The following is a 94,805-nucleotide window of genomic DNA, read 5'->3' as shown; positions in this document are numbered from 1 at the left end:
GTTCCATCGCGCTGCGCGCGATGCAGTGAAGAGCCGTGCTCCGCACGGCTCGAACTCCGTTGCTCCGCAACGGAGTTGCGCCCGCTTCGCGGGCACGGGCCCCCAAGGGGGCCCGTCAAGTCCTGCGCTCCGCTCCGGACTTGCGGTGCGGCTCCGCCACACCATCGAAAAGACAGACGGCCGCTGCGCGGCCTGACAGCGGGCCAGCTCCGCAGCCCCGCCCGGCCCTTCCGGCTCCGCCTCCAGGACCAGAAAGCCCGCTACGCGGGCAAGCTGGCTACGGACAGGAGGCGGCCGGTGCATCAGATCCGAAACTGCATGTACCTTTGGGGATTTTCGACCACCACCCCAACCAAAATCCACGCGACCCAATGAACCCGAGACAAGAGCCACACGAAAAGCCGAGACCAAGAAGCCCGCCAGCAATCGGCACGCCCGCAAAACAGAATACCCGCCCGCCCCCAACACCACGCCACGCGAGGAATCCTGACGAAACCTCAGAACAACCCCACGAACCGAAGAACACAGAGGCCCGCCAGAGACCCGAGCCGCGAGCCGACCCCAGAACTCCCCGCCCAACCGGGCCAAGGGCCCACAGACGGCCACACAGGCCGCCATGCCACCCCAGCCGCGCGAGGCCCCCGCCGAGCGCACCACCAACCAACCCCCACCCATCCCCGCCGCACCCGCAGACCAAGCCCCCACCCTCCTTTTTTGATCATTGGGCGCAGGGAGTCGGGTAGAAGGGGATGCCTGACCCCCCACCATGCTCCGCAATGGCTCTGAGCTGGTTGTTTCTCCCGTCTGTCGGGAGCGGGGTGTACCAGATGTTGAACCAGATACCCGTACCAGATGGTGTACCAGATCGTGTACCAGATACGGGAGTTCGGTGTGGTGCTTCCCTTCCACCCACTCTTCCACTATTATTGAAGAAGCGGAAGGGTTGGCACCCCGGACGCTGCCGAATCATCAACGGAAGGGCATCGCTGTGGAAATCATGATCTCTGAGGGAATCGTGCGCCGCGTCGAGGGCGGGAAGAACGCTCCGAACACCCCGCAGGTCGTCCAGGCCCGCACTATCGCGAACTTCCTTCCGCTTTCGTGCCAGCGCGCGGGAGCGAAGATCGTTCACAATGTGGACGCCCGGTACACCGGGATCCGTATGGAGACGAGCACGGGCCCGGTCGTTATCGAAATGCCGACTGAGGTGGGGGGTGTGTACCGGGTCGTACAGGAATTCATCGAGCCGGTGAAGGGGAAGAGTGAGCGGGAGTTGGTCCGCTTCCCTCAGATCTACAAGCCTCAGGGCATCGCCTACATGGCGTCCGAGTTCCTGCGTAGTCGCGGGTTCCTGGGCTAGCTGAGCGTCTGACTCCAGGGGGTGTGCGGGGAGGGGGGTTCCCCTCCCCGCATCTTCCACTATTATTGAAGTCATCGAGGGACGGCACCCCTCGACAACGCCAAACATCAACTCCGCTGAGGGGAAGCACACATGACCCAGCAGGCCACGGAAACCGCAATCTCCCGCACAGCCCGCACCGACACTCGCAACGCCGACCTCGCCGACTTGGCCCGCATCCTGACGGAGCAGCAGGGCCGGAAGGTCGACATCGTCACCCCCGCGTCAGCGCTCGGCGTCCAGGACGGGAATCTCACGGTGCGCGGCGTAGAGCCGATCATCGACGAGGACGGGGTGACCGACCCGAACGGCCTCTACCGTCCGACTGACGTGGCGGAGGAAGGCATCTCGGCGAAGCTCCGGATCCCCGTCGGGTACTTGCGGCGGATGCGGGTGGAGAACCTGCCGCTGTACGACCTGAACGTGGCCGGGTGGCTGGAGAAGGAGCCGGAGCGCCGTTTCCTGCTCCGCACGTTCAAGGGCGACGACGGGGCGCTCGGGGTGGCGCGCGCTTTCCTGTCCGACAGCTACAAGTTGATCGATAACTTCGATCTGCTTCTCGCCGCCCTGGACGGGGTCAGGCGTTCCGGCCACCCGGTGAAGGTGACCGGGTGCGATCTGACGGACCGCCGGATGTACGTCCGGGTGGAGTCAGAGTCGGTGGCCGTGCAGGCCCGGGAACTCCTCAGGGGATACCGCTCCCCGTACACCGGGCAGAGCGGTGACGAACTCCCCCTCGTCTCCGCCGGATTCCTGATCACCAACAGCGAAGTCGGAGACGGAGCGTTCACCATCACGCCCCGCGCTGTCGTTCAGGTCTGCCAGAACGGCCTGACGATGACCAAGGACACCATGCGTGCCGTGCACCTGGGCGGGAAGCAGGACGAGGGCATCGTGCAGTGGTCCGGCACCACTCAGCGCAAGATGCTGGAGTTGATCGCCGCGAAGACCACGGACGCCGTGGCGCAGTTCCTCTCTCCCGCGTTTGTCGAAGCCAAGCTTCGTGATCTGGAAGGCGCGGCCGGACGACCGGTCACCGACCCGGTCAAGACCATCGAGGTCGTGTCCAAGCAGCTCAACATCACAGACACCGTGCGCGACAGCATCCTCGGCCACTTCATCCAGGGCGGACAGCTCACCGCCGGAGGGGTCATGCAGGCCATCACCTCTGTGGCCCAGACCCTGCCGGACGCAGACGCCGCCCACGAGCTGGAGGCCCGCGCGCTGCCCGCGCTCAGCGCCGCAGCCGCCCTCTAACCTCCCTCCCCTGCCCGGGGGAGGCGCCCCCTCCCCCGGGCCCCTTCAAGCAGGTGAAAGGGGTCTCATGTCCGACCACTGTCCCACCCAGCCCCCCGCCCCCGGCACGGTCCGGCAACTGAACACCGCTCAGTTGGGCAGCAAGTTCTTCAAGATGCACGGCCGTTGGGTCGGGGACTGCCCCAACTGCGGACGACGCGGGATCGCCGTCACCGCTCAGAACAACCTCAGGCCCCACAAGCCCAAGGCCGCCTGAGCCTGACAAATCCCTGGTGGCCGGGCGCACGAACCGCCCGGCCACCAGGTAGCGCACAGCGCCCAACCGTCGCCGCTACGTCGCATCCCCGGAGCCCTCATGCACCACAACGACAACTCCCCTACCTCTCCGCGCATCCCTGCGCCCCGATGCCCAGGCGACGATCCGGCCCCCCGTGTCCCTCGACAGGACCGCCCGCACGAGGAATAGGCCCACCTTTCCGGCCGGCCGCCAGCTGTCCACGCTCACCGCCCTGAGGAGGCACCGCCGTGAGCCATCCCGAAATGGAACCGCACCATCCCACCGCCCCCGTGGACACCGAGGCATTGAGCCTGGCGCGCGCTGTCACCGCCCTGTCGCGTCTGCTCGCCGTGATCGGGCCCGGAGATCACCACATCGTGGGCTCCCGGGGCTTCACCGACATCGCTACCGCGCACATCGACGTCATCCCGCTCAGCACGGGAATGCTCATCTCCCACAGCCCCGCCGAAACGGCGGGTCTCGCTGCTCTGGTCAGCCGGGTGTTCAGCGACCCGACCGGAACCGACGGCGGCCTGGTCGTGCGCACCCGGCATCCCGGAGGTACAGGGGAGCGGGTCCGTGGGTGGCGTATTCGGGGTGGCTGGCTGCTCCCGCTCGCCGCCGCAGAGGTGTTCTCGGCGTACTGCACGGACGCATTGACCGGTGAGCCCCTCTCCCCTGAACCCGATGTCGAGTACAGCGCGGGACTGTCCATTCCCACCCCGGAAGAGATCCCTTAGCCCGCTCCACTACCGGCCGTCCGGCGCCATCAGCTCACCGACCTGGTGACGCCGGACCGGCCGCCAAGCGCAGCGCCACCACCCCCAGTCCGACGCGCAGCGCCGGACCAACCTCCCCCACGCGCAGCGTGGGGTTGCGTGAGCCGTCCAGCGGTGAGCGCAGCGAACCGCCATCCCTTGGCGCAGCGCGCAGCGCTGAACCCACCCGCTCCGCGGGGGGACCAGTGCAGTTGCCCAGGCGACGTCCGGCCGCCCGCCGTGTGACGAGCCCTGCCAACTGCCGCCGCACGTCTGTCTGCTGCGCCCAGTCTGGCGTTCCGTTGCCCCGTCTTCGCACTACTTGAGGAGCATCCCCATGGGCACCCTTTCGCCGCTCCTGGATCTGACCGTCCTGCGGCGCAGCTACACCGCGAGCAACATCTCTGCGGCGCTGAAGGCCGTTCGGCACATCCTCAACCAGGGCTGGACTCCGCTGGCCCCCTACCCCGGCTCGGACACGTTGTGGCGAGTGCGGTGCGAGCTGTGCGGGACCGAGGTTCTTCGGTTCTACTCGCACCTGCGCCGGGGCCGTCCGCTGAAACGGCACGTGGGGTGCCTGCCCGTCGCCGAGCAGGCCGCCGCCCTGGCCGCACTGCCCACCGCGCTCCGGTTGACGTTCAGTTCCGGGCAGATCCTCTGCGAGGCGCTCACCGCCGCCGGGCATACCGCCTGGATGCGGCCGACAGGCGGAGGCTGCGACGTGGTCGCCGTCCGGCTGGCCACCGGACCGGCGGAGATCTGGATCAGCGACGCCGACGCCAAAGTCACGTACGAGCCGCAGCAGCACAGCGGATGGACCGCCGAGTTCCGGCCCCAGGGCGACGACAGCTGCGGCGACGAAGCCCAGCCGCTCTACAAGTCCCACAACCAACAGTTCGGCAGCGACACCGAGCAGCTCCTCAAGGTCATCGGCACACTCGCCGCCGCTTACACGGCCGAGCAAGCCCAGGCCGCCGTCTAGAGCGAGCAGCCGCGGAGGTCTGGGCGGGCGACGCCCGGACCTCCGCTCCCCCGCCATCGTTCGAACTCAGGGAGTTGCCTTGTTCAGCATCGCGACCGCATCCGGGACCGTGCACATCGTGCCGGCCGAACCGGACAGCACCGGCGCCGTTCGCTACACCCTCACCGGCGCGGTGAAGGGCACCGTTCATGTGATTGCCTCTCACAACCCGCACCAGTGGGACGACTTCCGCGCCCTGCGCGTCAGTCTTGGATCCGAGAACATCATGCGGGTCATGCCCGCCGAGCCATTGCCCCGGATCCGTGGCCGCGCCTACACCGGTGGTCTGACCCGGATTTTGTCCGAGCCCGGGGACTGGCCGGAGGCATGGACGCTGAGCGGGATCGGGTTGCGGGACACCTCCGAGCGCGACGCACCGCCCCAGGCCGAGGCGACCTTGCGCACCGTGATGCAAGCCTGCGGCGAGCACTATGCGGCCCGCCTCGACCTGCCGGAGCTGCAACGCCTGGCCCGGTGGCTGGAGACGCCCAGGCTGCGCGGGTGGCTTGATCCGATGATTTCGGACGCGCGGGCGCGGGTCGCCCGGTACGAGCGGGACGAGCAGCTGCACCGCCAGGCCGCCCGGCAATGTGTCGCGGCGTGGTGGTTCCTGGCCCGCCAGTTCGCCGAGCAGCCTTCCCCGCTGCTCGCCTACCTGCTCGGCAACCACCGGGACTCGCTCGCCCACCGCGCTGGCTACCTGCCGCACTGGGCCGAGATCAGCGCCACCGCAGCCGCCGGCGAGCAGCGCTGCCTCGCCCACTTCCTGGCGGAGCGTGAGGGATTGCGCCACCGCGGCCGCCCGCCGCTCCGCGCGGTCCCTCCTCTGTCGCACGCGTCCTGATCCGTTCTGTGGGGCGGCTGACCCGGCCGCCCCACCCGATCACTGTGGAGATCCCCGTGTCCTTGCTCACCGCCTCCGAACTCATCACGTTCGCCCGGCAAGTTGCGCCCCAGTTGGGAAGCCAGTGCCGCGCCCTGCCCGACGACCGCCAGGATGGCGCCGTCCGTATCGTCGACGACGAGGGCCGCGCCCTGATCCTGTACCAGGAGGAGGCGAAGCCGGAACGGCTGTTCCTCACCGCCCGGCTGCCCGAGGCCGCCGAAGCGGCAGGATTTGCCGTGCGCCCTCTCACGGTCGCAGCCTCAAGCGCAGCAGTTCATGTGGCCGCCCACATCCGCCGACGGCTCCTGCCCTCTCTCGCCCAGGTCCTGGCCGAGTACAAGACCCGCCCCGCCCCGCCGGCGGGCCGCCAGCCAGCTCCGGCCGACGACATCACCGAACCTCTGACCCCCCTCACCCGGGACGCCGCCGAGGTCTTGAACGCTCTCGCGTTGCCCTACACCCCGGACACGTGTGACGGGTGGGTGATCGGTGAGGTTGTCAGCCGGCACCGCTCCCTGCCCGCTGCATGGTGGCAGACCGTCGCGCGCGAAGGCGACACCGACCGTGCAGGTAGCCGGGGCATGGTCCCCTTCCTCGCGGACGCGCTGCGCCGCGCGGGACTTCAGACCGCCGAGCCCCTGCACGGCCGATGGGTGTACTTCGCTCCGCCGCAGCCTGGCCCGGCCCTGCCCCGCTCCCGGTACGCAGTAGAGATCTCTTCGGAGCGCAGCGGATCGTGGGACCTGGTAGACAGGTACACCGGTGCTGCCATCCGCAGTTCGGGCGACCAGGAGCGCATCGGGTTCTTCGCCGAGCAGCTGGAGAACGAGCACGACGCCCTGCGGGAACTGCGGGTTGCTTCGCTGGACCTGCCCGGCATCCAGGTCGGCGCCGCGGAGTCGCCTGTGCTGCGGATGGTCGCGGTGATCCTGGCGCGTGAGGGGTTCGTGCCCTACGGACTGGACGGCGTGGAACACGCGGACGTCCCCGGCTTCCTGACCGTTGCCTGCCCGTCCAGGCCCGGCCATGTGAAGGTCTACCGGGTGCTGGAGCCCTGGGGAAGCGGGCGTCCATCACCGGGGCAAGGCGCCGTCGGAGGCGGGCAGCGTTTCGACCGCGACCTTGCGGCGTACGCCCGGTGCCTGACCCGGCCCGGCATCCGGGCTGCGGTCGACGGCGATCACGTACAGGTGGAATTCATCGCCGCGCCCACGCTGCTCGGCGCCCCGGGTGGCGCCTCTGGCGGGGACAAGTCTGCGCTGCGGATGCCCATGTGGCTCAGGCCTATCGGGTGGGACCAATGACGAGGGCCTGAGCGGATCCGTGCAGATCACAGGGGGGTTCACACATCCCATCCTTTCGCTATTATTGAAGTTGTGGCGAGGGGGCAACAACTCCCCTCTGAGCCCCCTCGCCACTTCCCCCGCGCGAATCCATCCGACGCACCGTGCCCCCTCTGGAGTCGTCATGCTGCGCTTCCTTCTGCATGCTTTGCGCCGCCCCATCCTCATCAGCCCCTTCGACGGATGGCTCTCGCTGCCGCCCGTCGCCCGGACCTTCCTTCCCGACGCCACGGCCGACGAAGCGGTCACGTACAACCGGGCCCGCAAAGCCATGGCGATCACGCTTCTCCTGTTCCGCACGGGCCGTACGGCCAACTGCCTCACCAGGGACATCGAAGCCGCCGCCACCGCCCTCGGCTGGGCCTCCGTCTCCCGCCAGACCCGCGCGGCCGTCCGCGCCAACCTCGGCGTTCTCTGCACCGATTCGAGGGTCTACCGGTAGCCCCAGGCAGGAGTCACCGTGTCCGCGCTCCAGGACGACCACCGCCCCTTCCTCCCCGCCGATTTCGAAGAACCCTGCGAGGACTGCCCAGCCCCCGCAGGGTCCTACTGCCGCCCAGGATGCAGCTCCGGCTACACAGCCGACGACGCCCGCGCAGACGCACAGCGCCAGGCCTCGAACTCTGCGTGAACCGGCCGCCGTCCAGCGGCCCGCCCACACACCCCATCCCCCGGAAGGCCCCCAATGCGACTTGCCGACCTCCCCGCAGGCGCCATGACCATGACCGCCCCCCTCATCACGGTCGAGGCCCGAGAACTGATCGAGGGCGACCTCATCAACGTCGGCGGGAGCACGGTCACCGTGACCGGCACCGAGCCGTGCGACCTGCCGGGGATGATCCGCCTTCCCGTCAGCTACCGCCCGTACGACAACGAGACCATCCGCACCGAGCGGTGGACCATGCCCGCGACCACTCGCCTTACCCCGCGTCTGCTGCTGCGCACCGCGCACATCACCTGCGCGCGGTGCGAGCCCGGTAGCAGCGGCCACGACGTCCAGGTCGACCGCGTGAGCGAAGGCCGCCTCAGGTCCTGGATCTGCGCCAGGCACCTCACCCCGCCCGGCAGCTGAAAGGACGACAGAAATGGCCCACAGGCCCCGCAAGTTCCCTATTGGCACCGCCGTCGCCTTCTATCCCGGGGGCGGCCACCGCCCTGACGCTCACTGGCTGGGCATCGTCGAAGAGCACTTGTACGCCCCGGACGGCAAACCCTGGGGGTTGACCAACGTCCGCTGCACCGACCCCCGAGGGTTCCTGAACAACCGTGTCGGCCAGGTGACCACCGTCCAGACACGCAAGCTGCGCCGCCTCGATTCCGAGTAGCCCCGCCCCCGCAGGTCGGGCACCGGCAGTTCCAGCAGGCGCAGGCGCGCCCGCCCCGTGTCGTCCATGCCGCTGGCGAACTCCGCCGCGAAGACGCTCACCCCCCTTTCCGCCGGGCGCGCGAGCCCGTGCCCGGCGGTACAGGCCGCGTTCCCAGCCCACGTTCCGCCGCTCCGGCCGGGGCACGCTTTCCACAGAAAGGGCAGTTCAGTGACCATCGAGATCACGCACAGCCGTCGCGAGGGCACCCTCATCGACGGCACGACCAAGGGCAGCAAGGCGGTCGAGATCCTCAAGTCCCGCCACTACCCGTCGGGTTACACCCAGCCCGCACGCTGGTCCCGCACGCTGGGCAGCTGGTACCTGCCGCACAGCCGCGACAAGAAGGCTCCCACAGGGATGCTGGAGGCGCTCGCCGAGCGGCTGCGCTCCGCAGGCTTCACCGTCACGCTCACCATCGACAACAACGACCGCCGCAGCTTCGCCGAGGCCGAAGCCGAACGCGTCGAGAAGGCCGAAGGACGCGCGGACCGGTTCGCCCAGTACGCGGACAACGCCGCCACCCGGTCCGAGAACGCCTGGAAGCGCGGCCACCAGATCGCCGACGGCATCCCGCTGGGCCAGCCCGTGCTGGTCGGCCACCATTCCGAGCGCCGCGCCCGCCGCGACCAGGAGCGCATCGACACCGCCATGCGCACCAGCATCGGGGAGCGCGACCGGGCCGCGCACTGGGTCGGCCGCGAGCAGGCCGCCGCCCGATACGAGGACTTCCGCAAGAACCCGGCGCGCACCCTGCGGCGCATCGCGAAGCTCAAGGCCGATCTGCGCGCGGTCGAGAAGTGGCAGCGCGGAGAGTCCGCCAAGGGCTACAGCCGCAACCCCCAGAACCCTCAGACCCGCCAGGAACTGGGGATCGAGCACGCGGAGTTGAGCGAGGAGATCGAGTACTGGGAGAACGTCGTCGCCGAGGCAGAGGCGAAGGGCTTCAAGGCCTGGTCGAAGGCCGACTTCCAGCGCGGGGACTACGTCAGCTGCCGCGGCACCTGGTACGCCGTGCTGCGCGCCAATGCCAAGACCCTCACCGTCCCGCACATCTTCAACGGCACCGGCCAGACCGTCGTTCACGCCGACCGGAACCACTACTCCGGAACGTCGAGCCTGCCCTACGACAAGGTCACCGGCCGGATGAGCGCCGAGGAGATGCAGCAGAAACAGGACACCCCCAAGTGAAGCTGCATCCGTAAGTCGCCAGCCGCCAGCACCCGCCGGCCCACGGCCAACGACACCAGGCATGCCACCACTCAGGGCAACACCGCCGGTCCGGCGCAACCCGCCGGACCGGCCCCGACCCACTTGCACGCCGCGTGCAAGGCACCGCCCTTCCTGGCTGTCCCAAGGCCCCCCGAATCCGCCGGGCCCCAACGGGCGCCTCAGACGCAGGCGGCCTCTATGCGAAGCCCGAACTTGCCAATCCCCCCTGCTCTCCACCCCCTACCGCCTGAAAGGAAGTGCCATGAAACGGCACAGCAAGCGCCACCTGTCCCTGCCCGCGCCCCGAGATGCCCGCACCGTGACGCCCGACCCGCGCTGCGTGGACTGCGGAGCGCCCGGGGCTGAAGAAGTCGCCCTGCTGCCGCGGACGGACGGCGACGTACGCCGCGTCCTGGCCTGCCCCATCCATGCCGCCGCCCGCCGCATGTGACTGCCCCACCCGTGCAGTTCGGGCTCACACCAAGCAGTACTGCACGAGTGCCCCCCCACCTCCCCACCACCGTGAGGAAGCGACCATGCCGTCAGTCAGCCCCTACGTGACGATCGAGGAATGGGAGGCATCCGCCGCCGCCCAGCGTGCCGCGGCCCGAGGCGTGGCGCGCCTCATCGCCGACACCCTGCGCCATCAGTTCCCCGGCGCCGCCTACCTCGTACTCACCAGCGACCCCGAACACGAGCCCGCCGCCCAGCTGTTTCCCCACAGCATCCGCGACGAGACCGGCGCCGCCCTCTACGACTTCGAGGACCACCTCATGCCGCCCGTCGAGCACGGCACCCCGCTCAGCGCCGCGTGGTGGGACCTCTCCCCCCGCGACCCGTTCGACCTACGGCTCATCCTGCGCTGCCTCCACACGGCCGGAGCTGTCTTCGACACCTACCCCCCAGACCTTCACACCGACGGCGACCCGGTGGATGAGAGCCTGCCCTGCCTCCTGCTCAGTTCCACCGCCCGTCCCGCGCCCTTCCACCAGGAGAACGACGCCACCGCCAGCGAACGGCTGCTCCGGCCCTACAGCCCGCCCGCAGGCAGCACCGCTCGCCACGGAAAGGCGGCGCGTGATTCCTAATCTCGCCGCCTGCCCTGCCGTCAGAGCGCCAGGTGACACAGCCAAACCCCGTTCGAGGAAGGGAAAGTTGATGAGCAAGCCGGAGGACGTCTTCGCGGCGCTGGAGCAGTCCGGTCACTACGCCGGCCTGATGGTGGCGCTGATCGGGACCGAGTCGCGGAGGAGGGCCGCGGAGGATTCGGTGGCGCTGGAGTTCCTCGGTGACCAAAGCACCGACTTCATGCGGGGCGATGTCTCCGTGTCCTACGTGAGCTGCGGCCTTCAGGTGAGCGCTGCGCACGCCCCGGTGAGCCGCTGGTTCCTGGCGCTCGGCGCGCTGGGAAGCGTGGAGGCCGTCGGGGGCGACGTCGGCCCCGTGACGCCCGGTGCTTCCCAGTGGTCGTGGCGTCCCGGCGGGCAGGGCCTGGTTGCCGGACTGTGGGGCGGTTCGCTGGACGTCGGGTGTGGGCTGGAGTGCTCGGCGCGGATCCAGCCGGACCGTCGGCGGATGAACCCGGACACGGAGGTGACGGCGGTCCTCTCGGTGGTCCCTGACCGGCAGGAACAGCGCGAGGCAGCGTGGGGGCTCGGGGTCCGGTTCCTCGGGGCACTCTGCTCGGGTGATCCGGCCTGGACCGCGAAAGCCGCCACCCGGCGCATGGTGGAGCGCGCCGTGGCCCGGTGCGCGGCGTACGACGCCGCCTGCCTCAGTACCGAGCGCGCGGTACTTGCGCCGCCGAGTACCGGCTCATCCGGCAACCCCGCGACGGAACGCCTGGGTTGAGGCGATGCGGGGGTGGGTTCACACCCCCGCATCTTCCACTATTATTGAGTTATGCCGGAGGGGGCACCGTCCCCCTCCCCGCATCCCACCGCCAGTACGAGGAGGAACCTCCATGGCCACCGCCGCCAAGCCCCGCGCCACCGCCCAGAGCCCGGAACAGGCCCCCGAGCTGTACGAGATGCTGGTGGTCCACCTCGATGCGGACCGCGTAGTGCGCGACGCGTGCAACGCCCGCGAAACGGACACCGCGCCGGACGACACCCTCATCGACTCGGTGAAGACCGTAGGCATCCAGGACCCCATCAGTGTCCGGCCGCTCCCGGACGGCACGTACGGAGCCTTCAAGGGATGGCGCCGGGCCCAGGCCCAGCAGGCCGCCAACGCCACCGCCGTCGACGAGCAGCGCGAGGTACGCAAGGTCCCCGCCTACGTCCGCGCGGATCTTGTGGGACGTGACGGGTGGACCCGGTTTCTGAGCCTGGTCGAGAACGCCCACCGTGAGGGCATGGCCGAGCGGGACAAGGTCCGCTCCGTCGAACTCGCGCTGGTCGGGATGAGCGAGGTGGAGCAGACCCAGGCCGTGAAGGCGCTCGGTGTGCGGCGCGGAGCCGTCAAGCACGCCCGCACCGCACAGAAGCTGAACGACGCGGCGCTACGGCGTGCGTCGGCGGAGGGCATGGACCTGGAGCAGACCGCGCAGCTCGCCGAGGTCGCCGAGGCCCCGGGTGCCGAGCGGCGGCTTCAGAGCGCGCTGCGCCGGGACCAGGAGACGGGTGAGGGCGGGCGCGGGCACTGGGACCAGGAAATGGCCCTGCTCAAGGCTGAACTGGCCGACATCCAGGCTCATGCGGCGGCGATCGCGGCCCTGAAGGAGGCGGAGATCCGGCTTCTGCCGCGCCGCAACCACGTGCCCTTCGGTGAGAAGGACACTTCACGGCCGCTGTCGGAGCTGACCACCCCGCTGGGCAATCCGCTCACCGAGGCCAACCACGCCGGATGCCCCGACCACAGCGCCCGCCTGGACGAAGCCCACCTGCCGGTATGGCACTGCGCCGACCCCGCGGCCCACGGACACAAGATCCGCCCCGAGGCCCGCAAGCCGAAGAACCCGCTCTCCCCCGAGGAAGCGGCTAAGCGCAGCAACTCCATTGCCAGCACCCGGGCATGGAAGGCGGCCCGCGAGCCCCGGCACGCCTTCCTCACCAAGCTCTGCCGCGCCAAGACCCTGCCCGAAGCCGCCCGCACCTTTGCCCTCCAGCATTTCGTGAGCCGCTGCGCCGACAAGCGCGACCCCGAGGTCCTCGGCTCGATCCTCGGCGCCAAGCCCGACAGCAGCCCAGCGCCGCTGAACGTGCCCAAGTCCCGCGACACTGCGCTCCTATTCGCCAACGTCGCCGCCGCGTTCGAATACGACCTGCGCGAGGACAAGGCCTGGACCGCCCCGGGACCCAACGCCGCCGCATGGCTTCTGCTCCTCGAATCGCTCGGCCAGGACACCAACGACTACGCCCTGTCCGAGGTCGAGGACCAGGCCGTCACCCGCTACCGGCCCACGACCGACGCCCCCGGCCAGACCGCCTGACCCGCACCCGCCCCGGGGCGGCGCGCACCGCCGTGCCGCCCCGGCCAGCCCAGAAGGGACGGCCAGCGTGAAGATCACGCCCGAGCACACCGGAACCTGCGTCTCCTGGAGCATCCCGTGCACCGGGACCGTGACCGTACGGCTCGCCCACGCCGATCAACACGGCGTCTCCTACACCTGCACCGACGGGTACCGCGAGTACCAGCCCACCTCGTTCGCGCTGAGCCTCAACGACATCACCGCCCACTGGCGCCGGGCCACCCCCGAAGAGACCGCCGAGTTCGAACGTCTTTACCGGCCCGCCCCCGAGAACTGGGACTGACCCCCAGCTCCAAAGCTCTTGCAGGCCACGGAGATTGAGCCCGCCCCGCACGCGCCTTCGCCAGCCCCGGCCCTGCCGACATCCCCGGCACCGTCCGGCACACCCCGCCCCTGGACCGTTCACCCCGCCCGCTGGCCGTCACCGGACCCTGACGGTTCCGCCCACAGGCCCGCGACGCCCTCAGCCCCGTCCCGGCCCGCCCCTTCGCCCCTTCACTCACCTGGGAGATCACCATGCCTGACACCACGCTCGCCAACGTCTGCGCCTACATCCGCAAGCTGCCCGGCCGTGCCGACATCGCGGCCGTCCAGGAAGCCTGTGCCCAGCAGCTCCTCACCCTGGACCGCGAAGCCCGGCCCGTCATCTCCTCCGGCCGCCGCGCCAGGATCACTGACATCCGGCCCGCCTTCCTCGCCGGACTGACCGGCACCGTCCAGGAACCCAACCGGGGCGCCACCCGCTGGCACTTCCTCCTCGACGAAGACTCCACCAACGCCATGCGCCGCGACCCCCGCACCACCTTCACCGTCCCCGACGACACCGCACGCTTCCGCATCCCCGGCAAGGGAATCCCCGCCGGATGCATCGAACTGCTCGACGCCTAAGCCAAGTTCGCGTGGGGGCGGCAGCACTCTGCCGCCCCCACACCCGACCGCTCCCATGCGTCACCCCTAGGAAGGACCAGGCCCATGGACACCGCAATCTCTGTCGTCGCATTCGCCCTGTCTCTGTGCGCCCTCACCGGCGCACTGTCCGGGCGGATCACCGCACGCCCCTTCTACGCCCTGCTCACCGTGGCCTTTCTTCTCCTGGTCATTCGAGACATTCACCGGGACGCCCAGTTCCCCGCGATCACCGATGCGGCCTTCACCGGGTTCTTCGCCTGGCGCTGGTGGCAGAACGGCGGCGGAAACGACACCAAGCGCCGACTGCGCGGCCTCTCCCGCCGCTTCAAGCCGGTCCGCCGCACCGCCCCTACCACATCATGAGCGCAATCGGTTGCCCGTTCTGCCTCCGCCCGGTCGCCCTCACCTCAACCGGACGGGTGTGGACTCACGGGCCGACAACTGCCCGCTGCCCGGGCTCTCGTCGCCCTGCTGTCCGGCGCGTGCCGCCCTCCTGGAAGTCCTTCTTCCGGGGCCGGCCTGTCGTCAGGTGCCCGGCACCGACACCTGGGACCCATACAGCCGCGTGTGAGCGTGAGCGTCTGCCGCCGCCGTGGGGCTCCACGCACCGACGGCACGGGCACGCGCCCCGTATCTCCCGGCGGCATGGGGGTTGACCCTCCTCTATCTTCAACTATTATTGAAAATAGAGGAGGTTTTTCATGCCATCTGATCTCGTCACCCCCGTCACCGGCACCGTGACCGGCGACGTCGAATGCCGCATCACCGAGACGGGCACTGTCATCGCCCGTTTCCGGCTCACCGTCCGCCCCCGCGAATGGGATGCCCGTGCCAGGGCCTGGCGCGACGGGAAGCCCGTCGCCTACATCTGCACCGTGTGGCGGGACCTGGCTCGCAACGCCGCGGAATCGCTGACCGACGGAGTCACCGTCCTCGTCCACGGCCGCATCACCGAAGTCCGCGACAACACCGTGTGGTTCAGCGTCGACGAGCTCGGCATCAGCCTGCGCCAGCGCATCGCCTACACCGAGCAGAGCCTGCCCAGCCCCCAGGCCGCCGCCCCCATCAGCGCACCGCAACCGGCCGCCGTCCCGGCCGCGCGCCCCGCACCGCAGCCCGCCGCCGCACCTGCCCGCCGTGCGCGAACGGACTCCCGGCCGCGCTGGTGGGAGGCCGAACGCTCCCAGGGCTGGCCCGGATTCACCTCCCCCGGCGCCGACTCCCCGCCCCCCACGGCCGCCAGGACCCGCTGACCCTCAGCGCCCAGCCGCACGCCGGCTGCCGCGCGGGGCCCTTCCCCTTCGACTCGTCCCCCGGAGGCGTTCGCCATGCCCCGCACCTCTGCCTGCCCGCAGCTGCCGCTATTCGGCGCCGCGCCCTGCGACGCCGACATCGACACCGTCATCAGCTGGGGACTTGGCTGCGACTCCACCGCCTACGTCGCACGGATGCTCACCAACCCCGCCGCGCACGGCATCAACCTCGAGCGCACCGTCGTCCTCTACATGGCCACCGGCAGCGAGTGGCCCGAAACCCGCCTCCTGGTCGAGAAGTTCATGCTGCCCCTGCTGCGCAAGCACAGGGTGCGGTTCGTCCAGCTCGCCCGCAACGGCCACCTGCGCGCGGACGGTTTCACCGTCCTGGACGACTCCCGCCACCCCGATCAGCTGTTCGCGCGCGGGCCCTGGACTCTGTGGGACGACCTGGAATCCGTGGGCACCGTTCCCCAGCAGGCCGGCACCCGCAAGTGCAGCCTGTGGGCCAAGGGCGACGTCGGCGACTGGTGGCTGGGGCAGCTCTTCAACGGCCGCCCCTTCCGCCAGATCATGGGCTTCAACGCAGACGAGGAAGGCCGCCGCTTCGGCGACCAGGTCGCCTCCAAGATGCCCGGGCGAACCGGGGAGTTCCCGCTCATCGACTGGGGCTGGGACCGGCAGCAGTGCGAGGCCTACCTGATGGAGCGGTTCGGGGTCCTCTGGCCCAAGTCGTACTGCACGTTCTGCTGTTTCCCGGCCTCGATGGGCGCCCTGCCCGCGCACCTGGAGCGCATGCGCACCCACCCGGACCTCGCGGGCGAGGTGCTGCGCCTGGAGTACACGGCGATGAGCCTCAACCCCAACGCCAAGCTCTACGGCCGCAAATCCCTGCTGGGACTCCTCGACCCGGCCCAGCCCCGCGACCGGGCCTGCCTCGACGCCTTCGAGCGCGAACTCGACATGCCCTGGGCCCTCTACCGGGTGCGCCGCCTGTTCCTGCTGTCCGACGAGGGCAGACGCCGCCCGGTGATGCGCTCCACCGAGCGCATCGACCTCGGCCGCCCGCACCAACTGGCCCGACGTCTGGTCTCGATCTCCCAGCGCCATGGTGTCGAGGTCGAGCACGACCCCGCGTACGGGCGCGCCCGCGCCTGGACCCGCCCCCGCGGCACCGCCTGGCCCATGGCCGAGGACCTCTTCACCACCGCCCCCGCCCGCGTCATCGACAAACAGGACACCGGCTTCGAGCGGGAGTGGAACGCCCTGCTCTCCGGTAGCGCCGCCCAGCTCTCCCTCACCTGAACCCACGCCCACCGCCCACCGCCCCTGGAAGGAGCGTCCCCATGCGCCCCGTTTCCCCAGCCGTTGCTCACGCCGCGGGCCCGTGCCGTGCTGTACCTCGCGACTCCCTCCGGGCCTGAGGTCCGGGCAGCGATGCGGGCCGGCCTGCTCGCCTGCATGACGACCCCGGCCCAGGGCAACGTGATCCCCGACCGCGCGCTGTATGCCTGCGACAACGGGAAGTTCGGCAAAGGCTGGCCCGGACCGGCGGCGTGGTTCTCCTGGCTGCAGTCGACGGCTGACCGGTACGGCCGTACCCGCTGCCTGTGGGCCGTGGCCCCCGACGTACCGATGAACGCCGAGGCCACCCTGGCTGAGTCGCTGCCCTGGCTGGAACCGATCCGCTCACTGGGACTCCCCGCCGCCTTCGCCGCCCAGGACGGAAGCGAACACGGGCTCATCCCATGGGGCCAGTTCGACGTGCTGTTCCTCGCCGGGTCCACCCCGTGGAAGACCGGGCCCGCCGCCCAGCGCCTGGCCGTCGAGGCCGGGGAGCACGGGCTCGCCGTCCACATGGGGCGCGTCAACTCACGCCGCCGGCTGCGCATTGCGCAGGCCTTCGGCTGCACCAGCTGCGACGGCACCTACCTCGCCTTCGGACCCACCACCAACCTCCCCCGACTCCTGGCCTGGATGAACGAACTCCACACCACCCCAACCCTGTTCGGAGACCACACATGGCCACCCGGCTGCGCCACATCGGCGCATCGATCATGGGGATCCTCGACCCCGTCCCCTCCCTCACCGCCCCGCCGATGAGCAGCGAGGAGGGCGCCTGGGTCCGGGCCCATGCCTGGACCAAAGGACTTCGCCGCATCGAGGATGCCTACCCGCACGGATTCCACCGATGGTGCTCGTGCGAACGCGGCACGTGCACCTCCTGCGCCGCAGGCCGCCACGACCGGTGCATCAGCGCCACCGGCCCCCGCACCGACACGGACGCCGGCACCATCACCGACAGCGCAGGGTTCGTCGTCGCGGTCATCTGCTACGCCCCCGGCCAACGCCCCTGCCGCTGGCTCTGCCGCTGTACCCACCCCACGCCCACCGCCGAAAAGCCCGGCGGACGGGTACCGACAGGCAGCCGAGCAACACCGCCCGCCGGGGCAGGCCCTGGCCGGGCCGGGGTCCCGACCGGCGACCGCAACACCGGCGAACAGCCCGGGCAGACCGCCCTGTTCTGATCGCCAGGCCCCGCACTGTCACCGCCCCCAGCGGGCGCCCGCCACCGCCCCTGCCCCTGCCCCTGCCCCTTGGAGGAAGAAGCAATGCTCCACGAGCCGTGTGATCTCACCGCCTACGACCTGATCGCTCCCCAGCTGTCCGGCGGCAACGACAGCGCCCTGACCATGTCGCTGCTCATGGACGCCGCGCAGCCCGCGGGCGTCGTCGATCGCGTCCGCAGCTTTCATGCCTGCCTCGGCCCGCTCGACTGGCCCCCTGTGACCTACCAGGGCACGGTGTGGCCGGGCGTCGCCGAGCTCGCGGCACTGCAGAGCGCCGCCTTCGGCCTGCCCGCCGGCCGGCACACCCAGGTGACCCGGACGCTGCCCGGCCCCGACGGAACGCGGATGCCGCACTCGCTGCTCACCGAGATCGCCGCCTACGGCCGCTTCCCCCGCATGGGCAGCAAATTCTGCACGAAGGCCGCCAAGGAGTCCGTCGTCAGCATGGCCTGGACCCCCTACGTCACCGCGACGTCGCGCGAACTCGGCCGGCCGGTACGGATCCTGAAGGTCCAGGGCCACCGCCGTGACGAAAGCCGCCGACGAGCCGCCATGACGGCGTTCCGCACCGTGCAGGCCAACAGCGCCCGGATCGTCGACGAATGGCTGCCCGCCCTCGACTGGCCGCGCCCCGCCGTCCGCGAGTGGAGCCAGGACCATCCCGATCTGAGGCACTGGACGTACGACTCGGTGCCCGGCGCCGGCGACTTCGCGGGCACCTCAAGGTGCTCGTGCAGTCTGTGCTCGTTCGCGGGGCTGCGCGATCTGCTGCTCGCCGTCGCCCGCCGGCCCCGGCTCGCCGCCCTGTACGCAGAAGTCGAAACCGCCCGCGGCGACCGCCTCCGCTCCGACTGGAGCATCACCGACCTGATCCGCCACGCGACCACCTGCGGCACGCCCGAACCCGGCATCATCTGCCCCGACGACGGAGATGACTTCACCGCCCTCGAAACCCAAGTCCGAACCCAGCTTGCGCAACCACCCCGCAAGCCCGTCGACCTCGCCGCACACCCAACCGGACGAACGCTCTGCGACGGTTGCCAAGCCCGCGCCTGACCGCCCGGCCAACCCCCTTCACCGCACGGGAGAATCGGAACCGATGACCTACCCCATCGAACACCTCATGGACCTCGTCGCTCTCGCGCATACGACGACCGATCGCGACGAACTGCTCCGGCTGCTCCGCGACGGGCACTCCCTCTACCACCAGGGCCTCGCCGAGACCCGCGCCGCCGTCACCGCCGAGTACCAGACCCTGCCCGACCGCGCACTCCTCGAACAGTGCCGCACATTGCAGCTCCTTCTGCCCGATGACGCCACCCGCCAGGACGCGCTCTGCGCACTTGCTTTCGTACGCTGGGAGAACACCCCCACCGCCCTCGCCTACGACGCGATAGCGCGGCACGCCGCTCAGCACGGCGTGAGCCTATTGCCCGAGGAGGAAGCCCGGTAGCGTTGCGCCGGCCGGCTGGAGCTGTCGTCAGCGCCCCTCGGGCGAGGGCAGTGTCAGAGGCCTCCCGTAGGTTCATCCCATGAGTTCCTCCCTGAGCGTCTACCTCCTCGATGTAGCCGCCACACGTGCCCTGGTCGGCTCGCGCGATGAGCAGCTGCTGGAGGTGATCCGCAACAGCTTCGGAGACGACCTAGCCCGCGACGACGAGTACTTCAGCGACGCGATTGAGTCTGGAGCCCCGACGGCGTACGAGGCATTGCAGGCCGTTGTCTATGGCGGGCCTTTCAGCGAGGACCGGGAGGTCGCGTTCCAGTACGGCTACGCGTACGAGCGGCTGTGCGAGCTGACCGGATCGTTTCTGGACAACAACTCCTTCACCCCGCACCGGGGTGACTGGCTGTCCGTGGTCGACCAGGGCCTCAAGGCACTGGGTGTCACGGCCGTGTCGGTCGCAAGCTTCAGCTACAGCGACTTGCCCAAACCTCTGCCGTACGCCTTCACACCGGGCTGCGGCGAATGGCCACCCGACCAAATCACCAGCGCTCTCGCACAGTTCGAAGGCGCCAAGCAGGCGATCGACGCTTCGGGCCAGGCACCGCCCCTGGACCCGGAAGTCGTCGAAGCCGTCACGCAATGCCTCGGCTGGATGCGCCACGCAGCGGCAAAGCCAGGCTTCGGCGTGATCGGCTTCCGCTCCTGAGACGAGTGCACCAGACCATCAACATGTGAGTTGTGGACGTCACGAACGACGTCCACAGCCGCGCGTCCGGACAGGTCCCCCAAGATCCTTGTGGCCGAAGTCCGAGGGACCGGGTGAGTTCCTCGAGGCCTGGGGGCGCACCGCACCGAGGGAAAACTGCCGGCGCCCGCTGGACCCACCCCGCCATCTTCTGCCATTATGGAAAGAAGAAGGCGCGGGAACCGCCCCCGCCGACGTCTGTGGGACGGACTCCGCCATGCCCTCCTCTCCCGATCGCGCCCGCCTCGTGGGCACCGCGGAGATCGGCGAAGAGTTCGGCGTGAGCACCGGAACCGTCACCCTCTGGTACAACAACCGGAGCACCACAGGCTTCCCGGAAGCCGTCGGCAGCAAGGGCCGGGCACGCCAGTGGGAGCACGGCGCGGTCAGCGACTGGTTCGCGGCAAAGGAAAAGCCCCGCCTGCAGGAGGCCGGCGCAGCGATCGCCGGCGACCCGGACGAACTCCTGAACGCGACCCAGGTCGCCAAGGTTCTCGGCTATAAGAACGCCAACCAGATCACCAACTATCTGCGCAACAACCCGGGCTACTTTCCCGAGCCCGACGTCGTCGAAGAGCTCGGCACGCCCGAACGCCCCTGGACCCGCAAGAAATGGCGGCGCTCGACCGTCACCGGGTGGACGGCCACCCGCCGCGGTAAAGGGAACCGGCATGACCTCGCCCGCGAGGAAGTGTTGCCTGAGGTCTCCCCCGACGGTGACCCCGACGAGCTCCTGGCGGCGCCCGCCGCGGCCGCGCTGCTCGGCTACAAGAACACCAACAGCTTCAGCAGTTCCTTGTCGCAAGGCCTTCTGCCCCGCCTCAGGGAAACGGACGGCACTCTGCCCGCCGCACGCGGGAGCCGCCCCGCCTGGACCCGGCGTCGTATCCTCGACCAAGCCGCAGAGCGATCGAACAGAACCAGAAGGACTTCGTCCCCCGAAGGGTGACGTGCAGACACGGTGTCTGGTCAGGGTTGTTGATGCCCAGGCGGGCCAGAACACCGTCCGGTGGCCGGCATGGAGGAGTCGCCAACTCCTCCCCCGCGGCGGCACACGCCGCCGCGGACCGGCCGCTGCGAGCCCAACTCCGCCTACCTGTCCGCCCGCCAAACCCTGGCCGATAGCCTGACCCGCCGCGTCGGGACTCCTGCCTACCAGCAGCTCAGGAGTCGTAGCGTTCAGGCTTGGGTGCCCGGGCCAGCAGCCGGTCGGCTGCCTGCGTGACGTTGATACGCCCCTTGATGACATCGACGACGACCTCGGTGATGGGCATCTCCACCCCGTAGCGGTGCGCGAGGGCCAGCAGCGCCGCGGACGACTTCACGCCCTCCGCCGTCTGCTTCGTGGCCACGGTCGCCTCATCCACGGTCATACCCTGACCGAGGTGTTCACCGAAGGTGCGATTACGAGAGAGCCGCGAGGAGCAGGTGGTGATGAGGTCGCCGACGCCGGCGAGGCCGGAGAAGGTGAGGGGGTCGGCGCCGAGGATGGTGCCGAGGCGTGCGGTTTCGGCGAGGCCGCGGGTCATGAGGAGGGCGGTGGCGTTGTCGCCCAGTCCCATGCCGCCGGCGAGGCCGACGGCGAGCGCGATGACGTTCTTGATGGCGCCGCCGAGTTCGCAGCCGATGACGTCCGTGTTGGTGTAGGGGCGGAAGTACGGCGTCATACATGCCTGTTGCAGGGTCTTCGCCACCGTTTCGTCGGTGCTGGCGATGACGGAGGCGGCGGGCTGCTTCTCGGCGATCTCGCGGGCCAGGTTCGGGCCGGACACGACAGCCACCCGCTCCGCCGGCACCCGGGTCACCTCGGTGATGACCTCGGACATGCGCAGGCCGCTGTGGGTCTCGATGCCCTTCATCAGGCTCACCACCACGGTTTGGGGCTCGATCAGCGGCGCCCACTGGGTGAGGTTGGCGCGCAGCGACTGGGCCGGGATCGACACCACCATGAAGTCGGCCCCGGCAAGAGCCTTGGCGGGATCGGTGGTGGCGCGCAGCGTCGAGGGCAGCGCGATCCCGGGCAGGTAAGCGGGATTCTCGTGGCCGTTGTTGATGGCGTCGGCGATCTCGTCGCGGCGGGCGTGCAGCATCACGTCGTTGCCGGCGGCGTCGGCCAGGACCGCCGCGAAGGCCGTCCCCCACGACCCGGCCGACAGAATGGCGATCTTCATCGAGGTTCCTCTTCTACTTCTACGTCGGAACTGAGTGTTGGAGCCTATTGGGGCGCGGTCGGGTCGGGTGGGCGGCGCAGGGTCACGACGAGTGAGCGACGCCCGGCGAGGAGGGGGAGCATGCGGTTCGCTTCGGTGAGCATGTTCTGCGCCTGGTTACTGCCCAGTTCGCGACGCAGTTCGGCTTCGTGAGCGATCCACAGGCGGTACAAGCGTGCCCACATGGCGGGTTCCCCGGGCCGCTCGCCAACCTGCTCGACGCTGAAGCCCGCAGCCTCTTCCTGATCGAGCACCAAGGGGTGGAGGGTGCGGCGTACGGCGCGGGTGATGACGGCGCGGCCGCCGGGGCGCAGGATGCGGTGGAGTTCGCGCAGGGCCGCGGTGCGGTCTGGGGCGTTGCCGAGGGCGTCTATGCAGACGAGTCCGTGGGCTTGGGCGTCGGGCAGACCGGTCACAGTCAGCGTGGCGACGCGGAAGGTGGCTCGCTCCGGGGCTACGAACGCCGCGCGGCGGGCGGTGGCGAGGTCGACAGCGACCGGTGAGATGTCAATCCCGAGCAGGCTGGCGGACAGGGAGCGGGCGAGCCAGAGGCCCACGCCTCCGGTGCCGCACCCGGCGTCGACCAGCAGTTCGCCAGGGTTGAGGCGCAGTTGTCCGGCCAGGGTGCCCAGGAGGGGCCAGTCGCAGGAGCTGTGCGGGGCGACTTCGACGGGGTAAGCGTCGCCCATGGCTTCGGCGTACAGGCGTGCCACGCAGGTGCTGCGGGCGCGGGCGCGGTGGAAGGCGTCGTAGCCGTCGCGGAGCTGCTGTTCATGCTGCGCGGTGGTCATCGGGGTACCGACCTGGTGATCCGTGACCTAGCGGCAGGGCAGATGACCTTCAGCGCGTAGAGGGGCTCGGCCGGGTCGGACAGGTCCAGGCAGATCGGTTCGTAGCCGGTCACCTTCTGGATGCGTCCGGCGATGGCCATGGCCTGCTCGGCGAGGGTCGCGTGCCAGCCTGTCCGTCCGTTGGCCACGATGCTCCACGGCACGTACGGGCCCGGGGAGATATGCGGCCGGGCGGAGAGTGCGGCGTCGAATGCCGCCTCGTGGGAGGGGAGATCGTCGCGGGTGCCAGCGATGCACGTCAGTCGGGACTGGGCGGCTTCGGTGATGGCGCGGGAGAGCGCGATGTGGGGTTCGCTGTGGCAGCCGGTTCCGGCGAAGGTGACCGGGTAGTCCTCGGACCAGAGGTAGGCCAGGCAGACCGGGATGTCGTAGCCGTTGTCCACGGATACCAGCTCCATCGCGACCCCGGCGCCCATTAGTTGCAGCAGCAGGCGTCGGCAGTACGGGTCGGTGACGGTCGCGGGATCGATCAGGGTCCGGCCCGCGCCCGAGGCCAGCTGGTCGGTGAACAGGGCATCGCGTTCGATGACTTCGTACATGGCGTGCAGCAGCGCCTCGTCCCGGTCGTTGCCGCAGGCCAGTCCGGTACTGCTGGTGTGGAACAGGTCCGGTTCCCACATGGGGCGCGCCGCCGCGCGCTGGACCAGGCCGAGCGGCACCAAGACATGGCGCCTGCTCAGGACTCCGGTGCCGGCGACCCAGTCCAGCTGCAGCTCCTCCGCTCCGGGTGCCATCGCTTTGAACGGCAGGGCGGCTAGGGGATAGGGCAGGTCGAGATCGGCGGCCGGGGCCCGCCGCACGGTGCGCAGCGGCTGTTCGGCGTGCCACAGCTCGATGCCTTCCATGACGGCGGAGATCTTGGCCAGGTCGTCGCTGGCGCCCTTGCCCTGGGTTGCCGTCAGGGTCTGCGACGTGGGGCGGATCGCCGTCCACACCGGCATGCCCACATAGTCGAGGCCGGTCAGCCGGGCCACCCGGGTGATGCCGTAGCGGGGCAGCAGCGGGACGAGAGCGGCCCACGTTTCGTGGGGCACCCGGGCGCGGACCGTCCCGTCGAGATAGATGGGTTCACTGGGCATCGGTCAACTCCTGGTTGGACAGGTGCTGCTCCTGGTCGTGGAGGAGTCCCGTCATGAAGTGCTTGAGTTCACCGGCCGCGTGGGTGCTGGAGTGAAAGCCGCGGGCCGTGGCCTCGTCTTCCAGGTCCTGGGGGCCAGGGCAGTGCCACAGGCGCTGGAGGGCGCGGGCGGTCGCCCGGTCGTCGAGCGCTTCGGGGCAGAAGCCGGGCTGTGTCCGGCGGGCCGTGTCGTTGCAGGCCGCGTATCGGGTGATGGCCGTCCGGTCGGCGGCGGTCTCGTGGGCCAGCAGGCGGGCCACGGTGTCCGGGTCGCTCAGGTCGGGGACGGGCCGGAAGAGTGCGTGTGGGGGGATCTGGCGGCCGTGCGGCTTGGTCAGCCTCTCCACGCGGGCGGTCAGCGGCATTCCGGGTGTTCCGTCGCTGGGATGTTCGGAGAGGTTGCCGAGCCAGGTACGCCAGACGGCGCGGAAGCCGGGATCGAAGAGCTGCTGGTAGGCCACGCGCCGGGCCGTCACCATCGGCACACCGGCCACGCAATCAGTGGCGGCATGATTGACCCAGCGACGGTAGTACCCGGTGTCCCAGTACCGCACTGTCGCCGGAGCGGTCTGCGGCGCGTAGGTGGTGGCCAGCGCGAGCAGCAGGGCTTCGAGGGCGTCGGCCCGCTTGACGTCGCCGAAATGCGGATCGGCCGAGAGCCGCTTCTGGAACCAGGCAGCGAACGCTTCGGCGTCATTGCGGCGGGAGACCGCCAGGACGGCGGGCAGGGTCCGGTGCGGGTAGTACACCTCCCGGACCGCGGCCAGCAGCCCCGCCGCGACGTGCGGTGCCACGATCCCGTCGTGTTCGGCGACGGCCAGGACGCGGCGGAGGTTGACCAGCGGCCAGGTCAACGACCGCCAGCTGCCGTCCGTTTGCTGCCCGACCGCGACCTCGTCATCACCGTCGAGGTCGCCGCCCAGATAGGCGCGGAAGACCGCGCCGACCCCGGTCATCCCGTACGCACTCAGCTCGGCGGCGCGCAGCGCGCCGATCGAGGCGGCACCGATGACGCGGACGCCCCGGTCCATCACGGCCAGGAGCTCCTTGTGCCGCACCGCCGCGACCTGGTGGTACATCCCGTCGATGAGGACCACCGTGTCCCCGGTGCGGACCGCGGGGTCGAACAGGTCACCGTGGCGCATCGGCGGCAGCACGCGGACCCGGGGGACGGCGAGCAGCGGTTCCCCGTGGTGCAGGGTCGGCCCTACGTAGACGTGAATCATGTGCACCTCCACAGGCGAGGCCGCGGTGCCGGAACCGAAAGCGGTTCCGGCACCGCGGGTTTCACGGGGTTAGGCGACGCCGCCTTCCTGCTCGACGTCCTCGATGCGGACGACGCTGGACGGCACGGTGATCGCGGCGATACCGCCCGGCGTCTCCATCACGACGGGCTCGGCCTGGGCGGCGAGTTCAGACTTCGACAGGTCCACGAGCTTCTCCTTGTCATCTCTGCGTGCGGCGCGGGCCGTTGCCCGTTCCGCGCCCCTCCCCTGGGCGGGTCGGGGGTCGGTGCCGTCCCCTCTCGGGGGACGTGAAGGGACGGCACCAGGGCGCCGGGCCAGGGGCGGAGCCTTGCTCCTCGGGCCCGGTGCCGGTCTCAGGGCCGCCTGGCCTCGGCGGCGTACCGCATCAGGTGATCGACGCCTTTGGCCAGCAGCCGGAGCCGGGCGGCCGGATCACCGCCTGATTCACGGAGCAGCTTCTGGGCGTGCCGCAGGGTGCCCTCGGCGATGTCCCGGTCCCTGGTCTCAGCCTTGAGTGCGTGCACGTAGATCTCGGCGGGCTCGACGAGACCGATGATGTAGCCGCGCAGACGGCCCCGGACCGCAGTGGCCACGGCGCCGGTGGGGCAGGCCACCGCGAGGGCCATCGCGATCTCGATATCGCGGCACATGTCGATGCGTGTGGCGGTGTTCGGCATCTGGTCACTCACTTCCGGCCTCCGAAGCCCTCAGAGCCGTGGGCAAGTTGGGCCGGACAACCCACGGGCTCGTTGGTGTCCTTCGCGCTCGCGGCGCCGGCATCGGTGGGTGTCGCTTCCGTGCTCTGGGGCATCAGGACTCCTCTCCGAACAGGGCCCATAAGGTCTGGTCGTCCTCGGAGACGCCAGAGGCGTTGGCCAACTGGCCGATGAGGATCACGCCCGGCCCGTGGATCTGCAGGAACGACAGCGGCACGAAGCCGTGTGCGGCGATACGGATCCGGGTCCCGGCGGTCGACAGCGTCATCTCGATGCTGTCCGGCCGGGCGCCGAGGACGGCCGCGAACAACTCGTTCGCGATGAGCGGGGCATCGGGGTGCCCCAGGCGACCAGCCGTCCACACGCGAACGTTCCGGGCCTCCTCGGGAATCCCTTTGAAGGCCTTGCGCCAGGTGTGCCCCGATTCGGGCATGACCGTCCCCCAGGAACTTTCTGAGTACGGATAAACCTTATCTGTACTCAGATTGTCGCGGCAGTTGGCGCAGGTCAAGGGGAAGGGGAGAGTATGTGTACACAGATTGACGCGATCATCCTGAACGGTGGTGTGGCAGTGGCACAGCCCGAGTACCTGCGGATCGCCGATGACCTGCGGCGCCGTATCAGCTCCGGCGAGTTCCGGTCCGGCGACCAGATCCCGACCCTGCCCGCGCTGTGCGAGCACTACCGCGTCTCGGAAACCACCATCCGCAACGCGCTCGGGCTGCTCCGCAACGAGGGGCTCATCGAGACGCGGGCCCGCGCCGGTACCCGGGTCCGTCCGCGGCCCCCGATCCACCGGATGGCCGCCGACCGCTACCGCACCACGCCCAGCGCCAAGTCCACGCCGTACACGCGTGATCAGGGCATCGCGTGGTCGGAGTACCGGCTCGACAAGCGCTTCGAGAAGGTCCAGGCCGGCGCCGAGCTCGCCGCCCTCTTCGAGTGCGAAATCGGTGAACGGCTCCTCGCCCGGCACTTCGTGTTCTACGACAACGACCAGCCCACCCAGATGTCCACGTCCTACGTCCGCTGGGCCGACGTCGCCGGAACGCCCGTCGCCGACCCGATCAACGAGCCCTGGCCCGGCGGCACCCGGGCCCAGATGGCCAGCCTCGGCATCACCGTCTCCCGCATCACCGAGTCGTTCACCTCGGGGATGCCGGACGAAGCCGAAGCCGCGACCTTGCGGATAGGGGCCGGAGTCCCCGTCCTGCGCTACACCCGCCGCCACATCGCCGACACCGGACGCGTCGTCGAAGTGGGCCACCCCATCGTGCGCCGCGGCGACACCACCATCGTCGACTTCGTCATCGACCTCGCCGAAGACGGAAGTGCTTGAGCTGGTGTTCACGAGAGCTCCCGGTCCTGCGTCGAGTGGGTGCCTCAACCGTTTCAATTCGGGCTTTTGACGTCACGGTCGGCGGTGTCCAACTTTTTTGGCGCCGCCGCAGCATGACTGCCTGCGCGAACCGGATTTCTGAGGCGGATTCTTGGGTGGATCGTGTCTCGCGCGAGCAGTGGGCAGGCTCCCGATGGGGTCCCGCGATGGCTACGGTGAAGTCGTCCCTTCGCGCATGAGCAGGAGCGAGAGATGACGACACGTCCCCGGCCGGGCAGCAAAAGCGATCGGGATGCCCTGCGCCATGAGCTGGCCACAGCCGGGTGTGCACTCTCTGAGATCGCCGTGGAGATGCGAGTTCGGTTTCGCATGCGGCCACGTGAAGCGTGGCGCCACGCTCACGGCTGGACCTTGCAGGAAACCGCAGACCGCATCAGTGACCTGCCCGGCCACGCCCTGGCTGCGGACGCATCGCTGATCAGCAAGTGGGAGAAGTGGCCCGGGCCCAGCACCCGCCGACCCAGCCTCTCCGCCCTGGTGGCACTGGCAGCCGTATTCGGCTGCCCCGTTGAGGACATCCTCGACGTCGACGACTATCGGGCACTGCCCGAAAGCGATCTGCGGGTGCTGCGACATCAGACCGGTCCGCCGCCGGCAGAAGCAGCGCAACGCCCCGTCCCGATCGAGGTGGTGCCAGATCACCGGAACGACGTCCTCGTGGCTGCGACGGAATCCGCGGCATGGGCGCAATGGGTGGAGTCCACCAACGTCGGGGAAATCGCCTTGGAGCAGATCCTCGCGGACGTACGGAGTCTGGCGGGCGAGTACCTCACTGGCGATGCCGTCGAACTGTTCGGCCGTGCCCGTCGGCTGCGGGACCGGGTGTTCGCACTGGTCGAAGGGCACCAGCCGCCGCAGCAGTCGGTCGACCTTTACGTGTCGGCCGGCTATCTGTGCGGGCTCCTCGCCTGGATCTCCAGCGACTTGGGCAACCTTCGGGCGGCGGACACGCAAGGGCGTACAGCCTGGCTGTGCGCCGAGATGTCCGGTCATGCCGAGCTGCGGGCCTGGGTGGCCTCCACACGAAGCAAGGTGGCGTTCTGGGACGGCCGGCTGCGTGAGGCCATCCAGCACGCCCGCCGCGGCGCCGCCTATCACCCCCGCGGAACCGTGGGCGCCCTGCTCGCCTGCCAGGAGGCCGACGCCTGGTCCAAGCTCGGGGCCGCCGACGAGACACAGGCCGCGCTGCACCGAGCCGCCCTGGCCCGAGAGGACGTTGACGGGCCGGACGACATCGGCGGCATTTTCTCCTGCCCTGCCGCCCGGCAAGAGAATTACGCAGCTGGAGCGCACCTGCGCATCGGCAGTTTCGCCGATGCGCTCACCGAGGCAGATGCCGCGCTGGAACACCTCCGTGCTCAGCCGGTCCACGCCTACGGCACCGAAGCCCAGGTGCACATCACCCGCGCCATCGCCCTGCTGGGCAGCGGCCAGCCGGAAGGAATCATGGCGGCCCTCTCCCCTGTACTCGCCATGCCGCCCGAGCAGCGCCTGGACCCGATCACCCAACGGATGCAGGACCTGGCCCAACTCATGGCCGTCGGCCGCGTGGCGACCGGTTCGGCCACCCTGGCGGCCCGCCGGGTCCTGTCCGACTGGTGCCACGACTCAGCGCCGCGGCAGCTGGCCCTCTCGTCAGACACTGGTCCGCACTGATTGGATTCCGGGTTATGACGACAGCACCCGAGCGCATGCGGGATCACTGGTACTGGCGTCCCGGTTGGGACGTGGGCCGCCGCTTCTACACCTGGCACCTCACCTTCGACGGCCAAGAGGCCGTCCACCGCTTCGCCGCCGCCTACCGCACCGTGCTCGAACCGGTCGGCGGCCTCGACCTCGTCCCGGACCGCTGGCTCCACCTCACCATGCAGGGCATCGGATTCGTCGGCGAGGTCGACGAACAGGTCGCGCTCGACATCGCCGCGGCCGCCAAGGCCCGGCTCGCCGACGTACCCGCCTTCGACTTCACGCTGCACGCGCCGGTCGTCGACCCGGAAGCCATCCTGGTGCCGGTCCAGCCCGACGGGCCCGTCCGGGCCGTCCGCGACGCCATCCGCGCGGCGATCGGCGACGTCCTGCCCGAAGTCCCCGAACGCGCCGAGGGCTTCAAGCCCCACGTCTCCCTCGGCTACAGCAACAGCACCGGCCCGGCCGCACCGTTCACCACCGCCCTCGACGGCGCCGCCGTCACGCCGGCCCACGGCCGGATCACGCAGGCCGAACTGATCATCATCCACCGCGACCACCGCATGTACGAATGGGAGCCCCTCACAACGGCGCCCCTCGGCTGACCGGAAGCGGAGCACGACGCCTGCCACCTGCTGCGCGCACGTCTCGCGCAGGAGGCGAGGATCGTGGAGGGCAGTCTCAACGGGGGTACCGCCCCTGCCTATGCTGCCGCCATGGGACTGGACCTCACGCTGTGCATGGCCGACTGGGGGCGGCTGCGCGAGATCCCCGTCGAGGACCGCATCCGGGCACTGGACGAGGCGATCTGGCCGACAGGTCTCGGCTACGACGACTACAGCGCACTCGGGTTGGCCGAGGGCTGGGTGTGGCCCTCGGGACAGGATCCGGCGTGGTGCGCCGAGTACCGCTTCTTCTGCACCAACGGCTCCTACGAACCGCAGTCCCGCGCAGGCGACGGCTGGGACGACATGCGGACGCTCGTCGACATCCCCCTGCGCGAGACAATGGACCGCTTCCTGAGCGGCCTGATCTGGAACGAGGACCCGGCCAACGACCCCGCCCTGACCGGCGCCGGGGGCTTCTTCCCGCCCGCCACCGACCCCCGGCGGCCCCGTCTCCTCCTCGTCTGCCCGCCCGAAGCAGCACCCGGCAAGGCCCGCGCCTGGGAACGGGCGGCGCCACGCCTCGAGCAACTGCGCAGGCCGTTCACCGCGGAATGCGAGGGCTGGGCCGGACGCCCCAACACCTTCGAGGAGTTCACCACCCTCCTCCATGAATGGGGCGACGTGGTCACCGAGACCGCCCGCCGCGGCTGGGGCCTGGTCGGCCTGCCGTAAGAGCCCATCTTGTGGCAAGGATTTTGATCGCGGCGAGTGCCAGTCCCGTGGTGAGCGGGCTGCATCGTGCTGCCCGTCAGATCGGGCCCCATCCGGCTTCAACTGCCAGGGCGGGCCAGGTCAGGTACACGGTGTGCCCGGGAGTCAGCGATGCCGTCGCCGGTTGCTCGGGATGCAGGTTGGCCCAGAGCCGGCCCCGTAAGTCGGCACGGATCCGCTCCGCCTCCCAGACACCCAATTCCTTCGCGAAGGTCTTGAAGGTCCGTCCTGCGGCCGTCGACCACAGCAGCGCCATCACATCGTCCGGAAGCTGCCCGGGGTGCGGGGGTTCGGGCAGGTCGACCAGGTGGTGGCGTAACGCGAGCGCAACAAGACCGGCTCGCGTGGTCTGATGCCCCACCCGCTTGATCAACTTACGGACGCACCACGACACTTCGTCAGCTCCCGCGCCGAGTGCCTTGGCCATGGAGCTGTCGGTCCCGCCGACGACCAAGAGTTTCAGGACTGCCCGTTCCGGCGTGGCGAGAACCTTGAGGCCCGCGGGGCAATCGCCATCGAGGATTCCAGGCGGTATGACCCTGCTCGGAGCCGGACGGTCAGTGTCGGTCGGCGCACCTGTGGATCCGCTACGGGTTCGCCGCGCAGCGTGGGTGGTGAGTGCCTGATGTGCGGTGTGGCTGCTGATGACGCGCTGCTCAGCGACGGCGGGTGCGCTGGTGTCTGCCTTGGCCCCTTCTGCGTATGCGCTCACTGCAGGCCTGCCGGTTCGTCAGCAACCAGGCCGAGGAGTGTGCGGCACTGGCGGGCGAGGTCGCACACCGCGCCGTGGGCGAGTTCGGGGTCGCCGGGCAGACCTGCCGCGGCTTTGTCCCGGATGAAGAGGAGGGCGAGCGTGGCGAGTTCTGCGTACGGGGTGCCCGCGTGAGGCTCGGACTCGATGCGTTCGGCCATGGTGGCGGTCAGCAGGCTCAGATGCTCGCGCAGGCGCTCGTGCCAGCGGGTGCTCGTCTCCCGGGAGGGCACACGGGAGCGGGGTTCCAGGATGGTGGCGATCGTCGCGGTGATCTCGACGGCGTCCAGCAGCACCGGTGTCTCGCCCTCGTGGCCAGCCGTGATGCAGGCGTGCTGCGGGGTCTTTGCGGGAGAGCCGGGAAGGGTCACGGTTCGTTCCTCCGGTCGACCTCGACCCATAAGACCGACTTCTTGGTGTCGCCGGTCAGGTCGTGTCCGAAGCGGACGGCCGCGTTGGTGAGGGTGGCGAGCAGCCTGGTGTGGGCTGTCTCGCTCAGGCCGTCGGGCACGTCGGCCTCTATGCGGATCAGGTCGGGGGTCTCGTCGGTGCGGGGGGTCGCGCCGAGCTCGGCTTTCAGCATCGAAGCGAGCGCGGTGGCCGCGGTCCTCGCCGACGAGTTCACAGGTCCCCCCACACGCGGTCGATCACGTAATGTAGCGCTAATGCATTAGTTTGTTCCTAATGCATTAGCTTGTCAACCGGGATGCCAGTAACCGCCCCACCACCGTCGTTCCGAGCAGTACGGAGATCCCGCATGGTCCCCGACGAGCCGCCGCCCTATCAGAAGGTCGCCGACGATCTGCGCCGCAGGCTGGCCGTCGGGGAATGGGCCGTCGGCGACAAGCTGCCCTCCCGCGCCCAGCTCGCCGCCCACTACAAAGTCGGCCCCAACGTCCTTCAGAAGGCGCAGGAACGGCTGATCATCGAAGGGCTTCTTGAGGGCCGGGCGGGCGTCGGCACCTACGTGCGGGTGCCGCGCGAGCGGCGGCGCCTGGTCCGCTCCCTCCACCGGGAACGGCGTGGGGTCAGCCCGTTCGAGGCCGACATGGCCGAGCTGGGCATCAACGGCAGTTGGGATGCCCACTCACAAGCCCGTACCCCTGCTCCGGACGAGGTCGCGCAGCGGCTCGGCATCGCCCCGGGGGACCTCTGCGTGCGCACCGCCTACGAGTTCCTCGCCGACGGCCGGCCCGTGCACACCTCCGTCAGCTGGGAGCCCATGGCGATCACCGGTGATACGCCGGTATTGCTGCCGGAGATGGGCCCGATGGCCGGCAAGGGGGTGGTCGAGCGGATGCAGTCCATCGGGATCACCGTCGATGAAACGGTAGAAGTTCCCCGGCCCGCCCGTGCCACGCAGACGCAGGCCAACCTGCTCGGCATCAGCCTCGGCGACCTCGTCCTGGTCATCGAGCGCACCTACTACGACACCGACGGCCGCCCCGTGGAAACCGCCGACATCGTCGTCCCTGACGTCCGATGGGAAGTCGCCTACGAGTACGGCGTCCAGCCCCGCACCGAGTAGTTCCGCTCGACGGGCATCGTCGCTTCGAGGCCTGCGGGAACTGGGGACCCCTGTCAGCGGCTCCTGGCCCGCGGTGCCGTGCCCACGCAGCCGACTGGGCGGGCGCACCCAGGGATCGGTGGAAGTGCCCGCCGGTTGCTATTGCCGGGCGAGCCCGGCGGGGTCAATCTCGAAGGGGAACGGGGCCTCGGTCCGGGTCACGGTCCCGGGGAGCGCGATGGTGGCTTCCGTGTACCGGCCGCTGTCCAGTTCGCTGATGATCAGGCGGGGGGCCGGGTCGAATTCCAGGCGCCAATAGTGAGGGATCGCGGCCTCGGCGTACAGCAGCGGCTTGAATTTGCGGTCCATGGTCTTGTTGCCGGGCGAGACCAGCTCGACCACCAGCTGCACGGCCTCGGCGTCGACACTGACGCCGTCCTCGACAGTCGCGTCTTTGTCGGCGACCACGATGTCCGGCACTACCAGACCGCTGGGCAGTGTCACGTTGACGGCTTCCAGGACCTCGACCGGCGCGCCGGCGGCATGGGCTGCGGCCTCCAGGAGGTTCGCGAGGCGACGGCTGGCCCTCTGGTGGCGCAGGCCGGGCGCGGGGGACATCACGAGTGACTCCCCGAGCAGTTCGTAGCGCACGGTGCGGTCTTCGGGCAGGGCCAGGACGTCGGCGACGGTCCAGGGCCCGTTGTGGTGCGTGAAGCTGGCAACGCTCATCCTTCCACCTCCTCATCGCGTGGCATTGACCAGTGTGGCCTGCCAGGCGGCTGATGTCTTGGGGCAATTCCGCGGTCCGCCGGGTGGCGGTGTCCGGTTCAGCCGCCGTGGCGGCCCTGGGCCAGGTCGCGTCGCAGGTCGTCCAGGGTGCGGCCGTCCGGCAGGTGCCACAGGGTCCAGCCGTTGATGACATTGCCGGTGATGGCCTCGGCGGCCTTGGACGGGGAGGGGAACACGGCGGCTTGGCCGTCGACGATGAGCTGGCCGTCGCCCGTGACCACAGCGCGGCCCTGGCGGCCTGCCCGTCGCTGGTGGAACGTGAGGATGGCGCCCTCGGTGAGCAGTCCCGCCTTCATGAGGTCCGCGAGCGGTCCGTGCGGGATCACGGGCGCCGCAGGGGAGTCGTTCCGGTCTCCTCCGCCCAGGGAGAGCGTGACGTGGACGGTGTCGTCTCCGCCGGCCTTGACGAGGTGTGCGAGCACGGCGGGATCGAAGTGGATGCTGAGTGTGGGCATGCGCGTCTCCCGGTTCGGCGAGGGTCGGTGACCGGCCCTGTCCTCTGCGGTCTGCTTCTAACCACAGATGTCGAGAGCTTACATCAGCTTCACTCCCGAGTGGTACAGCAGTGGACTTGGTCCGACTGCCTGCCGGATGCGCCTCCGGCACCTCCCCCCCTCTACCTGGTCCTCGCCTAATGCCGTGTGGCCCGTGAGGCAGGGCACTGCGTGCGGTCGGGAATACCGCCGGAGTGATGTAAGTTCTCCTTAACTGCTTACAGAACGAGAAATGTCGAGTGGTTGGGGGCTGGGATGAGCGCCGAGGCAGCGGCACCGAGGGTGGTTGCCGAGCACGAGCACCAGGAGATTCTTGGCACCCGGATCCTGCCGGAGTGGACGCGGGGCGCGGTCCGGCAGCAGCGTCCGGTGGTCGTGTTCGTCGCTGGGCAGGGCGGCAGCGGCAAGAGCTTGGTGATGGATCTGGTGTGCGCGGGCCTGGCGCGGCGCGGGGGCGCGGTGCGGGTGGACCGGGACGCATACAAGGACGTCCATCCGCACTACCCCGGCTTCCTGGCGGAGGATGTGCGCACAGCCGGGTTGCGCGTGCGGCCCGAGACCTATCGGTGGCAGGCAGAGGTCGAAGCTCACGCCCGGGCAGCCCGGTACGACGTGGTGGTGGAAGAGGCCCTTCCCGATCCGGCCGCATGGCGAGCCTCGGCGGCCGCCTACCGCCAGGCCGGGTATTCCATCGAGTTCGTGGCGCTGGCCGTGCCCGAAGCGGTCAGCCAGCTGGGGCTGTTGGACCGGTATCTGCGGCTCGCCGACGAGGGACCGGGCCCCCGGTACGTGTCATGGGAGAACCACGATGCCTGCGCGGCGGCGCTGCCGTCCGTCCTCGCGGACGTCGAGGCCGAGCGTCTGGCCGACCGGGTCGTCGTCGTCCGGCGCGGCGCCGAGGTCGTCTACACCAATCAACTCGGCCACGGCGGACAGTGGATCCGCCCGGCGGGGGCGCGTGAGGCGCTGCTCGCCGAACGGGCTCGTCCCTGGGACGCGGCGCAGACCGGCGTGTTCCGCCAGCAGCTCGCGGACGCCGACCGGCGTGCCCACGATCCGAGGCTGCCGCAGGACTGGGCGCTGGCGGTGCGGGGCAATGCGGAGCGCGCGGCCGCGCTCGCCGAACCTGTCCGGCGTATCGCGCAGCCGCGGCGCGAGGCGCCCGGGGTGGACTACCACCGCCTGTCCGCCGACGAACACGCGTGGATCTTCGATGAGTTGATCGTTCCGAACTACCTGAGCGACATCACCCCGCAGGACGCGCCGGTCGCCTTGTATGTGATGGGCGCGCAGGGCGCCGGCAAGTCCTACGCGGCCCGGGTGCTGCGCCGCGCGCTGCGCCTGCGCAGGCCCACTCGCATCGAGGGCGGCCTCTTCAAGTCGATGCACCCGGACTACGGGCAGCTCCTGCGCGAGCAGCCGCGCACTGCCTCGGCCCGGATCAGGGCCGATTACCGGGGATGGCAGGAGCGAGCCGAGGCCTATGTACGGGAGCGCCGGGGCGATCTGCTGATCGAGATTGCCCCGGACAGCGTCGGCCACTTCCTCAACAGTGCGCGGCGCACCCGTCGTGCGGGCTACCGCGTGGAGCTGCTGGTGCTGGGGGTGCGGGCGGCGGACAGTCGGCTGGGCACCGCGACCCGGTGCGCCAGCCTGGCGCGCCTGGGTGTGGCCCCCCGGTTCACCGCGTCCGCCGCGCACGACGCGACGTTCGGCATCGTGGCCGACGTGGTCCGCGCGGCCGAGCACGATCCCGGCACGGTGGCTTCGATCTCGATCATCCGCAGGGACCTGGCCGCGGTGTACCGCAACGAGCGCGCCCCGGACGGGGCCTGGGTCCAGCCGCCCCGGGGCGGGCACGTCCTGGAGGCTGAGCAGCAGCGCCCGTACACGACGGCTGAAGCCGCCCAGTTCCTCGCCGCCCTGCGGGGCGTTCAGAGCGTGCTGCCGCAGTACCGGACGGATCTGGTCGAGATCGCGGCGCTGGCCTGGCCTTTGATGCCCGGCCATCTGCAGCCGCGCACGCTGGCCTCCACCGTCCCCCCGGCGCGGCTGCCCCTCTGCCGCTTCGGCTACTGGCCGTCCAGCTCCTTGGCGCGGGCCGCGTAGCGGGCCGCGATCTCGTCCGCTTCCTGCGGGCCGGCGCCGTTCAGGGCCTTCTGATCGGCGGCGCATGCCGCCAGCCTGTCCTGCAGCGTCTTGAGGCGCTCGGGGTCGGGCCGGTCAGCCCGCCGTTCCTTCATGATCTGTCCCGCGTACCAGGTGCTCACTACCTCGATCAGCTGCTCGGCTTCCTCGGGACTCAGGTGCTTTGACAAGGGGATGTCCTTCGTACGTCGGGGATGTGATGAGGCGTCATTGTCCCTGGCCGAGACGATGCGGCCTCCAGGGCCGCGTTGCGGAAAGAAGCCGCGCCGCCGGGCGGGGGCACATAGGTTGATACCGCTGATGATCATCTCTGGGGGAATCCGTGGCCGACGACCTGCGCGCGCTGTTCAGCTCCAACGACGCGGCGTCCTTCGACACCGACGAGGCGTTCACCAATCGCGGCCACCAGTGGGCGATCGTGGCGGCCGCCATCGAGGAGCATCTGCAACGCCTCGCCGACCCGGCGTTCGATGTCGAGGACCTGGAGCGGCCGCGCACCAACCTGGTGGTGTTCCACGGGGTGGGAGGTGTCGGCAAGTCCACGCTGATGCGCAAGCTGGACGCCGCACTCACCACGGATGAAGGCCGCCCGCCCCAGTGGGGCGCCCCTGCCTGGACGCGCCGGCTGCTGCCGATCCGGATCGACTTGGCCCGTTCCGCGTCGACCGGCGCGGACTTCGAGCGGGTGATCCTGACGATCCGTCTCGCGCTCGCCGGGGCGCTCGGGCGTGCGTTGCCCTCGTTCGACGTGGCGTTGCGCCAGTACTGGGAGCACACCCATCCCGGCGAGCCGCTGGATGAGTACATACGGCGCGGCGGCCTGGCGGGCAGGTTCTCGGCCATGCTGCCCCAGCAGATGCAGTCCGCGGTGAGCGAGGTCGCCGGCGCGCTGGAGCTGCCCGGTCTGGTGGGGTCCGCGGCCGGGCAGGTCACCGCGGCCCTTGTGAAGGCGTTGCGTGCGCGCCGCGAGCACGCGGTGGCCCTGGCCGGCGCCTCGCGTACCGCCGCCCTGCTGGAAGCCGCCCCCGACCTGGAGGCCCTCTCCTATTATTCGCACCTTATGGCCTGGGATCTCAGCCGTCTGCCCGCGAAGAAGAGCGTGGTCCCGGTCGTCCTGCTGGACACCTGGGAGGACACCGCCGACCGCCACCGCGATCTGGAGCGCCTGCTGCAGCGGCTGGTCTGGCTCCTGCCCAGCGCCCTCTTCGTGATCAGCGGCCGCAACCGGCTGCAGTGGGGCGATCCCGCGCTGCACGGCCAGCTCGACTGGACCGGCCCCTTCGCCTGGCCGGGCATCGATGCCCCGACTCCCTCGCCGGTGCCCCATGCCCGCACCACGGTTCCGGGAGGCCGGCAGCATCTGATCGGGGACCTGTCCGCCGAGGACTGCGACGCCCACCTCGCCCGCCGCCTGGTCAAGGACGGCCAGCCGCTCATCGGCGCCGACATCCGGGCGGTGATCACCGCCCGGTCCCACGGACTTCCGCTCCACCTCGACCTCGCCGTCAGCCGCTTCCTGGAGATCCGGCGCACCGGCCGCGCCCCCGTCCCCGCCGACTTCGACCACACCTTTCCCGGCCTCCTGGCCCGGGTGCTGTCCGACCTCACCCCGGAGGAACGGCACGTCCTGCGCAGCGTCTCGCTGCTCGACGCCTTCAACCTCGACCTCGCGACCCAAGCTTCCGGCTTCAGCCACCAGGCACCCGCCCGGCGCCTGGTCGACCGGCCGCTCGTCACCCACAACCCATACGCCCTGTGGCCCCACCACCTGCACGCCGCGATCCGCACCGCCGTCCACGACGACACCCACAGCGAGGACCGCTGGGCGCCGGCCGAATGGCACCAGGCGGCCGCCCGCGCCCTGGCCGCACTCGGCGACCAATGGCGGGGCGCCGCATCCCTCGGCCCCAGCCGCATGCTCCTCGTCGCGTGTCTGCGCCAGGCTCTGCGCCTGGCCCGCGACCACCGGCTGACCGACCTGGGCTGGCTCACCGACGCCGCCTTCGCCTACACCAGCGACTCGGTCTGGGAACCCCTCGCTCCGCCCCGCCCGGACGGAAACGATCCGGGACTGGACACCCCGGCCGACGCCCTGGCCGAGTTGCTCACCACGATCGCCCGCCGCCAGCGCGAGCACCGAGCACGGACCATCGACCGCCTCACCGCGGTCCTCGACACCCACGTGTTGCCCGCCGAACTCACCGAGATGGCCCTGTACTACCGCGCCAAGGCATACAAGGACCTCGACCGCACCGGCGACGCCCGTGCCGGGATGCAGGAAGTCGCCGACGCCGGCGGCCGGTTCGCCCCCCAGGCCCGCCGGGGCCTGGCCAACCTCGCCCGCATCGGCGGGGACTTCCCCACCGCCCTGGCCGCCGTCCCCACCCTGGGCTGGAAAGGCCGCCACCATCGTGTCCTCGGTGACATCCATTGGCCACACGGCAACATCGACGAGGCAATCACCGCCTTCGAAGCCGCACGCGCCGAGGCCGAGCAGCACGACGCCGCGGGCGAGCGCGCCATGGCACAGGTCCGCCTCGCCCTCGCGACCTCTTTCAGCGACCCCGTCCGGGCCGACGACGAACTCGCTCTCGCCCACCAGCTCCTCGACGGCCTCGACCAGCGCGCCAACACCCTCCTCGCCCAGATCGCCGCCCTGATCAAGGACGCCGGAACCGACCGCGACATCGTCGACCGGGCGCACGCCCTGCAGGCCGAGGCCACCACCGCCGGACTCCCCTACCTCACCCGGTACCTGGAGCTCGGCCTCGCCCTCCACCACGCGGTCCGCGGCACGGCAGTCGAGCTGGCCGCCACCATCGGCCGGCTCCATGACCTCACCGGCGGCGGTGACTTCGGCTTCTTCACCGACATCGCCCACTTCATGGCCGGTCTTCCGCTCCCCGAGCCCGGCTCCCAGACCCGGTGGCTCGACGACGAACCCGCCGTCCGCGAGCGGTGGCACGCGCTGCTCGCCGCCCGCCGCGCGTACTTGAACGCGCCGTCGTAGCGGGCCCTCACGCGATGCGCGGGGGCAACGAGTGGCGCCGAGTACCTCTGCGGGAGCCGGGCGATGTCCGAGGCGACTGACATGATCCGCTGCATGAACACCTCGACCACCGTCAGTTGGGCCACCAACCCGATATCCGCTGTCCGGCACGCGCAGACATTGCACAGCATCGACGCCTGTTGGACCCGAGACGCCGTGGAGCGCCTCGTGGACGCGCACCCGGACTAGAAGATCCGGCGGGAATTCTCCGAAGCCGCGGAGATCGCTGTGCGGGCAGGCCGCGGGACGTAGACCCTCAGACCCCGGCCGTGCAGAACACGCACGCCTCCGGTCCACGGATTCGTTGGCAGGCGCTCCTGCCGAAACAGTGGAATCCGCGCGAAGTTGACCGTGGCGGAGTTGGTTTCTTGCAACGTGTGTCGCCCACACCCGCCTCCTGGACGCAGCTTCAGCAAGATGATGCACGGGTTCCCGCGCACCGCGAGCCGAGAACCTGCGAACCCGCGTGCTTCGGCCGTAGACCTGGGGCTACCGGTGTCCGCGTACTAGCTGATCTACAGAGGCGGGTACGAGCTCATGTACACACTCGATCGGGTTGATCTTGGGCGTGTCGTACGCGGGTTGTGAGTACGGGGACTGCAGGCGGGACAGCCATCGCGCGAGGTGAGAGGAGGCGAAGGGTGTCCCGTCTCGATGATCCTGCACTCGGAGCGTTGGATGGATCTGCGCCGGTTCCGCGCTCTGCATGAAGCAGGGCTGAGTATCTCCGCTATCGCCCGGGAGACCGGGCTGAACTGGCGGACCGTGAAGAAGTACATCGAGGCTCCGCCGCCGGTGGTGCCTCCGAAGGGGCCGTCACGCAAGGGCTGTCACGGGCAGGTGATCGAGCCGTTCAAGCCGGTGATCGACGCCTGGCTGCGGGCCGACATCACGTTGAAGGGGACGGTGATCCACGAACGGCTCGTCGACCAGTATGGCTTCACCGGCAACTACCAGCGTGTGAAGCTGTATCTGCAGCAGGCTCGGCCGCAGGTGATGGTGGAGCTCGGGATCAGTCCCGATGAACTCACCGGTCTGCACCGCCGGTTCGAGGTGATCCCCGGGGCCCAGGCCCAGGTCGACTGGGGAGACGAAGGAGACGTCCTCGCCATGGCGGGGATCAAGAAGGTCTACTCCTTCCACATGGTCCTGTCCTACTCGCGGGACCCGTTCTGCTGCTTCACCACGTCGATGGACCTGGCGACGTTCTGGGACTGCCACCGGCGGGCGTTCGCGCACTTCGGCGGGGTCCCGAAGACGATCGTCTACGACCGGACCAAAACCGTCGTGCGCCGCCATGTTGCGCCGGGCGAGGCGGTCCCGCTGCACCCGGAGGCTGTCGCGTTCTCCGGGCACTACAACTTCGACATCGACGTCCTGGCCGCCTACCGGCCCCAGGGCAAAGGGCGGGTCGAGCGGCAGGTCACCATCGTTCGCGATCATGTGCTGGCCGGGCGGTCCTTCGGCTCGGTCATCGAGCTGGACGCGGCCTTCGTGAACTGGGTGCCGTTGCGGCGGGCCCGGGTCCACCGCACACACCTGGAGGTCATCGGCCTGCGGGCCGAGCGGGACCACGCCGCCCTGAGGCCGCTGCCGAAGCGGCCCTATCTCGTCGCGGACCGGCACCTGCGGCACGTCGGCAAGGACTGCCTGGTCGCCTTCGAGGCCAGCCTGTATTCGGTGCCGGCCCGGAGAGTCCGACCGAGGCAGCTGGTCGAGGTCAGGGTCGGCGGCGACACCATCTCCCTGCATCTGCTGGCGCCGGACCTGAGCGGGTCCACGCTGCTGGCCGTCCACCCGCGGGCGCATGCCCGCGGGAGCTGGGTCGTGGACGAGTCCCACTGGGACGGCCTGCCGGATGGCACGGGCCGTCGCACCACCACCCAGGTTCCCGACTTCGCCGTCCGGCCCCGGCAGGACGTCTCCTCCGACAGTCCGTTGCAGAACCTGCTCAACCGGTCTGCCGCCGCCCAAGTCCCGGTCGGGAAACGGCCGTTGTCGTTCTATGACGACATCGCAGGCACCCGGCCCAAGCCCCGTCCCCACATCGTCCCGGACTCGAAGGACACCGCGTGAGTGAACTGGTCACCGCCCGACTGCGGTCCACCGCCACCAAGCTCGGCCTGCCCCACACCGCCACCAGCCTGGAGCATCTGATCCAGCGGGCGGACGCCAGCAAGATGGGCTATCTCGACTTCCTCGACCTGGCGCTGTCCGAAGAGCTCGCCATCCGTGACGACCGCCGATTCCACACCGGACTGCGGCTCTCCCGCCTGCCGCACCACAAAACCCTGGACGAGTACGACTTCTCCTTCCAGCCCGACCTGGACCCCCGCAAGATCCGGGACCTGGCCACCTTGTCGTTCGTCGAGACGAAGACCAACGTCGCCCTGCTGGGACCGCCCGGCGTCGGCAAGACCCACATCGCCGTCGGCCTGGCCGTCGCGGCCTGCCGGGCCGGCTTCACCGTCTACTTCACCAGCCTCGACGACATGGTCCGCCAGCTCAAAGAAGCCGACTCCATCGGCCGCCTGCCCGCCAAGATGCGGCTCTACCAGCGGCCCGACGTCCTAGTGGTCGACGAGGTCGGCTACCTCCCGCTCGACCGCGACGAGGCCAACCTCGTCTTCCAACTCATCTCGAAACGCTACGAGAAGGGCTCGATCATCCTGACCTCGAACAAGACCTTCGGCGAGTGGGGCCAGGTCTTCGGCGACGAGGTCCTGGCCACCGCGATCCTCGACCGCCTCCTCCACCACTGCGAAGTCGTCTCGATCAACGGCAACAGCTACCGGCTCCGCAACAAGCTCTTCGCGATCGACGGCGGCGACGCAGCCACCGCCTGAACCCGCGGCTTCACCCCACACGGCCGGGTCGAGGGCTGACGCCCTCGACCCGGCCAAAACTTCGTACACACCTCTGCATTTGAGCCCGTACTTCGCTCTGCAGATGAGCCAGTACGCCGACAACCGGGCGAAAACTGAAGGGGCACGCGGAAGCGGAAGGGCACAGAGACCGTCTGTCACACTGCGCCCCAGCAAGAGCCCCGCCGACGGTGCCTGGCAGAACTGACCATCAACTCATCGAGGAAGAGCCGCTCGGCCTGCCTCCCGGGCCTCGCTCAACGCCTGGTCGAAGGCGCCCGTGATGACCGCGGCCTGCGCGGCGATGCCGTCGACTTCCTCGATTGCGTGCTCGTCCCCTGCGGTGCGCGCCATGAGGTCAAGTACTTGGTCGCTCCGGTCGTTGAGGTAGTGGATCTGCTCGAGTTCCTCGTACCGCGCGTCCGCTTCCGCGGTCTGCTGCGCGTAGTCCTCCAGGGCTCGCACCCGGCAGGTGATCCCGCGCAGACTGGCTTCCAGTGCGCGCCTCCGGTCCTGCAGCACGCTGATCAGGGCGGCGCCCTGTGGATGGTCGGGTTCCTGGCGGCAGAGTTTGCTGTACAGGGCCAGCGACAGTGCGATCTCCCACAGCTGAGCGGGGAGCATGTACTCGTTGCCAATACGGTCGATCAGATCTTCGCGGTGTACCCGGGACGCCACGATGCCGTGCTGGGCGTGGTGGGCACGGGCGAGCAGGTGCCAGGCGTCGTCGGTGAGTTCGTCGGCCAGGACGTAGCGGCCGTGCGCGGCGGTGAGTGCCCTTCGGCGGCTGTTGTCGATCGCGTGGTCCAAGGCTGCGAGGAGGGCGACCACGGCGACGAGCAGCGCGGTGAATGTCACTGTGGTGCGCACGTAGGGCACGGCCGTGTGGGCCAGCTTCTGTTCGAGCGTCGCGAGGGCGATCCGGCTGACGTTCGATGGGGCGCTGGCCCGGTGCAGGCCGTAGACGAGCAGCGCGCCGATTGCGGCGGGGATGCTGCCCTTGAGGAGCACGGGCAGGGCGGTCCTGAGCGGTGAGTGCAGCCGGGGGCGGGGAGGGGTATCCGCGCCGGCCGGGACCAGCAAGGCGTGGGGCGCCCGCTGGGCCAGGGTGCGCTGGCGCGGGGGCAGGTCGGGGTCGATGACGCGGTCGGGCACCGGAAACGCGTCGGTCTGCTGGGGCTCGGTCACTGGTCGTCTCCTCGCGGGTGGGCGGACGGGGCGGTGGGGCAACCGAGTCCGGGGCCGGCGGCTGTGGGGCGCGGGCTCCAACCGGGATGGTCCAGCTGCTGGAGATGGGCCGTGGCCGCGCGGTACGCGACCGCGGCCTGGTCGAGTGCGTGGGTCGCATCCTCGATCAGTGCATCGGGCAGGAGTTCCGTTTCCGGTGCGCTCTGGACCGCCTGCTCCATGGTCCCGGCTGTGCCTTCGCCTGTTCCGGAGCGGGCGATGCGGCGGTCCCGCTCCTGCTTCGCGGCTCGGGTCTCGGCAGCCTGGCAGGCGAGTTGGGTGAACAGGTCCTGGCAGGCACGGAGCCGGACGCGGACGGAGGATGCAGCGGGCTGGGTGAGCACTCCGGCGATGTCCCACAGCAGGCGGTGGCCGAGCTCGACGGCCTGGGCCAGTTCGGGAGTCTCGTGGTCGTCGGCGGCCTGAATGATCTGGTGGCAGACGATGAAGGCCTGCATCTCCCGCAGACCGGTTTCGTGTCGGATGATGCGTGCGTGCACCCGGGCCCGCGCGTCAAGGCGCCCGGGCAGGTGCTCGGCGAGCGCCGGGATGAGCAGCATCAGGGGCAGGCCGATATCGGCCGGCAGTCCGTTGGCCATCGCCGCGCCCACCAGCGTCAGCGCGACGAAGGCGGCGAGCGCGGTGGTGCTGGTGATCCAGAACCGGTAGCGCGCATCGAAGTAGATCCGCAGCGGCGGTCGCCGGGTGAGCCAGCGGCCGGCCAGTCGCGCGGTACGGGACGGCGTCGGTGACAGCACGGCGACCTGCAGCGGCACGACCGGCACTTCTTCGGACAGCGGAGCCGGCCAGCGCAGCCATCCCCAGTCGGTGCGCTCGTCGATCCGGGTGAGTTCCTCCCCGCGGTGGCCCTCCTGTCGGTAGCCGGGTCCCCCGTCGAAGGCCGAAGCCTTGATCCGGGCCTGGGCCTGCTGGAGTTCGTGCCGCCAGCGGCCGGGCTCGGTGGTGAAGGGGCGCAGTTCCGGGTCCGGCAGGGGGCGGTGGGGTGCGGTGGTCATGGTCTCCTCGGTCCGCTCGGGAACGGGTGTGCGTGTGATGGAGGTTCAGGTGCCGCTCGGCACCGCCGGATGTCACGGGGCAGCGGCGGCAAGGGTGCAGGGGGTGCAGCGGCCGTCACTGCCGGGGTGGGCGCGGCGCGGGGTAGGGCCGGTACAGGTAGTGCACGGCGGCCAGTTGAGGCAGGCCGGGCAGAGGTCTTCGCCCGGGGCGGGGCCGGGGTTGCCGCAGGCGGCGCATTCGACGAGCACCCGGCGGGCGATGGCCTCGGCCGGCGATCGTTCGGCGGCTCCCGCTGTCGTCGGCTCGCTGAGGGTGAGCTCGACGGAGTGGGGCGTCGGGGTGCTCTGGGCGGCGCGGAGCCGGGCGGCGATGATCGCGGCAACCGACGTATGGACCGGGCGGGGCAGCGGGCGGCCGGCGATGACGTGCTCGATCTGCTGGGCGCCCCAGCCATGGTCCAGCAGCGCGGTGACGACCGTGCCCTGGTCGTGGAGCGCCGGTCCGGTCAGCAGCAGTTCCGGGTGCCGGGTCCCGAGGGCGAGCAGCAGCCGCACACCGGGCGTGGCCTCGATCCGTTGTGCCGCTTCGGGCGGTGCGGCGGGGGCCGTTGGCCGGCTGGCGCTTTCGCGCGCGGGCGCGGTACGGACGGACGGATGGACGGGGCTGGTGTTCTGCTTGGTGGTCTTCTTTCTCTTGGTGTTCTTTGGTGTCGGATTTGCCAGCGCAGGATTATCCAGTGCTGGATTTTCCGACACAGGTTGCGACCTGCGGTTTTGTGGTGCCGGTACGGCTGGGGCCGCGTCGCCGAACAGATCGTAGAGATGAGCGGGCATGTCGGTGATGGCGTAGACGGCCTCACCGAGCGTCCCGTCGTCGCGCCGCGCCCGGTCCCGGGCCAAATAGCCGTAGCGCTCCAGCTCCTTGAGCCCCGCGATGACGGCGCCCCGTCCGTCGGTGGAGCACTTGGCAAGCTCGGCGACGGTGACCCGCCAGCCGTCCCGGTGGGTGGAAATCAGCCCGAACAGGCCCTTGGCCTTGAAGCTGATCCGGGGGTCGCGGAAGAGGGCGTTGGAGATCTGCGTGAAGCGGTCGCCAGCCATCGTCCCGCGCCGGACCCCCGCCCCGTAGCCGCTCATCGCGAGCCTCCCGCCGAAGCCGCGGCAGATTGACGGAGGTCGGCGAGAGCCGAGCCCGGGCGCGGGGTCGCGTCGGGTTGCGGGGCGAGAGGCCGGGCGTGGTGCGCATGTTCCATGTCCAGAGTCCACCCGCGGCCTCCGACCGGAACTCCGACCGGATGCTCCCACCAGGCGTCACGATCCGGTGACGTTCAAGCCCGTACCGCGTGGAGGGAGTTGTGGAGGGGCCCCTCCACAGGAGGTGAGCACCCTGCGGGGGCGTGCCCTGCGGGTGTCTTTCGCACCGTCAGCGGAGTGATGAGCATGGCAGCGGAGCGTCGAGGAGGTGGGGCGGTGTCGCACACCAACGGTCATGGCGCGCAGCCCGGGACCCTGACCGCGGTCCCCCACGCCCCGGCAGCCGTCGGAGAGCGGCCACCGCGGGGACCACCCGTCGCCCTCGTCCACGGGCGGACCGGCGCTGCGTGGCTGCCGTCGGCTTCACCGCACTGCGCCACGCGTGCGCCGAGGCGATCGCGCCCCGGGCGCATCACGCACCGCCATATGGCCGGACTGCGAGCCTCCTCAAGACATGGAGGCCACTCAGGCGACGCCGCGGTGTCAATCGACGACCGTGACCGGCATGAACCCCAACGCCAAGTTCTCCAAGGCTTGGGGCAGCCGACCGAAGGTAGCCACCCGCGCCTCAATCACGTAGAGCTCACCGAACTCGTCCAGCCCGAGAATCCCTCCCCGGCCCAGGTCGAGCTCACCGACCGGCGCGAACGTGCGGCTGAGCTCCGCTCCCCACTCAGTGAACCGGTCGCTCTCACCCACCAGAAGCTCGGGGTCAAACTCGAACGGCTCACGCGCCCGAGTAACCCCCGGGCCGCCATGCCCGAACACCAACCCACCGAACTCCCCGAGGAAGGACTCCGCCACCTCATGGAAGCGAAATCCATCCGCCTCCATCCGCTCCCGCCACACGGACGTGTCCACCCGCCGCCCCGGAACCCAACCAGCATCCCCGAGTACACGCTCCAGCTCTGGTGACATGCCCACATTCTGCCGAGCAGCCGCGCCGGGCGGGCAGCGATCACCTCACCGCCGGGAAACGAATTCCTTGGCAACGGTTTCCGCCCTTGACCAGAGCCACTCATGAACACCCTCACGAACTGCGAGGTGTCTACACGGTCGGTGCGCAGTCATGAGGTGAGAGGCGCGGTGTGCTGGCCGCTGCCGAACCGCCTTGCGCAGTGCGCAGTGCGCAGTCGGTCCAGCCTGGCGTCGGCGTTCCTTCGCTCCGCTTCGGGGGGGGGCTGCGCACGGTGTCGTCGGGTCTGGTCGCCGTGCGCAGTCCCTTCGGTTCGCCGGGCCCGGCCTCGTGCGCACCGGCCCGTCGATCTAGGGAGTGCGCAGCGCTGATGTGCCCTGGGCGCCGCACCGTGAGGGGCCACCGAACTTGGGGGCGGCTCTGGAGGGGGCAGTTGGCGTGGAGGGGGCGGTGGAGGGGTCCCTCCACCGCCCCCTCCAGGGTTTTGTGGCCGCTTCGTGATCGTGGAGGGGGCTGATCGGTCGGCGAATCGGTCGGGGCTGACGGGTTTCGTCCAGGTAGCAACACATCGCTTCTACCTGGGAGTTTCACATGTCTGCTGCGACTGGGTCCTCGGGCGGCGAGGCGCCGCCGATGGCTGCGGGGGTGGACCTTGCCCGGATGCGCCGTCAGGTCCGGCTCGGCCGCTGGGGGGTGTGGGCCGCGCTCGCGTGCGGGCCCCTGGCCCTGGCCGTGGCGGTCATGCCGTCGCCGACGGCGAAGGCAGCGGCTGCCCCTGAGCCGTCGGCCGGCACGGTGCGCACTGCGGCGGCCGCCGACCCGTCGGGTTATGCCGAACTGTTCCTGGCGGCTTGGCTGCGCAGTACCGCTTCGGATGAGAGCAGTGCGCAGGCGCGGCTCGCCCAGGCGTTGGCGCCGTCCGTTCCTCTGCCGCAGTCGGCGGGTGCGCAGTCGGTGCTGGAGCGCGCAGTGGCGGTGCGCAGTGCGCAGCACGAGGGCGGGCAGTGGTCGGTGACGGTGGCTGCGCAGTATGCCGACTTTTCGGTGCGCTACTTCGCGGTGCCCGTCGTGGCCGACGCGTCGGGGGGCTCGTTCACGGTCACGGGGGCGCCCGGTCAGGTGGCCGGCGCCGCGTCGGCGAAGGTGCCGGAGTCGGCGTACGGGGTGAGCCTGCCCGCGAAGGGGCTCCTTGCCTCCACGGTCGCCGAGTTCCTGCGCACCTATCTCACGGGTCTCGGCGAGGTGGACCGCTACCTGGCTCCGGGGGCCAAGCTCGCCGCACTGTCCGGGACGTCGTACACCGACCTCCAGGTCGAGCAGGCGAGCGCCATCGAGGAAGCGGCGGCCGCCGAGACGGTTCCGGCGGACGGCACCCAGGCCCGGGTGCGGGTCCAGATCAAAGCGCAGGACAAGGCCGGGGCGTGGCCGCTGGCCTACGAGCTGACGCTCACCGCGCGGGCCGGCCGCTGGGAAGTGTCCGCGTTCGCCACCGCTTCGATCGCGGGCGGGGGTGGTCGGTCGTGAACACCGTGCACTCGGTGGTGCTGGCCGGGAAGCTCGATGACCTCGGCAACTCGTGGATCGACATGTTCACCACGTGGGGCACCCGGGGACTGAAGGCCGCCCTGATCGTGATCGTCGTCGTCGAGATGGTGCGGCGGTTCTCCATCAAAGCCGGGATCGGGGCGCTGCTGTTGATGGCGATCGCCCTGGGTCTGTACGAGTCCCGCGACGACCTCGCGGCGATCTTCACCGATCAGGTCAAGAACCCCACCAAGAAGTCGGCTCCCGCCGTGGTGGTGCCCGTGCGTCCGCTGGATGCGACGTCCTCGGGGACGGGGGGCGGGCTGTGAGTACGAGCAGCGCGGCGCCACGCATGGGGCGCTTCTATACGGCGGCCCGCCGGCACCCGTGGGTGCTGGGGAAGGTCGCAGATTTCAAGATCCCGCTCGGGCCGTACACGCCTGCGCAGATCGCGGTCGCGGCCATCGGCGGGCTGCTGCTGGTCGAGACGGTGGCGTGGTGGTCCTGGCTGGGGCCGCTCCCGCTGGCTGTGTGGGTGGTGGCGATCTGGGTGGTGCGCCGTCCGAAGTTCGCCGGGCGGGCGCCGTTTCCGGCGGTGGTCGGCTGGCTGGGTCTGCTGGCACAGCCAGCCGCCGGACGGATCGGCGGCCGCGCGGCGCGGGATCGCGCACCGCGTCCGCTGCGTGGCGGCTTCGTCATCGAGGACCTGGCCGGCCTCCAGGCCGTGCCGGTTCCCCGGCCGCCGCGGCCCACCGGCCTCGCGCTGGGACGCCCGGGGCGGCCGGCGCTCCGGTCACAGAGGCCGGTGAAGCTGCGGGGACGGCGGCCGCAGCCGCGGTCGGCCGCTCGCCGTCCGGAGGCAGCAAGCGTGCGGGTGGCCTCACCGGCTCAGCGCCTGATGGCCCAGGCCGCAGCGCGCCAGAAGCAGGGGAGTTCGTCGTGAGGGTGCCGATCCGTCATCTCGCCGGGCATCTGCTGTGGTCGGCCCAGGGCGGGGTGTGGGCCATCTACCGCCTCCACCCCGGACCCGACGCTCAGGGAGCACTCAGCGAGACGGTCCAGGGGACCTACGTGCCGACGCAGGTGCGCGAGGAACTGCTGTCCAAGGCCGCGCACTTGGTGCGTTCCCTGTCCGGGTCGCCGCGGCTGTACGGGCTGTGCGCCCAGGTCGATGCGGGCGAGATCGCGCTGCGGATGCTGGAGGGGGTCGACCCGAAGGCGGGCAGCGCCGCCCGCCAGATGGGCCAGCATCCCTGGGCGGAGACCGCCGAGGCCGCGCTGGACCTGCTGGAAGGCCAGGAGATGCACCGCCGCACGCTGTGGCTGGCGGTGCCGCTGAACACCGAGAAGGGCGTGCTCACGTGGTCGGGCAGCGTCGGGGCGGTGTGGGCGGATCTCTCTTCTCAACTCGGTCTGGCTCCGGCCCCCGTCACCCGCCGTGAGGTGAGCGCCTACCGGCGCCAGGCCGAACAGGTCGAGGCGCAGTTGGCGGGGGCGGTGGCGTTCCGCCCCGCCCGCCCGGCCGAGGTCGTATGGATGCTCCAGCACGCGCTGCGCCGCGGGCTGGCAGAGCCGCTCTTGGCCGAGGCGGAGTCCAGCGCCCTGTACGGCGGCCGTGTGCAGGAGGGCGAGCTGCGCTCGCCGAGCTACGCCGATCTCGGTCAAGTCCGCCTGTTGGAAGGCGGCATCGACGGGGTCGAGAACGCCACCGCCGACGACGAGGACGACGACCGGGAGGCCGGTGGTGGGCGGCGCGGGCCCTGGTGGCGGCGCGGCACGTCCTCCCCGCTGCTGCGGCGCTGGCTGCAGGTGGAGACGGAGGACGGCTGCGGATACCAGGCCCACCTGGCGCTGGCCGAGTGCCCTCCGGCCGTCGGCGCCGACACAGCCGATCTCTTCGCTCAGCTGGAGGGGCTGGCGTTTCCCGTCGACTACTGCGTGGACCTGACCCTGGTACCGGCCGAGAAGGCCAAGGCCCAGGTACAGCGGAAGAAGAACGAGCTCGTCGACCAGGCCGACCAGTACGACGCCCGCCCCACTGGCATGCCCTCCACCCTGCTGGATGCCGCCCGGGATCTCGGCGAGCTCGATGCCCGCCTGTCACGGACCTCCGTCGAAGTCGAGGTCCAGTCGGTCACCGTGCTCAGCGTCTGGGCGGCCCGTGCGGCAGACTGCGACGCCCGCGCCCGGGCGCTTACCGCGCTGCTGGCCGGGGCGGACTACCGGGCGGTGCGCCCGGCCGGCCTGCAAGAAGCCCTCTTCACGCTCGGCCTGCCCGGCACGGTGCGGCCGCACACGGTCCGCGAGTTCGTCCAGCACCAGGTCTCAGAGGACTGGGCGATGAGCGGCGCCCTGACGCTCACCGAAGCGGGTGACCCGAACGGGATGCTGCTCGGGCTCGACCAGGACACCGGCACCACCCGGCCGGTCCTGTTGAACATCGCGGACGCTCCCAAGGCGGATGCCTCCGCGTCCTTCGCCGTCACCGGGGACCCCGGCGGCGGCAAGAGCGTGCTGCTGAAGATGCTCACCCAGTCGGAGGTGGACCGGGGCGGGCGGGCGATCTGTATCGACCGCACCCCGCTGCGCGAATGGGCCACCTTCGCCCGCTCCGCCGCCCCGGGCCGCTGCCAGATCATCGATGCCGCCGCAGCCGGGATCTCCATCGACCCGCTGCGCATGTTCCCCGGCACCACTCAAGGCACGCACTACGCGCTCAGCTACCTCACCCTCCAGCTCGGCATCGGGCCGATGACCGCCGCCGGCGGAGTCCTGCACCGGGCCGTGGAACAAGCCGCCCAGAGTGCCGCCCCGTCCATGCACCAGGTGACGGTCGAACTCCAGACGATGGCTGACGGTGGTACGGGGGCCCGTCAGGAGGCCGCTGCCACGTTGGTGGACCTGATGCGGATCGTCTCCTCCAACCCGCTCGCCCAGATGGTGTTCGACCCAAAGCTGCCGCCGGTCCGCCTGGAGCAGGACCTGGACTCAGACCTCATCGTGATCACCACCGCCGGGCTCACCCTGCCGCCCCAGGAAGCCTTCGCCCACCCCGAGGTGCTGCGCCAGCAGCCCTTGGAGGCATTGATCGGCCGGGCGGTGCTGTATCTGATCGCGGCGCTCGCCCGGCAGACCGCGTTCGCCGATGCGAGCCGGTTCTGCGCCATCGTGGCGGATGAGTTGTGGTGGCTGACCGGCTCCGCCGAGGGCACCGCGCTGATCAGCGAGATCCTCCACGACGGCCGCAAGCACAACGGCGGGCTGTTCGCCGGGGCCCAGGACGAGAAGGAACTCGGCCCGGACCGCGGCCTGTTCGCCTACCGCGCGCTCGCCCGCACCCAGGATCACAAGACCGCCCGCCGCGGCCTGGAGTTCATCGGACTCGACAGCACCGATCCCGAGCTGCTGCGGATCGTCACCACCGATCTGTCCCCCTTGCGCGACAAGAGCCGCAAGGGCGAAATGCTGCTGACCGCGCCACGCCTGAACACCTGCCGCGTCAAGGTCGCCATCCCCCGCCTGCACCGCATCCAGTCCGGCATCACCACCACCCCCGGCCAGCACCCCACCCCCGCCCCAGCAGACCTCACCGCGGCCGGCACGGCGAAGGAGCAGGCGGGATGACCACAAGCGAATGGGAGCGTTCCCGGCGCCGCGCCCAGACCGTCGGCGCGCTCGCTGTCCTGACCGTCCTGGCCGCCGTCCTCACGGTGTTCGCCACGGTCGGCGTCCCCGACGCCTGGTGGCCCCAGACCGGTTCCGCGTTCGCGGCCGGCCCGCACCCCACCGCGTCCCCGGCGCCCGCCGATCCGTGTGCCCTGATCACCGGACTGGCCAAGTCCTCCTGCACCCACGCCCCCGTTCCCTCCGGCGCACAACAGGACGGGGCAGGCGGGGCAGGCGCGGATGCCTGGCGGCTGGCGGTACCCGCCGTCGGACTGGTCCTCGTGTACGCGGTGCGCTCCAGCGGCCGGCGGAGGCGCTGATGCGGTGCCTGGATCGCGGCCGGCTGCGCGCCGTCAGCTTCACGGTGGTCATCACCGTGGTGTTCCTGCTCGTCAACGCCCAGGTCGCACACGCGGCGCAGAGCAGCGGCAGCGGCCTGCTCTCCCCGCTCAACATCACCAGCTCCGAGGGCGTGCCCATCGACGGCTACGAGCTGTCGGCCGAGGGCGGCAGCGTCTTCTCCTTCAAGTCCAACGCGTACGCCTTCATCATGTCGGGTCTGTTCACCCTGCTGCGCCTGGTGGTCGGCCTGGCGTGCTGGGCGATCGAGTTCGCCTTCAGGTTCCCGCTGCTCAAGATGCTGGCCGACCCGGCACAGAAGGCCGCCGACGCCTACAACCACGCCGTCATCGACAGTCTCGGCCTGAAGGGGCTGCTGCTGGCCTGGGCGTTCGTGTTCGGGCTGATCCTGTTCGTGCGCGGCAAGGCCGGCAAAGGCCTGGGCGAGATCGCCCTGACCCTGGTGATCGGCGCGCTCGCCGCGTCCGCGTTCGTCCGCCCCGACTACCTGCTCTCCCAGCACGGGCCGCTCGCCCAGAGTGAGCAGGCCGCCGCCGAAGTCGCCCGCGACACCGTCAACTCCCACTACTGGGGCGGGAAGATCGCCAGCGATCAGGGGCCGTGCAAAGGCATGGCCGGCCGCGCCGAACTCAAGTGCCTCCAGATCGAAGGGGCCAAACCGCTCTCGCCGTCCGAGGTGGCCCGACCGATCCAGGACTCCCTCACCAACGCCCTGGTCGTCAAGGGCTACATGCTGCTGGAGTACGGCCGCGTCCTGGACCCCGCCAAGGACGCCGACAAGAAGGCCTACGCCCTCCACCTCAAGTGGGTCTCCGGCGGCTACAAGCCCGAGAACCAGCCCAAGAAGAACAAGGACGCCTGCAATCTGCTCCGGGGACCCGCACGAAAGTACTGCGAGGACGGCATCGCCGGGCAGGTCAAGGGGCCCGATGCCGACCCGTTGCCCGGGCTCACCACCGGCGATGCCCTGCTGCAGGCTTCCCAGCCGGTACTGACGGAGGAAGACCAGCAGTTCGCCGCGTTCCTCAAGGACCTCAAGGACCAGGGCGGGCCGGTCGGCAAGGCCTGCGCCGAGTACGCCTCGCAGCCGACCGGCTGGCGCACCGCGGGCGCGCTCATGCTGTTCATCGCGTCCCTGCTGATCTGCGCGATCCCACTGTCCGCATCGGTGGTCCTGCTCGGCACCCAGGCCGCCGACGCCGGAGCGGCCGCGGTCGGCGGCGTCTCCTTCGTGTGGGGGATGCTGCCCGGCCCCAGCCGGCAGGTGGTGTGGAAGTGGGCCGCGATCTTCATCATGTCGGTCGCGGTCATGTTCCTGTGCTGCATGTTCCTGCCGTTCTACGGCATCGGCGTGGACGTGGTCTTCACCGACGGGCCCGACCTGCCGGCCGAGCGCCTGCTGGTCCTGGACGTCCTGGGCATCGTCGGACTCGCCTTCCACCGCGCCCTCATGCGGGGGATCTCCTCCTTCGGGCAGCGTCTGGCCATCCGGATGCGCTACGCGAAGATCGGCGGCACGCACCTGCCCGGGGACACCTCGGAGATCGGCGCCGCCCTGGCCGTGCACTCCAGCGGAGGAGCGGGGTTCGGAATCGGTGGGCTGCGCTCCCTGGCACTGTCCGGCTCCTACGGTCAACTCGGCACCCGCCACCGGCTGATGGCCTCCCTGGCCTCGCTGGTGGACGGGACAGGCATGCCCGTCGACTCCACCCGGCTGCTGGCCGATGCAGGGGCCGAGGCCTCCCGAGGCCTTGCACCGCTCGCCCTTGCCGCCACCGGTGTTCGGCTCGGGGCCCGCGGCGCCTGGGGACTGCTGGTGGGCCGCCGCCCGGACGACAAAGCTCTGGACCGGTGGCGCAAGCCCGACGCCGAGGTGGACAGCGCTGGAGCGGAAGGAGAGTTGGGAGCGGGGGGCGGTGCACGTCGCCGTGGGCCTGCCGACCGCTACCGGGATCCGGACGGAACCATCGCTGACCGGAACTCCGGAACCCTGTTGCACGACCAGCACCAGGACCGGACCCTGCTGTCCACCCGGGCCCACAACCGTCTCGTGCGGCTGCGCGGCTACCGGATCCTTCACCGCACGGGACGGATCGCGTACGGCTCCAGCTGGGGACTGCCGGCGAACATCCGGCGCGGCCGCCAACACGGCTCGCAGTACGCCCAGGACGCCCGCCAGCAGGTGAGGGTCTGGGGCAACACCGTCCGCGAGGACGGCCGGGCCTGGGCCGGTGCCGGCAGTACCGCAGCCCAGCGGCTGCGCGAACAGTCCGGTGACCGCAGGGCACCCGCTCCCGTCACCGGCCGGACCCTGCGCGCGGCTACCCCGCGGACCGGCCTCCCCGCCTCTCCTGCTCCGCCCTCCGTGCCTCCCATTCCCCCGATGCCCCCGGTGCCCCCGACCACGCCACCCGCACGTCCGTCCTGGGCCACAACCCCGGCTCCATCCACCACGCCGCCCCGGCCAGCCACCCCGGATCCGTCGGCGCTGCGGCGCAGGATCATCGACCGGCTCGGGGCCGGGGATCCGCCCGAGGCACGCCGCCGCATCCAGGACGAGATGCGTCGCCGCTTCGGCGACCCGGACGCGGGAGGTGGCGGATGAGACTGCCATCCCTGCCCCGGCCTCGGCGAGCCAGGTGGGCTGTGCTGCTCACGCTCGTGCTGTTCACCGCGGTGTGCTGCGCCGCCCCGCTCGCCGGGACCCTCAACGCGCTGGCCGCGCTCGCCGCCACCCGCTCCACCGCCAGCAACGACACAGGAGGCGGCACCATCGCCGACATCCCGCCCCGGATGCTGCAGGCCTACCAGAAGGCCATATCTCTCATCGGGCACGAAGTACCGGGCTGCCGGGGCCTGGACTGGCCGGTCCTCGCCGGGATCGCAAAGATCGAGTCGAACCACGCGGCCGGGCACAGCATCGCCGCCAACGGCGACATCACCCCGCGCATCTACGGCGTGCTCCTCAACGGCTCCGGGGTCGGCGGCAACACCACGACGGTCGGCGACAGCGACCGCGGGCGGTGGGACGGCACCGCGCAGGGCGAACGTGCCGTTGGTCCCTTCCAGTTCCTGCCCTCCACCTGGGATGACAGCGCGGGCCGCGATGCGAACGGCGACGGTGTCAAAGACCCGCACAACGCCGACGACGCAGCGCTCGGCGCAGCCGTCTACCTGTGCGGCAACGGGCGCGACCTGAGCGACCCGGCCCAGCTCCGCTCGGCGATCTTGCAGTACAACCACTCCGGCACCTACGCGGACGAAGTCCTCGGCTGGATCCGCCAATACCGGGCGGCCACCAGGAGCAGCATCGACCTGAGCCACGTGACCGGGACCGCGCGCACCGTCCTTGATGCGGCCCTGTCCCAACGGGGCATCCCCTACTCCTGGGGCGGCGGCGACGCGTCCGGCCCCACCACCGGAACCTGCTGCTCGCCCAGCGGAAAGTCGGGTGCCTCCATCACCGGCTTCGACTGCTCGGGCCTGACCCTGTACGCGTACGCCAAGGCCGGCGTCCGACTGCCGCGGACGGCGGCCGAGCAGGCCGGAGCCGGTCGGCGTATCCCCGCCTCGCAAGGACAAAGCGCGTTGGCACCGGGCGACTTGGTGTTCTACGCCTACGCCCCGGGCCGTGACTCGACGATCTACCACGTCGGGATCTACGCGGGGAACGGGCAGATGGTCAATGCCCCCCGCCCTGGGTCCTCGGTGCGTCTGGACGCCGTCGATGCCATGTCGGGTTTCGCGGGAGGGGCAAGGCTGCTGTGAACTCCCCACACCCGTTCCCCCGGGGGCCGCGTCGGGTCTGGCCGCTCGCGCTGAGCACCGGGCTGCTCACCTGCGGCGGTCTCCTCCTGCTCCTGCCCTCGCCGCACCCCACCGTGCCGGACTCGACGGCTGTCCGCACGTCGGCCTCAACGGCGCACGCTCCCGGGCGGACAAATCCGCCGCACAGCACTGCCACTGCTGTCGCACCCGATGCCTCGCCCGTCCGTGCGGCCGCCCCCTCCACGAGCCCTGCTGCGCTACCACCGGTCCCACCGCGCGGTGACGGTCCGGGCGGCGATCCGGCCATCCAGCACCTGCTGGACCTCTCCTGGACCCGGGACCTGCCGGACCGCGACGAGCAGCAGCTCCTGGCTGCCGGGCGGCGACTGTTGGCCGCCGATGCGAGCGGCGTGGGCCGCGACGCGTTCCCGGCCCTGTTCCCGCCCGGCGAACGACGTGTGGTGGTGCCGGCCTTCACCCGCATCCGCGTCCAGGCCGCCATCGCCCGCACTGACCCCGCCCACCCCAGCCGGGCGGTGGTGCACCTGGTGTGGGCGGGCGCCGACCGCGGCGGCACCTACACCGACGGACGCCTGACCGACCTGTCCTTCACCCGTACTCCCTCACAGAACGGAGCGACCGTATGGCAGCCCATGCCGCTGTCCTGACCCCACCATCGACGCCGACTGCTGCCGGACCCGTCCTGGGCGGTCTCCACCAGCTCGTCGGCAGCGTCGAGTGGATCACCGACCATGTCTGGCTGCTGCTCCTGGTCCTGGTGACCGCCGCTGTGGCCGGCGAACTTGTCGTACGACGCCTGGCCACGCGCGCCTCCCAGCAGCGCATGGCCCTCGACCTGGCGCCGGCACGGCACTTCGACCCTTCCACCGAGGAAATCCTGCGCCGTGGCATCGAACTGACCCGGGCCTCCACGTCCATGCCGTGGTGGGCACCCCGGCGCGCCAAGGCCGTGCGGATCCGGCTGCGCGCGGACGGCGCCAGCCCCCTGCTGTACCGCGTTGAGGGCCCGGCCGGCGCCGAACGGCTGCTGTCCACCACGCCGTTCGGCCCGCACGTCAAGGTCACCAAGGCCGCCCCGTTGGCGGACAAGCAGCGCCGTCACGAAGTGCGGGCGGAGTTCATGCTGCGCGGCAACCCGGTCGCCACCCTGCGCGACGTCCCGCTCGACCCGGACCCCTTGCAGCCGCTCGTGGACGCCGTCGCCGACCTGCGCGCCCACCTCGGCGACCTGGCCGAGCTCTGCATCGACCTGCAGCGTGCCCCCAAGATGGTGCTCAAGGCCCGCCGGTGGCAGCTGCTGGACGCCGCACGGCGCAGCGAGCGGGGCGAGGCCACGCGTCTGACCCGCTGGATGCACCGGGATCACCAGCGTCTTGAGGACTCCTGGCTTTTCCAGTTCAGCCAGATGCTCACGCCAGACGGCCGCCGGTCCCGGGAGGGCGGGCGCATGGTCATGACGCCGCCGCCGGTCCGGGTGGATACCGCCAAGGCCTTCGGCAAGCTCGCCGAGGACAGCCACCTGGTGCGGGTGCAGATCCTGGTGCGCTGCGCCTCCGACACCAAGGGCCGCGCCGAGGCCCATCTCTCCCGGCTCCAGGCCGCCATGGACGTGTTCGGCGGCTCGGCCCGGTTCGCCATAAGAGGATGGCGGATCGGGCCGTGGCGGCTGGGAGCCGACCGCTTCCCCCACCGCAAGGGGTTCGACCGGCGCTGGAGCACCGGCCAGTGCCAGCCGCCCAGCACCAACTGGGTTCAGCTGACCGAGCTCCTCGGCCTCCTCAAACCGCCCACCGTCCACTGCCGGCTCCCGCTGCTCCCCGCCGACCTGCCGTCCTTCGCGCACGACGATCCCTCCCTGCTCTTGCAGGGCTGGTACCAGAGTCCGGACGGACGGCGCCGCCTGGTGGCCACCCACGCGGCCGAGACTCTCTTCGAGGTCGCCGTGGGCAAGGCGGGCGGCGGCAAGACCGAACGGGCCCTGGCCCAGGCGATCGCCGTCGCGCACGCCGGCGGCGGACTCCTGTTCGTCGACCCGCACCGCGACTCCTGGAAGCGCGGCGCCCCCTACCTCGCCCACGACCACATCATGGGCCGCATCGCGCGGATCGACCTCAAAGCCACCGGACCCGACTCACTGATCAGCTCCTGGAATCTGATCGGCATGCACCACGGGCGGGCCCGGCACGAGGTTGTCGAGGACACCGTCGATGCGTTCGCCTCCGCGTTCGCCTGGGACGACACCAACGCGCCCCGCGCGATCGCCATCTTCACCCAGGCCCTCACCGTCCTGACCGCGATCAACGAGCTGGCCTGCAAGGCCCAGCGCCCTCACGACCAGGCCACCATCTTCCACGTCCGCGCCCTGCTCACCGACGCCGACTTCCGCACCAGCGCCCTAGCGGCCCTGCGCGACCACCTGGATGAGGAGTCGCGGGCCTGGTGGCAGACCGTCTTCCCGACCCTGCCGGCCGACTCCTTCAACATCCTCCTCAACCCGCTCACCCGGCTCGCCGCCAACCCCGTCACCCGGGCCTTCCTCGGCCAGGGCCACGGCGTCTACAACATCCGCGCCGCCATGGACGCCCAGATGGTCGTATGGGTGTGCACGGACGGCAACGGCCCCACCGACAAGCTGATCATCGCCCTGCTCGCCCGGGACCTGCTGCGCGCCGGACGCTCCCGCACCGACCTTCCCGAACACCAACGCGTCGCGTTCCGGGTCTACCTGGACGAGCTCATCACCCTGACCGGCACCGCCGCCGAGTCCATCGCGGCGATGTTCGAAGACCTGCGCAAGTTCCGCGTCCACATTCACGGCATGACCCAGATCCTGGCCCGGCTCCCCGTCTCGGTACGCCAGTCGTTGCTCCAGAACGCCTCCACCCTGTCCACCACCACCGGTTCCCGGGCTGCGGTCTCCGCCATCACCGAGGAATGGGGCGACCGGCCCAGCCCCGCCCACGTCGCCAACCTCGACCGCTACGACCACTACGCCCAGTTCACCGTCGACGGCCGCCGCGTCGGCCCCGTCCTCCTGAACGGCCCTCTGCTGGATGAGGTGTTCACCGGTCTGCGCGAGTCCGGCAAGGTCCGCGCCCTGGAAGCGGCCGCCGACCGCACGGCCGGGGCCTTGCCCCTGTCCGAACTCACCGACCGCGCCGCCGCCCAGCAGCAGCGCGTCCAGGACTTCCTCCTCGAACACGCACCCGCCGCCGTCGTCCCGCTCACCAAATCCAACAAGGAGTTCCAGTGACCGGCTTGCCCCTCCCCGTCGACAAGAGGGCGGTGCCCGTCTTCCTGCCCAGTCCGGTGGAACCGCTGCCCCACCAGCTGCTCGCCGCGTTGGCCCAGCACCGCATGGCCACCAACCAGCAACTCCAGGACATGCTGCGCCCCCAGGCAAGCCGGCTGAACATCGTCAAGCCGCTGAGCCGACTGCACAAGGAAGGCCTGGTCTCCTTCACCGTGCTCCCCAAGTCCAACAGCAGGCGCGCCTGGTTCCTCACCCCGGACGGGGCTCGCATCACCCGCGACTGGCCCCAGCTGCGCGGCCGGCCTCCCTACCCGATCACCTCGGCCTCCGCTGCCTCGATGAAGACACCGCACGTCCTGACCGTGGTCCGTGCCCACCTCGCCTTCGTCGAGGACGCGCGCCGTCGCGGCGACGAACACGGCCACCTCGACTGGACTCCCGAGGTCGCCCACTCGCTCGGGGACAGTGAGCGCGTCATCGCCGACGCTCTGATGTACTACGTCCTGCACGCCGGTGACGGCAGCCGCACCAAGCTTCGCGCCCTGGTCGAGGTAGACCGCGCCACCACCAGCAGCGAGCGCCTGGCCACCAAGCTCATCGACTACGCCCGCCTGCACACCTACACCCCCAGCCCCCCTGGGAGGCGCGCCGCCCAGGCGAACACGCCGCCGGCCTGGCAGCGCTGGTATCCCGTCTTCCCCCGCGTCCTGTTCATCCTCACCGGCGCCGGCCCCACAACCCTCGCCCACCGCATCGAGGACCTGCAGGCCATGGCCACCGAGCACCCGGCTGTCGCCCAACTCGCACGGAAGGTGCCGCTCGGCGCCGCAACGCTGGACGACCTCGAACAGCACGGCCCTACCGGGCCCGTCTGGACGCCGCTCAACGGGCAGGGTGAACGCCGCTCCTGGACCGAGTTGTGAGCGGGCCTCGAAGCCGCGCTCCGTACGCACGCGCCCCGTTCCTGGCGGCGACCGGCGGAGCCTTCGGCCTACAGGTCGCTGATCTTCTGCATCGGCGCGTACCGCAGCAGGATGCGACGCTCGCCGTAGCGGGGCCCGAACGCGACCCGCACCTGGCCGATGTCCGGGACTTCCAGCACCGTGCCGATCCCGAACATCTCGTGCTCGACCACGTCCCCTGGGTGCAACCGCGTATCCACCCGCGGGCCGGGGGCCCGTCCACGGCCCCCACGGTCGCGCACCCGGCGGCTTTCGCGGTGCGCATCGAGTGCCTGCTGCCCGACCGGGAAGCCGGGCCCGGCGAGATCGGTCGCCTCCACCACGGGCATGCCGCCCGTCGACCACCAAGCGATGTCCGCACCGGCATCGGCATCCGCGGCTGGCACCGGCGGCGAATCCGCCACTGGTGCCGCGGGCGGAACGGGTGGGGCGGGCTGGTCGGTCACCGTGGTCTGTTCCCACCACACCGGCCCGCGCCCGGTGCCGACCGGATCCATCGGGGCCCGGGCCGTGGCATCGGAGGCGAGCGAGGTGAGCAGGTCGTCGGGCGAGGGCCGCTGGTTCGGCTGTTTGGCCAGACAGCGCTGGAGTGCGGGCCGCAGCGCCGGCGGCAGGCCGGACAGGTCGGGCCGGTCGTGGACGACGCGGTAGAGCAGCGCGTGCGCGGTGCCGGTGCCGAACGGGCCGTGCCCGGTGGCGGCGTAGCAGAGCACCGCGCCGAGCGAGAAGACGTCGCTGGCCGGTGTGATGGCGAGGCCTTGGGCTTGTTCGGGCGACATGAAGCCGGGGGTGCCGATCGCGGCGCCGAGGGTGGTGAGCGCCGGGCCGTCGTTCAGCGCCCGGGCGATCCCGAAGTCGATGATGCGCGGACCGTCCCGCGTGACCAGGATGTTGCCCGGCTTCAGGTCGCGATGCACCAAGCCGGTGCGATGGATGGCGGCGACGGCCTCGGCCAGCCCCGCGCCCAGGCCCCGTACCTCGGACTCGGGCAGCGGACCGTCCTCGGTGATCAGGGTCGCGAGATCGGGGGCCTCCACGTAGACGGTGGCCACCCACGGCACTGCGGCCTCCAGGTCCGCGTCGACGACGGAGGCGGTGTAGAAGCCGCTGATGCTGCGGGCTGCCTCGACCTCCCGCCGGAAGCGTTCGCGAAAGCCGCTGTCGCCGGTCAGTTCGGGGCGCACCGTCTTCACGGCGACGGTGCGGCCGCTGCGCGAGCGGGCGAGGTAGACGGTGCCCATGCCGCCGCTGCCGAGCCTCGCCCGCAGCGTGTATGGGCCAATGTTGGCTGGATCTCCCGCGTCCAGCGGCTCCATCGCGCACCCCCTTGCGTCCCGCAGCTGCCCGACAGGGTCTCACGGACCTTGTCCGCCCGCTCCGCTACCGGTGCAACTCCTGGCAGGGAAGTGGCAGTTGAGACAACCATCTGGATTCCGCATATGCCATCACCTGTACGGACAGTCACCCTCGACCACTGCGCCAGAGCGGAGGTTTCCGGCCCCGTTGATCGGCGGCACCCCGACTGACCAGTGACGAAGTTACGACCGAAACGTACCGAACTGCGCCGCATAGCTACCGGAACAGCATGGCTTCTTCACGGAGCGTGGCGCTAGGGTGCCTCTCTACGGCAAAACCGGAAGACGCCCCTCACACGTAACTGTGTTTCCACACCAAGGGGTTGTTCCGGGCTTCACGTTCCAGAACCAGGCAAGCGAGACCCAACGCGCCATACGGGGAGGACCAGTTGATCCTCGCACCACGACGTCACCGTCACACCACGGCCATGCGCTGGCGGGCCGCTGCTGCCTCAGTCGCCGCCTTGGTCCTGCTGGGCGCCTGCAGCGGCACCAAGGGCGACAAGAGTTCGGACAAGAACCCCAGCACGGCTGTCACACCGTCGACCGCGCCGCACCAGACGCCGCAGGGCGCATCTGCAGATGCCACCGAGAAGGCGGCCGTCCTCGCGTCGTACAACGCGATGTGGGTGGAGCAGATGAAGGCTTACCGCAAGGCCGATGCCGCGGGCACCGACCTGGAGAAGTACGCCACGCTGGATGCGCTGGGCAGGTTCCGCATCGACCTGGCCCGGATGAAGAAGGCCGGCACGGCGGTCACGGGGGAGCTCGGCCACACACCTGCCGTGGCATCGCTCAATCTCGCAGCGAAGACACCGACCGCCCAGCTCACCGACTGCATGGATCTGTCCAAGTCGCAGACCATCGACACCCGGGCAAACAACAAGGTGATCCCCTATCCGACCGCTCAGCCGCTGCGGTACATCGCCACGGCCACGGCCGAGAAGTGGCCGAACGGATGGATGATCACCAAGTTCGTGCCGGACGGGAGCCGCACATGCTGAGAAGGCTGCTCAGTTCGGCTCCCGTCGCGCTGCTGCTGGCTGCAGGTCTCACCACGGTCGCCCACGCGGGCGAGGACCCCATCGGCAATGACCCCAACTGCCGGGGGCAGTGGCTGGCGGTCACGACGTGCGCCCAGGACACCGGCGGCGCCCCGTCGGCTTCCGGTGGGAGCAGCCACCAGGCATCGTCCGCCGCCGAGACCGGTGGGAGCAGCACTCCCCCGCCGTGCACCTACACCAAGCTGGTCCCGCAGCCCCCGGCGGACAACTTGGGCTGGGACGGGCACAAGCCCGGCGACAAGGGCGCGGTGTATCAGGTGTACTGCCCGGACACGATGCGGATCGGGGTGTCGTGGATACCGGACGGCGGCCCTGCGGCGCCTCCGGTCGACCCCGAGGTCCTGGCCCACCGCGCGGTCGATTCGATGAAGCTGGTCGGGCCGGACATCGCCAGTCCGCAGGCGGCGGGCACGTACGCGGTCGGGGTGCCGATGTGGCTGTGGGTGAACCAGTCCCCCACCACGTTCGGTCCGAACACGGCGACCGCGTCCGCGGGCGCGGTGACGGTGTCAGCGACCGCCAAGGTCGCCTCCATCACCTGGAAGTTCGGTGACGGCACGTCGGTGACCTGCAACGGCCCCGGCACCGTGTACCAGGCGTCGTCCGGCATGAAGCCGTCGCCGACGTGCGGCCACACCTTCGCCAAGTCGTCGGCGGGACAGTCCGGCCAGAAGTTCGCGCTGACGGCCACGGCGACGTGGCAGGTCGACTGGACGGTCACGGCCGGCGCCGTGGACGCGGGCCAGTTCACCGAGGTCCGCCAGTCCCAGAGTCAGGTCGGGGTCGGGGAACTCCAGGCCGTCGGCAACTGAGTGTGTGAGCGAAAGGCGTTACAGCGTGAGCAAGACGGCAGCGCCCGCCTCAGCGGCGGGTCCCATTCCGGCACAGCCTGGCCCGCCGTCCCTGCGGTGGCAGGCGAGGCGCCGGCGTCCGGGGGTGCTCGCCCTGGCCGCGGCACTGATCGCGGCCGGCGCGGTGGGCAACTACTGGTACTGGACGCAGAACGGCCAGCGCACCCCGGTCCTGGTCATGGCCCGGGACGTGGCAGCGGGCACGGTGATCCAGGACGCCGACCTCGCGGAGGCGTCGGTGGCGCTGGATCCCGCGCTCAAGGCGATCGGGACGGGACAGCGCGCGCAGGTGGTCGGCAAGCGCGCCGCTGTCGAACTGCTGCCCGGTGCGCTGCTCGCTCCGGGGCAGATCACCAGCCGCACGCTGGTGCACCAGGACGAGCAGTTGGTCGGGCTGAACCTGAAACCGGGGCAGATGCCGGATTCCCCGCTGAAGCCGGAGGACCAAGTCCAGGTCGTGTTCACTGGCGACAGCGGAGCCCCGGCAACGGGCAAGAACGGCAAGCCGGGCCAGGACAGCGGCCCGGCCACCGTGGATGCACGGATCGTCCGCGTGGGCACCAAGCAGGACAGCACGGGACAGCAAGTCATCGACGTAGCGGTCAAGTCGGCAGACGGACCGCGGCTGGCAGCTCAGGCCGCGGCCGGCACGGTCGCGCTGGCTGTGAAGGCGGCGAGCGGGGCCGGTTCCTGATGGCTGTGATCGCTCTGGTGGGAGTGCCGGGGGCGCCCGGGGTGACCTCAACGGCACTGGGCCTGCTGCGGATGTGGCCGGTGGAGCACGGCCGGCGGGTGCTGCTCGCCGAGTGCTGCCCGGACGGAGGCGCCGTGCTGGCGGGAGCGTTGCAGAGCAGGCTGACAGCCGACCGCGGCCTGCACAATCTGGCCGCCTCCCGCCGCAGTGCCAGCCTGCAGGACGCGTTCTGGACCCAGCTCGTGCGGATCTCCGACGAGGACCGGCGCGATGACCCCACCCGGATGCTGCTGCCCGGCCTGACCAGCCCGTCGGAAGCCGCCGGGCTCGCGCCGGAATGGGGAGCGATCGCGGATCTGTTCGTCGGGATCGACCGGATCGAGGAGCACGGTCATGACGTGCTGCTCGACCTGGGGCGCAATGGTGCCTTCGGTCCGGCCCGGGTCCTGGCCCAGCGTGCCGACCTCGTGCTGCTGGTGATGCGCAGCACTTTGCGCAGTCTGCACATGGCCGCCGCCCGCGCCAGGATGCTCACCGCGCTGCTGGACGGCGAAGGCCGGCGCTCCGGGCGCCTGGGGGTCCTGCTGATTACTGAAGGGCCGTATGCGGCGCGTGAGGTGGAGGAGCACTTGCAGGTGCCGGTGGTGGCGACTCTGCCGTTCCGGCCGCAGGAGGCCGCCGTGCTGTCCGACGGGGCCGCGGAGGGCAAGCGGTTTCGGGAGAGCAAGCTGATGCGGGCCGTCCTGGACGCCTCGACCCCGATCCGGCAGCGGGTGGCCACCCAGCGCGCCCGCCTCGCCTCGCCCCTGCACCAGCGGATGATGGGAGGCCCCGGTGCACGCTGAACCGGTCTACAACGGAGTGCCCTATCCCCCGCGTCCGCCGGCCGCCCCTACCGGACCAGCGGCGGTGCCCGGCGGGCCGTCCGGCGTGGCCCTTCCGCGCATGGTGGGCCAAGGGGCGGTTCCCCAGGTGCGGATCGACTACCGGGCGGCGCAGGAGATCAAGCGGATCGTCGTTGAGCAGCTCCTGAAGGAGAAGAAGAACAATCCGTCGCTGGTCGGAGAAGTGGAGGAGCAGCGAGGCCGTGCTCTGATCGATGAGCAGGTGGCGGTCTGGCTGGACGCGACCGCCCACGGGGGCGGATATTCCCCCATCGAGGAGCGGGAGTTGGCTGGGCTCGTCTTCGACATGTGTTTTCGGGCCGGGCGGCTGCAGCGCTACCTGGACGACGACCTGGTGGAGGACATCTGGATCGAGGGCCCGCACCGGGTGTTCCTCAAGTACAGCGACGACGCGGAACCGGTCCAGGTCGCACCGGTCGCCGATTCCGAGGAGGAACTGCAGGAGCTGGTCCGGGACTTGATCAGGGCCAGTGGGCAGAGCGGTCGGACGTTCTCCACGTTCAGCCCGGAGGTCGAGCTGCGCCTCAAGGACGGCTCCCGGGTCCAGGCCCTGGGCCCCCAGGTCACGGGCGAGTTCACGCACGTCGCGATCCGCCGCCACCGCCTCAAGGACGCTGACCTGCCCAAGATGGTCAGCCTGGGTGCGCTCGATGAGCAGATGGCCGACCTCCTGCGCGCCTGTGTCCGGGCGCGGCGCAACATCATCTTCGCCGGGGAGCAGTCCTCGGGTAAGACGTCGATGCTGCGGGCGGTGTTGCGGGAGATTCCCGCGAGCGAGCGGTTCGGCACTTTGGAGACGACGTTCGAGCTGTGGACCCACAAGAACGGCTATCACCAGCATGTGGTGCCGATGGAGGCCAGAGCGTCCAACGGGGAGCGGGTGGACGGCCGGGCGGCGGGCGAGATCACGCTGCTGGACCTGCTGAAGAGCGCGAAGCGCATGTCGCTCACCCGGGTGGTGGTCGGGGAGGTCCGCGGTGAGGAGATCACCGCGATGATGCAGGCGATGACGTCGGACCGGCCCGGCAACATGTGCACCATCCACGCCTCCGAGCCCGAGGCGGTCTTCGACCGCATCGCGGAGCTGTACCTGCTGGCGCAGTCCAACTTCACGCCGGAACTGGCCTACCGCCAGATCGCCAACGGTCTGCACTTCGTGGTGTTCTTGTCGGTCGATGAATCCGGTCCCGTCAAGCGGCGCTTCGTCTCTCACATCTGGGAGGTCAAGCCCGTGGGTCCGGACGGCCGCCCGACCTACAACGAGATCTACCGGCCGGCCAGCGAGTGGGATCAGCGGGGGGTGCCGTATTCCGCGCTGTCGGTGCGCAACCGGCAGAAACTGGAGGCCGCGGGGCTGCGCACCGACCTGGTGGCGCAGCCTTCTGCCTGGCCGCACGAGGTGGGCGCATGATCACCGGATGGTGGTGGGCGCTGTCCGGGGCGCTGCTCGGCGGCGGGCTGGTGGCCCTGGTGGCCGGGCTGGTCGGAACAACTGTGCCCAAGGGGCCCGGCGTCCTGGCTGGTTGGCGCCACCGGTCCCGGTCGGGGCCCGCGGCCCGTAAAGCAGCCCGCCGCCGGGCCCTGTTCGGCGCGGCGCTGGTGGCCGGGGTTGCGGTGTGGCTGGTGAGCGGGGTGTTCGTGGTCGCGTTGATCGCGGCCGCCGCGGTGGTGGGCGTGCCGTGGCTGACGGCCCCGGTGGCCGCGACCAAGGAGCAGATGGCCAAGCGGGACGCGCTCGCCGAGTGGACGCAGCGCCTGGCGGAAGTACTGCGCCTGGGCGTCGCGATCGAGCAGGCGCTCACGGCCAGCCGCCGTCATGCTCCCCAGGCGCTGGAGGGGGAGATCGAGGAACTGGTCGACAAGGTGGATGCCGGGTGGCCGCTCGGCGAGGCGGTGGAGGACTTCGGGCGCGCGCTGGACGATCCGACCGCGGACAAGGTGTGTGCCGCGCTCAAGCTGTCCGTCACCGACCCCGGGCCGGGGCTGGCGCAGGCGATGCAGGACATGTCCGCGTCCCTACGGGACGAGGTGAGTGCGCGTCAGAAGATCGAGGCGGAGCGGGAGAAGTCCCGCACCGTCGTGCGCACGCTCACCTTCATCACCCTGGCCCTGGTGCCGCTGGGCTTCACCGTCCCCCAGATCACCAATGTCTTTACGACGCTGCTCGGCCAGCTGGTCCTGGGCCTGCTCTCGGCGGCGTTCGTCGCCGTGCTGGTGTGGTCGCGCAGTTACGCCAGCCGCGGCCGCACCGCCCGGGTCCTGATTCCTGACCCGCGCAGCCCCGTCAAGCCGCCCCGGATGGAGGCCGCACCGTGACGACAACAGCTGCCGTGGCTCTCTTCGGCTGTCTCATCGGCGCGGGCCTGGCTCTGGTGGTGCGGGAACTCGCCCCGGCTCCCCCCAAGTTGGGCCCGGCCCTCAAGCGCCTCAGCCCGCCCGCCCCTGCCCCCGGCACCGCCCTGCCCGAGCAGAGTACGGAAAGCCTCGTAGGCGCGTGGCTGGTGGCCCGGGTACCGGCGCCGCTACCCCGGGCCGACCTGAATCTGCTGAACCAGCCGGTCGAGCAGTTCCTGCTGAACAAGGTGCTGCTCGCCTTCGTCGGGCTGGTCCTGCCGTCCGTGCTGAGCGCGGCCTGGATCCTCCTCGACATCACCCTGCCCCTGTTCGTGCCCGCAGTGGCCGGCGTACTGGCCGCCGCCGTGCTGTGGTTCGTGCCCGACCTCATGGTGCGCCGCGATGCCGCCCGGGCACGGGAGGAGTTCACCCACGCCGTCACCGTCTACCTCGAACTGGTCGCCCTGCGCCTGGCCTCCAACATCGCCGTCGACCAGGCCCTGGAAGAAGCAGCCCGGGTCGGCACCAGCTGGTCGTTCCTGCGCCTCCAAGAAGCCCTGCTGCGCGCCCGGATGGAGAAGACCTCTCCCTGGCAGGTCCTCGAAGACCTCGGCACCCAGCTGAAGATCCCCGTGCTGCGGGACGTCGCGGACTTCGCCCAGATGTCCGGCAAGGACGGCGCCTCCATCTACGCACCAGTGCGGGCCCGCGCCAAGAGCACCCGCGATGAGCAGCTGTCCACCGCCGTGGCCAAGGCGAACGCCGACAGCGAGAAGATGCACATCCCCGGCGCCGTGATGTGTGTCCTCGTCCTGTGCCTGCTCGCCTTCCCCGTGGTGCTGAAACTGTTCGCGCTGTCCTGACGGCAGGGCCACCTCGCCCGCCCATCCCCCTATTTATGTAAGGAGAACAAGCCGTGAAGGACACCTACTTGAAGGCCGGCGTCGCCGTGTCGCTGCTGACCGGCAAGGTGCGCGCACACCTCAACGAGGCGTACGAGGAGATGAGTGAGCGCGGTGAGCGCGGCGACAATCCCGTGGTGACCGTGCTGCTGTGGGTCGCAGGCATCGGCATCGCCCTCAGCATCGTCGCCGCGCTGGTCGCGCTCGGCACGAAGGCGTCCACCAAGGTCGACAACGTGAACCTCGACGGCAAGTGAACGCACCGCGCACGCCCTGGGGATCGGACCGGGGCTCGAACCCGATCCAGATGGCCATCATCTTCCCCTTCGTGATCATCCTGATCCTCATGCTGCTGCAGGGGATCATGTGGGCGTACGCCCGCAACGTCGCCTACAGCTCCGCTCGGGCCGGCGTAGCGGCCGGGCGGCTGTACGGAGCCACCCCCGGCGACGGTGCCGCCAAGGCGAAGCGCGTGCTCGACGAGGTGGGCTCCAGCCTGCTCACCGACCGGACGGTGTCCACCGACGGCAGCACCCCCGAGCGGCTGCGGGTCCGCGTCGATGCCCAGGCCCTGTCGATGATTCCGGGCATATCGGGGATCCATGTCCAGGCCACCGTGTCCGGGCCCATCGAGCGGTGGACCACGGCGGGAGCACCCTGATGACCCGCGCATTCTGGCTGCGGCGCCCGGAGGACGAGGGCAGCATCGCCATCGAGGCCGCCATCATCGTCCCCGTGTTGATCGTGCTCGTGCTGCTGTTCGTCGCCGGCGCCCGCCTCTCCCTAGCCGGGCAGAAGACGGACGCCGCCGCGCAGGCCGCCGCCCGCGCCGCCTCGCTGGCGCGAACGCCCGCCACCGCAGGCGCCGACGCCAAGGACGCGGCCGCCGACGCGCTCGCCTCCAGTGGCCAGGTCTGCAGCCACACCAGTGTCCAGGCCCAGGTGCAGGGCCTGGCCGTGCCGGTCGGGCAGGTGTCCACCGTGACGGTCACCGTGTCCTGCACCGTGCCGATCGGCGACCTGATCTTGATCGGCGGGGGCCCCGGCGTACGCACCGTGCACTCCACCTTCACCTCGATCGTTGACGCCTACCGGGGGCGCGGATGAACCCGACCCTGCTGCGCCGGCTCATGGCCAGGCGCTCGCGGTGGGATGACCGCGGCGCCGTCCCGGTCTTCGTCGCCCTCATCATCGGCCCCCTGCTCCTGCTCTGCGGGCTGCTCACGGTCGACGCGTTCGGGGTCCTGCGCGCCAAACAGCACGCCGACGATCTCTCCGTGGAGGCGGCGCGCGCCGCCCAGCAGGCCATCGACCCCGCCCAGGCGATCCCCGGCAAGGCCTTCGTCGCCGACCCCGCCGGTGCCTTGGCCGCCGCCCGCGTCTACCTCGCCAAGACCGGGGACACCGGCACCGTCCAGGTCACCGACGGCGGGCACACCGTGACGGTCACCGTCACCGGCCGCTACCACGCAGTGTTCTGGCCGAAGACGTTCACGGTGCACGCCACCAGCTCGGCCACCCTCCTCCACGGCATCACCCAACCGGACCGATAGGGACTGCTCATGGCCCTCCCCCGCCCCGCTGCCCGCCGTCGGCGCACGCTGTCCGCCGTCCTGCGCGCCCTGGCCGCGCTCCTGGCGCTGGCGGCCCTCCTCGCGGGCCTGCCCTGGCTGCTGTGGCAGGCCAGTGCCGCGCTGCTGCCCGGTGGCCTGGACGGACTGAGTCATCTGTTCACCCGCACCGACACCACCAGTGTGGCGCTGCTGTTCGTCGCGGCCGTCGGCTGGACCGGCTGGCTGTCCTTCGTCGTCTCGCTGCTCGTGGAGATCCCGGCCCGGCTCAGGGGCCGCAGCGCGCCCCGACTGCCGGGGCTGCAGCTGAGCCAGCGCGCCGCGGCCACGCTGGTGGGCAGCATCCTGGTCCTGCTGCCCACCAGCACGGCACTGGCCGCCCCGGCCACCGCGCACGCGGTCACCGCCACCCAACTCCCCGGCCAGGCCTCCCCCGCGCCCACGGCTCATTCCGCCGCACCGGCAGCGGCCACGGCACCGGCCTCCGCCACCTCCCAGGCGCCCACGGCCCACCACACCTACACGGTGCGCGAGATGCGTCCCGCCGAGAGCCTGTGGAGCATCGCTGAACACCTCACCGGCCACGGCGAGCTCTACACCAAGATCGCCGCCGCGAACGAGGGCCGCACCATGGCCGACGGCACGACCTTCCGCACCAACTCACCCATCCAGCCGGGCTGGATCCTTCAGCTTCCCGCCGACCTGCCGCTGCTCAACCTCACCGTCCCCGCCCAGACCGTGGGCACCACGCCGGCGGGCGCGCCGCACCGCGACACCGTCCGCCCCGGCGACAGCCTCTGGACGATCGCCGCACGCGAGTACCACGACGGCGCCCGCTACCAGGAAATCTTCGACGCGAACCGGGACAAGCCCCAGCCCACCGGCGGCCGGCTGACCGACCCCGACGAACTCGAAGTGGGCTGGAGCCTCGACATCCCCACACCCGCCACGCCCGCACCCGAAAGCCCGGGACACACCGCTGCGCCGCCCACCACAGAGAACCCGGCTCCGGCCCCGGCTGCGCCCGCCCCCGCCCCACCCCACGACACTCCCCGGCCGCAGGCCCCTTCGGCCACACCCGCAGCCCCGACCGAAACACCAGCCCGGCAAGCCCCCTCCACCCCGGCACCCGCCACCCCCTCCGCCAGCCGCCCTCCCGCTGCGACCCCCTCCGCAGCCCCCTCCACGGTCCCCTCCGCCCCGGCCACGCCCGTAACTCCTCCGGCTGCGCAGCCCGGCCCCTCCGCACGCCAGCACGTCCAGCTCACCACCGTGGCCGGGGCCTTCGCGCTCCTGGCCGCCGCCATCACCGGCGCCCTCACGCTGCGCCGCATCCTCCAGCGCCGACGCCGAGCCCCCGGCGAGACGATCGCCATCGCCGAGGAAACCTCGCCGGCCGCAGCCCAGCTGTCCGAAGCCGCCGCACCCACCCTCGTCGACGAACTCGACGTCGCCCTGCGCACCCTGGCCCACCATGCCCGGGCCGACAACCGGCCGCTCCCCGTGATCCGAGCCGCCCGGCTCAGCCGGCAGGCCATAGAAGTTCTGCCCGGCGAAGCGGGCACCTCCCCTCAACGTCCCTTCGTGGAGGGAGCGGACGGCTGGTGGGAGCTCCCCACCACCGCGGCGCTGCTCAGCGGTGACGAGGCCGCATCCGTCGCGGCCCCCTATCCGGTCCTGACCACCATCGGCGCCACCGAGGACGACAGCGTCGTGCTCCTCAACCTGGCCCACCCGCGTGTCGTCCTGCTGGACGGCACGGTCGAGCACATCCGTGAGGCGTGCACCTCCATCGCGCTGGAGCTCGGGATGAGCCCCTGGGCCGAGCACGTGGAGATCGTGACGCTCGGGTTCGGCGACGAACTGCCGCACCTGCTGCCCACCTCACGTATCGCGCACAAGCGCGAGCCCGCCCACGCCGTGCGCGACCTCGGCGACTGGATGCTCACCGCCTACCAACAACCCGACGAAGCCGCCCTGCCCTACCTCCTGCTGTGTGCGGCAGAGCTGGACAGCGACACCGCCTGGCAGCTCGCCGAGGCCCTCGACAAAGCGGGCGACCTCCCGGTGACCCTGGTCGCCTCCGCCTCCCAGGCCAGCCACCACTTCCCCGACGCCGAGATCCTCGACGCCTCCTCATCCGAACTCCAGGACATGGACACCATCGGCCTCCCGATCCGGCTGCAGCGCCTCGACGACGCGGCCTTCCAGCAGATCGCAGCCGAACTCCGGATCTCCGGCCAACCATCCATCCCCGCCGAAGGTGCCTGGCAGAACGTGCCGGCCGAACCCGACGCACCTCCCGCCACCACACCCACCACGCCCGCGCCCGCCGAGGCGGAACCCGCTTCCGCCGCCCCCAAGGCCCAGGCCGGCCCGCAGGCCCCTGCGCCCACGAGCCTGGGAGCGTTCCCGGCACTGGTGACCGCCAGCACCGACCCGGCCGCCCTCCACCTCGTGCCCGCCGGGCCCCTGGCGCCCAGTCCGCAGCCCGCCGACACCCCCGCCACCCCATCCACCGAGGCCGAGGCATTCGAGCCGGCCCCCTCCACCGTGAGTGCTGCGCCCGCCGCAACCGACGAGGGAGACAAGGGGGACACGGCAGAGACCCACGATCTGCACGCCCCCGAAATCAGCGTGCTCGGTCCCGTACACGCCCCCGGCCTCTCCAGCTCCGGCCACGGCCCCCGGGCAGCTCAACTCGCCGCCCTGCTGTTCTTCAAGCCGGGCCGCCGCGCCGACACCCTCTGCGTCGACATGGACCCGCTCACTCCCTGGTCGAAGAAGACCCTCGACTCCCGGCTGGGCGATCTCCGCCGCGGCTTCGGCGACGACCCACACGGCAACCCCTACGTACCGCGCCGCACCGCCCGCGACGACACCTACAACCTCTCCCCCCAGGTGCGGTGCGACTGGACCCGGTTCGAGCAGCTCGCCGAGCGGGCCCTGGCAGGCGGGCCCGCCTGCGTAGGTGAACTGGAGCGCGCCCTCGGCCTGGTACGCGGGAAGCCCTTCGGCGCCAACACCCTGCCCTGGGCACTGCCGCACCAGCAAGAGATGATCACCCGGATCGTCGACGCCGCCCACACCGTCGCCACCTGGCGCATGGCCCCCGGCCCCCAACACGACCTCGCCGCCGCCCGCCAGGCCGTCGCCACGGGACTTGAGGTGGACGAGACGGCAGAGATCATCTACCGCGACTGGCTGCGCATCGAACACGCCGCCGGAAACCGCCCCGGCCTCTTCACCGCCTCCACCCGCGTCCAGCAGATCAGCCGCGACAACCGGTGCCCGCTGGACCCCGAGACCGAACACCTCATCGACACCCTTCTCGGAGCGGGACAGCGTGCACAAGGTTTCTAGGACCGCCAGGAACATCCGCCAGCCGCAGGCAGGCGCACGGTCGCCGGCCAGCAACCGTGCGCACCGCGCCGCAGACGTGTGCGCAACCCGGTCGGGCAGTGCGCAGCCGCCGGTGCGCACTGCGCATCCGGCTGTCCAGGACCTGCGCAGTCGGCCAACCGCCCAGAGCCCAGGCCCTGATGCCTCACGCGGATCCGCGCCCCACCGGGTCAGAGTCCGTGCCGGCAACGCTGTTCGCAGGCCCGGCCGGTGCGCATGCTCGTGACCTTCGCCGTCGCCTACGGTGCCCTTGCCGGACTGCTCCTGCCGCGCGCCGTGTACAAACTGGCCGTCCCGGCAGGCGAGAACTGGCGGGCGCTGTGCCCGGCCGGACACCCCGCACAGGCCTGGCTCGGACTCCCCCACTGCAAGAACTGCGCCACCGAGAACCGGACCGCTCCCTGCGCCCGGCGCTGGTACGGGCCCCCTGCTCCAGTCGTCGCTCTGATCACCATCCTGATGTGCGGTGCTCTGGCCTATACAACGGAGCCCAGGCCCGAACTGGCCGTCTGGCTACTCATCACGCCGATCCTTGTGCTGCTCGCCTGGGTCGACGTCACCGTCCACCGCCTGCCCGACGTCCTGACCCTCCCCCTCACGGCCGCAACGCTGCTCCTGCTCGGCGCCACAGCTCTCCTCCCGAACGCAGGCGGATCCTGGCCGGCCGCACTGAGCGGTGCCCTGGCCCTGGGCGGCGGCTACTTCGTCCTCTTCCTGATCAGTCCTCGGAGTCTGGGGTTCGGCGACGTAAAACTCGCCGTCGCGCTCGGGGCCATGCTCGGCTGGTACGGCTGGCGCACACTCGCCCTCGGTGCCATCGCCGGCCAACTCCTCGCCGCGGCCTTCGGGCTGGGACTGATAGCGCTGCGCAGAGCCCATGCGAAGTCAGCGATCCCCTACGGTCCATTCCTCATCTGCGGCACCGTGGTGGGAATGATCGCGCGATGACAGTGCCGCGCCGCTCGGGACGTTGACCGCTCGCAGCACGTGGAATGCGACTCCGAGCGCCGGTCGACGCGGCCTTGAAGTGCCTGCGCAGGCCCGGGGCCCCTTTCCCCATCTCGCTGCGCTGCGCGCAGCGCACCGTCGGCCGTTCCGCAACGGGTTCGGGGTGCGCACCGCCAGTGCGCACCCCATCGCGTGGACGGCCCGTTATGCGCAGTCAGCTCACGGCGGCCAAGTCACGCCGGGCGTAGGCCAGGAGCTCGCCCAAGGCCGCCTCGTTCGAGGCCGGTCGCCGGGTGCGCCAGCCGATCACGGTTTCCCTAACCGTTTCACACACGGTGCGCACCTGCGCAGTGAGCCGATCAGACAACTCCCCCACCGCGGCGCCGTCCGCGTCGTAGGGGCCGGTGATCACAATCGGCCCGTACAGCAGGTAAGGCAGTTCCATCTTCCGCCAGCCGCAAGCCAAGGCCCACACGGCCAGGTTCGGGCTGAGCCCGTCCGTGCTGCCGGTCGCGGGAACGTGCAGCACCGAGCCGCGGTGATAGTAGGCAGCCTCCGCGCCGCTCCCGCCCACCGCGCTACGGATCTGCGCATACTGCGCACCCGCATCATCAGCGGGCAGCTCCAGCGCCGACAGCCGCGCACCCTCGTCGACAAGCCAGGCCCTCACCACGATGTCTCTCCCCTGTCCCCCGCTCCGGCCGGTGCTGCGTGCACCGAGTCTGAGGGCCGGTCGGCGATGACGGGGGGGCACCGCCGACCGGCTGCCTTCACCCTAGGATGCGCACCGGTGTGCGCAGTGGCCCGACCGTCAGGTCAGGGGGCGGAGTTGCTCATGTCGAGCGAGAACACCTGGTAGCGGCGGCGGAAGTTGGCGAGGAACTCCTCCACGGTCGCCGCCTCCAGGGGCCGGTTGTACTGGCCGGTGACACCGCGCCGGGCGAGTTCCTCCAGCACCGCAGGGACGGCGGGTTCAGCTTGGATCTCACGCTGTTCGGCCCACACGTTGTAGATGCGGAACTCCAGCAGATAGCGGCGCAGCGTGGCCGGAGCGACGGGTGAGCCGTTCCGGGTCAGGACGCCCAGTGCGGCGAGATGCTGGGAGAGCTGCGGGGCGGTGGGCTCCTGGTCGTGCTGCGCGAGGTAGCCCTCCCAGGCTAGAAAATACCGGTCCACGACGGTCAGCGTCTGGTCCACAGCCTTGCCGTTCTGGCCGCCCCTCCCCTGCTCCGGTCCGTCACCGCCCGCAGGCTCCTCCTCCGGGCTGGGCGACGGTCCGCTGAGAACGGTCTCGTTGCCGGTCTCCTGCACCCCTCCCGGCTCGGAGTCCGATCCGGTCGAGGGACGCGGCATGCCTTCCTCAGCAGCGGGTGCCGCGGGCGCCTCCGGCATCGGGGCCTGCTCCGGTGCCTGGTCCGGCTGGAGCCCGGCTTCCGCTTCTGCCTCCGCTTCCGCTTCCGCGAAGGCCGGGTCGTACGTGCCCTCGTACACCTCGGGCGAGACGTGCTGGGCGGCGAACCAGGGGCTCTCGTGCGTGGTGGGCTGCTCCGCCTCGGGCTGCGGGGCCTGGGTCTTGGCCTGGTCCGGGGCCTGGCGCGGGGGCTCCTCGGGGGCGGAGCGGTTGTGGGCCGGGGGCAGTTCGGGCTGCGCCTCGTGCTGCACGATCACCGGCGCGGGCGGAAGCAGCACCGGTTCCATGCCGGCGGCGGCGAGCCCGGCCGGGGCGGTCTCGGCGAGCGGCACGCCGAACTTCGCGAGGCGCAGCGGCATGAGGGATTCGACGGGGGCCTTGCGGCGCCAGGCGCGGCCGTAGACGGACTGGAGGCGGGCGCGGTAGACGAGGCGGTCCTGTTCGAGCTTGATGACCTGCTCGTAGGAGCGCAGCTCCCACAGTTTCATGCGGCGCCACAGGAGGAAGGTGGGGACGGGGGAGAGCAGCCAGCGGGTGAGGCGGACGCCTTCCATGTGCTTGTCGGCGGTGATGTCGGCGATCCGGCCGACCGCGTGCCGGGCCGCTTCGACGGAGACCACGAACAGGACCGGGATGACCGCGTGCATGCCCACGCCCAGCGGGTCCGGCCAGGCGGCGGCGCCGTTGAAGGCGATCGTGGCGGCCGTGAGCAGCCAGGCGGTCTGGCGCAGGAGCGGGAACGGGATGCGCATCCAGGTCAGGAGCAGGTCGAGGGCGAGCAGCACACAGATGCCCGCGTCGATGCCGATCGGGAAGACGTAGGAGAAGTTCCCGAAGCCCTTCTTGAGCGCGAGCTCGCGGACCGCCGCGTACGAACCCGCGAAACCGATCCCGGCGATCACCACGGCACCCGCGACCACCACCCCGATCAGAATGCGGTGCGTGCGTGTCAGCTGAGTCGCGGCCACCCGCGCCCCCTCCCCTAGCCTTGTCGCCTCGCTTGCCCCCGAGCCGAAGGCAACGAAGATCCGTCCACCCTGCCACGGCAGGGACGACTCTTCAGGCCGTTGCGGCAGGGCTCTTTGCCGCGAGGCCAAGGAGACTGACAAGTACCCCACACATTTCGGTGTTGCCGTCGATGGCTTCGAACGACGGTCTGTCTCGCCAGCGAGCGTCATCCGGGCATCTGATTCCGCGTGGCCAGCGGCGAGTAGGAAGGCAGTACCCCTCCCCTGACCGCGCAAGATCGCTTGGTAGTGTCGCCGCGTCGTTTCATCGGTCGTTCGCTACGGGGAGGTGTGCGGGTCATGGCAGGTACGGAGCCGGCAGCAACGGACAGCACGCCGGCAGGCCGTCCCGTCGGTGTGGAGCTCAACCAGATGCCGGCCGACGCTGGTGGGGCGACTTTTCCATCAGGGTCGGCCGGTGACCGAAAGGACTTTGCGTCGAGTCCGGCTCAGAAGGCGGCGGCAGCCCAGGCAATCGAGCAGCACATCGAGCCGGATACCCGTGAATCAGGCGCCTGGGCCGACGAGCAGACCTCAACAGTTGTCAGGGAGTTCGGGGCCAGGAACGGTCACGGCTGGCTGGCTTCAGCCGCACTCGCCACGGCACATGAGGCCTGGGATGGACAGGTCAAAAACCTGATGAACAGGCTCGGTTCGGAGAAGGGCGCCCTGCGCAGTACCAACTCCCTGTGGCAGAGAACCGACGTGGGTGTGGGCAGCCAGGTCGGGCCGCCGTCAGCGCTCGACAAGTACTGAACCCTCTCCGCACGGCAACAGGGGAACGCATGCCGGCCTACCACGAAATCATGAGCACGGATCTGGCGACGCTCACCAGCGCAGCCGACCGTTGGGACGGCATGGCCAAGGAGTTCGAGAAACGCGAGAAGGCCTACCAGCGGGACGTCCACGGCATCTCCATGGGCACCTCGTGGCAGGGTCTGACCGCCGATGCGGCGAACCGGCGCTTCGACATCACGCTCCGGGAGTTCCAGTACGCGCAGACCGAGGCGAAAGCCGTCGCATCGCTCCTGCGGGAGGCCCACGCGAACTTCGCCGGCCTCAAGGGCAAGCTGACCGCCGCGAGGCAAGAAGCTCTCGAAGCGAAGATGCAGGTCTCGGACCAGGGAGTGGTCACCTACGACTACACGCAGCTGTCCGACGGCGAGAAGACCGCGCTGCACCACGACCCGGACTACCAGGAGGGCGTACGCAAGGCAGTGGCCTCCTGGCAGGATCGCGTCGACCACCTGGTCAAGGCCATGGGGGACGCCGACTCGGACCTCACCACCGCGCTGAAAGCCGTCGTCGTCGACGCGAACCCCCTGGACGGGACACTCAACGGATTCAATGGGCAGGCAGTCGGCGACATCGGGACCTACGAAAAAGCGGCCAAGAAGGCGGAGGCGGAACGCAAGGCCGAAGCCGACCGTAAGGCCAAGGAGCTCGCCCACAAGGCCGGGATACTGGAGACACTGGCCCGAGGGGTCAACGGCGCTGCTCGCGGATTCTCCCAGCCCGGCAACCTTGGCAGCAAGCTCATGAGCGCCACTGTGGAGGGGCTGGCGGACGCTACCGGCTTCAACAACACCCAGGGCATCAGTCTCAGTGGCTCACTCGGGTTCGGAATCGGCGTCGGCGGAGAGATCTCCCTCGTCAACACCCGGACCCCCGACGGACGATCCCAGATCAACTTCATGTACGCCGGCTCCACCGCCACTGCGGGATGGGACTTCGGGGCATCCGCCAACGTCGGTGTCGTCAAAAGCAACGCCGACGACATCAGTCAGCTCAAGGGCACGGGCTGGGACAAGAGCGGCTCCATCCACCCAGGCGTCGGTCTCTGGGGAAGCCACCAAAACGCCATCGGAACCACTAACTCGAAGGGCGACGACGTCGCAACCTTCGAAGGAGGCCTGGGCCTTGGTCTGGGAGCCGAGATCTCCACGGGCTTCAGCCAGGCCGATGGGTGGACTCTGTGGGAACAAAAGAAGGAGAAATGATGTTCTTTGCGGCAATCGGCGCAGTCTTCCTCATCGTCGGCATGCTCTTCGTGACCAACGTCGCGAATGCCGCCGAACGGGCCTTCCACCTGTACGCGCAGCTCACTCCACGCGTCGGCACCGCAACGCCCAAGACCCTGCGCATCGTCGGCGCCTTCTGGGTCCCCCTAGGTGCCTTCTTCCTCGCCGTCGGCATCCTCCGGTAGCCACCTCACGCACGGTAAGGTCCGAACCCCCGCCAGGTGTCAACTGCTCCTAATTCCCTGGAGTTTCGGCGTTCACATGAAAGTTGTGACGAGGGCCGACAGGCGGCCCATGAGAACGATATGCGGCTCCGGAACGTTTCGCGATTACCTAACCTGAACGGGTACGCCGGGTTCGGAGAGCGGCACGGAGAGAAGGGACCCGCGGCAACACCGGCACCGCACTTTCCGAGTACCGGGCTCTCCACGGACTCTGCCTTCAGGCGTGGTTGAGGGGCCGGTCCAGGGGTTGGGGATCGTGTTGCCCCTGTAGTCCCCCCGGAAACGGTGCGGGTCAAGCGGGCGATACTCCGCGCCACGTCGCGCCGCGTCCTGATCGCGGACCACACGAAGTTCCTCCGCGACGGCCTGTACGCGCTGGCTCCGCTCACCGACTTCGACCTGCTCGTGGTCGACGACGGCCTGCCGCAGCAGGAGATCCGGGCGATCCCGGAGGCGGGCACGGATGTGACGGTGGTGGAGCGGACCTGAAAGGGGGCGGGGCCGGGTCGCCGCTCCCGGCCGACGGCCCGCCTACGCCGTCGGCGCTTCGGCGGCGCCGCCCGCGCGGATCGCCTCCAGGGTCCGGGCGTGCAGCACCTCAAGGCCGCCCGGCGGAAGAGACCGGGGGCTGCCGGTCAGGGTGTACCACTCCTCCGCCTCCGTGTACTGAACGGCGAAGCGGGCCAAGTCGTCGTCGCCCAGGCTCGTGGTGAGAGTGAGGTCGCCAGTGATCACGCCGACCTCGTCCGTCATCGCCCCACCGGGGCCCGCGGTGACCCGGCCCGTGAACGACCGCGCCGCCCCGCCCGCAGCCACGTGCTCCTGGTTTCCGTTCATGCTGTCCATCCTGCACCGCCCTCCACCCCGACGCGCACCAGGCGTTCAGGCGGCACACATGCTGAGCATCTCGGTCAGCTTGGCCTTCTCCGCCTGGGTGACGGTCAGCTTGTACGTGGCTTTCACCGCGGTCCACGACTCGGCGTACGCACACCAGTAGTCCTTCGCGGGCGGCGCCCACTGGTCCGGACTCTGATCACCCTTGGCCCGGTTGCTGGTCGCGGAGACGGCGACGAGCTGCGGGTGGGTGAGGTCGTTCGCGAACGTCTTGCGCTGCTCGGGCGTCCATGAATTCGCGCCCGAGCGCCAGGCGTTGGCCAGCGGGACCGTGTGGTCGATATCCATCTTCGACGCGCTGTCCACGGTGAGGTGGTCGTAGCGGGAGACCCACTTCCCCGACACCGGCTTGCACTCGGCGTCCTTCTTCACGCCGGTGCCGTCCCGGTCCAGTACCGTCTCGCGGGTGTCGCACTTGGCACCCTGCCCGATCCAGTGCTGGAACTTGTCGCGGCTGTACCCTGCCATCGAGCCCGCCGGAGCCACCTTGAGCCCGGCCAGCTCCGTGCGCGCCGTCGACACGGCGGGCAGGCCGGGCAGCGCCTTCACACCCCCCGCACCCCCACCCGCACCCGTCGCGCCACCAGAGGCGGAGACAGACGGCGAGGCCTTCGCGTCGGCGGAAGACTTCTCGCCGTCCGCGCTGGAACAGCCGACCGCACCCAGCGCGATCACCACGGCCAAACCCGCTGCGGCCCACGTCTGCTGACGGCTCACCATCCACCCCACCCCTTTGTCGGTACATACCGCCCGTACCCTACCCAGCCTCCTTCCGGCCCTACGCACAACCCACCCCCGCACTCCCCCGGCGCACACCACCGGCCAAGCCGGGGCCGGACCACACGGACGGGTTCAGTGCCGCGCCCGGCGGTAGTGCCGGGCCAGGCCGTGGAAGGCCTGGTCCGGTTCCCAGCGCCACGCCGGGTCGTCAGGCGGCACCATGCGCAGCTCCCTCATCAAGTTCGTCGGCATGTTCGCGGCGGCCGCCCCCGCTCTGGGACTCGGCATCACCGGTGCAGTCTCTACGGGTTCCGCCACCCCGACACTCGCAGGCAGCAAGAATCCGACCTCAGTGCCGGCCGACAGCAAGGGCCCCGCGATCGCCCAGTCCCTACCGGTCTGCAGCTGAGCGATGCGGTGGCGCGCCCCATGAAGGCGCTCAGCGCGTCGGCGCCCTCCCGATGGCGCGCCGCCGAAGCCGTGTCCTCCGAGGCCTCGGCAGCCTCGGTTGTGCCGTACAGCGCGTTGGCCTCCTCGGCCCGGTAGTGGATCGCCGCCGCGAGCTCGAGCGCGTCGGGGTGCAGCAGCGCCGCCCGCTCGTGGTCGCTACGCCGTCCGTGGACCCGCCCGACGAGGTTCTCGACCTTGGCCTGCCGGGTGGGCGTGTCGCTCGCTCGGGCCAGCCGCAGGGCTTCATCCGCGAACTGCGCCGCGGCGGTGCCGCCGAGCAGGTCTTCTACTTCGGCGGACAGCACGAGGGCGAGCGCACGTCGCCCAGCGGGTCCGACGGGTGGCAGCGCTCACGGACTCGCGCAGGCAGCAGCGGGCGTCTTCGTGGGCGCCGAGGCCGACCTGGGCGAACGCCAGGTCGGGGAGTGCCATGGCATGGCTGTCGCGGTAGTCACGGAACGCGGAGCCAGTCTGAGCAGCTGGCAGAGCAGATACGCAGGCAAAGGAACATCCTCGACTAGGCCAAAGGCTCTGTACGGCTCTCTCATCGCCTCTCAGCCTCAAGAAGGTCCCGCCACACCGGCAGTTTCACGTTCGGCGCTCTACGGCACCATTCTGACGGTCGCTTTTCTGATGATTTTTCAGAAATGCCCAAATGTCGGCCATGAGTCGTTACTGAGCTCGCCCACGCTCGGATGAGACGAGCGAGCCGGAGCGATCCTCCATCGAGCGCGATGGACCTACACCGAAGTAAAACGACAGGGGCCCCGTTTCCCTCTCACGGTTACGGTGACAGAGAGACGGGACCCCAGACGCGCGACTCAGGCAGTAGGCAGCTTCAAGCTCCCTTGCTGCTCCCGCTCTTCCTGAGCCGTCAGCAGCTCGCGCAAACGACTGCGGTCGGCAAACGTCATCTTGGTGATGATGATCTGAGCCACTGCTGCCGGATCGGACCAAGGCATCTTCACGGGCGGCTTCTTCGTCAGCGAACCAAGCGCAGAAGTCTCACCCTCGTCTTGAAGCTCAGGCACTGCATCGGAGGGCGGCTCGAGGCTCTCCGCGTTCTGCAGCACGGCCGCCTGCTCTGGGTATACCGCGGTATACCCAGAAGCCGTCTGCTCGGCCGAGTTTGGTGCCTTCCTCACGTGCTGCTCAGAAGGGCTTCGTTGCTGGCCGACCGCCGGAGTACCCGCGGTGGCTTCGACCTCCGGTGCTGCAGGCGGGTATACCGCGGTATACCCGTTGGCCGGTCCCCCGGCCGATGCCGTCGCCGCGTGGCTCTGCTGCTCCGTCGTCGACACCTCAACTGCAGGCTTCGATTTCGGCTCGTTCTTCTTCCGCTGGTCAGCCTGCCACGCCGCCAGCTGCTCATCTGCGGGCAGTGCCGAGTAGCGCCGCATGTCGCGGAACGCGGTGAGTTTTCCCGTGGTGACGAGGTCGCGCATCGGCTCGGTGAGGCGGAGCAGGCCGATGCGCTGGTTGAACCATTGCTTGGACTTGCCGAGGGCTGTGGCTGCTTCAACTTGCTGGTTGAAGGTCATGTCCAGCATGCGCTGGAGGCCGATGGCTTCCTCGATGTAGTTGAAGTTGGCGCGCTCGACGTTCTCGGTGAGTACCGCGGCAAGGAAGCGAACGCGCGACTCAGCAATGTCCTCGCGGATGTGGACGTCGAGGGTGGGCAGTCCGGCCTGTTGCGCTGCGCGCCAGCGGCGTTCGCCGGCGGCCATGACGATGCGGCACTTTGGAAGCTGGTCGGCGTGTTCGGGGAACAGCTTCAGGTACGCGGCGCGAGTGACGCCGACGCAGGGCTGGAGCTGCCCTTGGCGCATGCTCTCGCCGAGTTCGCGCAGGCCCTCCTCGCTGAAGTCCTCGCGTGGGTTGAGCGGCGTGGCGACGACCTGGTCGGGCGGGAGGTGGACCAGGGTGGGCCGGCTGCGGCCGGGGACGGATTCGACGGTTTCGGTGGCCAGTCCTGCGAGGCTGACGCGCTGGCCGGCCATCAGCGACGGCCTCCGTACCCGAGCTCCAGGGCGAGGCGGAAGTAGTCCTCACGGGCTCGCAGGGTGGTGCCGTTGTCGGCGTACTGCGTGACGACCTTGCCCTCGGCCGCCGCGCGAGTGTGGATCTTGTAGCGGCGGATCACAGTGTTCGCCCGGGGCCAGCCCTTGGCGTCGATGTACCCGATGGTGTCGTCCCGGTCGGCCTTGCCGTCACGGGGGTCCCAGGCGTTGATGACGACCTTGTACGGCAGCCCGCGCGGCTCGATGACCTTGCTGATGGTCCGGGCCGTCGGGTCGAAGGCGAGCGGCTCGGGCGGCAGCGGGACGAGGACGTCATCGGCGATGTCCAGGGCCGCGGCCAGGATGTGCTCGTTCTCGAGGCTGCCGGGGGTGTCGATGAAGACGTGCATCCGCTGCTCGGTATCACCCAGGACATCGTGGGCGACGGCTGCCAGATTGACGGTGGTGGTGGTCTTTCCCACCCCGCCCTTCTGGTTGGCGATGACATGGATCTGGGCGCCCAGGTCCTTCAGCGCGGCGAGGCTGGCGGGGTCCTCGTGGGCCGTCGCGAAGTCGAAGGGGAGATTGCCGATCCGGTCGGCCCACCAGACGGTTGACCCTTGAGGGTCGGTGGATACGACAAGGATGGAGGAAGCCATGATGCTCCGTTTCCGTGTGCTTCCCGAGAGATTCTCGGTACTCGGACTGGGACAGCATCTCAGATCCGGAAACGGACATTTGCATGGGCTCTTTGCCGTCGCGAGGCTGGTTGCCCGGGCGATACCTCTGCCGATGGGACGTCACCTGCCGGACGAAGGCGTCCAGTTGCCGGGCGAGCAGGGTCCGGTGGGTATACCGCGGTATACCCACGGCCGTGGTGAACCCGGAACGGCCCGCGTGCCGCAGCGGTTGTCCGGACTTGCCGGAGTCAGCCACCGTTTCATCCGGCCCCGTCAGGATGCTTCGGGTGGTGCCGACGTACGCGGGGTCTCACCTCATGCCGGTGAGCGGGCTTTCGTCTCAGTCGGCGGCTTGGCGTGATGGTTGGCGAAGGGTGGGTTCATACCCTTTCCGCGCGCCTTGTCGGTGCGAGCTATTGGGTCGCGGAGGGCATCCCCGGGGCCGGGTCGCTGGTCAGTAGGCGGAGACACGTGTTGCGGACGGCGGCCAGGGAAAAACCAGCGAACGAGGACGAACAGGCCGACGAGCGGCCCTCTGCCGCGATCAGTGAATCGCCCACACCGCTACGCGGTAGGCGTCCGGGCCAACGTGCACGGCCTACATGCCCAACGCCGCAAGTCCGCGTACCGCATCCAGACTCACAGGCCTTTTTCTCATCCTTCGCCAACATCTCATTGGCCTCATCGGTCGCTGGGCCCAAGCCGCTCCGAAGTCGGCAGGAGCGGGCGATTCTCTGATGAGGCGTCAAAGGCCAGGCGGGCGGCCACGGGGCATGTGAGCCGGACGAGCAGTACACCGCAGCTCCCAGGTCCGTCACGAGCTTCGGCTTCGCAGGCAGGCATCGACCACGTCGGCGCGCCGTGGCAGAGTCCGCCTCATGCCAATATCCAGATCCAGGTACGTCGTGGCGGGTCTCTTCCTGGGGAGCGCTCTGGCCCTCACCTCCTGCGGCCAACAGGGCAACGGAGCGGCGTCGAGCGGCACCCGGCCCAGCCTCGGTACGCCCCTCTCCTCCTCGCCCACGCGCTCCCCCATCGGCCCCGCACGCGGCAACGTGGAACCCGACTCACACGACGGAGCCCCGCACTACCGGGAGAACAACGGCTTCAAGGTGCCCAAGGACATGTCCACAGGCAGCGATGAGATCGCCCGGAGGGAAGCCGATCGCATCGAGCCCGTACTCAAACGGCTCTGGGACAACAAAGTATGGGACCCGAAGCGGGTGCGCGCGGCGCTGCTGCAGCTCGGGTACCGCAACGAAGGACCCGACACCGACGAAGGCCCCGGAACGCTCGTCGTGCAGGACATGGGAGAGCGGCTCGGACTCACCGACACCCACCCCGTCAGGGCCGAAGGCTCCTTGATCGCCCTGCGGGTCCGTCACGACGCCTGCGTCACGGCGTTCACACAGCCGACCAACTATCTGGTCAAGGTCAGCGGCCGCTTCCTGGAGAGCGGCTGCTTCGAACCCCGCGGCGGCCACTGAGGATCAGCGCACCTGCTCCTCCCGAACGCAGGGACCGCGTGAAATTTCGCGGCGAGCTTCGGTCCGCGCCTGCGGCGTTGTGGCAGCAGTTGAGCCCAGCGCCGTCAGCAACTCGGTGGAGCTGCCGAGGCCGAGGATTGTGCCGAGGTTCCCCCTGCGACAGCCTCTCGAAAGGCAGGCGAAGGCTTGCCCCCCTTCTGCTGTCGCAGCTCAGTCAACGGCACTGTTGCTCTTCGCCGGGTGCCCTGGGCAGGCGCCCTTTTATGAGCGATGTACGCACGGGTGGTGGGTGTATGCCTGCACGAGCATGGTGCCCAGCCACTCCCTCCATGTACTGGATTCGGCCCTGCTCATTGCCGGGATATGTGCGGAGAACAGGCGGGACTGCCGTGCCCTTCGTGGAGATGAAGGCCTCTGGAGCGGCCGGTCTCGATGACACCGCCAGCTGGCTGTGGCAGCACCCCTTGGCACGGAACGCTGCTTCGCACAGGCCGTTGCGAACGTCATTGCGTCTCGTGGGCGTTGCTGTCGGATCTGCCGAAGTCCGTTCTTCTCTCGCTGACCGGTGCCTGCCGATGAGCGATGTGGCCTCGAGTGACCGTCTCGAATAGTTCGCACGCCGTCATCTGGGTCCGCCGCTGGATGCTCGGCCGGTCGAAACAGTCGGCGCGAGTTGCTCTGAGAGCATCGCGCCGAGGCCGTTGAGAGTCGGCGGAGCGCGGAAGAATTGAGCGCCTGGCGACGGATCGCCTCTGTGAGTGAGACCGATATTGCCCTGTCGGAATCAGCCACGCCACGATGTGCTTCAGCTCCAGGTCGGCTGAGATCACTTCCTCTGTATCGCTGCCATGAGACCCCTGACCTACACATATAACGATAGATGTGTCGATCGAGGTACTCTTATGTAGCAGCATTGCAGCAACTATAGGTAAACTCATCCGAGTCCCGATAGAAATTGAATTGAATATAACGATGCATGTTGTGTCAGATATGTCGACCTCTATAGCGACTGATGCATCTTAGAATATCCGCATGCTTGTTGCGCTATAACTAACTGTCTTTCTTGCCGTGTTGCTTGCCATCTAACTGACGGTCTAGGTTGCTGACTGACGTGCCGCGTTGCTTGCCGACTGACGAACGGTCTGACCTGCGGTCTGTCCAGCATGCATACTTGCGACCTCGCTTACGATCGGTGTTGCGCGCGAGCTGACGGACCATCCTGCTTGCCGCCTGCCTGCCTTGCGTGCTGGCGGACGTGCTGATCTACGCGCTGACGAACGATCCGTCTTCTCAGCTTGCTTACTGTCGGCCTACCCGTCTCGCCGACTTGCTCTCTGTCCCGCCTACGAACTGACGAGGTGTCTCGCGTGCTGTCTGGCCAACTGGCTGACCAGTTAACGTGCTTGCTGCCACGAGAGCTAACGAGCCGTCTGACGGTCGCCCGTGCGATCTGTCGGACACACTCGTTCTCCAAACGGCGGTGGGCGTTGCCGACGGTCGAACGGTCAAGCGCAGGCGGGTCCGAGCGTGGCTGCGGACAGATGGTCCGACGCGGTGACCTGCGGCGCGCGGGCCGCCCCGCGGACAACCTGCCGTCTCCATGCGGGCGCGCCGCCATTTCGATGACGTGGTGTCAGCGGCCTTGCATTGCACGCAGTTCCGCGCGTCGCCTCACAGGCGGTACGGAGATCCTGTTATCGTCGGCCTCGATGATCCCGTGTCACTAGATCACTGGCCGAACTCCTCAGTGGGACAGACAGGAAGCAAAGGGGCATACGCGGCCCCTCTCTCCTGTCCGCCCCACTGCGGAACTGTCAGTCTGACCTGGTGTCACGGGTACAAATAGACCTGGCACGAGCAGCCGTGAGGCAGAGAGGCGGTAGTCGCGATGAAGGTCATCGCCGTCGCAACCCAGAAGGGAGGGGTCGGCAAGACCAGCACTACCGTGAATTTGGGCGCCAGCCTGGCCCTGGCAGGCGCTCGCGTGCTGGTCGTGGACCTGGACCCGCAGGCTCAGGCCGGTACCGCTCTCGGCGTCAACCTCTCCGACGGGGAGCAGCTGGCCCGTTCCCTCGGCTGGGTGCTTCAAGGACGGCTGCAGGGCATGCCGCTGGATCTGGCGACTGCCTGGTATGACCGCAGTGAGCTTCTGGCCGAGTGGGAGGATGCGGGCACCCTGCATCTTCTGGCGAGTGAGGAATCGACGATGACGTCGGTTCAGGACATCATTCACCGCAAGGGGTATCACGCCACTCCGATTGTGCGGCGCATGCTGCTCGAGGTGGCCGACCTCTTCGACTTCGTTGTGATCGACACCCCGCCTGCAGTGTCGTCGCTGTCGGCTACGGCGCTGGCCGCCGCTGATTACGTGGTGACGGTGTGTGTCCCCGAGTATCCGGCGCTCAAGGGTGCGGCCGCGACGCGGGGCACGGTGGCGTACGTCAAGGACCGTACGGGCGGCGAATGCGATCCGCAGTACTTGGGCGCGGTGCTGAACCGTTCGAATCCGCCGTCGAAGTGGAAGGCCCAGGAGGTCAACATCCGCAACGGCATGCTGGATGCGGACCTCCAGCCCTTCATGACGGACATCCGCAGCGACAACCGGATCTCTGATTCCTTCGCCTACGGGGTGCCGGCGGCCATTCGGTTTGCCAGTCACGCGCCCGGCAAGCTGTACGGGCAGCTGATGACGCAGATTCTTGAGCGCATGCAGCAGCCGGCTCAGAAGTGGGAGACCCCGGAGGCGATCGAGCTGGAGGACTCCGTTGAGTAGCGAGAACGACGAAGCCTCGTCGGCGCCGCGCAGGGCAGCGGCCAAGCCCAAGAAGAAGGCTCCCGGTCACTTCAAGGCCGGCGGTACGTCGTTGGTGGCGGGTCTGCTGGCCGGCGCCGACCAGGTCGCCGAGCGGTCCTTCCTCGGGGGGGCGAACCGTGAGTCGGAAGCTCCGCCCCGGTCGGCTCCGTCTGCGCCGCCCGTCTCCGCGCCGCCCGTCTCGTCCCCGGCTGCGTCGCCGACCAGGTCGGTGCCGTCGCAGGCCGTCGAGGCCGCTAGCGCTGCTCCCACGGCCGCGGAAGCCAAAGCCCCGGGCGCAGCGACAAGCCCGGTTGATACGACTGTTGCCGGTGCGGAGCAGTCCCCTGATGCTCGCAAACCCTCTCTGCCCGCCGAGGCCCCGTCGGCCGCACCCCCCGCCGCCCCCAAGGCCGAGACACACAGGTCTGCCCCCGAGCCCAAGGCGGAAGCCGCGTTGGCGCCCGAGCCCGCTCGGCGGGATGTCTCCGGTGCGGGGGAGGAGGCGCCGGCCCAGCGGCGTCGGCCGCGGCCCGGCAAGCCCTGGGCCCATGGGGCCGTCCACGAGAGCTTCGCCAACGCGAAAATCCGCTCCGAGACGTGGACGAGCTACGGCTTCCGACTCGATCCAGAGGTGCTGGCAGACCTCAAGGAACGACTCAAGACCGACCGTCGCACGTCGGGGAACACCATGCTGGGGCAGGGGCACTACCTCGATGCCGCGCTGAGGCACATCCCCGAGGACGTCGACTCCCAGATCGAGATGGCGCAGGCCTTCCTCGACGACCGCATGGGCGTGGTGGGGGCCGGAAAGCAGTCGACGTACCGCGTGGGACCGCTTGCCTATGCCTTGGTCTCCACTCTCAATCAGGGGCTCCAGGAGGCGGACTACGGGCGGCGGGGACTGTACGTGGTCTCCGCCGCCCTGGAGAACTTGCTGCAGGCGTTGGACGCCGAGGGGGAGTTGCAGCGACCTGAGCGGCGGACGAAGGTGCAGCGCCCGACGTCCTCGTAGCGGTACCGACCGCCTGGGCGACCTTGTAGATGTGGGTGTGGCCCGCGCGAAAGCGCGGGCCACACCCACATCTACATCTGCAGATATCCCCATGGATATTGCGTTGGCTGTTGCCCTGTAACTGACTGTCTGACGAACTGCCTGACGAACGATCCGCGTTCCCCCCGAACTAACTAACCATCTGACACGAGAGCAAGAAGACGAGCTAACGATCCCGCGAGCCACTGAAAAACCGTCAAATACGGGGGAGCTGCGAGTTTCTGGCCACGCGACGACACGCGGATCCTCTAGTGACAGGAGGAACTCTGCGGGACTTCGGGTAACGTAGTCACCACGATCCACCCTTGTATTCCAGGAGTGATGACCATGTCGGTGACGCACGACCAGCTCAGCGCCAGTGCGGTCGCAACCGCCGCCGGTCTGAGCGAATCCTGGGCCTGGAAGGCGCGCGACCAAGGCATCCTGCACGAGCCCCACTTCGAGGACGCAGTCGTCGCCCTGCGCGTCTACGCGTTCGTCTCCCAGATCGTGTGGCCTGGCAACCGCCGCCCCCGCAGCGCCCGCCAGGACCTTGAACTGTGGCAGTCCAGCGCAGTTGAAGCGGCCCGCCAGGCAGTGGACGACCCTCTCACCACCCGCGAGACCGCACTGTGGGTACTTGAGGACTCCGTCTACCTGGTCACCACACCTGCCGAACGTGCCGCTTTCGACCTCAAGCACCTCGACGGACGCGCCGCGTTCCGCATCCCCATCGGTCTGTGGATCTGCGAGCTTCCCGACGCCATAAACGCACTGCCTCCCCGTCGACGGAGAAACCCACACGCCAAGGCGTCCGCCTGAGCATCAGGCCCGCCCTCGACGGGCATCCGGCGAGCTCTCCCAGCGCCCGCCGACCTCGCTCGACCAACCAGCCCGCAACGCCCGTGAGGTGACCCTCACCCTCTTCTCCTAATTCCATCCCGCCCCGCGTTCGACAGCTCTCGCTGCCGAGCGGCGATGGCGTATTGCCTTCTTCCTTCTTGCCAGGAGCACATCATCGCTACCAGCACGAGGGCTGGTTCAGTGTTGCCTCAACCCGGTCCGGCCTCGCCCCATCCCCCCGCACCTGCCCGCCCCCGTGCCGGGGAGGGCACCGCCCGCCACGGCACGGAACTGACCCTCCCCGCGCCCTCCCAAGCAGCCAAGCCCGAGCGGCGTCAGCGCGTACGGGTGCCGTGGACCTTGGTCGAGTCCGCCTTCTACGCCGACATCGCTCTGTCCGTCTACATGAAGGTCAAGGCCCTCGGACAACGGCCGGAGGGTTGCACCGCCGGAGCCGCCACACTGGCCTCCTACCTAGGCATGTCGACCTCATCCGTCGAGCGGGGTCTCGCCCAGCTGCGCAGCCCCCGCCCCGACGGGCGGACCGAACTCGCCGAGAACACCCGCCGCTCGCTGCCCGGCGGCACCGGCACCACCGCCCGCCGCCGCGTCCGCTCCATGACGCCCACCGAACGTTTCGTCTGGCTGCCCATCGCGGCTTGCGAGGACCTCACGCCACGTCAGCTCCGCACGTACGCAGTGCTGGTGTTCACCCAGGCCCAGCGGATTCCGCTGGCGCTCAGCGAACTCGCCGGGTTCCTGCGTCATCACTCGGGAAAGCGGGCCGGACAGCCGATCACTGCGACCGCCGCCGCATCCGTCGTGGACGAGCTGGAGGCCTCGGGCTGGGTCACCGTGCAGCGACGGGCTGGCAGGCAGGGCCGCAACCACTACCTTGCCCACGACATCCCCCGCTCGACTTCCTCCCACACGAGCGGACAGGCCCTCTCCTCCGCAACAGGCCCCCCGGACCACTCCCTTCCCGCCGAGGCCGAAACACAACAGTTTCCTGCTGTTGGTGAAGGATCGGGTTCCCCGGTTCATGCCGGATCGCTCGTGACTAAGGAAGACCACAAGATTGCCCGACCTGAGTACGAGCCCCGTCTTTTCTCACCCGCCGTAGGCGAGACTCAGGTAGTGAAGGCCGCTGGGGCTGTGGAAAACCTTGGTTCGCTGCGGGCCAGGAACCTGCCGGAAGGTCTCGCGCTACGCGCGGATGACAACAGCTCCCCCTCCTCATCCCGGTACCCGAAGACAAACAGGAGAGGGGGAGGGGAACGGCCCTACAACGGGCCCCAGCTCACTCTCAGTCCGCAGATCTACGCCGTGCTCGAACCCGTGCACTGGCTGCTGCAGCGGGTCGACAGCCCGTACGTGGTGCGCCGCATCGCCCAGGAGGTGGGTCGTCAACTCCGCGAGGGGATGGAGCCCGAGCGCCTGCGCCACCGGCTCACCGTCCGCTTCGCCCGTGTCTTCCCCTCCGACATTCGTGACCCCGGCCGCTGGATCCTCGGTGTCGCGCTGCCCCGCTGGGGATGCGGGCACTTGGACTGTGAGACCGGAGTGATGTGGTCCAACGGCTCTGCATGTGCCGTGTGCGAGGAAGTCGTCGCCGACATCCACGCGGTTCGGCGGCGACGCCAAGGCCACTTCGACCCTCTCGGCGGGCACCCTAGCTCCGCCGACGAAGCTCCCGCCCGCCCCGACGTAGACGGACCGGCCGTGACGAGCTCGCGCGGCGCAATGCCGCAAGGACCGTCCCGGGACAACTGCCATGAGTGCGGGTGCCGCATCTTGCTGACCGGCAAGGCTCTCCTCCACCGACTGTGCAAACCATGCCGTGAAGAACAGATGCAGGTGCATGAAGAAGCGGGTGACATGACCTCCGAGCCGCGGCACACCGTCCTATGCACAGCCTGGGACGGTGTGCCGTGCAGCCGCAACGCTCTGCCCACGCGGACTGTGTGCGCGCGCCACAGAGCACTCGAAGTGGCCAACGAGAGACAAGTCTGCTGACGCGGGCTGCCGGTCAGGTCACGTCCACGGACGTGGTGTACGGCTGGGTATGTGAGGGCCTCCGGAGGCGGCCACCCACACGGCTCAGCTTGTCGCTCGTCGTCCGGTGGCAGCCGTGCTGCCGAGGATGAGCGTCGGCAGGTGCTATGAGAGGCTGCGATGTGCCCTACCACCTGCGGTTCTTCTTCGAGTACGGCGTCGACCACACCCCGTTGTGGCCCGGGCCGCCCGCTGCCCCCGACGTCGACAGCCCCTATGGCTCGCCGTGTGAGCTGGAACGTCTGCCGATCAGTCCTGCCATCCGAGCTGAGCTGGAGAGACTGTGCGCGTGGTACCAGTCCTCACTCGACTGGGACTATCCGCCGGATCCGTCTCCGTGGCCCGCGGAACAGTGGGAGCTGTTCGGGCAGCAGGCGGACGCCGTGCTGGAGACCCTGCGCCATGAACTGGGTGACGGCTGGGTGGTCATGGACCTGCGCAAGCCGTCCTGACAGGGCCGCGTTCACGAACGTGATGTTCGGCTTCATCGGCGACGGCGCTGGTGGCGGCCGCTTGCTCGGCTCAGTGGTCCAGAGCGGGTGATGAGCCCCCGTGGTCGGGGGTGTCGGGCTCGGCCGGGAGGTCGTCGGTGCAGGCGGCGAGGATGTCCGGGCCGATGTAGCGGCGTTGTTCGGTCCACTCGTCGGTCTGCTCGGCCAGCACCGCGGTGATCAGACGGAGGACGGCGTCGCGGTCGGGGAAGATACCGACGACGTCGGTGCGCCGGCGGATCTCCTTGTTCAGCCGCTCCTGGGGATTATTGGACCAGATCTGCTTCCAGACTTGCTGGGGGAAGGCGGTGAAGGCGAGCAAGTCCTCGCGGGCGGCCTCGAGATGGGCCGCGGCTTGAGGAAACGCTGGGACAGCGACGTGATGACGTGGTCCATCTGCCGGTTGATCGCCTCGGCGTCGGGCTGCTCGAACACCGTCCGCAGCAGGGTCATCACGCCGCTGACCGCGCTCTTTGGCACCTGCGAGGCCAAGTTGCGGGCGTAATGCGTTCGACACCGCTGCCACTGCGAGCCGGGCAGCGTGGCGCCGATCGCGTCGATGAGGCCGGGGTGGGCATCGGAGATCACCAGCTTCACGCCGGACAGGCCGCGGGCGATCAGGGACCGGAAGAAGGCGAGCCAGCCGGCGCCGGTCTCGCTGGTCACCGCGTCCAGACCGATCACCTCTCGCCGGCCCTCGGCCGTGACGCCGACGGCGATGAGGCAGGCGATGTTGACGACCCGGCCATCCTCACGGACCTTCATCGTCAGCGCGTCGGCCCACACGAACACATAGGGTCCGGCGTCCAGCGGACGGTCGCGCCAGGCGTCCAGCTGGGCGTCCAAGTGCTTGACCAGGGCGGATACTTGGGACTTGGACAGCTGGGCGACGCCGAGGTCCTTCGCGATGCCTTCGACCCGGCGAGTGGAGACGCCGCGGACGTAACAGGTGGCGATCACGGACATCAGGGCCTGCGCAGAACGGCGGCGCCGCTCCAGGAGCCACTCGGGGAAGTAGCTGCCCTCCCGCAGCCGCGGCACGGCGAGTTCGACGGTGCCGGCCCGGGTGTCCCACGGGCGGGGGCGGTAGCCGTTGCGCCGGTTGACGCGCTCGTCACTGACCTCGCGGTACGCGGCGTTGCACTGGGGCATCCGCGCTCATCAGCGCGTTCGCGAAGGTCGCGAGCATCTGCCGGACGAGATCGGGACTCGCCGAGGCGAGATAGTCCTCGAGTGGTTCAGGGAAGGACACACTATGCGGAGCGGTCATCGGGACCTCCAGGAACGGACTTTGATCGGTACGTCCGGAGGCTCATCCGATGGCCGCTCCCTTATGCCCCGCACCACCCGGGCGCCCGCTCAAACCACCCTGGTCAGCGACGACTTCAACAACCCGCCGAACACCACGTCCGTGGACGTGACCGGAAGCGCCGATTGCGTCGGCTTCACGCGACGACTGCACCGTTGAGCGAGGCCCAGGGTGAATGCCTCCCGTTCTCGTGAATACCGCCTATTCGCGCGAGCGTGCGACTCCCAATGTCGTGTCAAAACGACGTCGCTAGTCGGTTCTGTCACAGATCTTGGGGAGCCCTCGCGGAGGGTGACGGCGTCGTTCGATTAGGGGACCGCATCAGGTGGGGCTGGCGAGGTTCCTGGATACGAGCACGGCAAGCTGGTGCAACCGCTGGCAGTACTGAGCTCCTGCAGGGTCGTTGATCTCAGGGATGACGCGGTCCAAGTCCTCGATGCAGCTCTGCAGGATGCGGCCGTTCTCCGCATCGAGTGTGCCGCCGTTGTCCAGCCATGCAGAAACGCAGCCAGCGGCGTACAGGTCGAGCAACCACACGTCAGTACCCCCGAACTCGGCACGCCGTAGGCTGTCAGGGAAAGGTGCTTGGCGGTGTTCCTGCCAAAGACGATCTGCGGTCTGCACCTGCTCAGTTGATTCGCTCACTTGAGCCATTTTGCAGTAGCCGTTGCGTAGGTCCGAGCGCCCTGTGGGGTTTTGGACGGCCGGCCCTCTGATCGCGACGTCCGTGACACACCGGCACCGTCGCCGGGGGCTACTGAAGCAGGATCATCTTGCGGAGTAGTTCGAATCCGGCGCGCCTGTAGAGCTGCCTTTTGATCTTCTTGATGCGGTTCACGGCGCCCTCGACGCTCCCGGAGTTCCATTCCAGGGTGAGTCCGGCGGTCACGGCGTCGAGGTCGCGGAGCAGGTGGAGTGCGAAGTTGGTGAGGCCGGGCAGTTGGTCGGCGTCGACGGCATCAATCCAGGCCGGGCCGGCGCACGCCGCCGCCTACATGATCAATGAGGACGTGGCGTGCGGGCGCTACCTCCGGCTCTTTACCGCCCGAGAGTCCCGCCTGGATGCCCTGCTGCCCCCGACGCCGACACCGAGGGCTACGGGCGGCAGATCACCGCCGCCTTGCTGCTGACCCTGGATGCCGCCCAGTAGCGTGCCCCGGTGGGCCTGGCCACCGCCCGCCCTTCGTTTGGCCGCTCACCTGGACCCGGCCGGACACCCGCAAACGCTGTGGGCCGACGCCGCGGTCACCACCTACCTGACCGCGGACCGCCCGCC

At 69.8% G+C, this 94,805-nt stretch carries 95 protein-coding genes and 1 pseudogene; 69 read left to right on the top strand and 27 right to left on the bottom strand.

All coding sequences use genetic code 11. The annotated features are described in order from the left end of the window. Positions 1 to 997 precede the first annotated feature (997 nt). From OHA17_RS41775 to OHA17_RS41650, 26 genes are all read left to right on the top strand, one after another. Positions 998 to 1,360: a hypothetical protein gene (locus tag OHA17_RS41775; protein ID WP_331721573.1), complete on the top strand. Its 363-nt coding sequence runs from the start codon at positions 998 to 1,000 to the stop codon at positions 1,358 to 1,360. A 132-nt stretch (positions 1,361 to 1,492) separates the two neighbouring features. Beyond that, a complete protein-coding gene (locus tag OHA17_RS41770) occupies positions 1,493 to 2,656 on the top strand; it encodes a DUF932 domain-containing protein (RefSeq protein WP_331721572.1) in 1,164 nt (387 codons plus the stop codon). Between the two features lie 67 nt (positions 2,657 to 2,723). Continuing rightward, a complete protein-coding gene (locus tag OHA17_RS41765; RefSeq protein ID WP_331721571.1) occupies positions 2,724 to 2,912 on the top strand; it encodes a hypothetical protein in 189 nt (62 codons plus the stop codon). Between the two features lie 269 nt (positions 2,913 to 3,181). Next, a complete protein-coding gene (locus OHA17_RS41760) occupies positions 3,182 to 3,673 on the top strand; it encodes a hypothetical protein (protein ID WP_331721570.1) in 492 nt (163 codons plus the stop codon). A 355-nt stretch (positions 3,674 to 4,028) separates the two neighbouring features. Beyond that, on the top strand, positions 4,029 to 4,673 hold the full coding sequence (locus OHA17_RS41755; protein WP_331721569.1) for a hypothetical protein: 645 nt from the start codon (positions 4,029 to 4,031) through the stop codon (positions 4,671 to 4,673). A 79-nt stretch (positions 4,674 to 4,752) separates the two neighbouring features. Further along, positions 4,753 to 5,556 (top strand): hypothetical protein, encoded by an 804-nt coding sequence (locus OHA17_RS41750; protein ID WP_331721568.1) that lies wholly within the window; start codon positions 4,753 to 4,755, stop codon positions 5,554 to 5,556. Between the two features lie 56 nt (positions 5,557 to 5,612). Next, a complete protein-coding gene (locus OHA17_RS41745; RefSeq protein ID WP_331721567.1) occupies positions 5,613 to 6,902 on the top strand; it encodes a hypothetical protein in 1,290 nt (429 codons plus the stop codon). Between the two features lie 163 nt (positions 6,903 to 7,065). Beyond that, a complete protein-coding gene (locus tag OHA17_RS41740) occupies positions 7,066 to 7,383 on the top strand; it encodes a hypothetical protein (RefSeq protein ID WP_331721566.1) in 318 nt (105 codons plus the stop codon). 279 nt (positions 7,384 to 7,662) lie between these two features. Beyond that, the gene (locus OHA17_RS41735) at positions 7,663 to 8,013 is read left to right on the top strand and encodes a hypothetical protein (protein ID WP_331721565.1); all 351 of its coding nucleotides are present in this window, start codon (positions 7,663 to 7,665) and stop codon (positions 8,011 to 8,013) included. Positions 8,014 to 8,026: 13 nt separating this feature from the next. Further along, on the top strand, positions 8,027 to 8,266 hold the full coding sequence (locus OHA17_RS41730) for a hypothetical protein (RefSeq protein ID WP_331721564.1): 240 nt from the start codon (positions 8,027 to 8,029) through the stop codon (positions 8,264 to 8,266). A 210-nt stretch (positions 8,267 to 8,476) separates the two neighbouring features. Continuing rightward, positions 8,477 to 9,496: a DUF3560 domain-containing protein gene (locus OHA17_RS41725; RefSeq protein ID WP_331721563.1), complete on the top strand. Its 1,020-nt coding sequence runs from the start codon at positions 8,477 to 8,479 to the stop codon at positions 9,494 to 9,496. Between the two features lie 283 nt (positions 9,497 to 9,779). Then, a complete protein-coding gene (locus OHA17_RS41720; protein WP_331721562.1) occupies positions 9,780 to 9,968 on the top strand; it encodes a hypothetical protein in 189 nt (62 codons plus the stop codon). Between the two features lie 85 nt (positions 9,969 to 10,053). Continuing rightward, complete coding sequence (locus OHA17_RS41715) at positions 10,054 to 10,605, top strand: hypothetical protein (RefSeq protein ID WP_331721561.1); 552 nt, start codon at positions 10,054 to 10,056, stop codon at positions 10,603 to 10,605. A 70-nt stretch (positions 10,606 to 10,675) separates the two neighbouring features. Then, a complete protein-coding gene (locus tag OHA17_RS41710) occupies positions 10,676 to 11,368 on the top strand; it encodes a hypothetical protein (protein ID WP_331721560.1) in 693 nt (230 codons plus the stop codon). 112 nt (positions 11,369 to 11,480) lie between these two features. After that, positions 11,481 to 12,950 (top strand): ParB N-terminal domain-containing protein, encoded by a 1,470-nt coding sequence (locus OHA17_RS41705; protein ID WP_331721559.1) that lies wholly within the window; start codon positions 11,481 to 11,483, stop codon positions 12,948 to 12,950. 67 nt (positions 12,951 to 13,017) lie between these two features. Beyond that, positions 13,018 to 13,272, top strand: coding sequence for a hypothetical protein (locus OHA17_RS41700; protein WP_331721558.1), 255 nt, complete (start codon positions 13,018 to 13,020; stop codon positions 13,270 to 13,272). Positions 13,273 to 13,505: 233 nt separating this feature from the next. Then, positions 13,506 to 13,877, top strand: a complete 372-nt coding sequence (locus tag OHA17_RS41695; protein WP_331721557.1) for a hypothetical protein — start codon at positions 13,506 to 13,508, stop codon at positions 13,875 to 13,877. An 84-nt stretch (positions 13,878 to 13,961) separates the two neighbouring features. Next, complete coding sequence (locus OHA17_RS41690; RefSeq protein WP_331721556.1) at positions 13,962 to 14,261, top strand: hypothetical protein; 300 nt, start codon at positions 13,962 to 13,964, stop codon at positions 14,259 to 14,261. Between the two features lie 338 nt (positions 14,262 to 14,599). Continuing rightward, complete coding sequence (locus OHA17_RS41685; RefSeq protein WP_331721555.1) at positions 14,600 to 15,151, top strand: single-stranded DNA-binding protein; 552 nt, start codon at positions 14,600 to 14,602, stop codon at positions 15,149 to 15,151. Between the two features lie 75 nt (positions 15,152 to 15,226). After that, positions 15,227 to 16,456 carry a hypothetical protein gene (locus OHA17_RS41680; protein WP_331721554.1) on the top strand — a complete coding sequence of 410 codons (1,230 nt, stop codon included), beginning with the start codon at positions 15,227 to 15,229 and terminating at the stop codon, positions 16,454 to 16,456. 132 nt (positions 16,457 to 16,588) lie between these two features. After that, positions 16,589 to 17,254 carry a hypothetical protein gene (locus OHA17_RS41675; RefSeq protein ID WP_406510994.1) on the top strand — a complete coding sequence of 222 codons (666 nt, stop codon included), beginning with the start codon at positions 16,589 to 16,591 and terminating at the stop codon, positions 17,252 to 17,254. Beyond that, positions 17,251 to 17,679 (top strand): DUF6248 family natural product biosynthesis protein, encoded by a 429-nt coding sequence (locus OHA17_RS41670; RefSeq protein WP_406510993.1) that lies wholly within the window; start codon positions 17,251 to 17,253, stop codon positions 17,677 to 17,679. Before OHA17_RS41675 ends, OHA17_RS41670 begins: the two co-directional genes overlap by 4 nt. Positions 17,680 to 17,763: 84 nt before the next feature. After that, complete coding sequence (locus tag OHA17_RS41665; protein ID WP_331721551.1) at positions 17,764 to 18,777, top strand: phosphoadenosine phosphosulfate reductase; 1,014 nt, start codon at positions 17,764 to 17,766, stop codon at positions 18,775 to 18,777. Between the two features lie 43 nt (positions 18,778 to 18,820). Then, the gene (locus OHA17_RS41660) at positions 18,821 to 19,174 is read left to right on the top strand and encodes a hypothetical protein (protein ID WP_331721550.1); all 354 of its coding nucleotides are present in this window, start codon (positions 18,821 to 18,823) and stop codon (positions 19,172 to 19,174) included. Between the two features lie 79 nt (positions 19,175 to 19,253). Beyond that, positions 19,254 to 19,874, top strand: a complete 621-nt coding sequence (locus OHA17_RS41655) for a hypothetical protein (protein ID WP_331721549.1) — start codon at positions 19,254 to 19,256, stop codon at positions 19,872 to 19,874. Positions 19,875 to 20,130: 256 nt separating this feature from the next. Further along, positions 20,131 to 20,862 carry a hypothetical protein gene (locus tag OHA17_RS41650; RefSeq protein ID WP_331721548.1) on the top strand — a complete coding sequence of 244 codons (732 nt, stop codon included), beginning with the start codon at positions 20,131 to 20,133 and terminating at the stop codon, positions 20,860 to 20,862. 214 nt (positions 20,863 to 21,076) lie between these two features. Here OHA17_RS41650 and OHA17_RS41645 read toward each other — a convergent pair whose 3' ends face one another. The 7 genes from OHA17_RS41645 to OHA17_RS41615 form a co-directional block, all read right to left on the bottom strand. Continuing rightward, positions 21,077 to 22,084: an NAD(P)H-dependent glycerol-3-phosphate dehydrogenase gene (locus OHA17_RS41645; RefSeq protein ID WP_331721547.1), complete on the bottom strand. Its 1,008-nt coding sequence runs from the start codon at positions 22,082 to 22,084 to the stop codon at positions 21,077 to 21,079. A 44-nt stretch (positions 22,085 to 22,128) separates the two neighbouring features. After that, positions 22,129 to 22,914, bottom strand: coding sequence for a class I SAM-dependent methyltransferase (locus OHA17_RS41640; RefSeq protein WP_331721546.1), 786 nt, complete (start codon positions 22,912 to 22,914; stop codon positions 22,129 to 22,131). After that, on the bottom strand, positions 22,911 to 24,053 hold the full coding sequence (locus OHA17_RS41635; RefSeq protein ID WP_331721545.1) for a YcaO-like family protein: 1,143 nt from the start codon (positions 24,051 to 24,053) through the stop codon (positions 22,911 to 22,913). Before OHA17_RS41635 ends, OHA17_RS41640 begins: the two co-directional genes overlap by 4 nt. Further along, complete coding sequence (locus OHA17_RS41630; protein ID WP_331721544.1) at positions 24,043 to 25,317, bottom strand: TfuA-like protein; 1,275 nt, start codon at positions 25,315 to 25,317, stop codon at positions 24,043 to 24,045. Before OHA17_RS41630 ends, OHA17_RS41635 begins: the two co-directional genes overlap by 11 nt. Positions 25,318 to 25,386: 69 nt before the next feature. Then, entirely contained in the window at positions 25,387 to 25,524 is a 138-nt protein-coding gene (locus tag OHA17_RS41625) for a hypothetical protein (RefSeq protein WP_331721543.1), read from the bottom strand. A gap of 167 nt (positions 25,525 to 25,691) precedes the next feature. Continuing rightward, positions 25,692 to 26,027: a DUF6415 family natural product biosynthesis protein gene (locus OHA17_RS41620; RefSeq protein ID WP_331721542.1), complete on the bottom strand. Its 336-nt coding sequence runs from the start codon at positions 26,025 to 26,027 to the stop codon at positions 25,692 to 25,694. Positions 26,028 to 26,148: 121 nt separating this feature from the next. After that, the gene (locus OHA17_RS41615; protein WP_331721541.1) at positions 26,149 to 26,487 is read right to left on the bottom strand and encodes a hypothetical protein; all 339 of its coding nucleotides are present in this window, start codon (positions 26,485 to 26,487) and stop codon (positions 26,149 to 26,151) included. Positions 26,488 to 26,580: 93 nt separating this feature from the next. Between OHA17_RS41615 and OHA17_RS41610 the strand changes: the two genes are divergently transcribed. From OHA17_RS41610 to OHA17_RS41595, 4 genes are all read left to right on the top strand, one after another. Continuing rightward, positions 26,581 to 27,393, top strand: a complete 813-nt coding sequence (locus OHA17_RS41610) for a GntR family transcriptional regulator (RefSeq protein WP_331721540.1) — start codon at positions 26,581 to 26,583, stop codon at positions 27,391 to 27,393. Between the two features lie 252 nt (positions 27,394 to 27,645). Further along, entirely contained in the window at positions 27,646 to 29,109 is a 1,464-nt protein-coding gene (locus OHA17_RS41605) for a helix-turn-helix transcriptional regulator (RefSeq protein ID WP_406510992.1), read from the top strand. Between the two features lie 14 nt (positions 29,110 to 29,123). Beyond that, a complete protein-coding gene (locus OHA17_RS41600; RefSeq protein WP_331721538.1) occupies positions 29,124 to 29,744 on the top strand; it encodes a 2'-5' RNA ligase family protein in 621 nt (206 codons plus the stop codon). 111 nt (positions 29,745 to 29,855) lie between these two features. Next, the gene (locus OHA17_RS41595; RefSeq protein ID WP_406510991.1) at positions 29,856 to 30,479 is read left to right on the top strand and encodes a hypothetical protein; all 624 of its coding nucleotides are present in this window, start codon (positions 29,856 to 29,858) and stop codon (positions 30,477 to 30,479) included. Positions 30,480 to 30,555: 76 nt separating this feature from the next. On the opposite strand, the gene OHA17_RS41590 is transcribed toward OHA17_RS41595, so the two are convergent. The 3 genes from OHA17_RS41590 to OHA17_RS41580 all read right to left on the bottom strand — a co-directional run bounded on the left by OHA17_RS41590 (position 30,556) and on the right by OHA17_RS41580 (position 31,852). After that, positions 30,556 to 30,945 (bottom strand): hypothetical protein, encoded by a 390-nt coding sequence (locus OHA17_RS41590; protein ID WP_331721536.1) that lies wholly within the window; start codon positions 30,943 to 30,945, stop codon positions 30,556 to 30,558. Positions 30,946 to 31,226: 281 nt separating this feature from the next. After that, positions 31,227 to 31,640, bottom strand: a complete 414-nt coding sequence (locus tag OHA17_RS41585; protein WP_331721535.1) for a DUF6415 family natural product biosynthesis protein — start codon at positions 31,638 to 31,640, stop codon at positions 31,227 to 31,229. After that, complete coding sequence (locus OHA17_RS41580) at positions 31,637 to 31,852, bottom strand: hypothetical protein (RefSeq protein ID WP_331721534.1); 216 nt, start codon at positions 31,850 to 31,852, stop codon at positions 31,637 to 31,639. Before OHA17_RS41580 ends, OHA17_RS41585 begins: the two co-directional genes overlap by 4 nt. Before the next feature lie 174 nt (positions 31,853 to 32,026). On the opposite strand from OHA17_RS41580, the gene OHA17_RS41575 reads away from it, so the two are divergent. After that, the gene (locus OHA17_RS41575) at positions 32,027 to 32,797 is read left to right on the top strand and encodes a GntR family transcriptional regulator (protein WP_331721533.1); all 771 of its coding nucleotides are present in this window, start codon (positions 32,027 to 32,029) and stop codon (positions 32,795 to 32,797) included. A 138-nt stretch (positions 32,798 to 32,935) separates the two neighbouring features. On the opposite strand, the gene OHA17_RS41570 is transcribed toward OHA17_RS41575, so the two are convergent. Further along, positions 32,936 to 33,505, bottom strand: a complete 570-nt coding sequence (locus OHA17_RS41570; protein ID WP_331721532.1) for a Uma2 family endonuclease — start codon at positions 33,503 to 33,505, stop codon at positions 32,936 to 32,938. Positions 33,506 to 33,603: 98 nt separating this feature from the next. Continuing rightward, entirely contained in the window at positions 33,604 to 34,020 is a 417-nt protein-coding gene (locus OHA17_RS41565; protein ID WP_331721531.1) for a DUF4357 domain-containing protein, read from the bottom strand. 294 nt (positions 34,021 to 34,314) lie between these two features. Between OHA17_RS41565 and OHA17_RS41560 the strand changes: the two genes are divergently transcribed. After that, the gene (locus OHA17_RS41560; RefSeq protein ID WP_331721530.1) at positions 34,315 to 36,168 is read left to right on the top strand and encodes a zeta toxin family protein; all 1,854 of its coding nucleotides are present in this window, start codon (positions 34,315 to 34,317) and stop codon (positions 36,166 to 36,168) included. Here the strand turns inward: OHA17_RS41560 and OHA17_RS41555 are convergent. After that, entirely contained in the window at positions 36,132 to 36,377 is a 246-nt protein-coding gene (locus tag OHA17_RS41555) for a hypothetical protein (protein ID WP_406510990.1), read from the bottom strand. The genes OHA17_RS41560 and OHA17_RS41555 overlap by 37 nt on opposite strands. A 152-nt stretch (positions 36,378 to 36,529) precedes the next feature. Here OHA17_RS41555 and OHA17_RS41550 point away from each other — a divergent pair, with 152 nt between their 5' ends. From OHA17_RS41550 to istB, 4 genes are all read left to right on the top strand, one after another. After that, entirely contained in the window at positions 36,530 to 39,217 is a 2,688-nt protein-coding gene (locus OHA17_RS41550; protein ID WP_331721528.1) for an ATP/GTP-binding protein, read from the top strand. 63 nt (positions 39,218 to 39,280) lie between these two features. Next, entirely contained in the window at positions 39,281 to 39,445 is a 165-nt protein-coding gene (locus OHA17_RS41545) for a hypothetical protein (protein WP_331721527.1), read from the top strand. Between the two features lie 465 nt (positions 39,446 to 39,910). Continuing rightward, a complete protein-coding gene (istA, locus tag OHA17_RS41540; protein WP_331721526.1) occupies positions 39,911 to 41,332 on the top strand; it encodes an IS21 family transposase in 1,422 nt (473 codons plus the stop codon). Continuing rightward, entirely contained in the window at positions 41,329 to 42,102 is a 774-nt protein-coding gene (istB, locus tag OHA17_RS41535) for an IS21-like element helper ATPase IstB (RefSeq protein ID WP_331721525.1), read from the top strand. Before istA ends, istB begins: the two co-directional genes overlap by 4 nt. Before the next feature lie 234 nt (positions 42,103 to 42,336). Here the strand turns inward: istB and OHA17_RS41530 are convergent, their stop codons facing one another. The 4 genes from OHA17_RS41530 to OHA17_RS41515 form a co-directional block, all read right to left on the bottom strand. Then, positions 42,337 to 43,308 (bottom strand): hypothetical protein, encoded by a 972-nt coding sequence (locus OHA17_RS41530; protein ID WP_331721524.1) that lies wholly within the window; start codon positions 43,306 to 43,308, stop codon positions 42,337 to 42,339. After that, positions 43,305 to 44,363, bottom strand: a complete 1,059-nt coding sequence (locus tag OHA17_RS41525; protein ID WP_331721523.1) for a hypothetical protein — start codon at positions 44,361 to 44,363, stop codon at positions 43,305 to 43,307. Before OHA17_RS41525 ends, OHA17_RS41530 begins: the two co-directional genes overlap by 4 nt. A 72-nt stretch (positions 44,364 to 44,435) precedes the next feature. Then, on the bottom strand, positions 44,436 to 45,500 hold the full coding sequence (locus OHA17_RS41520; protein WP_331721522.1) for a hypothetical protein: 1,065 nt from the start codon (positions 45,498 to 45,500) through the stop codon (positions 44,436 to 44,438). Positions 45,501 to 46,100: 600 nt separating this feature from the next. After that, positions 46,101 to 46,535 (bottom strand): SUKH-3 domain-containing protein, encoded by a 435-nt coding sequence (locus OHA17_RS41515; protein WP_331721521.1) that lies wholly within the window; start codon positions 46,533 to 46,535, stop codon positions 46,101 to 46,103. 589 nt (positions 46,536 to 47,124) lie between these two features. Between OHA17_RS41515 and OHA17_RS41510 the strand changes: the two genes are divergently transcribed. The 10 genes from OHA17_RS41510 to OHA17_RS41465 are packed head-to-tail and all read left to right on the top strand — an operon-like array spanning position 47,125 to position 60,048. Beyond that, on the top strand, positions 47,125 to 48,057 hold the full coding sequence (locus tag OHA17_RS41510) for a conjugal transfer protein (protein ID WP_331721520.1): 933 nt from the start codon (positions 47,125 to 47,127) through the stop codon (positions 48,055 to 48,057). Then, the gene (locus OHA17_RS41505) at positions 48,054 to 48,386 is read left to right on the top strand and encodes a hypothetical protein (protein ID WP_331721519.1); all 333 of its coding nucleotides are present in this window, start codon (positions 48,054 to 48,056) and stop codon (positions 48,384 to 48,386) included. Before OHA17_RS41510 ends, OHA17_RS41505 begins: the two co-directional genes overlap by 4 nt. 23 nt (positions 48,387 to 48,409) lie before the next feature. Next, positions 48,410 to 49,000 (top strand): hypothetical protein, encoded by a 591-nt coding sequence (locus OHA17_RS41500; RefSeq protein WP_331721588.1) that lies wholly within the window; start codon positions 48,410 to 48,412, stop codon positions 48,998 to 49,000. Next, positions 48,997 to 51,681, top strand: coding sequence for an ATP-binding protein (locus OHA17_RS41495; RefSeq protein WP_331721518.1), 2,685 nt, complete (start codon positions 48,997 to 48,999; stop codon positions 51,679 to 51,681). Before OHA17_RS41500 ends, OHA17_RS41495 begins: the two co-directional genes overlap by 4 nt. After that, positions 51,678 to 52,043, top strand: a complete 366-nt coding sequence (locus OHA17_RS41490) for a hypothetical protein (protein ID WP_331721517.1) — start codon at positions 51,678 to 51,680, stop codon at positions 52,041 to 52,043. The genes OHA17_RS41495 and OHA17_RS41490 overlap by 4 nt, the downstream gene beginning before the upstream one ends. Further along, the gene (locus OHA17_RS41485; protein ID WP_331721516.1) at positions 52,043 to 54,688 is read left to right on the top strand and encodes a hypothetical protein; all 2,646 of its coding nucleotides are present in this window, start codon (positions 52,043 to 52,045) and stop codon (positions 54,686 to 54,688) included. Before OHA17_RS41490 ends, OHA17_RS41485 begins: the two co-directional genes overlap by 1 nt. A 41-nt stretch (positions 54,689 to 54,729) precedes the next feature. Beyond that, positions 54,730 to 55,851, top strand: a complete 1,122-nt coding sequence (locus tag OHA17_RS41480) for an NlpC/P60 family protein (RefSeq protein ID WP_331721515.1) — start codon at positions 54,730 to 54,732, stop codon at positions 55,849 to 55,851. Next, on the top strand, positions 55,848 to 56,519 hold the full coding sequence (locus tag OHA17_RS41475; RefSeq protein WP_331721514.1) for a hypothetical protein: 672 nt from the start codon (positions 55,848 to 55,850) through the stop codon (positions 56,517 to 56,519). Before OHA17_RS41480 ends, OHA17_RS41475 begins: the two co-directional genes overlap by 4 nt. Next, positions 56,495 to 59,125: an ATP/GTP-binding protein gene (locus OHA17_RS41470; RefSeq protein ID WP_331721513.1), complete on the top strand. Its 2,631-nt coding sequence runs from the start codon at positions 56,495 to 56,497 to the stop codon at positions 59,123 to 59,125. Before OHA17_RS41475 ends, OHA17_RS41470 begins: the two co-directional genes overlap by 25 nt. A 5-nt stretch (positions 59,126 to 59,130) precedes the next feature. Next, a complete protein-coding gene (locus OHA17_RS41465; protein WP_331721587.1) occupies positions 59,131 to 60,048 on the top strand; it encodes a replication-relaxation family protein in 918 nt (305 codons plus the stop codon). A gap of 68 nt (positions 60,049 to 60,116) precedes the next feature. Here the strand turns inward: OHA17_RS41465 and OHA17_RS41460 are convergent, their stop codons facing one another. Then, entirely contained in the window at positions 60,117 to 61,403 is a 1,287-nt protein-coding gene (locus OHA17_RS41460; RefSeq protein ID WP_331721512.1) for a serine/threonine-protein kinase, read from the bottom strand. Positions 61,404 to 61,870: 467 nt separating this feature from the next. Here OHA17_RS41460 and OHA17_RS41455 point away from each other — a divergent pair, with 467 nt between their 5' ends. The 13 genes from OHA17_RS41455 (at position 61,871) to OHA17_RS41395 (ending at position 74,113) form a co-directional block, all read left to right on the top strand. Continuing rightward, entirely contained in the window at positions 61,871 to 62,446 is a 576-nt protein-coding gene (locus OHA17_RS41455; RefSeq protein ID WP_406510989.1) for a hypothetical protein, read from the top strand. Next, entirely contained in the window at positions 62,440 to 63,318 is an 879-nt protein-coding gene (locus OHA17_RS41450) for an ATP/GTP-binding protein (RefSeq protein WP_331721510.1), read from the top strand. Before OHA17_RS41455 ends, OHA17_RS41450 begins: the two co-directional genes overlap by 7 nt. A gap of 25 nt (positions 63,319 to 63,343) precedes the next feature. After that, positions 63,344 to 64,051, top strand: a complete 708-nt coding sequence (locus OHA17_RS41445; protein WP_331721509.1) for an SAF domain-containing protein — start codon at positions 63,344 to 63,346, stop codon at positions 64,049 to 64,051. Continuing rightward, on the top strand, positions 64,051 to 64,896 hold the full coding sequence (locus tag OHA17_RS41440; RefSeq protein ID WP_331721508.1) for a hypothetical protein: 846 nt from the start codon (positions 64,051 to 64,053) through the stop codon (positions 64,894 to 64,896). The genes OHA17_RS41445 and OHA17_RS41440 overlap by 1 nt, the downstream gene beginning before the upstream one ends. Beyond that, positions 64,886 to 66,367, top strand: coding sequence for a CpaF/VirB11 family protein (locus OHA17_RS41435; protein WP_331721507.1), 1,482 nt, complete (start codon positions 64,886 to 64,888; stop codon positions 66,365 to 66,367). The genes OHA17_RS41440 and OHA17_RS41435 overlap by 11 nt, the downstream gene beginning before the upstream one ends. Continuing rightward, positions 66,364 to 67,272: a type II secretion system F family protein gene (locus OHA17_RS41430; RefSeq protein ID WP_331721506.1), complete on the top strand. Its 909-nt coding sequence runs from the start codon at positions 66,364 to 66,366 to the stop codon at positions 67,270 to 67,272. The genes OHA17_RS41435 and OHA17_RS41430 overlap by 4 nt, the downstream gene beginning before the upstream one ends. Further along, complete coding sequence (locus OHA17_RS41425; protein ID WP_331721505.1) at positions 67,269 to 68,153, top strand: hypothetical protein; 885 nt, start codon at positions 67,269 to 67,271, stop codon at positions 68,151 to 68,153. Before OHA17_RS41430 ends, OHA17_RS41425 begins: the two co-directional genes overlap by 4 nt. Positions 68,154 to 68,206: 53 nt before the next feature. Next, on the top strand, positions 68,207 to 68,449 hold the full coding sequence (locus tag OHA17_RS41420; protein WP_331721504.1) for a hypothetical protein: 243 nt from the start codon (positions 68,207 to 68,209) through the stop codon (positions 68,447 to 68,449). Next, the gene (locus OHA17_RS41415; protein ID WP_331721503.1) at positions 68,446 to 68,853 is read left to right on the top strand and encodes a TadE family protein; all 408 of its coding nucleotides are present in this window, start codon (positions 68,446 to 68,448) and stop codon (positions 68,851 to 68,853) included. Before OHA17_RS41420 ends, OHA17_RS41415 begins: the two co-directional genes overlap by 4 nt. After that, a complete protein-coding gene (locus tag OHA17_RS41410; protein ID WP_331721502.1) occupies positions 68,853 to 69,299 on the top strand; it encodes a TadE/TadG family type IV pilus assembly protein in 447 nt (148 codons plus the stop codon). Before OHA17_RS41415 ends, OHA17_RS41410 begins: the two co-directional genes overlap by 1 nt. Then, the gene (locus tag OHA17_RS41405; protein WP_331721501.1) at positions 69,296 to 69,745 is read left to right on the top strand and encodes a hypothetical protein; all 450 of its coding nucleotides are present in this window, start codon (positions 69,296 to 69,298) and stop codon (positions 69,743 to 69,745) included. Before OHA17_RS41410 ends, OHA17_RS41405 begins: the two co-directional genes overlap by 4 nt. 9 nt (positions 69,746 to 69,754) lie before the next feature. Further along, positions 69,755 to 73,126, top strand: coding sequence for a LysM peptidoglycan-binding domain-containing protein (locus OHA17_RS41400; protein WP_331721500.1), 3,372 nt, complete (start codon positions 69,755 to 69,757; stop codon positions 73,124 to 73,126). 255 nt (positions 73,127 to 73,381) lie between these two features. Beyond that, positions 73,382 to 74,113, top strand: coding sequence for an A24 family peptidase (locus tag OHA17_RS41395; RefSeq protein ID WP_331721586.1), 732 nt, complete (start codon positions 73,382 to 73,384; stop codon positions 74,111 to 74,113). 214 nt (positions 74,114 to 74,327) lie between these two features. On the opposite strand, the gene OHA17_RS41390 is transcribed toward OHA17_RS41395, so the two are convergent. Both OHA17_RS41390 and OHA17_RS41385 read right to left on the bottom strand, forming a co-directional pair. Next, complete coding sequence (locus OHA17_RS41390; RefSeq protein WP_331721499.1) at positions 74,328 to 74,786, bottom strand: hypothetical protein; 459 nt, start codon at positions 74,784 to 74,786, stop codon at positions 74,328 to 74,330. Between the two features lie 143 nt (positions 74,787 to 74,929). After that, complete coding sequence (locus tag OHA17_RS41385; RefSeq protein WP_331721498.1) at positions 74,930 to 76,492, bottom strand: DUF2637 domain-containing protein; 1,563 nt, start codon at positions 76,490 to 76,492, stop codon at positions 74,930 to 74,932. A 339-nt stretch (positions 76,493 to 76,831) separates the two neighbouring features. On the opposite strand from OHA17_RS41385, the gene OHA17_RS41380 reads away from it, so the two are divergent. From OHA17_RS41380 to OHA17_RS41365, 4 genes are all read left to right on the top strand, one after another. Continuing rightward, positions 76,832 to 77,287, top strand: coding sequence for a hypothetical protein (locus tag OHA17_RS41380; RefSeq protein ID WP_331721497.1), 456 nt, complete (start codon positions 76,832 to 76,834; stop codon positions 77,285 to 77,287). Between the two features lie 50 nt (positions 77,288 to 77,337). Then, entirely contained in the window at positions 77,338 to 78,531 is a 1,194-nt protein-coding gene (locus OHA17_RS41375; RefSeq protein ID WP_331721496.1) for a hypothetical protein, read from the top strand. Continuing rightward, positions 78,531 to 78,737, top strand: a complete 207-nt coding sequence (locus tag OHA17_RS41370; protein WP_331721495.1) for a hypothetical protein — start codon at positions 78,531 to 78,533, stop codon at positions 78,735 to 78,737. The genes OHA17_RS41375 and OHA17_RS41370 overlap by 1 nt, the downstream gene beginning before the upstream one ends. Before the next feature lie 324 nt (positions 78,738 to 79,061). Beyond that, entirely contained in the window at positions 79,062 to 79,265 is a 204-nt protein-coding gene (locus OHA17_RS41365) for a hypothetical protein (protein WP_331721494.1), read from the top strand. A gap of 42 nt (positions 79,266 to 79,307) precedes the next feature. On the opposite strand, the gene OHA17_RS41360 is transcribed toward OHA17_RS41365, so the two are convergent. From OHA17_RS41360 to OHA17_RS41340, 5 genes are all read right to left on the bottom strand, one after another. After that, entirely contained in the window at positions 79,308 to 79,613 is a 306-nt protein-coding gene (locus OHA17_RS41360; protein WP_331721585.1) for a hypothetical protein, read from the bottom strand. A gap of 45 nt (positions 79,614 to 79,658) precedes the next feature. Further along, positions 79,659 to 80,390 (bottom strand): HNH endonuclease family protein, encoded by a 732-nt coding sequence (locus OHA17_RS41355; RefSeq protein WP_406510988.1) that lies wholly within the window; start codon positions 80,388 to 80,390, stop codon positions 79,659 to 79,661. Positions 80,391 to 80,692: 302 nt separating this feature from the next. Next, the gene (locus OHA17_RS41350) at positions 80,693 to 81,145 is read right to left on the bottom strand and encodes a hypothetical protein (RefSeq protein WP_331721492.1); all 453 of its coding nucleotides are present in this window, start codon (positions 81,143 to 81,145) and stop codon (positions 80,693 to 80,695) included. A 516-nt stretch (positions 81,146 to 81,661) separates the two neighbouring features. Beyond that, positions 81,662 to 82,840, bottom strand: coding sequence for a ParB/RepB/Spo0J family partition protein (locus OHA17_RS41345; protein ID WP_331721491.1), 1,179 nt, complete (start codon positions 82,838 to 82,840; stop codon positions 81,662 to 81,664). Beyond that, positions 82,840 to 83,499: a ParA family protein gene (locus OHA17_RS41340; protein WP_331721490.1), complete on the bottom strand. Its 660-nt coding sequence runs from the start codon at positions 83,497 to 83,499 to the stop codon at positions 82,840 to 82,842. Before OHA17_RS41340 ends, OHA17_RS41345 begins: the two co-directional genes overlap by 1 nt. Before the next feature lie 899 nt (positions 83,500 to 84,398). Here OHA17_RS41340 and OHA17_RS41335 point away from each other — a divergent pair. The 6 genes from OHA17_RS41335 (at position 84,399) to OHA17_RS41310 (ending at position 92,181) form a co-directional block, all read left to right on the top strand. Further along, complete coding sequence (locus OHA17_RS41335; RefSeq protein ID WP_331721489.1) at positions 84,399 to 85,007, top strand: hypothetical protein; 609 nt, start codon at positions 84,399 to 84,401, stop codon at positions 85,005 to 85,007. Between the two features lie 1,888 nt (positions 85,008 to 86,895). Next, complete coding sequence (locus OHA17_RS41330; protein WP_331721488.1) at positions 86,896 to 87,780, top strand: ParA family protein; 885 nt, start codon at positions 86,896 to 86,898, stop codon at positions 87,778 to 87,780. Continuing rightward, the gene (locus OHA17_RS41325) at positions 87,773 to 88,813 is read left to right on the top strand and encodes a hypothetical protein (RefSeq protein ID WP_331721487.1); all 1,041 of its coding nucleotides are present in this window, start codon (positions 87,773 to 87,775) and stop codon (positions 88,811 to 88,813) included. Before OHA17_RS41330 ends, OHA17_RS41325 begins: the two co-directional genes overlap by 8 nt. A gap of 366 nt (positions 88,814 to 89,179) precedes the next feature. Further along, the gene (locus tag OHA17_RS41320) at positions 89,180 to 89,653 is read left to right on the top strand and encodes a hypothetical protein (protein ID WP_331721486.1); all 474 of its coding nucleotides are present in this window, start codon (positions 89,180 to 89,182) and stop codon (positions 89,651 to 89,653) included. Positions 89,654 to 90,034: 381 nt separating this feature from the next. Further along, positions 90,035 to 91,690, top strand: a complete 1,656-nt coding sequence (locus tag OHA17_RS41315) for a hypothetical protein (protein WP_406510987.1) — start codon at positions 90,035 to 90,037, stop codon at positions 91,688 to 91,690. Positions 91,691 to 91,836: 146 nt separating this feature from the next. Beyond that, the gene (locus OHA17_RS41310) at positions 91,837 to 92,181 is read left to right on the top strand and encodes a hypothetical protein (RefSeq protein WP_331721484.1); all 345 of its coding nucleotides are present in this window, start codon (positions 91,837 to 91,839) and stop codon (positions 92,179 to 92,181) included. A gap of 70 nt (positions 92,182 to 92,251) precedes the next feature. Here the strand turns inward: OHA17_RS41310 and OHA17_RS41305 are convergent. Further along, positions 92,252 to 93,490 (bottom strand): annotated as a pseudogene (locus tag OHA17_RS41305) (IS256 family transposase). 360 nt (positions 93,491 to 93,850) lie between these two features. Beyond that, positions 93,851 to 94,174: a hypothetical protein gene (locus tag OHA17_RS41300; RefSeq protein WP_331721482.1), complete on the bottom strand. Its 324-nt coding sequence runs from the start codon at positions 94,172 to 94,174 to the stop codon at positions 93,851 to 93,853. Positions 94,175 to 94,805 lie beyond the last annotated feature (631 nt).

The sequence above is a fragment of the Streptomyces sp. NBC_00212 genome (genome assembly GCF_045206365.1).
In the GTDB taxonomy this organism is placed as follows: Bacteria; Actinomycetota; Actinomycetes; order Streptomycetales; family Streptomycetaceae; genus Streptomyces.
This window is presented reverse-complemented; position numbering and strand designations above follow the sequence as displayed.

What these genes read in the sequence shown, in the direction of transcription:
- OHA17_RS41775 (WP_331721573.1), top strand. Translation starts at nt 998, where the DNA reads ATGATCTCTGAGGGAATCGTGCGCCGCGTCGAGGGCGGGAAGAACGCT.
- OHA17_RS41770 (WP_331721572.1), top strand. Translation starts at nt 1,493, where the DNA reads ATGACCCAGCAGGCCACGGAAACCGCAATCTCCCGCACAGCCCGCACC.
- OHA17_RS41765 (WP_331721571.1), top strand. Translation starts at nt 2,724, where the DNA reads ATGTCCGACCACTGTCCCACCCAGCCCCCCGCCCCCGGCACGGTCCGG.
- OHA17_RS41755 (WP_331721569.1), top strand. Translation starts at nt 4,029, where the DNA reads ATGGGCACCCTTTCGCCGCTCCTGGATCTGACCGTCCTGCGGCGCAGC.
- OHA17_RS41740 (WP_331721566.1), top strand. Translation starts at nt 7,066, where the DNA reads ATGCTGCGCTTCCTTCTGCATGCTTTGCGCCGCCCCATCCTCATCAGC.
- OHA17_RS41735 (WP_331721565.1), top strand. Translation starts at nt 7,663, where the DNA reads ATGACCGCCCCCCTCATCACGGTCGAGGCCCGAGAACTGATCGAGGGC.
- OHA17_RS41730 (WP_331721564.1), top strand. Translation starts at nt 8,027, where the DNA reads ATGGCCCACAGGCCCCGCAAGTTCCCTATTGGCACCGCCGTCGCCTTC.
- OHA17_RS41720 (WP_331721562.1), top strand. Translation starts at nt 9,780, where the DNA reads ATGAAACGGCACAGCAAGCGCCACCTGTCCCTGCCCGCGCCCCGAGAT.
- OHA17_RS41715 (WP_331721561.1), top strand. Translation starts at nt 10,054, where the DNA reads ATGCCGTCAGTCAGCCCCTACGTGACGATCGAGGAATGGGAGGCATCC.
- OHA17_RS41710 (WP_331721560.1), top strand. Translation starts at nt 10,676, where the DNA reads ATGAGCAAGCCGGAGGACGTCTTCGCGGCGCTGGAGCAGTCCGGTCAC.
- OHA17_RS41705 (WP_331721559.1), top strand. Translation starts at nt 11,481, where the DNA reads ATGGCCACCGCCGCCAAGCCCCGCGCCACCGCCCAGAGCCCGGAACAG.
- OHA17_RS41695 (WP_331721557.1), top strand. Translation starts at nt 13,506, where the DNA reads ATGCCTGACACCACGCTCGCCAACGTCTGCGCCTACATCCGCAAGCTG.
- OHA17_RS41690 (WP_331721556.1), top strand. Translation starts at nt 13,962, where the DNA reads ATGGACACCGCAATCTCTGTCGTCGCATTCGCCCTGTCTCTGTGCGCC.
- OHA17_RS41685 (WP_331721555.1), top strand. Translation starts at nt 14,600, where the DNA reads ATGCCATCTGATCTCGTCACCCCCGTCACCGGCACCGTGACCGGCGAC.
- OHA17_RS41680 (WP_331721554.1), top strand. Translation starts at nt 15,227, where the DNA reads ATGCCCCGCACCTCTGCCTGCCCGCAGCTGCCGCTATTCGGCGCCGCG.
- OHA17_RS41675 (WP_406510994.1), top strand. Translation starts at nt 16,589, where the DNA reads ATGCGGGCCGGCCTGCTCGCCTGCATGACGACCCCGGCCCAGGGCAAC.
- OHA17_RS41670 (WP_406510993.1), top strand. Translation starts at nt 17,251, where the DNA reads ATGAGCAGCGAGGAGGGCGCCTGGGTCCGGGCCCATGCCTGGACCAAA.
- OHA17_RS41665 (WP_331721551.1), top strand. Translation starts at nt 17,764, where the DNA reads ATGCTCCACGAGCCGTGTGATCTCACCGCCTACGACCTGATCGCTCCC.
- OHA17_RS41660 (WP_331721550.1), top strand. Translation starts at nt 18,821, where the DNA reads ATGACCTACCCCATCGAACACCTCATGGACCTCGTCGCTCTCGCGCAT.
- OHA17_RS41655 (WP_331721549.1), top strand. Translation starts at nt 19,254, where the DNA reads ATGAGTTCCTCCCTGAGCGTCTACCTCCTCGATGTAGCCGCCACACGT.
- OHA17_RS41650 (WP_331721548.1), top strand. Translation starts at nt 20,131, where the DNA reads ATGCCCTCCTCTCCCGATCGCGCCCGCCTCGTGGGCACCGCGGAGATC.
- OHA17_RS41645 (WP_331721547.1), bottom strand. Translation starts at nt 22,084, where the DNA reads ATGAAGATCGCCATTCTGTCGGCCGGGTCGTGGGGGACGGCCTTCGCG.
- OHA17_RS41640 (WP_331721546.1), bottom strand. Translation starts at nt 22,914, where the DNA reads ATGACCACCGCGCAGCATGAACAGCAGCTCCGCGACGGCTACGACGCC.
- OHA17_RS41635 (WP_331721545.1), bottom strand. Translation starts at nt 24,053, where the DNA reads ATGCCCAGTGAACCCATCTATCTCGACGGGACGGTCCGCGCCCGGGTG.
- OHA17_RS41630 (WP_331721544.1), bottom strand. Translation starts at nt 25,317, where the DNA reads ATGATTCACGTCTACGTAGGGCCGACCCTGCACCACGGGGAACCGCTG.
- OHA17_RS41615 (WP_331721541.1), bottom strand. Translation starts at nt 26,487, where the DNA reads ATGCCCGAATCGGGGCACACCTGGCGCAAGGCCTTCAAAGGGATTCCC.
- OHA17_RS41610 (WP_331721540.1), top strand. Translation starts at nt 26,581, where the DNA reads ATGTGTACACAGATTGACGCGATCATCCTGAACGGTGGTGTGGCAGTG.
- OHA17_RS41605 (WP_406510992.1), top strand. Translation starts at nt 27,646, where the DNA reads ATGACGACACGTCCCCGGCCGGGCAGCAAAAGCGATCGGGATGCCCTG.
- OHA17_RS41600 (WP_331721538.1), top strand. Translation starts at nt 29,124, where the DNA reads ATGACGACAGCACCCGAGCGCATGCGGGATCACTGGTACTGGCGTCCC.
- OHA17_RS41595 (WP_406510991.1), top strand. Translation starts at nt 29,856, where the DNA reads ATGGGACTGGACCTCACGCTGTGCATGGCCGACTGGGGGCGGCTGCGC.
- OHA17_RS41590 (WP_331721536.1), bottom strand. Translation starts at nt 30,945, where the DNA reads ATGGCCAAGGCACTCGGCGCGGGAGCTGACGAAGTGTCGTGGTGCGTC.
- OHA17_RS41580 (WP_331721534.1), bottom strand. Translation starts at nt 31,852, where the DNA reads ATGCTGAAAGCCGAGCTCGGCGCGACCCCCCGCACCGACGAGACCCCC.
- OHA17_RS41575 (WP_331721533.1), top strand. Translation starts at nt 32,027, where the DNA reads ATGGTCCCCGACGAGCCGCCGCCCTATCAGAAGGTCGCCGACGATCTG.
- OHA17_RS41570 (WP_331721532.1), bottom strand. Translation starts at nt 33,505, where the DNA reads ATGAGCGTTGCCAGCTTCACGCACCACAACGGGCCCTGGACCGTCGCC.
- OHA17_RS41565 (WP_331721531.1), bottom strand. Translation starts at nt 34,020, where the DNA reads ATGCCCACACTCAGCATCCACTTCGATCCCGCCGTGCTCGCACACCTC.
- OHA17_RS41560 (WP_331721530.1), top strand. Translation starts at nt 34,315, where the DNA reads ATGAGCGCCGAGGCAGCGGCACCGAGGGTGGTTGCCGAGCACGAGCAC.
- OHA17_RS41545 (WP_331721527.1), top strand. Translation starts at nt 39,281, where the DNA reads ATGTCCGAGGCGACTGACATGATCCGCTGCATGAACACCTCGACCACC.
- istA (WP_331721526.1), top strand. Translation starts at nt 39,911, where the DNA reads ATGATCCTGCACTCGGAGCGTTGGATGGATCTGCGCCGGTTCCGCGCT.
- OHA17_RS41525 (WP_331721523.1), bottom strand. Translation starts at nt 44,363, where the DNA reads ATGACCACCGCACCCCACCGCCCCCTGCCGGACCCGGAACTGCGCCCC.
- OHA17_RS41520 (WP_331721522.1), bottom strand. Translation starts at nt 45,500, where the DNA reads ATGAGCGGCTACGGGGCGGGGGTCCGGCGCGGGACGATGGCTGGCGAC.
- OHA17_RS41515 (WP_331721521.1), bottom strand. Translation starts at nt 46,535, where the DNA reads ATGTCACCAGAGCTGGAGCGTGTACTCGGGGATGCTGGTTGGGTTCCG.
- OHA17_RS41510 (WP_331721520.1), top strand. Translation starts at nt 47,125, where the DNA reads ATGTCTGCTGCGACTGGGTCCTCGGGCGGCGAGGCGCCGCCGATGGCT.
- OHA17_RS41500 (WP_331721588.1), top strand. Translation starts at nt 48,410, where the DNA reads ATGGGGCGCTTCTATACGGCGGCCCGCCGGCACCCGTGGGTGCTGGGG.
- OHA17_RS41490 (WP_331721517.1), top strand. Translation starts at nt 51,678, where the DNA reads ATGACCACAAGCGAATGGGAGCGTTCCCGGCGCCGCGCCCAGACCGTC.
- OHA17_RS41485 (WP_331721516.1), top strand. Translation starts at nt 52,043, where the DNA reads ATGCGGTGCCTGGATCGCGGCCGGCTGCGCGCCGTCAGCTTCACGGTG.
- OHA17_RS41470 (WP_331721513.1), top strand. Translation starts at nt 56,495, where the DNA reads ATGGCAGCCCATGCCGCTGTCCTGACCCCACCATCGACGCCGACTGCT.
- OHA17_RS41460 (WP_331721512.1), bottom strand. Translation starts at nt 61,403, where the DNA reads ATGGAGCCGCTGGACGCGGGAGATCCAGCCAACATTGGCCCATACACG.
- OHA17_RS41455 (WP_406510989.1), top strand. Translation starts at nt 61,871, where the DNA reads ATGCGCTGGCGGGCCGCTGCTGCCTCAGTCGCCGCCTTGGTCCTGCTG.
- OHA17_RS41450 (WP_331721510.1), top strand. Translation starts at nt 62,440, where the DNA reads ATGCTGAGAAGGCTGCTCAGTTCGGCTCCCGTCGCGCTGCTGCTGGCT.
- OHA17_RS41440 (WP_331721508.1), top strand. Translation starts at nt 64,051, where the DNA reads ATGGCTGTGATCGCTCTGGTGGGAGTGCCGGGGGCGCCCGGGGTGACC.
- OHA17_RS41430 (WP_331721506.1), top strand. Translation starts at nt 66,364, where the DNA reads ATGATCACCGGATGGTGGTGGGCGCTGTCCGGGGCGCTGCTCGGCGGC.
- OHA17_RS41410 (WP_331721502.1), top strand. Translation starts at nt 68,853, where the DNA reads ATGACCCGCGCATTCTGGCTGCGGCGCCCGGAGGACGAGGGCAGCATC.
- OHA17_RS41405 (WP_331721501.1), top strand. Translation starts at nt 69,296, where the DNA reads ATGAACCCGACCCTGCTGCGCCGGCTCATGGCCAGGCGCTCGCGGTGG.
- OHA17_RS41400 (WP_331721500.1), top strand. Translation starts at nt 69,755, where the DNA reads ATGGCCCTCCCCCGCCCCGCTGCCCGCCGTCGGCGCACGCTGTCCGCC.
- OHA17_RS41395 (WP_331721586.1), top strand. Translation starts at nt 73,382, where the DNA reads ATGCTCGTGACCTTCGCCGTCGCCTACGGTGCCCTTGCCGGACTGCTC.
- OHA17_RS41380 (WP_331721497.1), top strand. Translation starts at nt 76,832, where the DNA reads ATGGCAGGTACGGAGCCGGCAGCAACGGACAGCACGCCGGCAGGCCGT.
- OHA17_RS41375 (WP_331721496.1), top strand. Translation starts at nt 77,338, where the DNA reads ATGAGCACGGATCTGGCGACGCTCACCAGCGCAGCCGACCGTTGGGAC.
- OHA17_RS41370 (WP_331721495.1), top strand. Translation starts at nt 78,531, where the DNA reads ATGTTCTTTGCGGCAATCGGCGCAGTCTTCCTCATCGTCGGCATGCTC.
- OHA17_RS41360 (WP_331721585.1), bottom strand. Translation starts at nt 79,613, where the DNA reads ATGAACGGAAACCAGGAGCACGTGGCTGCGGGCGGGGCGGCGCGGTCG.
- OHA17_RS41355 (WP_406510988.1), bottom strand. Translation starts at nt 80,390, where the DNA reads ATGGTGAGCCGTCAGCAGACGTGGGCCGCAGCGGGTTTGGCCGTGGTG.
- OHA17_RS41345 (WP_331721491.1), bottom strand. Translation starts at nt 82,840, where the DNA reads ATGGCCGGCCAGCGCGTCAGCCTCGCAGGACTGGCCACCGAAACCGTC.
- OHA17_RS41340 (WP_331721490.1), bottom strand. Translation starts at nt 83,499, where the DNA reads ATGGCTTCCTCCATCCTTGTCGTATCCACCGACCCTCAAGGGTCAACC.
- OHA17_RS41335 (WP_331721489.1), top strand. Translation starts at nt 84,399, where the DNA reads ATGCCAATATCCAGATCCAGGTACGTCGTGGCGGGTCTCTTCCTGGGG.
- OHA17_RS41330 (WP_331721488.1), top strand. Translation starts at nt 86,896, where the DNA reads ATGAAGGTCATCGCCGTCGCAACCCAGAAGGGAGGGGTCGGCAAGACC.
- OHA17_RS41320 (WP_331721486.1), top strand. Translation starts at nt 89,180, where the DNA reads ATGTCGGTGACGCACGACCAGCTCAGCGCCAGTGCGGTCGCAACCGCC.
- OHA17_RS41310 (WP_331721484.1), top strand. Translation starts at nt 91,837, where the DNA reads ATGAGAGGCTGCGATGTGCCCTACCACCTGCGGTTCTTCTTCGAGTAC.